Source organism: Chryseobacterium sp. SN22, assembly GCF_008329705.1.
Classification (GTDB): domain Bacteria; phylum Bacteroidota; class Bacteroidia; order Flavobacteriales; family Weeksellaceae; genus Chryseobacterium.
In genome coordinates, this window is sequence record NZ_VTSX01000007.1 from 57,672 (window position 1) to 173,014 (window position 115,343).

The following is a 115,343-nucleotide window of genomic DNA, read 5'->3' on the forward strand; positions in this document are numbered from 1 at the left end:
GTTAAAAGTTCCATTTCCGTTTGTGTCCGCACACGAGGCTAAAGAAACGTTAGTCACATTAGGTAAAGAATTTACCGTCAAAGTAATCTGCGCGGTTTTTGAACATCCTGCCGGTGAAGTTACATTGGCATAAACAATTCCCGAAGGTCCCGAATAGGTCGCCGGATTGGTAATCTGTCCGGTTAAGTTTGAATTGGTAAAATAAGTAACCGTTATTCCCGGATCGGAGGAAACATTGGCGGAAGTAAGATTAAAAGTCCCATTTCCGTTTGCTCCGGCACAGACCGTCAAAGAACCGTTGGTTACATTTGGCAAAGGATTTACTGTTAAAGTAATCTGCGCGGTTTTTGAGCATCCTGCCGATGAGGTAACATTGGCATAAACAATTCCGGAAGGTCCTGAGTAAGTAGCCGGATTGGTAATCTGCCCGGTTAAGTTTGAATTGGAAAAATAAGTAATGGTTACTCCCGGATCGGAAGAAATATTGGCTGAGGTCAGGTTAAATGTCCCGTTACCATTAGTTCCTGCGCAGGCCGTTAATGAAGTATTATTTACTGCCGGTGAAGGAGTGAGCGATAAAACGATCTGAGCTGTTTTTGAACATCCGTACGGAGAAGTTACATTGGCATAAATGGTTCCTGCCGGTCCGGTATAAGCAGCCGGATTGGCAATCGGCGTTCCCGTTAAAGCCGGATTGGTAAAATAGGTAACCGTTGTTCCGGGGTCGGAAGAAACATTTACCGAACTGAGATTAAAGGTTCCGTTTCCGTTTGCATCTGCACAGGAGGCCAGCGTACCGTTGTTAACCTGTAGAACATTGGTGTTGATAATGATCTTAAAATATTCAAAATCAAAAGGATTTCCATTGCCCTGAATATAATAGATAAATGTATCGGTGATGTTTGCAGCCGCCGGGTTCGGCGTGTAAGTGATTTGCCCCGTTGCCGGGTTCACCATTATGGTTCCTGACGCAGGCGGTGAAATAATGCTGGTAAGGGATGGGACAATCGTCTGCGTGGAGTTTGTAAATGCAGGAGCAATTACTTTGGTATTACAAGTTCCGATGGTGTAGGTTGTCGTAGAGATCGGAGGACACAAAGTATAATTATAAACGCTGGTTAACCGGGTTTCGCAGTTGTTTTTTGTAATCAGGCAGGTGTAATCCCCGGCTCCGTACAATTCCGGATTAATGGAGAAGGCGGTTGCTCCGGCAATCGGGGTTCCGTTCAGAAACCACTGGTAGCTGTCGTAATTGTTGTCTACCTGTAAGAGGATGCCTGCATAGCAGTCGCCGGTCTTGGTAATGGCCGGTACCGATGAAAATCCTGCAAAATATCCGCCGTAGCCCACCGCTCCGTTTCCGGCAGCAATCCCCGCCGTTACGGGAAGTGTGGAATTAACGGTAACATTTCCGGTTACGCCCTGAATAGAATAAGTTACCCAGCCCGGGTTTCCGGTTACGGCATAAGGTCCGCTTACCGCACCGACGGGACTTCCGTTGAAGGTAACATTGGCGCCGGTCTGAGTGATGATATTTAATTTGGTATCAAAAGAATCACTGCCGATTTTATTGATAAATCCGATTTCGTTAATCTCTTTTGGCAGGAAACAGCTCAACGGCGGGATAAAATTCATTCCGCCCGTGGCATAGACCGTACTGCCTGAAGTTCCTGCGAGGAGCTGATAAACATAAGCGTTATTGGTAGTGGAAATACTCATGTTGTAATGCCCGTTTCCCTGATTAATGTAATTGGTACCCTGTACAATATAATACTGTCCCGCATTTAAAGTAACATTTCCCAAGAGGTTTCCGTTGACGGTGAGCTTGGTGTTGTTTTCCGTAGCGATGACCAATGCTGCTTCCATTCCTGAATTGGCAGGTCCGTTGCCTTTAACCATTACAAAGTTTTTCCCCAGTCTTTCCACGGGAACCGCCTGGTCCATCAGAACATCCACATTGCTGTTGTTCTGTGTGGTATAGATGCTGTTAAAATTCCCGTTGGTAACGGAAATCGGCTTATTGGAAGTGATTTTTGCTCCGACAAGACCGTTCAGGTTATTGGTGGATAAATTGCTTTGGGCTTCGATGATATAAGATTTACCCTTATTGATCGTGAAAGTTCTTGACACAGCGGAAATACCGTCCGAGAAGACAACGCCAGGATTATATCCCGATAAGGTTACGGTGGTATTGTCTTCCGTGGCGACTACGCCGATGGTTGCATTTACGTAAGGTTTTGCGGTGGTGTTCGGGGCTACGCCGACGAAGAAGTTTTTTCCGATGCCTGCCAGCCCTTTTGATGTAATGATTTCTGCCTGGTTGGTAACAGCAAATCGGAAATTGGCAAAGAATTTTTTATTTCCTTTTGCATGAAGCCCCATGGTGCGCTGGGTAAAAAGGTTTGATGGAGTAGAAGCAATCATGTAACCGCTGGGAACCGTTACCCGAACGGGGTTGCCCTTGCTTACCTGGACCGTAGAGAAAACCGAATTGTTGTTGGAAATCTGTACCGGAAAAGGAACCGTTTCGTTGGTGGAAAGGTAAAGGTAGCATTCCGGACTTCCCTGAAGAGAGCTTGCCGACATCGGAGCAAACCAGTGTTCCGTATCCAATTGGGCATTAAAGATTAAGTAAAAAAAAGTGCAAAAGATTAGTAGAAATTTTTTCATTTTCAATAATAAAGGGCTGCAAATTTAAGCATTAATAATGGGCTTTCAACTGAAATTTTCCTTCAGAATATGTTAATTCATGAAATTGTTAAATATTTAATAATCTGTTAATATTCCGCTGATCTGATAATTCAAAGCACAAAAAAATCCCGGTGATTTATCACCGGGATCCGTATCTTAAATCTGAAAAAGATTATAAGCTTACTCTTACAAATCCTGTTACTTTAAGGTCTCCGTTTACAGATTTTACATAGTCGGCAACAGACATGCTGCTGTCTTTAATGAAATCCTGGTGTACCAAAGTGTTGTCTTTGTAGAATCTCTGCATTTTACCTTTAAGGATGTTGTCGATAATGTTTGCAGGCTTGCCTTCTTCCGTAAGTTTATGTCTTTCGATTTCCAGTTCTTTGTCGATCGTAGCCTGGGAAACAGCGTTCTCATCAAGAGCGATCGGGTTCATTGCAGCTACCTGCATAGAAACCGCTTTAGCCGCTTCGCTTGCTCCTTCTACGTTTGCAGAAAGCGCAGTAATGGAAGCGATTTTGTTTCCTGCGTGGATGTAAGCTCCTAAGAAAGGACCTTCGATTCTTTCGAATGCACCGATCTCGATTTTCTCACCGATAACTCCGGTCTGCTCAATTAATTTTTCAGCAACCGTAAGCCCGTGGAAATCGGTAGCCAGTAATTCTTCTTTTGTCGCTGCGAAGATTGCCATTTCGGCCAATTCGTAAGCCAACTCGATGAACGCTTCGTTTTTAGCAACGAAATCAGTCTCACAGTTCAGAGAGATTACAACCCCTAAAGTGCTGTCTTCGTTTACTCTGGCGATTACCGCTCCTTCAGAAGACTCTCTGTCTGCTCTGTTAGCCGCAACTTTCTGTCCTTTTTTTCTAAGGATGTCTACTGCTTTTTCGAAATCTCCTTCAGCTTCTACTAAAGCTTTTTTGCAGTCCATCATACCTGCACCTGTTTGGTTTCTCAATTTTGCTACGTCTGCAGCAGCTGGTGTATAAGACATAATATCTATTATTTTTTTATTTAAGGTTTAGTATTAATTTTTAGCTTAATTTTAAAGCGATGCAAAGATAATGATTTTAATGATAAACTAAAAAATGACTTTTTGCGTTATTTGTATATTTAATAAAATTTTAAATGTTTACTTAATGAAAAAAATATTTCTCCTCATATTTCTATGCATTTTCACCCTTGGTTTTTCTCAAAAAAAGAAAAAAGCGAAATCCAAAGCCATCGTAGAAAAGGAAACGGCCATCATTTATACGGAAAATGATGCGGAAACAACGGCTGAAGCGAGGGTAGTGGCCGGCTTCCTGAAACAGAACCCCGGACATGCCAAAAGCGATTATTTTAAAAAGAAGCTCATCCAGATGATTATGGCCAACAATTCCCCGGAAGCCAAGCCAACAATTAAAGCTGTAAGTGAAGACAAGATCCGGCAGATGGTGCTGGATAATAACAAACTGAACAATGCCAAGACCATCGCCGCTGCCGGTACAGGTTCTGCAAACACCGAGAGAACCGTGAATTATGCCAGTGCTGCCGGTGCCGGCAAAAAATCTTCCGGAGCCAGCGAGCAGAATAAAAAGACGGCCGCCATGCTTACTCATCTTTTTAATAACGACCCGATGGATAAGGAAGCCTACATTAACATCAAGAACCGTTCTAAATGCCGGCTGATCGTAAAAATAAACGGAAAAAAGTATTATAACCTGGATGTCCCGGCCAACGGGCAGAATTTCCTGCTGGTTGAAAAAGGAGAGTATGTTCTGACTACCATGGTCTGCGATGCCAAGTATTCTTCCCTGAAGAAGATCAATAAGGATATTGAGATTGAGCTGAACTTGAGTGAATAGAAGTAGAATAGAAACTGAAAACCCGGTTAAGATTTCCTTAACCGGGTTTTATTTTATCCTTTAAATTGCCCCATGGCAATAAATTTGTCCTGTCTCTGGGTTTCCAGCTCTTTTCCTGTGAATTTTGAAAAGGCTTTGATATTTTGTAAGATCGAGCTTTTCAGGTTCAGGTAAGTGGTCTGGGGATCGTAGTGTGCTCCGCCCAACGGTTCCTCCACGATGCCATCAATGAATTTTTCTCTTAAGGCATCTTTCGGGGTAAGGTTCAGGGCGTTGGCCGCATCTTCCTTGTGGTCCCAGTTTCTCCAGAGGATGGAAGAGCAGCTTTCCGGTGCAATGACCGTATACCAGGTGTTCTCCAGCATGTATACCTTGTTTCCGACACCGATGCCTAATGCACCGCCGCTGGCCCCTTCACCGATAATGTAAGTGAAAATAGGCGTTTTCAACATGGTCATTTCAAAAATATTTCTGGCGATGGCCTCTCCCTGGCCTCTTTCTTCTGCTTCAAGTCCCGGATAAGCTCCCGGTGTGTCCACCAACGTGACTACAGGAACTCTGAATTTTTCAGCAAGCTTCATCAGACGTAATGCTTTACGGTATCCTTCAGGATTCGGCATTCCGAATCTGCGGTGCTGTCTTTCTTTGGTGGTTCTCCCTTTTTGGGTACCGATGATCATTACTTTCTGGCCGTCAAGCGTGGCCAAACCTCCGATCATAGCAGGATCATCTGCGAAATTCCGGTCGCCGTGAAGTTCCAGGAAGCTTCCTTTATCCACCATTCCGTTAATATAGTCCAAAGTGTAAGGACGATCCGGATGGCGGGAAAGCTGTACTCTCTGCCAAGGGGTAAGATTTCCATAGATCTCTTTTTTCTTTTCTATGATTTTATCCTCGATCTGGCTGCATGCTAATTTTACATCAACACCACTTTCTTCTCCTACTAAAGAACAGGTTTGGTACTGGTCCATTAATTCTTTTATAGGAAGTTCGAAACTTAAATATTCCATTCTTGAAGTAAATTAAATCTTTCAAATGTATGAAAAATTATCAAAATCTATTTAAAATTATTCACGGCATTGTTTATACGGGCGGTAGTTTCCTCTTTTCCAAGAAGTTCCATGATGTCCGGGACATCCGGGCCCTTCAGTTCGCCTACCAGGGATAGTCTCAGCGGCATCATTACTTTACCCATTCCCAATCCTTTGTTTTCCGCAAAATCATGAACCGCCTGCTTTAGGTTTTCAGCGCTGAATTCCACTGTTTCCAGTTGTTTGGCAAGCTCCTGTAACAGTCCGGAAGTTTCATCATTCCACGCTTTTTTTGCTGCCTTTTCATCGTAGGATCCGGGTGCTTCAAAGAAAAACTTCCCGTTTTCATAAATATCTTTCGGAAAAGTGGCCCTTTCTTTCATCAGGTGAATTACCTTCAGGAGTTTATCATCGGGAAGCGTCAGGTTTAAGTCTGAATCTTTTAAAATCTGAAGCAGCTCTTCATCCGATTTCTGCTGCATATACTGGTGGTTGAACCATTCCGCTTTTTCTTTGCTGAATCGGGCACCGGCTTTATGAACTTTATTTAAATCAAATTCTTTGGCCATTTCGTCGAGCGATAAAATTTCCTTATCATCTGCAGGCGACCAGCCTAATAATGCTACCATGTTGATAAAGGCTTCAGGAAGATAGCCGCTTTCACGGTATCCTTTGGAAACATTTCCTGTGGCAGGATCCGTAAAGTTCAGCGGGAATACCGGAAACCCGAATTTATCGCCATCCCTTTTACTCAGTTTTCCTTTACCTTCCGGTTTTAAAATCAGGGAAAGATGGGCAAACTGAGGGGCCTGCCAGTTCATGGCTTCATATAATAAGGTATGGAGCCCTAAAGAAGGCAGCCATTCTTCACCGCGGATCACATGGGAGATTTCCATTTCATGATCGTCGATAATGTTGGCAAAATGATAGGTCGGCATCCCGTCATTTTTTACCAGAACCTTATCGTCTAAAGTATTGGTATTGACGGAGAATTTTCCGCGGATGATGTCTTCAAGGTTCAAAGTACGGTCTACCGGCATTCTGAAACGCACGACATACGGGGTCTTTTCATCCAGCAGTTGCTGAACTTCTTCTTCAGAAAGCGTTAAGCTGTTTCTGAGCTGATTCCTGGTTTTGTTGTCGTAAGAGAAAACATCGCCTCTTGCTTCATATTCACCACGGATGGCATCCAGTTCTTCAGCCGTATCAAAAGCGATGTAGGCATAATCTGTTTTTAAGATCTGCTCTGTGTATCGGTCGTAGATGTCTCTTCTTTCGGATTGTCTGTACGGAGCAAATTTTCCTCCTTTTTTGGGACTTTCATCGGCGATGATTCCGCACCATTCAAGGGCTTCCTCAATGTATTCTTCTGCTCCTTCCACGTATCTTGCAGTGTCTGTATCTTCTATTCTCAATATAAATTCACCGCCCTGGTTTTTAGCAAAAAGATAATCATATAATGCCGTTCTTACGCCGCCCAAGTGTAAAGGTCCCGTAGGACTTGGGGCAAAACGTACTCTTACTTTGTCCATTTCAATTTTATTTTGGTGCAAAGTTAAGGGACTTTCCTTTAAAAAAGGAAATTCTATTTTGGATTTTTAAGAAGGATATAGTTTTTATATTCCCCGAAACGGATTTTCAGTAAGTCTTCGATCGGCTGCAGGTATTTGTCTTTCTTTTTCCAGACTGCCTGGGATTTATCATGATTAAATACAAAAGAGTAGGAGGCAATGGCTTCGGCCATTACTTTAGGATGGGTTCCTGTAAATCTGGTTACCCGGTCAACCGTGTTATAATTAAATTCGTCTTTCGGCGCTTCTTCCAGCTTCTTATCGGTATGTCCGTAATAATAGACAAAGTTATTGGCCTTTAAAGACATCGTTCTTTTGGATTTTACGGAGCTGTAATGGTAAACAGGTGCATTTAAAGCCAGTACTTTCAGCTTTTCTCCCCTTTCAGAGCCGTTTTCATAATTTTCGATGGAATTGAATTTTCTGAATCCCTGGGAATCGATATATGCCCTTATATTAGGATTGTATTTGAACATTCTGATCTCGTTTTTATGAACCCTTCTGCTGTTCCGGATATGGTTGTAATCGCCCCAGAAATGGATGAATGGCTGAAGCAGTCCTTCCACTTCCTGGTATTGATCGGCTTCCTTCATCTTTTCCAGGATTAAAGGATAATCTTTTTCATGCAACACCTCATCTGCTTGGATATGAATTACCCAATCTGCTGAGGGGGACACATGGGTAAATGCAATATTGCACTGCTGGGCAAAAATTTTACCGCCGCGCGTCAGTGAGTCGTCCCAAACCGTATCGATGATCTTTATCTTCGGGTCTCCGATATTTTCAATCGCTTCTCTGGTTCCGTCGGTAGAGTCTCCGACAGCAATTACAAATTCATCACATAATGGAAGAACTGATTGAATGGATTCTATGAAAGGAACTCCGTAAGTAAAGCCATTTCTGACATAGCTGAATGCGCTGATTCTCATTTAGTAATATTAGCAAAAAGCAAAAATCTCACTTTTTTTCTGAAGCCGCAATTATTTTTGAAAATTAATTTATATTCAGTTCACTTACCCTAAAGATGTGCTGAAAAGTGATGTAGATACAATCTAAGATATATTCGAGAATTAGTATAGATAGCTTTAACTGTCGGGAAAATTAAGCGTATTTCTTTTTATCATGAGCCAGTCAGTGAATTATGTAATAAATGTTTAGTTAAAATAAATTTTTCTGAATAAATGTGATTTTTGTTTATAAAGTCGTTATTTTAATTTTCAATATCTAAAATAGTTTTTTTGTTCACCTGTTATTTTGAAAATTAATTTACTTTTGTAGCCTTAAACATTACAGACATGTTAGAAATCGGAGAAAGACCCTGGGGTAAATATTTTGTTTTGGCCGATGAGCCGAATTACAAATTAAAAAGAATTGAAGTGAACCCGGGGCAGAAATTATCGTATCAGTATCATCACAAAAGACAGGAACAGTGGACGGTCATCGAAGGAAATGCGACTGTGGTCCTGGATGATAAGGAAATCAGCCTGAATTATGGAGAAAGTATTTTCATTCCTCTGGGGGCAAAACACCGGATGATGAATCTTTCCGATAAGCCTGTTGTTTTTATAGAGGTACAAACCGGGACTTATTTTGGAGAAGATGACATCGTAAGGCTGGAAGACGAGTACGAGCGGCAATAATAATTACACACTAAGGATGTCCGCTTATATAAGAAAACAGAATATTCTGATTATTCTGCTTCTGATTTTTTCATTTTCCTGTTCAAGAGAGGAAGAGGGTTTGTATGCTGAAAATGTAGAGCCTGTTTCAAATGAGAATACTTACACAGGCCCTGTAGATTACCTTACCGATATCGGAACCATTAACATCAATGTTATGGCCAATGGAAATCATCCCGGAAGGAATGACCAGTCATTTATTAAAAATATCAATGCACCTAATTTCGGATACTGCCATCCGGATGTTCAATATTTCCCCAACGGCTTCAACGGATACAAGTACTGGATGGTTTTTACTCCGTATTTCGGTGCTATCGGAGCAAATCCAAATGCTACCAGATATGAAAATCCTACTGTTGTCGTTTCAAACGATGGGTTGAATTGGATTTCTCCAAACGGAATTGATTCTCCGCTCCAAAAATGTCCGTCTGATAAAGAAAGTTTTACAGAAAACAAAAATGATGTAAAACAGGGATATTGGTCTGATGTAGATATGACATTTGAAAACGGTAAATTTTCTCTTTATTACAGAGCCAGCTTTGTAAAGGCATCTTCCCTACTATCAAGGGGTGCCAAGAATAACAATAATATACGCAAGCTTTCTAAAAATGCTCAGAGAACAATTGTAAGGCAAACATCTACAGACGGAATCCATTGGAATCCATTGGAAGCTGCTTATACAAGCAATTCGCCGCATGCTCCAAAAAATAATCATATGCTTTCACCAAGTTTTGTTTATACAGGAAATAAATATGTGAGTTATGAGGTTGAAAATAATATAAGTCCTAACTTCCCTGGTAATGATCCTTCTTATGTCATAAGAAGAACCTCTGATAACGGATTGGATTTCTCAAATTTTAAACAATGTCAAGTTGTTAACTTTACTAATAAACCTTGGACTGAGGTGAATCCAGTATTTGCTCCCTGGCATATTCAGGCAACTTATGTAGATGGATACTATTTTTTGTGTATTGCTGCCGGTGATGTTAAAAATTATACTGCAGATACGCTTTATCTGGCATTTTCTAAAGACGGATTAAATTTTAAAGTATTACCAAAACCTTTGGTTGAACATAATACCTATAGATCATGCGTCTTTCCGATGGCAACTACAGATGACACCATCAACTTTGGGGCTGTAATTGCTTATAAAACCGGAGTATTTAAGTATAGAGAGTTTCAGCTAAATAAAAAAAAGTTAGAAGCTTGTCTAATTAAGTAGAAACTATGTATTTTACTTAATCTTTGAAAGTATAGTATTTATATTTTATCGCAAATCCGATTTTTATTTTGTGAATAATCTCCTGCAGATGGCACAAGTCTGGCGGAATTTATATTTATGTATATACGTGTAACTATCTTAATCTGCAGGAAATTATATTTCAAGTTAAATTTAACTGAATTCCCCGTATTAACCATTGGATGCTTTTTATCCCTGTTGTATAAATTATACTTTTTAACTAAAATAATCCAAATCTTTTTCTTTTTTCCCAGTTACTTTGGAAAATTACACCCAGATATATTTTTTTTAATTTTTCGATATTATGAAACTTTTTTTCTAATCTATATTGTTTTTCATAATGATATACTTTGAAAAAGCCTTCAACCGGATAGATGTCTATCAATTTGCTTTTTAAAAGATATTCTCCATATATAACGCATTCGGATGGAGAGGTTACTTTATCAATTTCATTAAAGAAATCGATAAAAGTTTTATTTTGTTGTTTTAAATATACTTCTATGAAATGATTCCAAACCTTACAGCTCCACAGATAAGGAGAAGGGCCGTAATCCCATTCTTTCCCTTTGTTTCCGAAGAGAGGACGGGTTGCTCGTAATGCTTCTTTGAAGAAAATATTTTCAGAGTCCAGCTGTATATTTTCCATAGTTTCCAGGAAAGGCTTTGATTCGTGCATGATGGTGTATGGGGTGCTTTCATCATATAAAAAATCCGAGTAGTGAAAATCTTTAATAAACTCTGAATCAGAATCGATACATAAATAATTTTCGCATATATTCAGCCTGTATACGTGAGATTTTACGATTTGTTGATATCTCCATCCATCTTTATTATCTGCAATAATAATATCAGAATCTTTATAAATATTATATTCTTTCAACTTATCTTTAAAAAAATCAAAGTCTTCGTCATTAACGGAAATAATAACAGGAATCTCATCTTTATTATGCTTTTCAATCGAACGTATAAGATTGTTAGCCCTTTCAAAATCTGGCCTATACGTTTTAATAAACAAAATTAGGGAATGCATTTGTATATTATTTAATTTATTATAGCACTCCAAAATTTAAGAGTTCTGCTTTCAGAAAAATTATTTTTAAAATACTCTTTACCCCGGTTTCTTATGGTTTCATAATAAGTCCCGTCCTGTAGTAATGCTATGATATAATCTTTGAATATTTCCGGATCATTATTCACCAGGCACCCATTGTCGGATTTCGACGAAAAGCCGTCAACTGCCCGTTCCGTTCCTATAACAGGAAGTCCGAAAGATAAGGCTTCCACAACTTTTATTTTTATACCGGTTCCTTTGAGCATAGGGCAGATGGCTATTCTGCTTTCTGAATAATAGCTGCTGAGATCTTCTGCGAAAATAACTTTTGCTATGTTTTTATAATCAGCGATATGTTTGCAGACCCTTCCTACTACACATATTTTTATAGTTTCCGGAAGCAGCGGCAAAACATTCTCCAAAAACCACTGTATCCCTTCTATATTAAAAGGATTGTCTGAGCCCGTGAAAATAAGATCGTATTGCTTTTCCTTATTTTCATCAATAAAGTTTTCGGGGAAACTCGGCGGGATATTGACGACCTGATCTCCTAAAAAGCTTTTAAAAACGAAAAACTCCTCATTTGAAATTGTAACTATTTTATCAAATTTAGATAAGTTATTTATTTCTTCATTAAACCGACGGCCAACATTTAATGATCTGTTTTTATAAAATTCGTTTAAGGTAATCCAATCATGAGTGTCTACAATTTTGAGACAATTTTTCATAGAGTCCGGATCTAATAAATCCGCCCAAAATTCATAATTGATGATAATGGCATCGTATTTCTTTTTATTAAAAATATCTTTGAATTCTTTTTTCGCAAAGTCTGTTAATGACTGATTAGATAGACTTGGTTTTGTATAAGCTTTTAAAATTTTATACTTCCAATATTCTATTGTTGTTTTTTTCTTAGGAGGTCTGGGTGTTATAAAAAATAAATTGTCGACAATATTTTCATCAAAATCGTTAGTATCCTGCATATCTCTATAGATATGTTTTACCCCAACCAGATCAATACGGTGTCCCAGCTTTTTTAAAATAGTAAGTGTGGTTTTCGCTCTCACTACGTTTCCCGCTCTATTGGAGAATGGATTTTCCGGGAAAAAAAATAAAATCTTTTTTGACATTTATAATGTTTTAATCGCTGAATTGAATGTATTGATAACAGAATCCCAGGAGTAGTTCTCCAGAACATAGTTTTTTGCCCTGTTTTCTTCGGCTGCCGATTCTTCCGGGGCTTGGGTAAGGTAAAAGATGAGAGATTCTGAAAATTCCTTACTGCCGGCAAAGCTTTTGCCGGTTTTGCTTTTTTCGATATGGTCATGTAAAACCTTGCAGTTTTTGTTCACGATTACCGGGATTTTCATCAGCATGGCTTCTAATGTGATCAGGGACAGGCTTTCATAGAATGAAGGCATAATCAGAGCAGCGGCATGAATGAGCAGCGCATTTTTCAGATCATGATCGACGAATCCTGTAAGAATAAGGTCTTCTCCCCGGGTTATTGTTTCATCCAGCGCATTTTTACCGGCCAGTACCAATTTGATATCACGGTATTCGGGATGGGTCTTTTTGAAGTTTCTGAAATACTCAATCATCATCACACAGCCTTTGTCTTCCACGATTCTTCCGACATAGACAAAGTATTTTCCAGGAGAAAGATATTCCGGCAACGAGCCTGCAGACGTATCATAGTCGTCAAAACCGATCCCTGCAATTCCTGAATTTATGTTTTTTGTCTGGGGATAAACCTTTTCGACAAGATTTTTCTCAGTCTGGGTATTATAGACGATGAATTCCGGCAAGGAAAACAGCGTTTTATAACCTTCAAGGTAAAACTGGGGCTCATCATGCGCTGTCGGGATCAGGATGCTTTTTCCGGCTACTTCCTGAATTCCTATATTGGTAGGGTGGTACAGGTAAGTGAAAAAAATAAAGGCTTTGTAATTCTCTTTTTTTCCTTTAATAAAATCAATTAAATCAACAGAGAAAGGGCCTTGTGCCTCCAGCCACTCATTAAAACTGAACCCTTCTTTATTATATTTTTTCCTCTTGTAGAAAAGATAGACAAAATTCAGGAGAGTTAGTTTCCGGCTACCATATTTATAGATATTCCGGACCGTTTTACTCAGCTTGTTGAATTTTAGAAGATCTTTTTTTAAGGTTTTAAAACGCCTGACTTTAATGCCGTTAATATATTCTGTCCCTTCTGAATAGTAATTATCCCAGAATTCATATTCAATTGCACAGGTTGTAAGTACTTCCACCTCATAGAGTGAAGACAGCTTCTCAGCCAGCAGCTTCGCATGCAGTTCCGCTCCTCCGTTGATCTCTGAACCGTATCTCTGAACAACTATGGCAATTTTATCTTTCATATAGTAACGTAGTAAAGCCGTATTATCTTCCTTTTATTTTCTTTAAAATTTCGTTTACCTTTTTCCTGGCTTGGTTATACAGTCCCTTTTCCAGGTATTTTACACGCTTTTCTAGGATTTTGTTCTCGCTTATAATTTTCAGCAGGTTATTCTGTGCTTCAAAATCATTTCTTTCCGTAAGGATTTTTTTCTCAATAATATCAAGCCTGGTCTTCATCCGGTTGCCGATGGCTTCTAACGAAAAGTGAGTTTCGATATCCTCTTTTCCCTTTCGCCCGATCTCTGCGGCATGTTCCTGATTTTCGAATACGAATTTCATCAGCTCGGCAGCATGGTCCGTATCCGGTTCAGACCAGTAATTATTCTTAGGAAGCACACTTAAATCCACTTCATGCTTAAGCATTTTATACTTTACCAGAAAAGAATTGTTGACATGGGTGAAATCTAAATTCCCGGAATAGCCTGTGGTAATGACCGGTTTCCCCAGAGCCATGGCTTCAGCTATCGTCAGGCCGAACCCCTCAGAACGGTGCAGGGAAATATAACAGTCGGCTTTGTTCATCAGTGCCAAAAGTTCCGGCCGGCGGAGCATCTCCTCTTTATAGATGATGCTGGCATTATTTCCGATTCGTTCCATGACCTTCTTCTTGGATTTTCCATGCTGGTTGGAAAGCGAAGTTTTCAGGACGAGTTTTACCTTTTCGTTGTTGAGTCCGAAAGCCTTTTCGTAAGCGTCAATCAGTCCGATAGGATTCTTTCTTTCAATTAAACTGTTATAGTCAAAAACAAACAGAAAATTAAAACAGTCTTCTGAAAGTCCCATATCAAAATCCGTATCAATGTCTTCCTGTTTAATGTCGATCGGATGGGGGATGTTTACCACAGGAATAGGTGCTTTCAGCGACATGGAATCCAGGCAATACCTTGAGCACGTCCATATTTCGTCATAAAATTTAAAATATTCTGCATACACATCCGGAAATTCTTCCATTTCCCATGCCCAATACCCGATGTTGTATTTTCCCTGGAAATAATCAGTCGATTTTTCCTGGATGAAACTTAGGATCGCATCAATGTTCAGGTGGACAATATTTACCGGATAATTGTTGATGTTATCCTCAAAACTCACCGAAGTATCATTAAGGCGGTTTCTTACATTTTGGTTAAAATTAATTGGTTTTGCCGGAACGCCCACTTTTTTAAGTGCAGTCAGGTTATTTCGGATGGCTTCCCCAAATCCGATTTCTGCATTAAAAAAGCCAGACATATTTACTCCAAATATCTCCTTATCGTTACTCATATCAATTAATTTTAAAAATTTCTTTTAACTTTTTTTCAAACAAAGCCTCTTCTCCCAGAACCATCTCTTTATACACTTTAAAATGAGGAATATGTTGTGAATAGTCTTCCAGGACGGATTTTATTTTGCTGATAATTTCAGGAATCCGGTCTTCCCGGAAATTGAATTTATACCCGTCGGGAATCATCAGGTCTTCATAGTAGGCTGAAGAGCCGTTTTTCCCTGAAATAATGCAACAGTCCTGTGACACGGATTCCCTCAGCATTTTGTCGCGTCCCGGGTTTTCCCCGAAATCCACATACAAGAGGGATTTTGCCATCAGTTCTTTAATCTGAACGGCATTCATATTCCGGATCGGGATCCATTTCAGTTCAGGAGAAGCCTGGATCAGTGCGGCAATTTCCTTCTTTCCTTTTTTCGGGTTATAGAGAATGGTTTTATTGTTCAGATCTTTTGAAACAGGCAGACTGTTTTCCGTAAACTGAGGATTGATATAGTCACAAACATAATCAATCTGGGTTTCAGGAATTCCATGGTCCTTTAGATAAACTCCGGACCGGAAAGACTGTGCCCACTGGAAAACATTCGGAAGCGGCTCAAAATAATATTCCCTGTCTTTCTGTTGATAAAATAATTTTGTAAAAAAACTTTGCTTTCTTATGCGGTAATCCATTAAAATCTTATAAAAATCCACACTTAGCCACCAGATAATTTTCTGGCTTTGAGGATATTTTTTTATAAGATGGGTCATCGATTCCGGAATAATCAGGATATTCTCCGGACGGTCTTCAAATGACTTGATTTCCCGGGTTTTGTAGACGTCATAGTTTTTTGCTTTGGCATTGCTCCTTTGCGGAATGTAATGCATGAACACATTTTCATAATTCAGCTCATAAAGCTTGTTCGACAGCTGATGCAATGCTTCCGGACCACCTGTGACTTTTCTCGGAGGACAGAATATGATGATGGAGGAAGTGTTTTTATAGGAAATCATAAGGGCTTTTAATCATGAATTTGAAAATTTTATCACTTAGCGGTGCTATAATACCATTTAATTTCCAAAATTACAATTTATTACTCAATCAATTCATCCACCCAGTTATCGATCAGGTATTTATTGAAAATATTTTTTGGGATCTCGATGTAGGGGGTGTTAAAAAAAGATTCGGGAATCCGTATGTTGTTGAGGTCGGTAATGACAAAAATATTTTCAGGATTATAGAAATCGTAAGTCACGATGTCTGTATTGGTTGTGATTAACTTCTTTTTCAATCCCATGCTCTCAAAAACCCGGAAACTTAATCCTTGCTGCCCGGCTCTGCTGACATCAAGCATAATTTCGGATTTTTCCATAAAGGCATTGATTTCAGAGATAGACAGGGGAGTGCTTACGAATTCAAGATAAGGTTCGCTTTTCTTCTTGGGTCTAAAAACAATGATTTTACTGTTGACTTTCATTCGGTAAAGGGCCTTGGCGATCTTCTCTAAAACAGGGAATCTTTTGTCGTAGGAGCTGATATTGAAAACTTTGTATTTATACGTTGAAGGACTGTTGGCTATGGTCTTATAAATGAAATTCGTCTTGAAATTCAGATGGTATCTTTCGCAGTCTTTCTTTTCAAACGAAAAAACCTTGTCAAAAAGGGATAGGATCTTTTTGGTCTTCGGATAGCGGTTGATGGAATCGCTGATGATGAAAACCGAACGACGCGATTTTTTATTGATGGCTTGTATAGTGGCCGGTGATAAAAAGTCGGCTTTTATATAAATGACAGCATCAATGGATTCGATATCGCGGATCTCATTTAAGATGACTTCGTTATAATGGATGTGCTTTAGGTTGGAAATCCCCAGGTTTTTTGTAAAGAAATTAAGAGCCTTATGTCTGAAACTGGGGTATTTATACCGGAAACTGTGAAAATTAATGTGTTTTACTTCGTATGATTTTCTTTCAAGCGCGTCGGCAATGTATTGGTTGTAGCCCCAATTATCGTAAGTGATGAGAAGGATGAGTTTTTTTTTTTCTGTCATTTTTGTTTTTTTATACAGTGATTACACCAATGATTTATCTAAAAATCTTTCCAGTTCATCTTTTAAAAAAGAAGGTTTAAAATCCGAATAACTTATTGAATCTTTCACAAAATCCGCAACATGCAGAAAGCAGTCTGCCTCCGGACGGCTGCTCCATGCCCAATCCGACAGCTTAATCTGCGGTGAAAAAATAGTAAAGGTGGGAATGCCCAGTGCTTTGCTTACATTGGTGGCCCCGCCTTCATTTCCGATAAGGCATTTGCATAAAGCCGTAACCGCTGCAAATTCGCGTAGATTTTTGGTGTCAAAATCGACTACAATTGATCTTTTCGTTTCATCGGCTATCAGATTCAGCAGTTTTTCAAAAAGGTTTTTCTGTGAAGGAAGGTAATTGCACAGAATTTTTGCAGAAGGCTTATAAGATGCTATATAATTCAGCAATTCTGCCATATATTCTATAGGATAGGTTTTCTCTTCCGAGCTTCCAAAAGTGCTGATCATAATTAAAGGATTATTTTCAGACAAACCGTATTTGGCTAAAACTTCATGGGCATTACGGACTTCCTCATCCGTCAGATAAACTTTCGGAAAAGTTTCCTGAAACGGGATCCCTAACGGTTCCAGCAGCAACAGCCGGTGCTCAATTCCTAAGGTTGTGTTCTTTGATTTTACCTGGTTGTCCCTTTTTACAGGATGATTGTAAAAAAAACGGGTATATTTTTTAAAAAAGCCGATCCGGGTTCCGGCACCGGAAAAAAAGGTAATCGCCGCCGTTTCCAGTTTGGAATAAAGATCGATTACCAGATCAAACTTCTGGGCTTTTATTTCAGATAAAGTATCCATCAGGCTGTCCCTGAAAAAGATCACCTGATGGATATAAGGGTTGCCGATTAATATCTGGGCATATTTTTCCTCCAGCAGAAAGCTTATTTCCGCATCCGGATATTTATTTTTTAGAAGAGGGAGGATGGTGCTTGTGACCAGCACATCCCCCATAAATTTTTTCTGTATGATTAAAATCTTCATGCTTTTCTGAATTCAGAAACCGTCTTCTCAATAATCCTCACACAATCCATCAGCTGCTCTTCGGTGATCACCAATGGTGGAGCCAACCGGATGATGTTTCCATGCGTAGGCTTGGCCAATAATCCGTTTTCTTTGAGTTGCAGACAAAGATTCCAGGCGGTGGAACTGTCTGGCGTATCATTGATTAAAATGGCATTCAGTAATCCTTTTCCTCTTACCTTAGTAATCAGGTCTGTTTTTTCAATCAGTTTATCGATTTCCGAGCGGAATAATTTTCCTAATTCTTCTGCTCTTTCAGAAAGCTTTTCGTCTGCAACCACATCCAAGGCAGCTACAGCTACAGCACAGGCAATCGGGTTTCCTCCAAAGGTAGAACCATGTTGTCCGGGTTTAATGACGTTCATGATCTCATTATCGGCCAATACCGCTGAAACAGGGTACATTCCTCCGGACAGGGCTTTGCCTAAAATCAAAATATCCGGCTGCACGTCTTCATGATGGCAGGCGATCAGTTTTCCCGTTCTGGCAATACCGGTCTGTACCTCATCGGCAATAAAAAGAATGTTATGCTCTTTACACAGTTCGGAAGCGTTTTTCAGAAAACCGTCGTTCGGGACATACACGCCCGCTTCGCCTTGAATCGGCTCTACCAAAAATGCAGCAATATATTCAGCCTCCCTGCTTAAAACTTCTTCCAAAGCAGCGAGGTCATTGTAAGGAATTTTAATGAATCCCGGGGTAAAAGGCCCGTAATTCTGGTTGGCGTCCGGATCATTGGAAAAGGAAACAATGGTGGTGGTCCTTCCGTGGAAGTTATTCTCGCAGACTACGATTTTCGCTGCGTTTTCCGGAATTCCTTTCACTTCATAGCTCCATTTTCTGGCCAATTTTACGGCCGTTTCTACAGCTTCAGCTCCTGAGTTCATCGGTAAAACTTTATCAAAGCCGAACAGGGTAGTGATCTTCTGCTCGTACTCGCCCAGATTCGAATTGTAAAATGCTCTTGAAGTCAGCGCCAGCTTTTGAGCCTGCTCTACCAGTGCTTTCACGATTTTCGGATGAGAATGCCCTTGGTTTACAGCAGAATAAGCCGAAAGGAAATCATAATATTTTTTGCCTTCCACATCCCATACAAACACACCTTCTCCGCGGTCCAGAACCACAGGAAGCGGGTGGTAGTTATGGGCACCGTGCTTATCTTCAAGGTCAATAAAATATTGAGAGTTTCTTACTGTTTCTGCTGTTGACATAAATTTAGGTTTTCCGCAAAGTTATGAATTTGTATATAAATCTTTATCTTCGGATAATCAAATATAAAATTTTGAAAAAAGCAGTCACCCTTCTTTTGTTATTTTTGGTTTCTAAATCTACTTTTGCTCAGAAAAGTGCCGTTTCACCTTTTGATATTGAAGATTATAAAATTCTTCAGCATCAATATCTGGACTATGCGAAATCTAATCCTGAGAAAGCTATTAAAATTGAAGATCAGTATTATTCGATAAAAAAACTCGACAGCCTCCTTTTAATTAAAGATAAGATTAAAAAATTGCAGATGGCAAATCAACACTGGTCTGCTGAAGAACTTAATAAACATTCCAGGGAGCTTCCCGATCAGGTCATTCTTCCTTATGCATTCTTCAATCTGAAATATGGAAAATATAACATTTGGGCAAACGATGAAATGATAACTGTTTACAACAGAAATCTTGAAATCCGGTCTGCCGGTATCCATCTCACCGGAGATGAGTTTTCTCCGTTATTTATTTTTGAATCTGTCGAAAACTTTAATACCGGTATTAAAACCCAAAATAAATATCTGATTAGTAAAAAAAGGATTTCAACGTATAATGAAAATGCCAAGTATAAATTCCGGACAGGAATGGAAATGAAATGGGACGATAAGGGGAATATTACTTATGAAAAGGATTGGGACAAAGGAATCACGTTCGATCTGCAGGATTTGCTGAAAACCTACCGTAAAAAAATTGCAGATTATCTTATAATGAAAAAAGACAGTCTGGATGGTTACGAGTATTTGATGAAGATGCTTTCCGGATCAGGCCCGGAACCTGCAGAAAATTATGAGTATGAAGGTGTTTTTTTTAAAATAGAAAAAGACGAAAAAGGTGGGAATTTTTTCTGGTTGGTTTATATTACATCTACAATCTGTTTTATTTTTGATACCAAAGAAGGGAACGTTTTATCGCATAAAATAATTATTTATCATGGGTAAAAGTATATTTCTGTTAGCATTGCTTATTTTTTCGAATTGCTTTTCCCAGATTGTTTTTCCTTCCCAGGATAGAAAAACCTTACAATACGGATTAAAGTCTTCCGATGGAAGCTGGGTAGTAAAGCCTGAATTCCGCTCTGTTCAGAATTTTTATGATCATGGAATAAAAAGGGATTCTGTAGGAATATTTCAGAAGGATGAATATTATAAGAGGAGCAATATTGTTGTAAAATCCAGTTATGGCCTTTTTTCGGAAAAAGGGAAAAACCTGATTCCCGTAATCTATAAATCGCTGTACTGCACAAAAGGAATATGTATGGCAGGAACTCACGATAAAAAAACCGTGATTCTGAATTACAAAAATGAGAAATTAGCCGAATTGGAAGGAATTCCTCAAAAATTGAAAGATTCCATAGTGCTTTTTTATAGTTTAAAATACAATGCCCATTATTTTTTCTCCTTACGCAACTCCAAAATTAACGGTCCTTTCAGCACAATCAGTTTTACAGATAAAAATTTATTGTTTGCAGAAACTTTCTCAAGACAAAAAGCTTTTTATAAAGAAGATGGCAGTGTTTACCTAAGGAACGATTCTATCTATGACAGTAAACCAGAACTTTATCCTTATGATCTATTCCTTATAAAAAATCAAAAAGGAGTTACTTTTTCAGACCGAAACGGAAAGCTGTATGAAACGTATTATCAAAATGTAGATCCATGGCAAATGACGTACTGCAATAAACCTGTAAGTCATGGTGATTACACCACATGCAAAGATGGCGGAACTATTGATATAAAAAAAGTAGTGGAATATTATGGCTTTGATCCGTCTGTACTGTATATTACAAAAGAAAAAGAGTTGGAGTACAGCATACTTTCAACTTTTTCAGTTGACGATCTGAATAATGAGAATTTTGAAAACTACCAAATTGTACAGTATAAAAATCCCGAAAATCCTGCGAAAAGATATGCTGTTTTAGATAAAGATCGTGTAGTTCTGAATTCGGAATTTCCTATTTTGAAGTTTTTTATTGATACTGCTCTAACGCAAAATCCTGAAAACAGCAAATATTACATTGTAAAAAAAGATAAGACTGTTGAAGTTAATGAAAAACATCTGAATGAACTTAAAAGTTTTGGATCCGTGAATTTTAATATATCTTTTAATTCTAAAAATAATGTGATTAAAGTATATAATGAATTGAGTACAAAACTATTCATCGTTAATGAAAAAGGAAATATTAAAGAAATAAAAGGAAAAGATATTACTAATTTTTATAACGGTTTTGCATATCTGAATGATGGAAATAAAATGTTTTTAATTAATGAAAATCTGGAAAGATTGAAGCAAATAAATAATGGTAATAATAGTACTTTGGGATCTTTCAAAGATTTTGACAGCAACGGGATTCTTATTTGGAGCTCCTATAAAAATATTCCGGGTCAGCAGGATAAAGAATTTTATGGAGCATTACATTATAAAGGAGAAAAGATTATTCCAGAATCTGACAACAAAATCTATAAAGAAAATCCTATATTTTATATCTCGTATTCCGAAACCGAAAAAGATGAAGAAGGAAATCAGAAAAATTTCGCTTTTAATAAAAATGGTAAAAAGATAGATCCTAAGGATAAAGTCAATGGAATTTATTTTTCCTATTATCCGAATTATTTAATAATTCACTATGATTATGTTTCTTATTACTATTATTATTCTGGAGAATATTTGGGGAATGATAAAGACGGATTGGATTGGGAAGCTGATAAATTAGAAAAGTTAAGATTTTAAACAAAATAAAAACCGGTTTCAATCAGAAACCGGTTTTTATATTAATGATTATCATATTTTCTGTCCATTACAAAATCCTCCATGAATTTCGTCGTGTAGTTTCCGGCAAGGTAATCCTCGTGATCCATCAGCTGTCTGTGGAACGGAATGGTAGTTTTCACGCCTTCAATATAGAATTCCTCCAAAGCTCTTCTCATTTTGGCAATCGCTTCTTCACGCGTCTGAGCGGTCGTGATCAGCTTGGCAATCATAGAGTCGTAGTTAGAAGGGATGGTATATCCTGAATACACATGGGTATCTACTCTTACGCCGTGTCCGCCCGGGATGTTCAATCCTGTAATTTTTCCCGGAGACGGTCTGAAATCCATATAAGGGTCTTCGGCGTTGATCCTGCATTCGATAGAGTGAAGCTTAGGAAAATGGTTGATTCCGGAGATCGGCGTTCCCGCAGCCAATAGGATCTGCTCTCTGATCAGGTCATAATCGATTACCTGCTCTGTGATCGGGTGTTCTACCTGGATTCTGGTATTCATTTCCATAAAATAGAAATTCCGGTGCTTGTCTACCAGGAATTCGATGGTTCCTACTCCTTCATATCCGATGAATTCCGCTGCTTTTACGGCAGCTTCACCCATTTTCTCACGAAGCTCGTCCGTCATGAAAGGAGAAGGCGTTTCTTCGGTTAATTTCTGGTTTCTTCGCTGTACGGAACAGTCTCTTTCAGAAAGGTGGCAGGCTTTGCCATACTGGTCTCCCGCAACCTGGATCTCGATATGCCTTGGCTCCTCGATCAGTTTTTCCATATACATCCCGCCGTTGCCGAAAGCGGCTACCGCTTCCTGGATGGCTGATTCCCAGTGGTCTTTCAGGTCTTCGGCCTTCCATACCGCTCTCATTCCTTTTCCTCCGCCTCCGGCAGTGGCTTTGATCATCACCGGATAACCCGTTTCTTCAGCAATCTTTACCGCATGTTCGTAAGACTCGATCAGGCCGTCAGATCCCGGTACACAAGGAACACCGGCGGCTTTCATGGTTGCCTTGGCGTTGGCTTTGTCTCCCATTTTTTCAATCTGCTCAGGCGTAGCACCGATAAATTTGATACCGTTTTTCTGGCAGATTCTGGAGAAATTGGAATTTTCGGAAAGGAATCCGTAACCCGGGTGGATCGCATCGGCATTGGTGATTTCGGCTGCCGCGATAATGTTAGGGATTTTTAAATAGGAATCTTTGCTCATTGCCGGACCGATGCAAACCGCTTCGTCAGCAAACCTTACGTGAAGGCTGTCTTTATCCGCCGTTGAATATACCGCAACGGTCTTGATCCCCATTTCTTTACAAGTACGTAAAATACGCATTGCAATTTCGCCACGATTGGCAATTAATATTTTTTTGAACATCTTTCTGGAATTTTAAATTATAAATTTTGAATTTTAATTATTTTAAATGAAAAGCATCATCTAAAATTTATAATCTCTAATCTGGAATTCCTTAAGATGGATCTACTAAGAATAAAGGTTGATCGTATTCTACCGGAGTAGCGTCATCCACTAAAATCTTAACGATTTTTCCGCTTACTTCAGATTCGATCTGGTTGAATAATTTCATTGCTTCGATAACGCATACTACTTTTCCGTTGGAAACTTCGTCGCCTACGTTTACGAAAACATCTTTATCCGGAGATGGCTTTCTGTAGAAAGTACCGATCATCGGAGATTTGATGGTTACATACTTGCTGTCATCAGATGCCGCTTCCGTATTTTGTGCAGGTGCTGCAGCCGGGGCAGCAGTGAGTGCAGGTGCAGCCATTTGCTGAGGTGCCGTGTGGTAAACTGCAGGCTGTGCATAAGCAACCTCGCTTCCTGCTAATGGAGTTTTAATGGTGATTTCGAAATCTTTAGTCTTGTATTTCACTTCAGAAACTTCTGCCTTGGATACAAACTTAATAAGATTTTGTATGTCTTTAATGTCCATAAAATTGATATTTGATTTTGCTCCAAAGATACCAAAAAAACATAAAAAACAACAAAAAACCGCCAAATTTTATCAAAATTGAGCGGTTTTTGTATTAAAACGAGTGTTTTCGGGTGAAACGGACTCTTAGTTTTCTTCAGTAGATGCTACTTCTTTTTCCAGTACTACTTTACCTCTGTAGTAAAGTTTTCCTTCATGCCAGTGAGCTCTGTGGTAAAGGTGAAGCTCTCCTGTTGCTGCATCTTTAGCCAATTGAGGAACTACCGCTTTGTAGTGTGTTCTTCTCTTATCTCTTCTTGTGGACGATTGTCTTCTCTTTGGATGTGCCATTGTGTAATAACTTTTTTAATTGATGAGCGATGAGATTCATCATCTCATCATTAAACTATTTAATTTTTATTCTTCAAATTTTTTAACGCGTCCCATCTCGGGTCGCTTTCATGTTCTTCTTCCTCGTCATCTTCTTTCGGACTGAATTTGTCCAGGATAGCAAGGTCTTCTTCGCTTACGTTGGGTGAGATCTTTTTCATCGGGATGGAAAGAGCCACATTTTCGTAAATCAACTGGGCAATATTAAAGGCATGGTCTGCGGTAGGAATGGTAATCACATCTTCTTCGCTGTCATCATATTCCTCTCCGAATTTCACCAGTACCTTAATCTCATTTTCAATGGGATGATCGAAATTTTCGTTTGAAATATCACAAACCAATTCTACTGTCCCTTTTACTTTGATCTCAAATTCCATAAATGTGCTGTGCTTGTCCAATAGAACATCCACTGCAATTTTAGGATTTGTAAATTCCTGTTCAGTGTCAAACAATTGAAAGAACTCTTTATCTATCTCAAACCTGAACTCGTGCTTGCCGGTTTTCAGCCCGGAAAAGCTTATGTCGTAGTTTCTTAACTTGTCCATAAAATGAGTGTGCAAAAATATGCAATTTTTTTATAATAACAAATAAAATTTCTAACAAATTAATTTAAAATCTTCATTAAAGATTTAGGCCTCAGTTTCATCCGGCAGATCTTCATCTATTCCGTTGTCTACTGCCATTTTTCTTGGCTGCATGCGGTTGCTCATCAAATCGTTGTATTCGCTTCTGTTCCTGAAAATTTTTATGGCTGCAAAAATGGCTTCCGTAAAACTCTGGGGATCCGCAATGTTTTTTCCGGCAATATCATAGGCTGTTCCGTGATCCGGAGATGTTCTGATAAAAGGCAGCCCGGCCGTATAATTTACACCTTCTTCATAAGCCAGTGTTTTGAAGGGGGCTAATCCCTGATCGTGGTACATGGCTAAAACCGCATCGAAACTTCTGTATTTCCCCGGCTGAAAAAAGCTATCGGCAGGAAAAGGCCCGAAAGCCAGAATGCCATGGTCTGAAAGTTCTTTGATAGCTGGGGAGATAATTTCGATTTCTTCATTTCCGATAACGCCGCCGTCTCCTGCATGGGGGTTCAGTCCCAGAACTGCAATCTTCGGTCTCGTGACACCAAAATCTTCGATCAGTGTCTGGTTCAGCATCCGGAGCTGTTTTTTTATTTTTTCCTTGGAAATATTTTCAGCAACCTGAGTAATCGGGATGTGATGGGTAGAAACCGCTACCTTAAGATCATCCGTTACCAGAAACATGAGTCCTTTTTTATTGAACTTTTCTTCAAAATATCCCGTGTGTCCGGCATGTTTAAAGCCCATTTTCACCATCTCATCCTTATTGATCGGAGCCGTTACCAATACATCAATTTCTCCCTTCAATAAAGCTTCTGTTGCCGCTTCCAGGGATTCAATGGCCATTTTGGTAGATTCCTCCGTCGGTGTTCCCAACTCTACCGTAGAATTTTCTTTTACCAGATTTACCATATTCAGTTTTCCGGCGTGGGCCTGTGAAGCATCGTTGATGTAGTTGAAATTCAGGTTGAGTTTAAAAATGTTTTTCTGATAGGTAAATAATTTTCCCGAGCCAAAAATTACCGGCGTGAAAAAATCCGTGATGGTTTTGTCGGACAGGGATTTCATAATGATTTCCGGACCGATGCCGTTGAAATCTCCGATTGAAATTCCTACTCTTACTTTATGGTTTTTTGGACTCATTTTGATTATCTTTGAAGATTAATAAACTACAAATTTAGCAAAAAATAATATGTTCACAGGAATTATTGAAGCAGTCGGGATAATTGAGAAGATCGAGGAAAACGGAAGCAATATTGATTTTACTTTAACCTGCCCTTTTACCGATGAATTAAAAATAGATCAGAGTCTGGCCCACAACGGCTGTTGTTTAACGGTAGTAAAGATCGACGGAGAGCGATATATTGTAACCGCCATCAATGAAACCCTGGAAAAAACCAATCTTGGAAAATGGGAAACGGGAACAGTAGTCAACCTCGAACGCTGTATGAAAATGGATGGAAGGTTAGACGGGCATATCGTACAGGGGCACGTAGATAAGACAGGAGAAGTCGTGAGCATAGAAAATAAAGACGGAAGCTATTTTATTACCATACAATACGAAGACGATGGAAGCTTTGTGACGGTACCGCAGGGATCCATTACCGTAAATGGAATCAGCCTGACGGTTGCAAAAAGCGAAGATGCCCGATTTTCGGTAGCCATTATTCCTTACACCTGGGAATTTACAAATATGAAACATTTAAAAGCCGGAGATAAAGTTAATTTAGAATTTGATATAGTTGGTAAGTATATTGCTAGGTTAATTAAAAAGTAGCGAATGTCAATTAATATGTATAAGGGATATAGCTTGAGGAACCGTGTTTTTTTCGGCTTCCTTCTGGTGTGCCTTTTAAGTGTTGTAGCGTCTTCGCTGGTCCCGTACTTTGTTTTGCGGAATAATTCTGAAAAGCAAAGTGAAATCGATATGCAGAATAAGACCGGTGCCGTCATGAGGTTCCTGGATTATGCCGTGAGCATGAAGCATACCGAAACCCGCGACATTCCTGAGCTTCTGGACAACAAAATCTATGAAATTGCAGATATTAACCAGCATCCTGTGGTGTTATATGACCTCAGGGGGCATTACCTGGTGTCGAGCGTGGAAGGAAATGCATCGTACCGCAAATCAATTCCCATCAATATTGTCAACAGAATCCTTGCCACCAAGGCAAGGGTGGATATTAAAGATTACGATGCTTCCAAAGATGCCGTTCTTACTTCGTCTTATCTGCTGCTGAGGAATAATGATTTCGAACCGATTGCTATTGTATATATCCCGTTGTACCATGATGAAGGATCCTATCTTGATGTTCTTAATACCTATTTAAAGTACATCGTGCTGATTGATGTATTGCTGATTCTTTTCAGTGTATGGTTCAGTTGGGTAATGTCCAACAACCTGGCTAAAAATATTACCAAATTCTCGGATATGATTACGAGGATCACTTTATTTGAAAACGATATGCGTCCGATCCGTTATTATAAAAATGATGAGCTGAATGCGTTGGCTCGGGCTTATAACCGGATGATCCTGCAGATTCAGGATCAGAAAGAAAGGCTCCGTTTTAAGGCATCGGAAGAAGCCTGGCGGGAAATGGCCAAACAGGTGGCACATGAGGTGAAAAATCCCCTGACCCCAATGAAACTGACCATTCAGAATTTTGAAAGGAAATTTGATCCCGAAGATCCGAATATCCGTGAGCGGGTAAAGCAAATGAGTAAAACCATGGTGGATCAGATTGATCTGATTGCAACCGTTGCTTCCGCATTCTCAGAATTTGCCAAGCTTCCCGAAAAAAACAATGAAACCATCAATCTGAATACGGAAGTGGAAGGTATTCTCCGGGTTTTCAATGATGAAAATGTTTTTATGCATGCCAATAAAAGCAATATCATGATTAACATGGACAAGATTTACCTGTCCAGGATCATCACCAATCTGGTAACCAATGCAAAACAGGCGGAAAGTGAAGAACGGAAACTGATTGTTAATGTTGATATAGAACAGCACCAGCGCCGGGTAATGATTTCGGTTCAGGATAATGGCGTGGGCATTCCCGAAAATATTTACGAAAGGATTTTTGAACCTAATTTTACTTCTAAGAACAGCGGGATGGGTCTCGGGCTTTCCATGGTACGCAAGATGGTAGAAGACTATAAAGGCGAAATTACCGTAAAGTCTGAAGTAGGAAAGGGCACTACGTTTACCATTACTTTACCCACCAATTTATAGTGAAACCATTTACCTTCAGGCAATTTGAAATCCGGCAGTCAAAAGGCGTTTTCCGGGTAGGTACTGATGGTGTTTTACTGGGGGCTTCAGCTTCAGTGTCCCATGCTTCAAAAGTATTGGAAGTAGGGACGGGAACCGGACTGATCTCCCTTATGCTGGCCCAGAGGAATCCGCAGGCCGAATTTTTAGGAATTGATATTAATGAAGAGGCCGCAGAATTAACAAGGGTTAACTTCAAAAACTCACCGTTCGCATCGAGGCTGAACAACATGCATCAGGATTTTAAATCATTTAATACTTCGGAAGAATTTGATATGATCGTTTCCAATCCTCCCTATTTTGAAGTCTCAGATTCGGAAAAAGATAAAATTGCCAGACAAACGGTGGAATTGAATTTCCTGCAGCTGATTTCAAAATCTGCGGGACTGCTGTCGGAAAAAGGGATTTTATCGGTAATTATTCCTGTGGAGGCAGGAGAGGGCTTCGTTCATACAGCCGAAATACATGGATTCATCCTGATCCGGAAAATCAATATTAAAGGCATTAAAACGGCAAATATAAAACGGCTGATCCTTGAATTCTCTTTTTCTGAACAATCCTTCTCAGAATCGGAATTCATTATAGAAAAAAGTCCGAGACAATACTCGGACCCCTATCTTAAACTCACCAAAGAGTTTCATGTTTTTAAGAAATAAAACATGCATTTTATTCAAATAATTCAGCTGTATCCAGTACGGAAACTTTCCCGTCTTCACAACGGATAGCTTCACCGGGGAAATTCTGGATCATATGGTAATCGTGGGTCGCCATTACTACAGCTGCTCCGTTTTCCAATGCCACCTGCTTCAGCAGAGTCATAATTTCATTGGAAGTTTCGGGATCAAGGTTTCCGGTAGGCTCATCGGCTAAGATAAGATCCGGGTGGTTCAATAAAGCCCTTGCAATAGCAATACGCTGCTGTTCCCCTCCGGAAAGTTCATGAGGCATTTTATGCTTCTTGCTCTTCATATTTACACTGGCCAGAACTTCATTGATGCGTTCTTCTATTTTTGCCTTATCGCTCCATCCTGTAGCCTCAAGAACAAATCTCAGGTTCTTTTCAACCGTCCTGTCGGAAAGCAGCTGAAAATCCTGGAAAACAATTCCTAATTTTCTTCTCAGGTTCGGGACTTCGGAAGTTCTAAGCTTGGCAAGATCAAAACCTGCGACGGCACCGTGTCCCGAAGCCAAAGGAATATGCCCATACAATGTCTTTAACAATGAACTCTTTCCGGAACCTGTTTTTCCGATAAGGTAGCAAAATCTTCCTTTTTTGATATTCAGGTTAACATCCGAAAGAACCGTGAAGTTTTTCTGTGCAATCTTCGCGTGCTGTAAACTTATGATGTTGTCTCCGGCGATATGGGTATGTGGCATAGTTCAGTTTTAAAAGTACTTTTCTAAAATATTTTTTCAGATTTTAAAAATAAGAAAAAGAAGACTTAAGAACCTAAATTTTAGGAAATTTTAACAACAAAAAATGCCTGAAAAACTTCTTTTCAAGCATGATTTGTATATGATAATAAAAGATTATCTCTTAGCGCGTGCCGCACTTACAGTTAAACTCTTTCTGCCTTTAGCTCTTCTCGCAGCCAAAACTCTTCTTCCATTTGGCGTAGACATTCTTTCTCTGAAACCGTGTTTGTTTCTTCTTTTTCTTTCTGATGGCTGGAATGTTCTTTTACTCATTACTTTATGTTTAAATCGTAATTATCTATTAATTTTCAGGTTGCAAAGATATGGAATTTTTTAAAAGTTGCAAATTTTCACAATATTTTTTTATAAATCTTCATCGGTTTCTTCAGTGGCCTTTGTGAAGCCCGATCATGAGACGATTTTCCCCATCATTAAAAATAATCGCCGGGATTTATTTAAAAGCTCTATCTTTGGAGACTCAAATTTAAAGAAAATAAACATCATGATGTTTACACCGGCAGAACTTTTAGAAATTAACACATTACTTACTCCAGAAAATAAAATCGTAATCCTTACCCACTATAATCCGGATGGGGATGCGATCGGTTCCAGCCTTGGTCTTAAACATTATCTGAAAGCCAAAGGAATTTTTGCCGAAGTAATTGTTCCCAATGATTTTCCGAAGTTCCTGAAATGGATGCCGGAAGCCAAAAGGGTGCTGATTGCCGATTACAAAAGAAAGTTTGCTTTCGACCTTATTAATGAAGCGGATGTTATTTTCTGCCTGGACTTCAATGCGCCGTCAAGAATCGGTATCCTGGGAGACTGGCTGACAAATGCGAAGGGAAAGAAGATCCTGATCGACCATCATCAGCAGCCTGAAAAATTTGATTTTGTTTATTCCGATATGGTGATTCCGGCAACCTGCCAGATGGTATATCATTTTATCGAAGCGATGGATGATGAGAAGCTGGTAAATAAAGATATTGCCGAATGCCTGTACACCGGGATTATGACGGATACCGGAGGATTCCGTTTCCGCTCCACCAGTGCGGCAACCCACCGCATTATTGCCAATTTAATCGAACACGGTGCCGATCCTGCCCTGATTACTTCAAATACGTGGGATACGAATACGGTTTCGCGCTTGCTTCTTCTCGCCTTGATTCTGGGAAGAATAGAAGTGGCAAAAGACGGTAAAGTGGCCATCCTGTATCTTACAAGGGAAGAACTGAAAGAATACGGCTTCCAGAAAGGGGATACCGAAGGTTTCGTAAATTACGGACTGAGTATTCTTGGTGTAAAAATGGCGGCTTTCTTTATGGAGGACCTGTATGAGAATTTTATTAAGATTTCTTTCAGGAGTAAAGATAATATGGATGTGAACCAGTTCTCAAGAAAATATTTCAACGGGGGAGGGCACATCAATGCGGCCGGAGGGAAATCCAACGAATCTTTGCAGGAAACCATCGAAACCTTTAAAAAGAAAATAGAAGCGGAAGAAAATCTGTAAGCGGATAAAATAATACAGTGTTACTGATGTCAGGGGTCTTGGTTATGATAATGACCAAATGATTTCCATCTTTCAGTTAACCCTTGTCAAATCTTGAATATCCCTTTTCCTCAAGCTCTTTGCAGGTGTATTCATAGACTTCCTGAAACATCGTGTCCAGAAATTTTTTGTTGAACAAACTGAACTTCGTCATTTTCGGAGGATCTAAGAAAATATCGCAGGACTTTGCTTTGGAATAAACCGATTTGGCAATCGCCAGGTGCAGGATGCGGTCAAATTCCTTCATCAGGCTCATATTTTCAAGGCTGTCATAACTGATGGAGTTCACATGGGAGCCGATCAGGAAATCACATTTGTCCATAATCGGCTCGATTGGCAGATTATCCAGAACTCCCCCGTCGACATAAATTTTTTCACCGATTTTCACCGGAGGCAGGATAAACGGAACACTGGACGAAGCCAGTAACGGGGCAAACAGTTCGCCTTCCGAAAAGAAATCAACAATACCATGCGTCATTTCCGTCGCAGCTACATAAACGGGGATTTGTAGCACATTAAAATTATCTTCCGGAAAATAATCCGTAAACAGCTTCATGATAAACCTGGAACTGAAAATACCGTTTTTGGAAAGTTTAAGGTAAGACCGGGAAAAGAAGGTGGTCTGCTTTACGATGTCCATCATTTCTTCCGGGGTTTTTCCCAAAGAATAAAAGGCTCCTACAATGGAACCGGCGCTGGTCCCCGAAATAATATCAGGTTTCAGGTGGTATTCTTCCAAAGCCTTCAGAACGGCAATATGGGCAATACCGCGCATACCTCCGCCTGACAGGGTAAGTCCGGTCACCGGTTTCTTTTTTTTGAAAGACAGGAAATCGAACATATCAGAACACCAGATGTTTCGGCAGGTTATGGAGAAGTTCCGTATTGATGATGGCTGCACAGATGGCCGGTTTTTCCCAATGCCCGTTGTGCCCGCAGTCGAGGATGTAGGATTTGATGTTTGTCCGGTCCGGCAGACCTTTGATCATCATTTCGGTTTTTACTGCATTGTCGTGCTTGCCGGCAAGAACTAAAATTTTAGCATCTAGATTTTCCAGGATATGGTTTTTATCCGTTCTTTCCACCATTCCTTTTACGGATGCAAGAGCACCCAGATTATTAGTGGAGAGGGCAACTTTCAGCGCAGTCTCTATTTTACCCTCCAGAATATCCCTTTCATTAGGGTTAAAAAGATTTGGAACGCCGGCTCTGGCGTAGTGGGCAAAGGCATCTTTGATGATGCGGTAACTTTTGATACGCTGTTCTTTTTTCTCATCATCATCGGGGAAATAGGTAGAGAAAAATAGCGTGAGACTTCTTAGTGACTTAGGATATTTTTCAGCAAAAGCCAGGGAAACATAGCCTCCCATCGAATGGCCCAGCAAATGGACTTTATTTAAATTTTGATGTTCAAGGACTTTCTTAACTTCTTCCGCCATCAGTTCCATCGTCTGTACTTCGGCGATGATTTCCGACTGTCCGTGGCCGGGAAGATCGATTTTTACCAATGAAAAATTCTCGGAAAGATGAGGTTCCAGGTCGCTCCAGATCGAAAGGTTTTCCATGAAGCCATGCAATAGGACCAAAATCTCCTTTCCGTTTCCTTTTCTCTCGAAGTTCAGCATAGTTCGGCAGTTAAAAGTGAATATCGATATGATCAACAAATCCCGAACCATTTACCATGTCCTGCAGCCTGAATGTTTTTCCTCCGTCTTTAGACATAAAAGTTTTGGTCCCTTTCCTTATATAAGGTTTTCCATTATCGTTGTCGGCAATACTTTGCGTGATTTCTCCTGTAAAATTCATATGCTTACCGGAAACTGCAGCCATAAATCCTTTGATTTTAAGTGAATTTTTTCCTGATTTAATGGTCCCGGAAACATCGTAATGATCTGCTTCACCACCAATTTTCTTAAACTCTAAGGTTCCTGCCGAATTGATCAGGCTGTGGGTGAGCTTATGGGTTCCGCTGAAATCTTTAAAATGATTTTTAGACCGGATGCTGTCGTTATGCTTTTCGGTTACGGCGTTAATGGAATCTACTATTTTGGTACTGTCTACTTTTTCCGAAGCAGGAGTAGTTTCTTTTTTGGAACATGAAACAAGCATGGCTGAAACAGCGATTGCGGTTAAAAAGTTTTTCATTCAATAAAATTATATCCAAAAATAAATAAAAAAAGAGCATTCTGAAAATGCTCTTCCTGTTTTATTGGGTTAATTCTTCGTAAACTTTCTTTTCCCAGGGTTTGATATCGGTAACGCCGTATCTTTCCTTTTTTGAAATCGCGATATTATCCAGTACATCAACAAAGTTCTTATAATTGGCCTCGTCGGTCGGTTCGATAATGATCGTGAAATTTTCCTTTTTAGGTGCCTTACTGTAAGCTTCGGAAATAATTTTGATAATATTCAGTCCGTTGAAATCCGTTTCTTTCAGATTATTTTTATTTAAATCTTCTTTGGACTGCTGATGATAGAATACCCTGTTGTCTTTACCGAGAATAAAAGTGACCTGATTTCTTATGTCTACCACATTACCTGGCTGATGCGGACCTTTTGCCGGTAATCCGAGGTCCATCACATTCGGTTTCGTAAAATTGGTGGTGAACATAAAAAAGGTGATCAATAGAAACCCCAGATCTACCATTGGGGTCATGTCTACGCGGATCAGTTTTTTTCTCTGTTTGCTTCCGCCCTGCTTTTCCTGTGCAATTACTTCTGCCATAATTATTAGTTTTTAAATGTTAAACATTTTTTAATAAAAGGTGTTAAATACTTACTTTTATAACGGAATAAACACAAAATTCGTACCTAAGAAATGAAATTAATATTAAATATTTAATTTATTTTAGTTTTTTACGTAAAATGTATTATATATCAGCAAAATAAAAAATAATAATCCTGTTTGATGAAAATTTATTATTCACATAAAACAAAAAACTCACGCCTTTTAGCATGAGTTTTAAAATATCTTAAAAACTTTATTTATTCTGTTTAAAATAATTGACGCCGCATTCCAGGAATTTCTTGAATTTCTCTTTTTCCATGTATCCGGAAACCGGGGTGTTGATTACCTTACCGTCCGGAGTCAGCAGGACATAATGCGGCTGGGAATTGTTATTGAAATTCGCTGTCTGGAACAGGCTCCACCGGTCTCCGATGGTCTGCACTTTTTTCATCTGTCCGTCACCGAGATCGATTTTCGTCTTTTGGTCTTCAGGGAGCTCTTCCTTGTCGTCTACGTATAAAGAAGCCAGCACGACGTCGTTCTGAAGAATCGGTAAAATATCCGCTTCGCTCCAGACAAATTCTTCCATCTTCCGGCAGTTTTCGCAGCCGTAGCCCGTAAAGTCGATCAGGATCGGTTTATTCTCTTTTTTGGCAATTTCAATCGCTCTAAAGAAATCGTGTTCAGGGTGCATTCCCAGGATTCCGTCTTTTTCATCATGAAAATAGCTTACGTTCAGTGGAGGTAAAATTCCGCTTAACAGCTGCAGTTTCGGGCGTTCCGCAGGAATCAATCCCTGGATCAGGTAAATCACAAAACCGATTCCCAATACGCCCAATATTTTTCTGGTGATGGAAATCTTCGGTTTTTTATCATCATGCGGGAATCGGATCAGCCCGAACAGGTAGATCACCAATCCGATAGCAATAATAATCCAGATGGCAATGAAAAGTTCCCTTTTAATAAGAAATGTTTTGGAAACCAGGTCGGCTTTTGAAAGGAATTTCAAGGCCAGTGCTAATTCTACGAAACCTAAAACCACTTTTACGGTATTCATCCAGCCTCCGGATTTTGGAAGGCTCTGTAATGCCTGAGGAAATAAAGCCAGAAGACCGAAAACAATCGCCCATGCCAGTCCGAAACCGCCTAAAGCAAAGGTCAGAAGCATCGGGACGTTGGCTGATCCGGTAATGGCACTTCCCAGTAAGCTTCCCAAAATAGGGCCTGTACAGGAGAACGATACAATCACCAGCGTCAATGCCATAAAGAAAATTCCGATAATCCCCCCGGCTTCTTCCGCCTTTGAAGACTTGTTGGCTATCGCACTTGGTAACGTAATATCGTAATATCCGAAGAAGCTTCCCGCAAAGAAAATAAAGATGATGAAGAAAGCAATATTCAGCCAGACATTGGTTGAAATTTCATTGAAGATATTTCCGGCAATCCCGTCGATCAGGTGGAAAGGCACACTTAGCAGGACAAAGATCAATAAAATGAAGAACCCATAAATCAGCGCATCCCGTTTTCCTTTTGCCGGATTCTTGTTTCCTTTTGTAAAGAAAGAAACCGTTAACGGAATCATCGGGAATACGCAAGGGGTAAGCAGGGCAATCAGTCCTCCGATAAACCCTAATAAAAGATACGTCCAGTAATTTTCGCTGATCTTGGAGGATCCGGTTCCGCAATCCGTCAGCGGATGTGCAATATCAATGGATTTTATTTTTAACTGCTTAGGGTCAAGCTTGGCCGTTTGTATTGCTGGAACGGTATTCTGAACGACAACTCCCAATGTATCGATCACAGGCTGAAGGGAATCTTTGGCAGACTCTGCTTTTTCATCTGTCTTGGCTTCTTCAACTGCGCTCTTCGGTGTCACCGGTTTATTGAATTCCAACGTATTCGGTGCCAGGCAGACCCTGTCGTCACAAGTCTGGTAAGTAATTTCCGCAACCACATCGCCCGGTTTCGTGCCGTCTTTTAATTTAAATTTCTGCTTGAATCCTGCTGCGTCCGAATAATACACAATCTTTCCTCCGAAAGCCTCGGAAAACTCTTCATGTTTTTTTCCGGTTTCCGTAAATTTCCCGATGAGCTCGATATTTTTTCCCGAAACCTTGTAGCTGGTCGGAATTCCGGTGTCTTCAGGAAGATCTTTGGAATAGATATGCCATCCGCTTTCCATCGTCGCATTCAGCACCGCTTCGTATTGGTTGTCGCCTAATTCGTTGATGGTAAATTTAAATTTTACAGGATTTTTGATTTGTGCATTGATGCCGGTTGCCAAAAACAGCAGAATCAATAAAAACCAGTTTCTAAACTTCATTTTACTTTTTATTAAAAATTTTGAGAATATTTTCGGTATTCCCATCCCCAGAATATCTTCGGTCCTGCCGGAAAGGAATCACCCCAAGTACGGAGTTTTCGCCATCGGCCAGGATCCATATTTTTTGCCTCGCTAAAATAGATAATTTTTCGTCCCTAAAAAACTTGGAAACTTTCTTTTTCCCCGAAAAACCCGAAGGATAAAATTCATCTCCTTCTTTCGGTCTTCGTAACCGCAACGGAAAACGGAGTTTACGGGCATCGAAATCCCATTCAAAACTTTTATTGATTTCCTCGATTGCCATTATATTTTCGAGATTTACCGCCGTTTGGTTTTGAGAAAGATCAGATTTTTTAATTAAGACAATATCTTCATCTTCCTGCTGCGGGACATCATGATCTGTTTTCGCACTTAAAATCAATTCGTCGTAGTTTATCATCAGCCGGTAATCTTTAGAGAAAAATAAGCTGCCGTTTTCAGCGTTGAAAATTTTCGGAATCTCTTGTTCCTGATCAAATCCGTACTTCTTTAAAATTTCAAACTTCACGAAATCACTTTCCCCGCTCAGCCGGTCTTTTGATAAAATTTTGTGGGACGGGTTAAACACAGTAATGCGTTTTTCTATTTCCCCGATCTGCTGCTGAACAAAGTTTTTCGTCTGGTTTAAATAAAAGGAACTCTTCCTGAAATTATCTAAAAAATGATCGTTGGTTTCCAGCAGTTTCGGGACCACTTCATTCCTGATCTTATTTCTTAAATAATCGCTTTTCCTGTTGGACAGATCTTCACGGTATTCGATCCGGTGTTCTTTCGCAAAGGCATAAATTTCTTCTTTTGAAAAAGGAAGAAGGGGCCTGAGGATACGGTTGCTGTTGGCAGGGATTCCGCTTAATCCGTTGATGCCCGCCGCTTTTGATAAATTAATGATAAAGGTTTCCAGCTGATCGTTCAGGTGATGCGCCGTAACCAGGAATTCCAGGTTTTCACTCTTTTGGACCTGTTTAAAAAACTGATACCGCAGTTCCCTTGCCCAAAGCTGGATGGAATGCTCAGGCTTCCGGTCTTTTTCCGAAACCTGATATAAATGAAATTTAATGTGATGCTTTTTACAGAAATCCTCTACGGTTTTCTGGTCTAGTTCCGAATCTTCTCCACGGAGCTTATAATTGATATGCGCAACCTGGAATTTAATTCCCGATTTCTTAAAACAATAGGCCAATACCATAGAGTCGGCACCCCCGCTCACAGCAAGAAGATAGCTTTGGTTTTCAGGAAAATGGACTAATATATCCAGCTGGCTTTTAAATGCTGAGCGGTGCAACATGGAGGTTTGAAATTTCTTTATACAAAGATAACCATATAATTAAAATGAATTTTGTTACCTTTGATCCGTCTAAAAATGATTATTTATGAAAATTTTTAAAATTTTAGCAGTTTCTGCAATGGCGCTGGGAATGACATCTTGTATCAGTAAAAAGCAGTATGATGCATTAAGCTCTAATTACAAGCAGTGTATTGAAAACGTAGGGGAAAGGCAGAGGGAAATTCAGGATCTGAAATCTCAGAATTCAGCTTTAGCCAGTGAGAATAGTTTATTAAAGAGCCAGCATGATGCGCTGAAATCTTCATTGGATGCGTGCCTGTCGAACTCAGGGAAGAGTTCTGCGAACATCGATAAGTTAGTAGGGGAAATCAACTCTTCAAACTCTTATATCAAGCAGCTGATTTCAAACAATGCGAAAAACGACAGCTTAAATCTTGCCTTGTCTAATAAACTGAAAAGATCTTTGGATAATGTAGCGGACAGCGATGTTCAGGTAAAAGTCCTGAAAGGGGTGGTCATGATTTCGCTTTCGGACAAAATGTTATACAAAACCGGAGATTACAACATCTTACCTGCCGCTCAGGAAGTATTGGGGAAAGTAGCTAAAGTAATCAACGATTACGATAAGTATTCCGTACTGATCGAAGGAAATACGGATAATGCCGCTTTAAATTCACCAAACCTGCCAAGAGACAACTGGGATCTTTCTGCTTTAAGAGGAACTTCAGTAGCGAAAATCCTGCAGACTCAGTTTGGAGTTGATCCGGCAAGGATTACAGCAGGCGGACGTTCTGAATACAATCCTAAAGCAACCAACATGAGCGTTTCCGGAAGAGCGGAAAACAGAAGAACGGAAATCATCATTATGCCTAAGCTGGATGAGTTTATGAAATTAATGGATATTGCTCCGAAAAAATAATTTCAGATCTTCTTAACCCATATAAAAAAGAAATCCCGAAACAATTCGGGATTTCTTTTTTTAAGCTAATCAAATTAATTCTTCCTTTTTAAGTAAAGAAATAATCCTCTGAAAAAATGAATTGGATAGGTCTGGTTTATTAGTTTTCTTTAAAGAAGAATCCGGAGTGCCTTTCGGCACCGGACTCCTTTGATTCTTGTGGTTAATTTGTTTTTTTTCCGCAAACATTATTGCCGTGTGTTTCTACCCTCCATGCAAAGGTAGTGGTATCTTGAAACAAAACCATCCGTATTTTTACGGTATTTGCATCCGGGATTTCCCCATGCTGTCAGAATCTTTGGTTTTATATCATCGTTTTTGTTATATTTAAATAAATTTGAACTTCCTAAAATTTGTAGAATGAGCTTTTTTGAAGAAAAAAATCCGGAGATGGACAGGTACCTGGAAAACCATGCTTCGTCGGAACCTGAAATTCTGAGAAAACTGAGACGGCAAACCTATCAGAAGACCACACAGCCGCATATGATTTCCGGATATCAGCAGGGAAGATTATTGACGATCGTTTCCCAAATGATGCAGCCTGAAAACATTCTTGAAATAGGTACCTTTACCGGGTATGCCACGCTTTGCCTGACAACGGGAATGGCAAAAGGCGGCAAAATCACCACTCTGGATGTAAATGAGGATCTGGCATATCTCCCGAGAAAGTATTTTGCGGAAAGTGAATTTTCAGAACAGATCGATTTTAAGCTTCAGGATGCCAAAACGTTTTTAAAAGAAACCGACGAAATCTTCGATCTGGTGTTTATAGATGCAGATAAAGAAAATTATGCGGAGTATTTCAGGCTGATCAAACCGAGAACGAAATCTGGATCGGTTGTGATGTTCGATAATGTGCTCTGGTACGGAAAAGTGCTGGAAGAAAACCCGAAGCAGAAATCGACCCAGGTGATCAAGGAATTGAATGATTTGATTGCGAAAGACGACGATTTTGAAAATCTTATTTTACCTTTGCGGGACGGGGTAAATTTCCTGAGAAGAAAATAGTCCAGGTTAAAGGCATATTGAAATAGAATGTAATTTTCCAAGCTTTGCCCGGCCTGTAATTTAATATAAACTGATGGATAAAGGAATTTGTAGTGTTACGGTAGCACCGGTCCGGGCAGAAGCATCTGACCGGGCAGAAATTGTTACGGAAATACTGTTTGGTGAAAGTGCGGATATTCTGGAAGTAGATAAAAACTGGACCAGAATAAAAATGCACTACGACGGCTATGAAGGGTGGATGGATACCAAACAGCTCCGGCCGGTAGCCGATGACATACTGGCTAAACGTAAAATAACCGTCGTTACCGAAGATTTCTCCTCTGTCATGATGAACGACGGAAAAACACTGCTTTCTATGGGTTCGGAAGTCGAGTTTCCGGCAGTAGCTTCAAGAAGGAGCCACGATGTACGCGAAAGTATTGCTTTAACGGCAAAAGAATTTATCAATGTCCCTTACCTGTGGGGCGGGAAAAGCTTTTTTGCGGTAGACTGTTCCGGTTTTACCCAGCTGGTCTATAAAATTCATGAGATTAAATTGCCGAGGGATGCTTCCCAACAGGTAAACGTCGGAGAATCCCTGAGCTTTGTCGGGGAAAGCCGGCCCGGTGATCTCGCCTTCTTTGAAAATCCGGAGGGGAAGATCGTTCATGTAGGAATCATGCTCGAAAACCAGCGGATTATTCATGCTTCAGGTAAAGTAAGAATCGATACCCTGGATTCTACCGGAATCTTTAATAAAGAGCTGAATAAACATACACATAAGCTGAGAGTGATTAAAAGTGTAATTTAACCTTACAACAGTTCTGAAATGGAAAATATTCTTCTGGGCATTTTCGATATTTTAAATTTTGGACTGCTTGCTTTCCTATGGTGGTTTACCATAAAACATTATACATCTTTACCGCAGACCATTCCTACCCATTTCGACTTCGACGGAAAGGCAGATCAGTTCGGCAGTAAGAAGTATTCTTTTCTGATGCCGGCGGTCCTAACGGTCCTGTATTTTCTATTTGCCTACGTGGTCAGAACTCCGGAATCTTCCAACTATCCTGTAGAAATTACAGAAGAAAATGAAAATGCACAATTTTTGATTATGAAAATTTTTATAAGATGGCTTTTTCTGTTGATTTCATTTCTTTTTCTGAATAATCAGGATTATATGTTCAGATATTCCAGGGATGAAGCGGCAAAGCCCAGGGTGGCAATGTCTTTCGCGCTGTTTTCGGTGATCGGAAGCCTGATCATTTTATTCATCTTTGTAGGGGTCTTTAAGTGATAAAGCTTTATGGCTCCGGATGGATCTGACAGGGAATATTTAATGAAACGGCAGATTGAAATTCTGCTGAGCTCAGGCTCTTACCATAGAATAATTATTAAAAATTTAAATTGAATGTGATGGCTCTTCTGTATAACCTATTTATTAATCTTCTCATTTTCGGGATGAAGGTTTTTTCTTTATTCGATGATAAAACTAAAAAAGGCGTTGAAGGAAGAAAAGAATCTCTGCAAAAAGTAAAATCCGGACTTTCAAAATCCAATAAGGTAATCTGGATGCATGCTTCAAGCCTGGGGGAGTATGAACAGGGACTGCCTGTACTTGAAAGACTGAAAGAACATTATGCCGGTCATAAAATCCTGGTAACTTTCTTTTCTCCGTCCGGATATGAATATGTGGTGAATAAAAGAAATATTGCAGATGTCATCTGCTACCTGCCGTTTGATAAAAAATCGCTTGTAAAAGAGTTTGTTGCTCAGTTTAATGCTGAACTATTTTTTACGGTGAAATATGATTACTGGTATAACCTGCTGGAAGAATTAAAAAATAAAGGGGCTAAAACCTACGTGATTTCCGCTTTGTTTTATGACCGGCAGTCTTTCTTTACTTCTTATGGAAAATGGCTTGTGAAACGGCTGCAGAAGAATATCGACTGGTTTTTTCACCAGACCGAAATGTCCTACGCACTGGCAAAAAAAGTAGGTTTACATCAATCTTCAATAACGGGGGATACCAGATTCGATCGGGTAAAGCAATTAAGAAACCGCAACAATCATGTTGATTTTATAAAAGAATTTATTGGAAAAGATAAAGCGATAGTGTTCGGAAGCTCATGGCAGGCGGAGGAAAAAATCGCGGAAGAAGTTTTACAATTAAGTCCTTATGCCAAGCTGATTATTGCGCCGCACGATCTTAAAAGGGTTCAGAATTTGAGACAGATATTTCCTGAAGCTGTTTTGTACAGTGAAATCGATAATTCTGTAAAAGATTTTAATTCTCATGTATTGATCATAGACAGCATCGGTCTGCTTTCCAAACTTTATTCCTACGCAGATATTGCGGTAGTGGGCGGAGGTTTTCACGATGCCGGGTTGCATAACATCCTGGAGGCAGCTACTTTTGGGGTTCCCGTTATTTTCGGAAACCATTACAAGAAAAATCCGGAAGCCGATGAGCTCATTGCTGTTGACGGAGGAAGAGCATTTGAAAATACAGGACTGGCTGCCGATTTTATTCTTTTTCTGATCAATAATGAAGAACTGCTTAAATCTATGTCTGAGAACGCGGAGAACTTTGTATCCGGAAAACCGGAAGCAACAGACTTGATTCTTGAGAAAATTCTATCGTAAAAATCCCCGGCTTTTAATGTCTCTGATCACGTGATCGAAATTCTCAGGAATCTGCTCGCTGGTCAGCCATTTAAAATCGATTCCGTTATTGCTAAACAGCTTCGACAGGTAGTTGTTCTGAAGGATTTTTTCTTTCAAAGGATCCAGGTATTCATCAATTTCCATCCAGTAATCCGCATCCAGTTTTCTGGTTAACAGTAAAGCCCTTACCGTTTTATTGATAAGATATAGATACAGTTTATACACATTATCAAACCGCTGCCGGCTGAGGTCTTCGTTATGCTTCAGGATTTCATTCATCAGAAGGATGTTCAGGGAAACTTCCCCGAACTTATCGGTAGTGATTTTCACATGTTCGGTAATTTCCGCGCTTATTTTACGGATGATCGTCAGGAAATACTTCTGGTTGCTGATGTATTTTGAAGCCAGCAGGACTTTTTCATGAACAATTTCTTCCATCGCATCCCGCTTATTATCTGTAGTTTCGAGATCGATCAGCTCAAAATACAGTTTTTTAGATAAAAGCTTGTCTTTTTTCAACAGTCTGAAAATCAGCCGGTCTTTTTCTACAGATGAAAAATTGCTGAGGGCTGCCTTAAACTCTTTTGAATATTCCATTTTTTAAATTTAATTAAAAATTTTCGAATATTTCAGAAATCCATTCAGGGCCCAATTGGCGGTATAATATAAAGAGGTAAGGATAGAAAATCCCATAAAGTCTTTATAAACGAGATATTGGTCTTTGATGATGTTTTTCTTTTTCCTTGAAACACTGTTTTTGCGCATCCGGTATTTGGCCAGGGTCTTATTCAGGGGATAACCTTTTGGAATTTCTTTCAGCAGATTCAGCCACATCACATGGTCTTCACGCTTGCTTTTGATGGGAAATAAAAATTTCCCGACCCTTTTAGTGTCATACATTGTTGAAACCGGAGCCAGCCTGCAGGTTTTGAGCAGATTGGAAAAAGTAACCACGGTATCCGCTTGAAAATCCTTTAAGACAGGTTCCATCGTATGCTCATCGCATCTCGAATAATTGCAGTATACCAGTTCTGTTCTGTTTTCCTGCATAAAACCCGTCATGGCTTCCAGGTATTCCGGATACCAGAGATCGTCGGAGTCCAGAAACGCAATGTATCTTCCTTCCGCCCGTTCCAGGCTTTTATTCCTGGCATTTCCTGCGCCGCCGTTCTGTTCCAGCACCTGGAGTTTTATTCTCGGATCATTGTATTTCCGGATGAGTTCAACGGTATTGTCTTTTGAACGGTCGTCGGAGATCAGCCATTCCCAGTTTTCGTAAGTCTGGTTCAGGACCGACCGTATCGTTTCTTCAATAAATTCTGCCGAATTGTAGGAAGGGGTAATAATGGAAACCAATTCTTTCATAAATGGGTTATAGAAATTTTTTCTCGTAAAAATGCCACGAACTTACCCCTACGGCAATCACCACCAGCATACAGGCCACGGCCATCAGATAAGGGTTATAATCTTTAAAAAGACCTAGTGTGGTAAAGGTCCGGATAATCGGGAAGTGAAAAATATAAATGCCATAGGTAAAATCACCGTACTTCCCGAAATTGTTCAGGAACTTAAGGGAATAAGCAACATACAGCACGATAATTCCGATCATCATCGGTGAAAAGAATTGGATATTTAGGACCAGATCGATCCATACCGTAAGGATGGCAATGATGAAAAGGGTGTGTTTATGTTTGATGAACCAGTCAAAATTAAAATAAATCAGCATTCCCGGAATAAAATAAGACAGGGTTCCCGGAAGCTGTTTGGCCATTGAAATCTTACCCAGCAATTCAAAATAATTGAGATACACCAATGACAGGAAGTAGACAATAAGTAAACTGATGTTCCGGTATTTGTTGTTCTTGCCGAAAAGAAGGAAAAGCAGCGGGACAGAGAAGTAATAGCTCATTTCTATTTTCAGGGTCCACAACGCGCCGTTGACGGCCTGGTTGCCGAATACACCGGGAAGCCAGGGCGCTTTGAAATTGAGGAATATGGAATTCCAGAACAGGTATTTGTATACCTGAATATTGCTGAAATATTCCCTGAAAGGATAGGTGCTTACGAGACTTAATAAAATAGCACAGAGAAAGACGACCAGCAGATAAGCCGGAACAATTCTCCGGATTCTTTTCTTAATGTAGCTTTTCAAACTGGAAGACCGTTCATAGCTCCTGGCAATCAGGAAGCCGCTGACTACAAAAAATCCGAAAACGGCGATTTCCACAGGACTGTTCTCAAAAATTTTAAGTTCGGGGGATGCACTCAACGCACCCAGATGCCCGACGAAAACGATAAAGGCAAGGAGAACACGGATAAAATCAAAATTATTTTTCGTAAGGTCTTGCATTTGCACTGTTTTGTGCAAAAATAGTTTTTTTCGCAGAATAGAGACGGCTTCCTGCCGAGGAATGTTTATTAAATAAAGGTCATTTAAAAGATTTTACAATATCCCTAAACAGGAAATGATAAAATTTAATAATATTTTTTCAAAAATATTGTATAATAATATAAATAAATCATAATTTTAGCCCTTGAAAAATTTGATACATGAAGAAATTAGCATTATTATTTGCAGGTTTGTCATTATTCGTAGCAACAGGTTGTAACGACGATACCACGGAAGTAATGGAAGCTCCGCTGGTAGGCGTTTGGCAGCCGATGAAAAAAGTAGTAACCACGGTAGCTATAGGAGAAGATCCTGTTTCCGATGCTATTCTTTTTGATACGACTTGTCAGAAAACATCAAGATGGACTTTCTCTTCAGGAACTGCCGGAAAAAGAAAAGATATGGGAGACAGCTCCACGCCGGGAACCTGTACACCGACTTTCGACAGAACTTTCAGCTATACCTACGATAAAAGCAGCAAAGCAATACAGATCAAATACCAGGGAATCGTACAGCCGGATCAGGGGAAAATTATCAGCATCAGCGATACTTCCCTGAATATTATGTTCGAGGATAAATCGGACCCGACTGAATTCCATTCTGAAACGTATACGTTCAAGAGAATTCCTCAGTAATAATCTGAATCATTACCAACATATAAATCCTGTCACAAGACGGGATTTTTTCGTTTTGGAGATTTAATTCAAAATTAAATTTACATTTCTTTTAAAATCATTATTTTTGTGAATCTTGAATAAGGAATTGATCCGATTAATCCGATTTCAAAAGTCTAACATCTAACATCTATAATAAAAGTGTTTTACGATCATCAGCAGATAGAAAAAAAGTGGCAGAAATACTGGGAAGACCATCAAACGTATAAAACTTCCGACAGCACAGATAAACCTAAGTTTTATGTTCTCGATATGTTTCCGTATCCTTCCGGGGCAGGGCTTCACGTAGGCCATCCGCTGGGATATATTGCTTCCGATATTTATGCGAGATACAAAAGGCATCAGGGATTCAATGTACTTCACCCGGTAGGCTACGACAGTTTCGGACTTCCTGCTGAGCAGTATGCCATCCAGACCGGACAGCACCCTGCAATTACGACCGAGCAAAACATTACAAGATATGAAGAGCAGCTGAGAAAAATCGGTTTCTCTTTCGACTGGAGCCGTGAAGTGAGAACTTCTGATGCTTCTTATTATAAATGGACCCAGTGGATTTTCATTGAGTTGTTCCATTCATGGTATAATAAAGATACCGATAAAGCCGAACCCATTGAAACGCTGATCCGGCATTTCGAAACAAAAGGAACGGCAGGGCTGAATGCCAACCAGAATGAGGAACTTGATTTCACGGCAGAAGAATGGAACGCTGCTTCCAGCATAGATAAAGAGGACATCCTTCTGAACTACCGTCTGGCTTACCGGGCGGAAACAACTGTGAACTGGTGCCCGGCGTTGGGAACAGTTCTGGCGAATGATGAGGTAAAGGACGGAAAATCCGAACGGGGGGGATTCCCTGTTTTCCAGAAAAAAATGATGCAGTGGAGCATGAGGATTTCTGCGTATTCCGAAAGATTGCTACAGGGATTAAAAACACTCGACTGGCCGCAGCCTCTGAAAGATTCCCAGGAATACTGGATCGGGAAATCTCAGGGCGCACAGGTTAAATTCAGTGTCGAAGGACAGAGTGAAACGGTGGAAGTTTTCACCACAAGGCCTGATACAATTTTCGGTGCCACCTTCATGGTGCTGGCTCCTGAGAATCCATTGGTTGAAACCCTGACAACGGAAGCCCAAAAAGCGGAAATCGAAAACTACATCGAGGAAACCTCCAAGAAAACCGAAAGGGATCGAATGTCGGATGTGAAAAATGTTTCCGGTGCATTTACCGGAAGCTATGCGGTCAATCCTTTCAGCAACGAGAGAATGCCGGTTTTCATTTCAGATTATGTGCTGATGGGTTATGGAACCGGAGCGGTAATGGCTGTTCCGGCACACGATGAACGCGACCACCGTTTCGCAAAGAAATTTAATCTTGAAATCAAGAAAGTAGTGGAGACGGACGAGAATGTTCAGGAAGCTTCTTTTGATTCCAAAGATTCGGTATGTGTAAATTCTGATTTCTTAAACGGACTTAATTATAATGATGCCAAAGCACTGATTATTTCTGCTATTGAAAAAAGAGCGATCGGCCACGGAACCACCAACTACAGACAGCGGGACGCGATTTTCTCGAGACAAAGATATTGGGGAGAACCGGTTCCTGTATATTATAAGGATGGAATGCCGTATACTTTACCGGTTTCTGCATTGCCGCTGGAACTTCCGGAAGTTGAAAAATATTTACCGACCGAAGACGGGGATCCGCCGTTGGGGAATGCAAAGACATTTGCCTGGGATGAAATCAGCCAAAAAGTCGTGAATACAGATTTGATTAATGGAACAACCATTTTGCCATTGGAGTTGTCAACAATGCCCGGTTGGGCAGGAAGCTCATGGTATTTCCTGAGATACATGGATCCGAATGACGATTCCGTATTTGTAAAGAAAGAGCTTGCTGATTATTGGGGACAGGTGGATTTATACATCGGCGGAAGCGAGCATGCGACCGGCCACTTACTGTATTCCCGTTTCTGGAATATGTTTTTAAAGGACAGAGGATATATCAGTCATAACGAGCCTTTCCAAAAGTTGATTAACCAAGGGATGATTTTGGGGATGAGTGCTTTTGTGTATAGAATCGACGGTACCAATCAGTATGTATCCAAAAATTTAGCGAAAGAATATCAGACTCAGCAGATCCATGTGGATGTATCTTTATTAAAAGGAACCTCCGACGAACTGGATACGGAAGCTTTCAAAGCCTGGAGGCCGGATTATGCAGATGCGGAATTTATTTTGGAAGACGGAAAATACATTACCGGCCGTGAAGTTGAGAAAATGTCCAAATCAAAATACAATGTGGTAAACCCGGATGATATCTGTGAAGAGTACGGAGCAGACGGTTTAAGATTGTATGAAATGTTCCTCGGACCTTTAGAGCAATCCAAGCCATGGAATACGCAAGGATTAAGCGGAGTATATGGATTTTTGAAAAAATTCTGGAATTTATATTTTAATGGTGAGGTTTTTGAAGTTTCTGACGACGAACCGACGAAAGCGGAATATAAAGTTTTGCATACTTTAATAAAGAAGGTAGTTTACGACATTGAAAACTTCTCTTTCAATACCTCCGTTTCATCATTTATGATCGCGGTAAACGAACTTCAGAAAATAAAATGCAACAAACGCAATATTTTGGAACCTCTTGCCGTTATCATTTCTCCATATGCACCGCATATCTGTGAAGAGCTTTGGAACTTACTTGGAAATAAGGAATCGATTGAGTTCGAAAAATTCCCGGTACTGAATGAAGATTACCTGGTAGAAGACGAAATCCAGTACCCGGTAAGTGTAAACGGTAAAATGAAGTTTAAAATTTCGCTTTCCGCTCAGCTTACGGCAAAAGAAGTGGAAGATGTGGTATTAAAAGATGAAAAAATGCTGCAGATTTTAGAAGGCACGACTCCAAAGAAAATCATTGTGGTGCCTCACAGAATTGTGAATATAGTAATTTAAATAAAATTTAACATTGGCAATTTAAAAAAAATGAAGGCTGAATTTTTTTAACTTTTTAATGTAAAAGCTGAAATTAAAAAATATTGCCAAAAAAAGAGAAAATAATTATAATATCGGAATTGTATTAAAATTTTGTTATCAAAAAAAAGCAAAATGTTTATTTAAGACTCTTGCATTTTAATTATTTTTGCCTTTAATTTACATCTTGTAAAATTTTTAAAACAATATAATTTAGTTAAATATGGAAATGAATGTTTCAAAAAATGATGAGCAAGTAATTGCTAGAAAATCGGGAGGTTTAAACCCGGCTATTATTATTCCTATCATCTTTGCAATAGGAATTTGTATTTATTTATTCGTTTTGGGTAGCCCAGGAAACTTTAAAGATGCAGACAAGCTTGGTGCAGGATCTGTAGCTTTCTCGGATGTGGAAGGAAAAGACATTCACCCAGAGTCGTTCTTAGGTATTATCTACAAAGGGGGTGTTATCGTACCGATCCTTATTACCTTCATGCTTACCGTAATCGTATTCTCTATTGAAAGAGCAATGGTTTTAGGCAGAGCTGCAGGAAAAGGAAACTTAGACAATTTCGTTATTCAGGTAAGAAGCTTACTTAACCAGAACAAAATTGACGAAGCTTTAGAAGAGTGCGACAGACAACAAGGTTCTGTAGGTAATGTAGTAAGAGAAGGTCTTACGACTTACAAAGCTTTATCTCATGACACGACGCTTAACAAAGAGCAGAAAATGGTAGCGCTGAATAAAGCAATCGAGGAAGCGACTACTCTTGAAATGCCAATGCTTGAGAAAAACATGATGATCCTTTCTACTTTAGGTACCGTTGCAACGTTAGTAGCACTTTTAGGTACGGTAATCGGGATGATCAAGGCGTTCTTCGCATTAGGTTCAGGAGGTGGTACTCCGGATGCTGCTGCACTTTCTACAGGTATCTCCGAGGCTTTGATCAACACGGCTTTAGGTATCGGTACTTCAGCAATCGCTATCATCCTTTATAATTACTTTACTTCTAAAATCGACGGATTAACTTATAAGATCGATGAGATCGCTATGAGCATCCAGCAGTCTTTCGCTGAATTCAACTAAGAATCAGCAAAGAATTTGTATACGTAAAAAGAAGTTTAATTAAAAATTATTAATAACAATGGCGAGAGTCAAACCAAAAAGACATGGAGTAGTGACGGATATGACGGCAATGTGTGACGTTGCGTTCCTGCTGCTTACATTCTTTATCTTGACCACTCAGTTTAAAAAACCTGACGTGGAGCAGATCAAACCGCCATCTTCAATATCAGAGAAGTTACTTCCTGATGCCAGCTTGATGACCATCAACGCTACTCCGGACGGAAAATTTTATTTCCAGCCGGTAGAAAATGCATCAGAAAGATTACAGCTTTTAGACAATATGGGTAAAAAGTACGGGGTTACTTTTGACAATAATGAAAAAGCTGCATTCCAAAAAGTACAGGCTATCGGCGTTCCTATGAACCAGCTGAAAAGCTATCTTGATTTGCCAGATGACGAGCAGAAGAATTTCAAGAGTCCTTCCGGGATTCCTATGGATAGTACAAATAAGCAATTAGTAGATTGGGTAAAAGAAAGTTTAGCCGTTAATCCTGAATATAAATTGGCGATTAAAGGTGACGTTACTACTGAATATCCTAAAGTTAAAAGCTTATTTGAGGGTTTAAGAGATATTGATTTTCTTAAATTTTGGTTGATTACATCACAAGAAGGTAAACCTAATGAATAATATCATTTAGAAATGGCAGAAGTACAAGTACAGGAAAAAGGCGCCAAAGGCGGCAAAGTACGTTCCAAGAAACAGAGTACCAGAGTCGATATGACTCCGATGGTGGACTTGGGTTTTCTATTGATTACCTTCTTTATGTTCACAACTACATTCTCTAAACCGAATGTGATGGATTTGGGTCTTCCGGCAAAACCGAAAGATGAAAAACAAAAACCACCTCCGACTGAAATTAAACTTTCAAATTCTATTTCTTTATTATTAGGAAAAGACAATAAGATTTTCTGGCACCAGCAGGATAATACTTCCCTGACAGACCAGAATCTTAACGAAACGACTTTTGATAGAGAAGGAATCAGAAAGGTGATTGAGCAGGCAAAAGCAAACGCGGCAGATAAAACCAAATTTACGGTGATTATCAAACCGACTGACGATGCTGTATACAAAAACTTTGTAGATATTCTTGACGAAATGGCCATCACCAAAAGTGAGCAGTATGGGGTTACCGATCTGAAGCCTTGGGAGAAAGCTATTTACGATAAAAAAGTTGGTAATTCCGGAGCGGCAGCTGCTGCACCGGCTACAAAGTAACTTAAACCATAAAATTGTAAATCTATGGCAAATGAAAATGTATACAATTCTAATCTTACTTTAGACGAAATTGTATTTGAAAATAGAAACAAGGAATATGGCGCTTACGATTTAAGACATCAGTATCCAAAACTTCTGACGAAATCTTTTATCGTTGGAACCGCATTATTCCTGGTGGCTGCTTTGTCTCCATTTATTTATCTTACCATTAAAAGGCTTACTGAACCACCTAAACAGGAGGTGAAGGCAGACTTGGTAGAGATTCTGCAGGAAGATAAAATTATTGAGCAGCCAAAAGAAGAAGAACCACCTCCACCACCTCCGCCAAAAGAAGAGGAAAAAATCGAGGTGATTCAAAATGTAGTTCCTGAGCCTGTAAAAGCTCCGAAAATTGAAACGCCACCGCCGCCGATCTCCAAGCAGTTGGAAACGACGACTGGTTTAACCAATCAGGAAGGGGTAAAGGCTCCGGCTTATACCCCACCGCCGCCACCGCCATCTACCGGTACAAGAACATCAACTGCAGAGGTTAAACCTCAGGTTAATGAAAATCAGGTATATACCGAGGTAGAGCAGACAGCAGAATTCCCTGGAGGTATTAATGCATTCCGTAACAAAGTTTCAAGTAACTTCGACGGTTCTGCGATGAACGGGGATGAAGGTACGGTAAAAACGGAGATTACTTTCGTAGTAGAAAGGGATGGAAGTATTACCGATGTAAAAGCGTCTGGAGGAAATTCCGATTTCAACTCTGAAGCGATCAGGACCATCAAATCGATTAAAAACAAATGGACGCCGGCTAAAATTAACGGCCAGTCTGTACGTTACCGATTCCGATTACCGCTGACGATGAATTTTGAAGGATAATTAATGTTATCTATCTTTTAAATAATATGAAAAAAGAGAAGCTTATGCTTCTCTTTTTATTTTTTTTGGTATTTTTGTTAGATGATGTTCAATTGGTTATCCCTCATTACGGGATTGTTTTATATCGTTCTGGGAGGTGTTGTAATTTTTTACAAATTTTTCTTTACCGTACTGGAACCGGGCGTTGCCTACGCATTGGGTGCACTTCTGATCCTTTACGGAATTTTCAGAATTTACAGAGCGGTTACAAGAATTAAAAATTCAGGGAATGAAGAATAGGATTACAGTAATAATGCTGTTTTTTCTTAGTGTTATAACAATAGGTTGTAAAAACGAAGATAAATCGCCCTCTTACCATAAAGGGGAAATGACGATTCTTACGGATGAATCGTTCAGAAGTGTTACCGAAGCTCTGGCAGAAGGGTATATGATCAATTATCCGGAAACAAAGATTAAAGTTTCTACGAAGAAAGAAGACCTTGGGTTTCTTGATTTATTGAATGATAAAGCAAGAATTGTTGTTATGTCTAGGGATCTCTCTCCTGAAGAAATGAAGACTTACAAAGAGCGCGTTGACCGTAATTTTTTACCGGCCCGGTTTGCTGCGGATGCCGTAATTTTCATTGTTCCTAAAAATTCTACCAGAGAAAGTATTTCGATTGACGAAATAAATAGAGGGATGCAGTCTGAAAACAAAGAATTTATTTTCGACGGGGCCAATTCAAGCAATTTGAACTTTGTTGCGCAAAAGCTCAAAAAACAGCCTAAAGATTTAAAATTTTCCGTCATTCCGGGCAATAAAAATATTATCGAAGAGTTAAATAAATACCCTGACAAAATAGGGGTGATTGGATTGAATACTTTCAGCCGCCCGTATGATAAAGAATCTGAGCAGTTAAGAAGTATGGTAAAGATTCTTCCTGTTGAAAGCAACGGAAAATTATACAATACAGATTATGAAAACCTCCGGAAAATGAATTATCCCTTTACCAGAATTTTGTATTTTTTAACAAATGAAGGCAACTTTAATATCGCCAACGGATTCATACGGTATTCCTGCACACAGCTTGGGCAGATGATTGTTCAGAAAGAAGGATTACAGCCTTATAACCTGTATAGGAGAGAAGTGCAGATGCGTTAAAAAGTATTAAATTAATCCTTTAACCAAAATAATTATAGTATTTTGGTCTGGAAATTGTGTAAATATAAATCGAAATTTAGATTTGAATTATAAAATGAAAGATATAATGAATATGAATGTAAAGAAGATTGCCTTTGGAGCAGCAGTGGTGTTTTTTACCAACTTTGCCTTTGCGCAGACCGTACAGGACGGGATCAACAGCGTAGATAGCGATAAATATGCTCAGGCAAAAACTAATTTTACGAACATGATCGCTTCAGCGCCAACTGCTGAAAACTATTTCTACTTAGGAAATACATATTTGAAACAGGGAGAACCTGATTATACAGCTGCTACCGATAATTTTAACAAGGGTCTTGCAGCAGACAGCAAAAGCTACCTGAATAAATTAGGTCTTGCTACCGTAAAGCTTGGTAAAGGAGATAAGAATGCAGTGGCTGAAATACAGAAGATTGTATCGGATTCCAGGGAGAAAGATGCGGAAGTACTTTTCAGAGCTGCCGAAGCATTAACTTTATTCGAGAAGAATAACTCTCCGGATCTTGCTATCCAGTTTTTGAATAAGGCTATCGAAAGAGCAGAGAAAAAAGGTGTTCCTGCTTATTACTACTATACTTTAGGGGATGCTTACCGTTTGAAAAGAATGCCTGGAGATGCTATGACCGCTTATGATAAAGCCCTTCCGTTAGCAAAAAACAAAGCATCGGTATATACAAGAATCGGTACGCTTTGGATGGCTGCGCAGCAATGGCAGCAGGCGAAAACAAGTATCGATAAAGCAATTGCTACCGATCCTACTTATGCCCCTGCATATAAGGCACTAGCTGCCTACGATATCAGATACCAGCAAAATGCGAAAGCAACTCAGGATTTGATCAACTATACAAAATATGCGGATGAAGATCCTTACACGCAACTGGAAATTGCTAAACTTTATTTTACCAATGAAGATTACGCAAACTCCAAACAGGTATTGGATAAGATCTTTGATAAGATCAACGATCCGATCAAATTCAAATTAAGAGCTTATCAATTATATGCTGACGGGAAATATGCAGAAGCCAAACAAAATATAGACAGCTTTACTTCTCAGGCCGAGAAAACAAGAGTTCAGCCTGCAGACCAGGGATTGCAGGGGTTAATTGCCGCTGGCCTGGCAAAAACAGAGACTGATGCAGCTAAAAAGACAGCCTTGATGACGGAGGCTCAGCAAAAAGTAGCGATCGCGAAAGCAGCTAAAGACGAAACTTTGAAATGGGATATGGAGTTGGTGAAAATTGCCGGTGGAGGCGGAGCTTCCCAGGCTGATGTAGATGCCGGTCCTACCAATCCTACTATCGAAGGTCTTAAGCAAAAAGTGGCGGCCAATGCTCAGGATTCAGATTCCCTGTTCAAGTTGGCAACGGCTTATCAGGAAGCGAAAAACTGGAACGGAGCAATCATGACATGGCAGAAAATGAATGCCCTTTTACCTGATTGGGCACCGGGATATTACAGCTTAGGCTATTCTTACCAACAGGCTGGAAATAACGACGCGGCAAAAATGGCTTATGAGAAATTCATCACTACGGTAAAACCGGCTGAACAGGAAGCTAACAAGCAAACTTTAGCTTATGCTTATTTTGCTGTAGCTTATATGAATAAAGATTCAGATCCTGCAAAAGCTAAAGAATATGTAGCTAAATCCGTTCAACTGGATCCTACTTATCAGGATGCTGTAAAACTGAATGCAGAAATCAACAAATAATTTAATTTTTAAATTATAGATAATACACTTCCCATTCTTTACGTTTGGGAAGTTTTTATTTTAATCTTATCTTTGGAAATATGAAAACAGATATACTTGCTTTTGGGGCACATCCTGATGATGTGGAACTGGGATGCGGCGGAACCATTGCCAAAATGGTATCTGAAGGAAAAACCTGTGTGATCGTTGACCTTACAAAAGGAGAACTGGGAACCCGGGGAACAGAAGAGACGAGAAAGGCCGAAGCAGCAGATTCAGCTAAAATTCTGGGCGTTTCAGCAAGGGAGAACCTTGGCATGAAAGACGGGTTTTTAGAAAATTCTGAAGAATACCAGATGAGAATCGTAAAAATGGTCCGCAAATACAGGCCGGAAATCGTCTTGGCAAATGCCATTGATGATAGACACCCGGACCATGCAAAAGGAGCGAAATTAGTATCGGATGCGTGTTTTTTAGCTGGGCTGAGAAAAATCGAAACGGTTTTGGATGGGGAGAACCAGGAAGTCTGGAGACCGAAGCATATTTTTCATTACATTCAGTGGAAAAATATTGAACCGGAATTCGTAATTGATATCTCAGAACATCTGGATCAGAAGATTGCTGCCTGCATGGCTTTCAAAACCCAGTTCTATGATCCGAAATCCACAGAACCCCAAACGCCGATTACCTCAAAAGACTTTTTCGAGAGCCTGACGTACCGCGCACAGGATTTAGGAAGGCTTTCGGGAGTGACTTATGCTGAGGGATTTACGTCTGAGAAGCTAATTGCTTTGAAAAATTTTGATGGAATTGTTTGGTAATTAAAAAATCTTTCCTATATTTGCACTCACAAAACGGTGATTGTAGCTCAGTTGGTTAGAGCGTCGGATTGTGGTTCCGAAGGTCGTGGGTTCGAGACCCATCATTCACCCAAATTAAAGTACACTTTCTAAAAGTGTACTTTTTTCATTTACAGCCTTGCTGATAGACTGTTAGATAGCAGCAAGCATTCTCATAAAAAACAATCTTTATTTTTTCCATAAATTTTTGATTTTTATCCATATTTTATTTTTGGAGCTTTTTCCCGCTTTCCGTTACAATCTTTTTTTTCAAAAAAGGATTTTCACTGCAATCGGGGCTATGAATTCCGTTTATGCTTAGAAACCTTTGAAAACAGAAGATCCCACAGCAAAAAATATTTTCCTATTTTTAAAAACACAATCTCAGAATATATGGAAATAAAGGTTACGGTAAAGCAACTGGGCAGGAAACATCCTGTGCTTTCGGAACAGCATCTTGAAATCGATCATCATGAAAATTCAATTTCCCTGGAGCAGCTTTTAAAGCGGATCGTTCAGCAGCAGGTCGAAGCATTCAATGCAAAATCTTTTGAAAAGGAAGATCAGGACCGTACTCAGACACCGCTTGAAAATTACCTGAATATTTTAACTGATACCGGAAAGGTGGGATTCGGCAGCATCTACAATGAGAAAAGAGCCGATTTGCAGAAAGCTCAGGAAAATGCCCTCCAGGCTTTTGAAGACGGCATGTTTGCTGTTTTTTGCGGCGAAACCCAGCTTGAAAAGCTTACCCAAACCATCGATCTAAGTACCAAACCTGTTTTCACATTCATCAGGCTTACATTTCTGGCAGGGAGCTACTGGTAATTCATCAATACTAAACCACAGAAACTATGGAAATCAGCGAAAAACTAAAATCGAAGAAAATTGTCGATTATCACAGGAATTTAAAAAACGGACTGAAAAATCAGGCTGAAAAAGGAGTATTGTCCAAACTCTTTTCCAGGCCCAAATTAAAAAAGGAAATTGCCGAATTCGGACTGCTGCTTCTTAAAAAAAAGGACAGTTACGGAGAAATTACGTTGGGGTCTCCTGAAGCTGAAGAAATAAAAAAATATAGCACGCGCAATATCTGGGAAGACAGAGGTTATTTCGACTTATTGGTGTACTTCTTCGGCGATTATGCCGAACTGGCAAAATATGCCTGGAATAAAATGCCTCACAAAATGTACCAGACAGGGTATGAACGCCGCTCTTTCCGGGCTCCCAATAATGAGCGGTTCACGTTGCTTAATCAGATTAATTTAATAAGAAATTTACTGGAGCCGCCCAGTCTGTATGCTTATGGTTCCGGTACCCAGTATTATGATTTGTCCCTGGAAGAGCAAATCATTTACGACAGCCAGCTGTTCGGTAACGGGAGCCGGTTTTATCTCTGGTCGGCAGCCATTGATACGGGAAATGAAGAGATCTATCAGCTGATTGAAGATATTGTTTTCAACAAGCATCCGGAAGGAAAAGTATCCCCGGGCATCATCCGTGCACTGCTGAACAGTGAGCAGCAAAGGTGCTGGGAACTTGTGGAAAAACTCCTGCTGGCGGCGCAAAGGCAGGAAGGGCTGCGGCAGACCATTCTGGAATCTTTGGATGAAACCAATACGCAGGCGTTACAGTACATGATGAAGGTGATCGGGGAAAATCAACTGACACGGTTTTCATCGGTTGTACGGGCGATCGGAACCTGGACGGGCTTGGGATGGGAGTCTGAAAAAGAAACAGTGGTGAAAAATATAGTTTCACTGGCCAACCGGTATTTCAAAAACCCGGATGAGATTTCCGAAGCGGTGCTCAGCAAAAACAATAATGAGGTGTATATGGCACTTTGGGTGCAGGGCGTCTGGGATGTAGAGCAGACGGTTCCCTGTTTACATGGCCTGCTCGATAAAGGAAATGTGGAGAAAAAATGCCTGGCCGTAAAATTCGCCATAGAAACCGGGGATCCTTACATTCAGATGCCGGTTTATTATAAAGTAGTACAGCAAGGCGATCCGCAGGTTCTGGCATTTGCCGGAAGAGCCATGAGCGATTTGCTGGCGGTAAACGCAAAATCTAAATTTTACATCGGTAACCCGGATTATCCCGGCTTCTTCGAAAAGCTTCATGAGCTGACCCAAAGAATAGCGGCTAAAGAAACAAAATTCGAAGGAAAGGTTTTCTCATGGCAGAATGCAACCTTTAGAAAAAGTGATCTCTACGCTTCCATGTTTTATCTCGTAGGAGAGGACCATAACAAGCTTGATCTGGTATTGTCTTATTTCGATCAGTTTGACCTGACCCTGCGGGAACAGCTGACCAGAAATATTCTGAACGACTTTTACTGTTACTCGTATTCATATAATTTTGAACAAAAGGATAAGCAGGTTACGCCTTTTCAGAAAGAATTTGCCTTTAAAATCATTAAGGACCGCGGAGAATCTTTAGTGGCTTCGGGAATCAATGTCCTGCAGCAGAATCCTCTGGATAAAGATGAAGTGATGACTTTCTACGACCTCTTTAAAAGGAAAGGCGGAATCCTTCGTCAGAAGCTGATCGGATTGATGATCAAACAGGAAGACCCGGTACTCATTCCTTTAATCAACGAAATGATTACCAAAGGGGATATTGAGCAGAGAACGGCTTCATTGGACCTGATGCTCCAGCTTCGCAAAAATGACAGGATGCCGGAACAGATCAATCGGTGGCTTCAGCACTATTCGGGAAAAGCAAAAATTTCAGAAAGGGAGCAGGGGTTGTTGGATCAGCTCAGGCCATCGGCAGACAGAAAAATTCTTTCTGCAGAAAACGGGTATGGTTTTTACAATCCTGCCGAAGTGTCGGAGTATAAATTACCGGAAGTGGAAGCCGGTTCCGTCTATGCGAAGGCTACAGAAAATGACCCGTACGGATTTACCCGGTCACTGGATTACATTAAAAAAGAACTGATTAAATTGAATAACCTATTCCTCAGTTATAAAGAGTATGAGTATGAGACGGAAAACTGGGAAGGAGCGATGGTCAAAGAACTGATCGGCAATAATTTCCGCCAGATCAAAAGGAATACAGATGGTTTTACGGGGCTTCAGCTGGCAGAAAATTATCCTCTGCATCAGGTTTGGGAACAATGGTACAAAGATTCCGACCTACAGCCGCGGGATTTGTTCTTGTTAACGCTTGCCGAAAGCTGCGACCGGAAAAAATTCAGGGATTTTTTAGAAAAGTATGTCTTTTACTATAAGGAAATCATTCCTAATCCGACAAAGAATACGTACTCCTGGAACAATCCGCTGATTACGATACTGTATTCCCTGCAGCAAAAATTTGTTTTTGAAGAAAAAGCCGACTTCCTGATCGATGCCTGCAGTACTTTGTTTGCCCATCTTCCTGAAGAAATCATTAATTATAAATCAAAACAGAACGAATATTATTATGGGCGCAGCGGCGACGGATGGCAGCAGCAGCATTTCTTTACGGTCTTTTTGCAGGCAATGCCCTATCAGCAGCTGAATGACAGACAGCTTGTAAAAGTATGGAACCTCCATCGTTGGATGCAGTTTAACGGTCTTCGGGAAAATATCCCGTATACTGCTCCGGATGTCTCTCTTTTCGCCAGGGCTTACGAACTGGGCCTGATTACCGGAAATGAACTGTATGAAGGAGTTTTAACCGCGGATAGCGCAATAAAGGATCTTACGGTGCTGCCTTCTTACCATCACAGCAAAAAGTATTATGAAAAATTCCCGTTTCTGAAACCTGTTGTTGAAGAAATACAGAATAAGTTCCTCGATGTCGAATTGATCCGTGGTGATGCCGGTACGCCGGTCTCTCATTTTGTTGAGAAATTCCAATCCATTTACGGGGCGAAGCGGTTTGTGCAGATCCTGAAAGGTCTGGGCAAAACGAATCTGTATGCCAACTACATCTACAGCTATGGAAATGAAAGCATGACCAGACAAAAGCTGTTTTCTTACCTGTTATCAAAATGCTATCCGCTTGAAACTGATACCCAGGAATCATTCAATGAAATGATGAAAAAGGAGCAGATTTCAGAGCTCCGCCTGGTTCAGGCTGCCGTATATGCCCCGCAGTGGCAGAAACTGATCAGTAATTATTTAGGGTGGAAAGGTCTGGATTCTGCCATCTGGTGGATGCATGCCCATACCAAGACAGGTGCCTATGAAGCACAGAATTCAGGTCTTGAAAGCGAGGTGGCCAAGTATTCCTCTGTGGATATCCAGGAATTTAAAGACGGTGCCGTAGATAAAGACTGGTTTATAAAAGCCTACAAAGAATTAGGGAAAACACGCTGGGAAATGCTGTATGATTCCGCGAAATACATTTCTGACGGGAACGGTCACCGCAGGGCAAGGCTCTATTCCGATACGCTGACGGGGAATTTGAAAATAAAAGAAGTGATCGCTAAAATAAAGGATAAGCGGGATCAGGACTATCTCAGGGTTTACGGGCTCATTCCTTTAAGCAGGACGAATCCTGAGAAAGATATCCTGAACCGGTACGAATACATCCAGCAGTTCAAAAAAGAGAGCCGGGAATTCGGCTCGATGAAGCAGGCGAGCGAAGCGCTGGCCATTCGGGTAGCTCTGGAGAATTTAGCCAGGAATGCAGGATATCCTGATCCGATCCGTCTGACCTGGGCTATGGAAACCCGGCAAATCCGGAATCTTTTGTCAAAGGAAACCCAGGTTACCATTGAAGGTGTCACCGTCGGACTGATTATTGAGGACGACGGAAAAGCAGAATTGGTGGTTTTCAGGGATGATAAGCAATTAAAAACCATTCCTCCGAAAATTAAAAAGGAGAAAGCGGTCACAGAACTGGCAAACAGCCGCAAGATCATGCGCGAACAATGGAGCCGTTCCAGAAAAGGCCTTGAAGAAGCGATGATCCGCGGAGATGAATTTTTATATTCCGAAATCAGGAACCTGTTCGAACATCCGGTGATCGTAAGGCATCTTGAAAAGCTGGTATTTATTTCAGACGATCATAAAACAGGGTTCTTCCATGATGGAAACCTGGTGGATGCCCAGGGTGAAATTCATGAACTGAACGAAAGCAATACCCTGAGAATCGCACACTGTACAGACCTGCACCAGCACGCCGTGTGGAGCGACTTCCAGCATTGTTGTTTTAAGGAAAAAATAGTTCAGCCGTTCAAGCAGATTTTCCGTGAACTCTATGTTCCGACGCCGGATGAACTGCAGGAAAAATCGGTATCCCGCCGCTATGCCGGACATCAGGTTCAGCCGAAACAGGCATTGGCACTGCTGAAAACGAGAGGCTGGAAAGTGGATTATGAAGAAGGTTTGCAGAAGGTTTATCATAAAGAAGGCTTCCAGGTGAAACTGTACGCGATGGCAGACTGGTTCTCACCGGCCGATGTAGAAAGCCCGACCTTAGAGACCATAGAATTTCATTCCTTAAAAGACTACAAAAACATCCCGTTTGAAGAGATCAGTCCGAGGTTGTTTTCCGAAGTGATGAGGGATATTGATCTGGTGGTTTCCGTGGCTCACGCGGGCGGGGTAGATCCGGAAGCAAGCCATTCATCCATCGAAATGCGGGCGGTCCTGATGAAAGAGACGGTGCGATTATTCAAACTGGATAATGTGAAAGTTGAAGGGTCACACGTATTGGTAAAAGGTCAGATGGCAGAATACAGCGTCCATCTGGGAAGCGCGGTGGTGCATCAGGTTCCCGGAAGGTATTTGTCGATTCTTCCCGTCCATTCACAGCACCGGGGAAGACTGTTCCTTCCTTTTGCCGATGACGATCCGAAATCTGCTGAAGTATTATCCAAAGTCATTCTGTTGGCTAAAGATCACGAGATCCAGGATCCTACCATCCTGTCGCAGATTAAAAGGGAGTTTTAATATTGTTTTAACTGATCATCATTAAAAGAGGTGCACTTTAGGGTGTGCCTTTTTTAATGAATATTTTTTCCGGACATAAAAAAAGCATCCTTTTTCAGATGCTTGTATTTTTAGAATTATTCTTTTAAACCTCGTCGTCAGAATCGATCGTATAGGATCTGCTTTTGAAGTCTTTGTCATGTTTTTCCGATATTACATCCTCGCCCTTCTCATTAATGATGAAATCTGTGGATTCATTGAACATCTCCTGAAAACTTTTAAAATCTTCTTTATAAAGATAAATTTTGTGTTTCTCAAATGTAGCTTCTCCATTCTCTCCGAAATTCTTTTTGCTTTCGGTAATCGTAAGATAATAATCTCCTGCTTTCGTCTCGCGCACATCAAAGAAATAAGTTCTTCTCCCTGCTTTTAACACCTTTGTGAAAATTTCATTTTCATGGCGTTCCTTGTATTCACTCATTGTTAGATATTTTTTAATCTTGTTAGGAACAAATATAAAAGTTTTCTTTTAATCACAAAATTTTTTTTATGATTTATTTAACATTTGTGAATGAATGGGCTATGCAGTTATGGAATTGTTAATTTCGGTTAGGTTAAGGATTTTATCGGCTCTCTGGGCGCTAGACTCTCTGTGTGTGATGATTATGGAGGTGGCATTGCGGATTTTACGGTCGATATTTTCAAGAATATTCTGTTCTGTTTCCGTATCCAGTGCCGAAAGGGAGTCATCGAAAATGATAATATTCGGGTCCTTGATCAATGCCCTAGCAATACATATCCTCTGTTTCTGTCCTCCCGAAAGCATGACGCCGCGCTCCCCGACCATGGTATTGTACTGCTCTTTGAATCCCACGATATTTTTATCGACATCTGCAATTTTGGCGTATTCCACTACCTTTTCATGAGAAGGATGGTCGATGGCAAAACCGATATTGTTTTCTATGGAATCGGAAAACAGGTAGCTTTCCTGGGGAATATAACCTATGGCGTTCCGGTAGTTTTCCAGGTTATGCTCTTTCAGATTCTTACCGTCGATCAGGATTTCTCCTTCCGTAGGATCGATCAGTCGGCACAGAAGTAAGGCGATGGTAGATTTTCCGCTTCCGGTTTTCCCCATAATAGCCATGGATTCTCCGGCTTTCAGTGTAAAGCTAAGATTGTCCAGTGCCCGGATTCCGGTATTCGGATACACGTAAGAAACATTTCTGAATTCAATATCTCCTTTGATGCCGTATTTTTCAAAATTGGTATTGACGATCTCCGATTTTTTATCCATAAATTCATTAATCCTTTGCATAGAGGCTTCAGCTCTCTGGTTCACGGAAGTTACCCAGCCTACCATTGAGAATGGGAAAATCAGGGTATTGATGTACATGAAAAAGTCGGCAATTTTACCGATGCTCAATTCCCCGGCAATATATTTCTGGCCGCCGACCCAGATGATGGCTACATTCAGAAGACCGATTACGAATAAAATAATCGTAAAAAAGTAGGCTTCCGTTTTTGCCAGATCCAGAGCCTTGTCCTGGTAATCGGTAACTTTCGCCCCGTAATTTTTCTTAATATAATTTTCTTTGGCAAAAAACTTCACCACCCGGATCCCTGAAAAACTATCCTGTACGAAAGTGGAAATCCCCGACTGGCTTTTCTGCATGATCTTCGACTTTTTATTGATGATCGAGCTTACCTTATAAATGGCAAACGATAAAATCGGAAGCGGCAGTAAGGTCCAGAGCGTCATCGAAACATCCGTTTTGAGCATGTAAATCGCAGTGATAACCACCAGAACGATGAGGTTTGCCACATACATCACACCCGGGCCCAGATACATCCTTACCGCTACGACGTCTTCGCTTAGCCGGTTCATCAGATCTCCGATGGTGGTCTGTTTATAATCTGTTAAGGATAAATCCTGGTAATGCCGGTAAATTTTGTTTTTCAGTTCGTATTCAATTCTTCTTGAAGCTACAATAATAGTCTGCCGCATCATGAAGGTGAAAAAGCCGGTGAGCAAAGAGCAGCCGACAATAATGGCAACATAGATCAAAACCTGCCGGTTGAATCCCAGGTTCCCGTGTTTCGTAAGCTCGTCCACGGATTTTCCCACGAACTGCACTTTATAGATGTTGAAAAAGTTGCTGGCAATGATGAATAATACTCCCCAAAACAACAGCAGTTTGTGTTTCCAGAAATATGGGTTTAATGTTTTTAGCGCTTTCATAAAGTTTTACAAAATTACGAAAATGTATCAGACTTCGAATTTCATAAATTTTAAATTTTGTATCTTTGCACCCATAAAAAAGCTCTTTGAATGTTAGGAAGACGACAAATCCGTGAAAAAGTAGTACAGACTGTGTATTCTTATTACCAGAATCCTGTGAAGTTTGATGTATTAGAGAAAAATATGTTCGCCAGCATAGAGAAAATCTATCATCTCTATATCTATGAACTGAATTTCCTGGTTTCCCTGAAAGAACTGGCCGAAAACCAGATCGAGATCGGAAAAAACAAATATCTCAAAACCGATGCCGATATTAATCCTAACCAAAAATTCATCAACAATCAGGTTTTAATTAAATTGGAGGAAAATCCGGAAAGGTTATTTTTCACAGGACAGCACAAGCAATTGAAATGGGATCTGCATGATGATCTTTTGGTAAAAACTTTCCAGAGAATTACGGCAGGCAAGCGGTACCAGGATTTCATGAAGGAAGATGGCTATTCTTTTGAAGACGACCAGAAATTTATCGGAAAATTATTTTTAAGATATATTGCTGAAAATGATGATTTCCACGATTATCTCGGAGACAAGGAACTTTCCTGGTATGACGATATCCATATCGCGAATTCCATGGTACAGAAGACCATCGGTTTCCTGAAAGAAGATGAAGAAAGCCGCACTTTAATTAAAATGATTAAAGACGATGAGGATAAGACCTTCGCCATGAAGCTGCTGAGAAACACTCTGGACAGTTGGGAAAACAACGAAAAGAAACTGGAAGAAAGACTGGAAAACTGGGATCTGGAAAGGGTTTGTCTCATGGATAAAGTTATTCTGTCGACAGCGATCGCGGAGTTGGACAATTTTCCTTTTACGCCTTCAAGAGTAATTATCAACGAATATATCGAAATTGCAAAGGTATTTGCAACAGACCGTTCCAATATCTTTATCAACGGGATTTTGGATAAGTATTGTAAAGATTTAAATAGAATATAAATATCTTAATATGAAAAAGACATTATCAATCATCGCTTTGTCTGTCATAGGCTTTGGTATGGTTTCCTGCAAAAAGGAAAATAAAGAAACGGCTGCAGGAACAGAAACTGCTGCAACCACTACGGATTCTGCTGCTGCCGCTGCTCCGGCTCCTATGGGTGATTCCGCTGCCGTAGCTTCGGTTACAGAACAGGCGGCCACAGCTTCCAAACAACCGCTAACCACAATTGCCCTTTCCGAAAGCAATTTCGATTTTGGAAAGATTAAAAAAGGGGATAAAGTTCAGCACGTTTATGAAGTGATCAATACCGGAAGCAACCCATTGATTATTTCTGAAGTAAAACCGGGATGCGGATGTACGGCACCTGATTTCACAAAAGACCCGATCATGCCGGGTAAAAAAGGAAAAATCACTTTGCATTTCGATTCTACCAACTTCGACGGGAACGTAAGCAAGTATGCTGATGTATTCGCCAATGTGGAAAAAATGCCGATTAAATTAACGTTCACTGCGAATATTCAACCATAAGATCATGAATTTACTATCAATCTTTTTACAGGCTCCGGCCCAGGGTGGAAATTCCATGATGCTGATCATGATGGGAGTGATGTTTGTCGGGTTTTATTTCCTGATGATCAGACCACAGATGAGAAAGCAGAAACAGGAAAAAAACTTCCAGGAAACGCTTAAGGTAGGAACCCGCGTGGTGCTTACTTCCGGTCTTCACGGAAGAATTGCTCAGGTTCAGGATGACGGTTTTGTGATCGAAACTTTATCAGGTAAACTGAAGTTTGAGAAGGCTGCCGTTTCCAGAGAATTTACGGAAACCCGTTTCGGCGCTAAAGCTGCTGAAAAAACAGCCGACAAAAAAGAAATCGATCTGGAGAAAAAATAATTTCCGGTTTAAAGATATCTTTTCGGCGGGATGAGCAGTGCTTATTCCGCCGAAATTTTTTATGGGGTGTTTATTCGGGTAAATATTTGTGTTCATAGGGGTTTAAACTATATTTGTCCCATGAATCAAAACACAGGCAAAACCGTTCTTATCCTCGGTGCCAATTCCGATGTGGCCAAGCAAAGTATTAAACAATATATTGAAAAAGGGTTTTCCGTTATTGCCGCTTCCCGAAATACAGAATCGTTGGATGAATTCGTATCAGTAAACAATCTGAATTTAAAAGTGACAGTTCTGGCTTTCGATGCAGTGGATTTTGATTCTCACAGGGGGTTTTATGACGAATTGCCGGTAAAACCTCATATTGTTGTGTATGCAGCAGGATTTTTAGTGGATAATGAAAAGGCTTTAAAAGATTTCCAGGGTACTCAACAGATGATGATGGTAAATTACATGGGCGCGGTTTCCATTCTGAATATCATTGCTGCTGACCGTGAAAACAAGAACCTGGAACGGATCATCGGACTGTCTTCACTTTCGGGCGTTCGCGGACGGAAAAGCAATTTCGTTTACGGAAGCACAAAAGCAGCCTTTACTACCTACCTGGCCGGATTAAGGCAGGAGCTCGCTTCAAGAAATATTAAAGTCAACGCTCTGGTTATCGGCTACATACGCACCAAAATCAACCCGGGGCTCCAACTGAATGAATCGCTGATCATGGAACCGGATTACGTTGCCAAATTCATTGTCAATGCCGGAAATTCTTTCACCATCGTTCCTCATTTCAAGTGGAAAATGATTTACCTTATTCTGAAAGTTCTGCCGGAAAATCTGGTGGCGAAACTCCCATAAATTTGATCATGAAAGATGAACTTTTACAGATAAAAAATTATATTGATAATATCGATGATCACGGAACTTCAGAGAATTTTGAATACGGCTTCTGCGCTTTCCTGCAAAATATTCTGGATACCTTTACAGCAAAACAACAGGACGATTTCGTAAAACAAGTATTTAAGAGTGAAGATTCTTATCTTTATTTCATAGCTTGGTTTTTAGATTTTACGAATTATACTCTAAAAGGCAAGTTCCAATCTTCATATGTTTTCTGCCAATGTTTTTCAAAAATTGGCAGAGTGGAATATTTAAGATATTTGTATGACAATTTAGAATTCCACCTGATACGAAGAAAACTTTTTAAAGATGATTTGATTTTATCTTTTCATGATATTGTTAATAATTTGTATCTGCTGATCAATCATTTGCAAGATGAAAAGAGCATTGATTTTTGCCTGAAAATCATCGAAAATCTTGATGATCAATTTTAATCGATATCGCCTAACATCTCCAAAGCCTTCATCATATCAATTCCCTTACCCAAAACCGGCTTGAATAAATCTCCTTTTACCTCAATTCTTTCCAGTGCATTATGAATATTAAAATCGGTAGGCTTTAACCCTTTTTTTAATTCGTTCCATTCCAGAGGCATGGAAACGGAAGCACCTTCCTTCGGCCGGATGCTGTATGTGCTTGCTAAAGTCTGTCCGCTTCTGTTCTGCAAATAATCGAGGTAGATCTTTTTGTCGTCCCGTTTCTGCAGGCTTCTTTCCAAAGTGGTAATTTCAGGAAGCCTGTCATGAACCTGTTTCATCAGGATGTGGGCAAAATCTTTTACCTGGTCGAAATCGTATTTTCCGCCCATCGGAATGTAAATATGGATTCCGGTGCTGCCCGAAGTTTTGCAGTAACCTTCGATCTTGACGGATTTCAGGACTTCGTTTACCTGTAAAGCTGTTTCAATGACGTCATCAAATGTATTTTTCTTGGAAGGATCAAGATCCAGAACCAAAAAATCGGGATGTTCCAGATCGGGAAGGGAAGCATTCCATGGATTCATGTCGATACAGCCCAGATTATTGAGATAAGCCAGGGTTGCTTTATCATTGCAGTAAATATAATCGATATCTTTGTCGTTTGATTCGGAATAGACCTGTGTGGTTTTTATCCAGTCCGGGATATTGTCACCTGCTTCTTTCTGATAAAAATTCTGCTCTTCAATTCCGTTAGGGAAGCGATTTAAAGAAAGCGGACGGTTTTTAAGATGCGGCAGAATATAATCGGCCACCGACTGGTAATATTCCATTACCTCGCCTTTGGTAATGCCGTCCTTTGGAAAATAAACTTTATCCTGATTGGTCAGTTTTACTTTATGGCGGTTCAGGGTAATTTCTTTTTCGTTTTCAGAAGGTTTTGTCTTTTTTGGGGCGGTCGTTTTCATATTAATAATGTTTGAAGTCTCTTTTAAATCGTTCGCTGGGCTTTTAACCTCTTCAGGCTCTTTGTCTTCACGGATGGCCATAAAAACAGGATGCCGGAAAATTCCATCATTGGTAATTTCGGAATATTTGATTTCGCAGACCAGTTCAGGTTTCGTCCAGGTAACAGGCATATTTGTTTTCGGGGCTTTATCGAAGGGTGAGGTTCTTGTCGTAATTTTCTCCAGCCTTTCCAGGATTTCATGAATCCGTTCACGGTTGAATCCGGTGCCGGTATGTCCGCAGTAGATCAGCTTTTCATCCACATATTTCCCTAAAATCAGAGCGCCGAAACCTTCCCGCGAACCCCTTGGTTCGGTAAATCCGCAGATAATTGCTTCTTCGGTATTGTTAAATTTAATTTTCAGCCAATCGGTGGTGCGGTGGTTTTCCACATACGGACTGTTTGCCTTTTTGGCAATCATGCCTTCCAGTTTCATTTTCCGCATCTGTTTGAAAAAGTCGGTCCCTTTTTCAGGAATATGATCACAATACTTAATAACATCTGTTTCAGTGAGTGCTTCTTTCAACAGCTCTTTCCGCTGGATAAGCGGCAGTTCCTCCGTAGAATGGCCGTTCAGCCACAGGATGTCGAAAACCTGATAGGTCAGTGCTAAATCGGGATTATCACCAATCTGCTGTAATAATTGAAAGTTTGGTCTGCCATTTTCGTCATAAGCTACAATTTCGCCATCCAGAATCATGTTGTGAACCTGATTCTCAAAATCACGCGATACTTTTTCAAATTTAGATAAAAAAGAAATCCCGTTGCGGGAGTAGAAGAGAGGCTCGTCCCGGCTGAGATCGGCGACGGCACGGTAACCGTCCCACTTGATTTCAAAAACCCAGTTGGGGTCATCAAAAGCTTCATCGGTGAGTCTGGCGAGCATGGGCTTAATGTAGTTTTCAACCTTTTTTTCGCCGGCCAAAGAATTGAAATGCTGGAAATCAGGTTTTGTTTCAGTGGCTAATGTGCTTTTTTGCCGCTTTTTGGGCTTTTTTTTTCCTCTAAAAATTTTGTTACTTCAGAACCTTTTGAGGTATGGTCTTCAGCATCATATCCGCTTTCTGCGTAATCGTCTTTGTGCTTGATCAGCAGCCAGGAATTTTCTTCGGTGTTTTTCATTCTCACCAAAGCAAATTCGCCTTTCAGTTTTTTTCCGTGCAGGATAAACTTCAGGGATCCGTCATGGAGTTCCTTTAACAGTTCTTTTTCATCCGAAAGCTTTGACGGGTTTTCCAAAGGCTCGTAGGTTCCGCTGTCCCATACTTCTACCTGTCCGGCTCCATAGTTTCCTTCGGGAATATTTCCTTCAAAATCTTTATAATCATAAGGATGGTCTTCCACCATCATGGCCAGCCGTTTGTCTTTAGGGTCGAGCGACGGACCTTTCGGTACGGCCCAGCTTTTCAGGACCCCATCCATTTCCAGGCGGAAATCATAATGCAGCCGGGATGCGGCATGCCTCTGGATGACGAAAATAAGCTTGTCTTTACTGCTTTTCGTTTTGCCTTCCGGTTCGCTGGTTTCATCGAACTTTCTTTTTGAGTTGTAATCTTGAAGTGCCATCAGGATGCGTTTTTGGATTTGGGATTCTGTAAGCTGGCTTTCAGCTGCGCCATTAAATCAATAACCTTACCTTCTTTGGCAGGTTCTGCTTTTTTGGCTTTTACGGTTTTTCCTTTCGCTTTCTGGTTGATGATCTTCATCAACGATTCGGAATAGGTATCTTTATACATTTCAGGATCGAATTCCTGGGAAAGCTGTTCGATCAGGCTGACGGCCATTTTCAGTTCGGCAGGCTTCGGCGGTTTTTTAGCCGGGATCTTCAGGTCGCTGTAATCCCGGATTTCCTGGGCAAAACGTAAACGGTTTAATACCAGTACTTCATCATTATACGGACGGATCATGCCGATGGCTTCACTCTCACGCAGAACAAAAGTCCCGACACCCACCATCTCGGTTTTGGCGAGTGCTTTCAGAAGAAGGCGATAGGCATTCTCCCCGTTTTTCTGAGGTTCGAGATAATACGGATTTTCAAAATAAACCGAATCCACTTCATCTTCCTTTACAAACTGATCAATCGAAAGGATCTTGGACTTTTCAGGGCTTGCTGCCTCGTAATCTTCTTCATCCAAAATGATGTATTTGTCGTCCATCAGATAGCCTTTTACAATATTTTCCCACTTCACCTCTTTGCCTGTGCTTTCATTGACCCGTTTAAACCGGATATTCGAAAAATCAGACTTGTCGAGCATGTCCAGATCGAGTTTGGTCGTCTCGGTAGCGGAATAAATTTTTACGGGAATATTGACCAGCCCAAAGCCAATGGCACCGTTCCAGATTGCTTTCATTGTACTGTAATTTGAGATGGAAAGTACAATGATTGTGCCGCGTAAAGGCTTATTTATCTGTGTGGTATGTTGATTTTATCAGTTTTCGTCTCTGTTTAACTGCTGAATCAGATGATTGCTAGTAAAGAAATTATAACCCAAATCATACATTGTCAAGCTTCCATCTTTTTTTTGGATTCTGAAGAATCTTCCGTCGGTATGTATTGTTCTTTCGTAAAGTTTCATACATTGATAATCGTAATCTTTCGGCAAATCAATATGATATTTTCCCGTAAATGGAAGGTTTTCAGTAATGTTCGTGATCTGTTTTGACTTTAATAATTCATGAAAGAGATAAAAGGTTTCAGATTTTTTAAGGATGACCTTCTGTGTTTTTGACTTTAATCTATACAGCAGAACAGGATCGTTTAAATCGGTAGATTTTAATGGAATATTCTGATACAAATAACTGACATTCCGGATTAGTCTTCTCAGTTCAAAAGGTGATTCGTTACCATAATTATAAACGGTTTTAATGATTTTTCCTTTTGATGCAAAGGTTACGCTTTGTGAAGATAAATCCGTAACCGATATTTGATATTCCGGTTGTAAGGCTTTAATATCAAGATTCTCCAGTTCATTAAAAATATCTTTTATCCTTTTATCAGCAACCCCATTTTTATAAAAGCCATTCTTGGAATTATTAGATTCTCCATAAAAAAATAAATAACCGGTTTTATTTATTACGGATGAATTTTGAGGGCAGCTTCCGAAACAGGGTGACTTTGAAACGATAATTTCATCTATCGGTGGATTGTCGAATTTTTTTTCAGAGAATGGAATTAGGGTAATTGTGGATTTATCTTTTTGTTCTAAAATAATCTTTCTTCTGGTAAAATGTAACATCTTATTTCCGATAAATCGATTTTCTGCCGGATCAAAAGTCAGCAGTGAATCACCTTTTAATACATACTTTGTTTTCTCTCCAAAATAAAGTGTTTGGTTTTCACCTGTTGCCTGATCACGTGAAAATTTAAAAAAGCCGTTTCTATTAATGTATGTTCCGTTTTTTCCAAAAATTAACATCTGCGGATCATCATTTGTGAATGGTAGTGTCGGTTCTTCCGGATTTTGCTTATCATCGTTCTCAATAATCCATGTACCTATTATTTTTTGTGAATATTCCTGTTTTTCAGGATGACATGATACCACAAAAACACAGATCCAGGCTATAATTATTAGTTTTTTCATAATAAAAAAGCGGAGAAAAATTCCCCGCTTCTAATTTATGATTTTAAATTCAATTGCAATTCCAGTTCATCCAGCTGTTCGTTGGCGATGGCGGCCGGTGCGTCGATCATCACATCCCGTCCCGAATTGTTTTTAGGGAAAGCGATATAATCCCTGATCACTTCGTTTCCGTCGAGAATGGCTACCAGACGGTCGAAACCGAAGGCTAATCCACCGTGTGGCGGAGCACCGTATTTAAAGGCATTCATCAGAAATCCGAACTGGGCTTCCGCTTCTTCCTTGCTGAAACCTAGCAGGTCGAACATTTTAGACTGAAGGTCTTTATCGAAAATCCTGATGGAACCGCCGCCGATTTCGTTTCCGTTCAATACCATATCGTAGGCATTGGCCCTTGCTTTCCCCGGATCGGTTTCCAGCAGGTGGATATCCTCCGGTTTCGGAGACGTGAAAGGGTGGTGCATCGCATGGTAACGGCCGCTTTCTTCATCAAATTCCAATAACGGGAAATCGACTACCCAAAGCGGGGCGAATTCGTTTCCTTTTCTCAGGCCCAGGCGGTTTCCAAGCTCCATTCTTAAAGCCGAAAGCTGGGTTCTTACCTTGTGCTCATTTCCGGAAAGGATCAGCATCAGATCGCCTTCTTTAGCCCCGAATTTCTCGATGATTCCGGCTAAATCTTCTTCGCTGTAGAATTTATTAACGGAAGAGGTTTTTACGCCGTCGTTCTGGAATTTAACCCAAACCATTCCGGAAGCACCGATCTGCGGTCTCTTTACCCAGTCTACCAGCTCGTCGATCTGCTTTCTGGTATAGTCGGCGCAACCTTCTACGTTGATTCCGACAACGAGTTCCGCTTCATCAAATATTTTAAAGTCTTTTCCTTTTACCAAGTCGTTCAGTTCCGTGAATTCCATTCCGAAACGGATGTCCGGCTTGTCGTTCCCGTATTTCTGCATCGCATCGGCAAACGTCATTCTCGGGAAATCCCCGAATTCCTGTCCGGTGATGTCTTTCAGTAAGGTCTTCGTCATTCCTTCGAAAACATTCATCACATCTTCCTGCTCCACGAAAGCCATTTCACAGTCGATCTGGGTAAATTCCGGCTGACGGTCAGCTCTTAAGTCCTCATCACGGAAACATTTGACGATCTGGAAGTATTTATCCATTCCGCCCACCATCAGCAATTGCTTAAAGGTCTGCGGAGACTGCGGCAATGCGTAGAACTGCCCCGGGTTCATCCTGCTCGGAACCACGAAGTCTCTTGCGCCTTCCGGGGTGGATTTAATCAGAACCGGAGTTTCCACCTCGATAAATCCGTTATCCGAAAGATAATTCCTTACTTTCTGTGCCATATTATGACGGAAGATTAACTTCTCTTTTACCGGATTTCTCCGGATATCCAGATAGCGGTATTTCATTCTCAGTTCCTCACCGCCATCCGTTTCATCTTCAATGGTGAAAGGCGGAAGCTGGGATTCGTTAAGGACTGTCAGTTTTTCCACTAAAATTTCAATTTCCCCGGTCGGGATGTTCGGGTTTTTGCTTACCCTTTCAATCACTTTTCCGGTTACCTGGATCACAAATTCACGTCCCAGCTTTTTGGCATTTTCCATCAGTTCTGCTGTAGAGCGCTCCTGGTCGAAAACCAGCTGGGTAATTCCGTAACGATCCCGGAGATCTATCCAAATCATAAATCCTTTGTCCCGGATGGTCTGTACCCATCCCGAAAGCGTAACTTCTTCATTAAGATTCTTAAGAGACAATTCTCCGTTGGTGTGTGATCGAAACATAAATTATTGGTTTAAAGTTCAAGGTTTAAAGTTCATATCTGAACTTTGAATTTTCCGTTGGCAAAGATAAGATTTTTGAAGGTTTTAAAAACAAAAAAACACCCTTTCATAAAAATTCCGGAACCTTTAGTCAGGTTCCGGATAAGTTTTGGGTGTGGTTTCGTGCCGAGCCCAGGCCCAGGCCATAAAGAAAGATGATTAATTCTTCTTCACGGGTATTAGTTTCTGCTGGCAAAAGTAGCTTATCTCACAGGAATTTGATAAACATAAACTTTGATTTATGGTATTTTAGTATTTAAATCCTGAATTTTAACAGATTATTCTGAATTATTTTCCTAAAAATTCTTAATTTTTCACATATTCCAGAATGTCGCCGGGCTGGCAATCCAGTGCTTTACAGATGGCTTCCAGGGTGGAAAGCTTTACGGCTTTCGCTTTTCCGGTTTTTAAAATGGAAAGGTTGGCCTGGGTGATCCCGATTTTTTCGGCAAGTTCCTGCGACTGCATCTTGCGTTTGGCAAGCATAACATCTACGTTGATGACTATCGGCATATTCTAAATCGTTAAATCAACCTGTTCCTGAAGCTCAAGACCTTTCTTGAAAAATTCCACGATAAATAATACCAGAGCCCCGAAGAAAAGAAAAAGGATGACATTGTAACCTGGAGACAACAGTGTTTTTACCGTAAAGGGGATTATAGCCATGATAACAATGGCATACAGAATATTCGTCCAACCGAATCTTTTAAGCCACAACAGGGTCTGGGTAGTGAAAACCTGTTCTCTGCTGATTTCCCTTAAAAACCGGTAGCCCGTATATAAAAACACAGTAATGAAAAGGGTATTGGAAATATAATTTAAAATACTGAAGGTGCTGAATATCCCGGTTATAAGATTCTGGCGGGTAAATGGAACAAACATTTTGAACTTCAGGAGATCGTCCATCGTCCGGGTCCATTGATTTTGCGACCAGCCGACATCAGTCCCGGTAATAAAAAAGTCTGAAAGAATGGTATTTCCGGTTTTAAAATTATAGACCAGAACACCAAACCCAAGGATTTCATAAATGCACTGAACGGCGAATAAAATAAAAAGCACTAGCAGAAGATAACTTAGATATTGTGAAAGCGAGTTTTTTCCGATAATTTTCATGATATTAATTTATTTTAAAAGTTCGATTATTGCAGGTTGATTGTATTTTTCGGCATAATCCAGTGCAGTAAAGCCTTTTTCCGTTTTGGTTTCCTTTTTTGCTCCGTTTTCCAAGAGCTTTTTTGCCATCGCTACGTCTCCGTATTTTGCAGCAAACATCAAAGGCGTTTTACCGTCGCATATTTTTTCCAGGTCTGCTTTGTTGTCGATAAGCTTCTGAAAAATGTTCACGCTTTTCATTTTAATGGCGAGTGCCAGCAAAGTATAGGAATTATTTTCAGCTTTAAAACACTGATTAATATCCTCACTTCCGATCAGGTCCGAAAAACGGGCGGTATTGTCGAATTTAAGAATTTGTTTCTGTTCATTATTCAGTTCCTGGGCAAACCCTGCGCCGGAAATCAACAGTAATCCAAAGATTAATAATTTGTTCATTATTATAAATTTAAATTGATTATCATGATGAATAGTTAAATAACCAGATCGTTTTCATCCTGTATTGCTTTTCCTTTGGTAAAAATTTCTTTCATCAGGATCAGGATGAAGCCGGTAACCATAAAAACAAACGGCTGCGCGGGATTAAACTGTTGAGGTGAAACCAGAAGGTCAATCAGAACATGGATGATCCCGATAGACAGAAGCCCGAATCCCAGAATTTTAAAATTCTGAACGGCCTTAGCGGTAAAAAAGTTATCCTGAGAAAGTTCAGTGATAATTTTCAGGGCGGTAATCAGGGTGAAATTGATGGAAAGAATTCCGAGAAATGCCAGCAACAGTCCTTCCGGCGAATTTTCAGTATTTACTGTCATTTGGGTAAAAGGGTAGTGGAACCGGATAATTCCGGAAGACAGATGGTTTCCTTCGCCCTGTCCGGAAGTAAGCGAAATAAAACGGTTTGTCTGGTGGGTGAAAAAATAAATCAGCATCAGGCCCAATGTCCAGATTGAAGCAATACTGAATCCGACGGCATAAATACCGAAAGGATATCGTACCCACCAAAGTAAAGATTTTTTTCCAGTAATTTTCATGGTTATTAATTTTTTTATTATTGCAAATGTATAATTATTTATCGTAAAACAATAAATAATTATTAAAATTAATTTTATTTTTCAAATTATAGCCGCAAACTGATTGCCATAAAACTTTTCGTATGCCAAGAAACAAATCCCCATGAAACAGTATTTTTGCGGTAACAAACCGGAACTTATGTCAAAATATATCAGTTTTATCAAAAAAGCCTTAAGCGGAGAAGAGGTCGACTATACCAAAGTAAGCATACGGAGTGCAGTGCTTCTGCTGGCCATTCCGATGATGCTTGAAATGGCCATGGAATCTGTATTTGCACTCGTAGATCTGTATTTTGTGGGCCATCTGAAAGAAAGCGGCTACGCCATCCAGGCGGTAGGGCTTACGGAATCCGTACTTTCGGTCATGTATTCCATTGCCATAGGGATGAGTATGGCGGCAACGGCGATGGTAGCCCGGAGGGTCGGCGAGAAAAACCCGGAACAGGCTTCGAGAAGTGCCGCACAGGCTTTGCTGATTTCTTTTACAATCACTTTTGTTCTCAGTATTTTCGGAGTGGTGTATGCCGAAGAAATTTTACTGCTGATGGGTTCCCGGCCGGAAGCTGCGGCATACGGCAAAGAATTTACGGCAATCATGATGGGAAGCAGCGTCATTATTATGCTGCTGTTCCTGATTAACGGGATCTTCCGTGGCGCCGGCAATGCGGCCATTGCCATGAAGTCGCTGTGGATCGCCAATATTTCGAATATTATTTTATGCCCCATTCTGATCAAAGGTGTGGGTCCGGTTCCGGCGATGGGCCTTACCGGAGCGGCACTTGCTACAACAATCGGCAGAAGTATCGGGGTACTGTACCAATTGTATCATTTACTGGTAGCAGATACCCAGATCCGTATTTTAATCCGGTATTTTACGCCAGATTTCAGGATGATAAAATCAGTTGTAAAGATTGCAACCCCGGGAATTTTCCAGTTTGTTATCGCTTCCTGCAGCTGGATATTTCTGGCTAAGCTGGTAGCCGTAACCGGTGGGGAAAATGCTTCGGCAGGCTATCAGACGGCATTGCGGCTGATGATGTTTTTCATGCTTCCGGCCTGGGGATTAAGCAATGCTGCATCCACGCTGGTGGGCCAGAATATGGGTGCCAACGAAATGCTGAGGGCTGAAAAATCGGTAATGAAAACCGTGAAGTACAATGTGGTTTTTATGGCAACAGTAAGTCTGGTATTTTTTCTGCTGGGCGATTTTCTGGTAGGATTTTTTACGGAAGAGGCTGAAATTAGGAATATCGCTAAAAATGCTTTACACATCATGAGCGCCGGATTTATCTTCTACGGAATCGGAATGGTGATGATCAATGCTTTCAACGGAGCAGGTGATACCTGGACGCCGACCTGGGTAAACCTTTGCGGGTTCTGGCTGTTTCAGATTCCGCTGGCCTATTTTCTTTCCGAATATTTTGAAATGGGACCGAAAGGCGTATTTATCTCAATTCCTGTGGCCGAAGCTTTGATAACTATTGTTGCTTTTATATTGTTTAAAAGGGACAAGTGGAAAACGGTGAAAGTTTAGGAAGTGAAAAGTATTGCAGGACCTGAATTTTTTAGCTGTATTAATTTACTATGCAGTAATAAATTTCCATTATCCCGCATCTTTGCTTTCCTGTTTATTAAAGAATTATAAAAATTTTAACAGCTCAAATTTTTGATTTTAGTGTCGTATTTTCTAAATTCGTAATCAACCAACAAAATCTATTACTTATGGGAAAAGGAGACAAAAAATCCAAAAGAGGTAAAATCAACAACGGAAGTTACGGGAAAAGAAGACCGAGAAAGGCTTCAAAATCTGTAACAGCTTCCGAAGAGAAGACCAAAAACTAAACAAAAGACCGGCAAAATCATTCGCCGGTCTTTTTTATATATAACAAAATTAAATTCATTATTTTCCGAAAAATCCTCCGAGGATATCTCCCAATCCGCCACCGCCTTGCTGTTTTTTCTGATCATTCCCTCCGAGTACGCTGCCAAGAATATCATTCAGCGGGTTTCCCGAAGACTGCGAATTTCCACCGCCTAAGACGCTTCCGAGAATATCATTTAACGGGCTGGACTGCTGTTGGTGAGACTCATTGGATGCGTTGCCTAAAATTCCTCCAAGAAGATCGCCCAAGCCGCCGGCACCCACATTGTTCTGTTGCTTTTCCTTACCGATATACCCCATAATGACTGGAGCCAGCATGGAAAGGATAGGTCCTATTTTATCAATTGAAATTCCGGTATTCTGTGAAAGCCTGTTTTCCACATTCGGTTTCTCTTCACCGAAAATGTGGTTTAAGATAGAACCTCCTTCAGACTGCCTGGCATCGGCCTGTGACACATCATCCAGGATACTTCCGTCGTGGTCTTTATCCAGTGCATTGTTCAGGGCTTCCGCTTCATTGGCGTCCTGTGATTTTTTTCTCAGGTAAGAAATGATCAGCGGGGCCGCCACCGCAAGTAAAGCGATAACCTGTGTTTTGCTAATACCGAATTTGTTTTCTGCCTGTTCAGCAACCTGGTTGCCGGTGTTCCCGGTAAGTAAATCGATAAGACCCATAGTTTGTGTTTAATTTTATTGATGTTTAAAACCTATCAAAAAATATTCCCCAACGGTTTTTTAATTAAAATTGAATGAATAATTTTAAAAATAAGGCTTAATTATTTGGTTAACAGGTCTAATTTTTCAGGATCGGAACATTGGAGCAGGCTTCCCCGAACATCAGTGATTTGACGATCGGCTGCAGCTGTTCTACCAGTTCGATGTAAGCATTTTCCGGGATTTCTTTGTCCGAACATCCTTTTACCAATACCCTTTTGCCTCTCATTTCTTCAAAATCATGCCGTTGAATGGCATTGTGCATCAGGATCACTTCCAGGTCTTCACGGTTTCCGAAAACTATTTTTTTGGTAACGCCGGTAAGCTTGGCGGTAATTAAAAAATATGCCCAAAGCGGAACAATAGCATCTGCCGAATTGTATATATAAACATAAGCATCCCGGTAGGCTTCTTCGTCAATCGCTGCTACCTTTTCCCGGAAGTCTTTTTCTTTCAGAATCATTTCCATGAAAAGAAAATCCTTAAGGTCGATTCCCTTTCGCTCCCCTTTTGGGACAAGGTCGGTAAGATCAAAATTGATCAGCCCGCTTTCCGCAACTTTATTCCTGATTTCAAATTCTTCTGACATTTTTTATCATTATCTTTGGACAAATTTACAAATTAAGACGGTATAAAAGTCTTATTTGTTCTCTATTCCTGTGATAGAAGCCTCCCATCGTAAATTAACTTGAAGCGGTTTCGGACGGAAATTGAAATTTAAAATATTTTAGAGGATGAAATATTATATAATCGCCGGTGAGGCTTCCGGAGACCTTCACGGAAGCAATTTGATGAAAGCTTTGAAGCAGAAAGATCCTGCCGCGGAATTCCGGTTCTGGGGCGGTGATCTGATGGCCAAGCAGGGCGGTACCCTTGTAAAACATTACCGCGACCTTGCTTTTATGGGCTTCCTGGAAGTTGCGATGAACCTGCGGACGATCCTGAACAATATTAAATTCTGCAAGGAAGACATCCGCAACAATAAACCGGATGTGCTTATCCTGGTGGATTACCCGGGATTTAATCTAAGAATTGCCAAATTCGCCAAAGAGCTGGGCATTAAGGTTGTCTATTATATTTCCCCGCAGCTTTGGGCCTGGAAAGAGGGCAGGGTGGAGATCATCAAAAAATACGTGGACGAAATGATGGTAATCCTTCCTTTTGAAGAGGATTTCTATAAAAAACACGGGGTTCACTCCCATTTTGTAGGCCACCCTTTGCTGGATGCCATTTCCACTTTAGAAGATCTTAGTATTGAAAAATTTAAAAAGGAAAACGGGCTGAACGAAAAGGAAATCATTGCTTTGCTGCCGGGTTCCCGTAAACAGGAAGTCGAGAAAATGCTGGCCATGATGCTTTCCGTAAGGCCTTATTTTAAGGAATACCAATTTGTGATTGCCGGGGCACCGAGCCTTCCTAAAGAATTTTACCAGAACTACGTAGACGATAACGTACACTTCGTCTCCAACAAAACCTATGACCTGCTGAGGTGTTCCAAGGCAGCGCTCGTCACTTCCGGAACGGCAACCCTCGAAACGGCATTGCTGAATGTGCCCGAAGTAGTCTGCTACCGGGGAAGCAAAGTTTCCTATGCCATTGCCAAACGTCTGGTTAAAAACATCAAATACATTTCCCTGGTCAACCTCATTATGGACCGTGAAGTGGTAAAGGAACTGATCCAGAACGACCTGAATACAAACAACCTGGTGGAAGAGCTGAAAAAAATCCTGGCCACCGAAAAAAGGTTTGAAGTGTTCCGGGATTATGAGCTGCTGAGGGAAAAGCTTGGCGGAAAAGGGGCGAGTGAAAAGGCAGCGGAGGTGATTGTGAAAGTATAAAAAATAAACCTAAAATACAAAATCACAGAAAAATTTTCTGCGATTTTTATTTTTCACGACGGATAGAATTCGTTTTTAAAAATTCCACCCTTTTAATTTGTGTTTTTTTATCCGGTTGGATATTTTTGGAGATCACAAATTTTGGAATTGAACAAACAGCCGTTTCTTATTGTCACGATCTGCTTTATCCTTGGGATTTTCTTTCAGGATTATCTTTCCATGGATAAAAATACGATTTATTGGAGCTCGGGAATTTCTTTCCTGCTTTTGATTCCTGCATTTCTTAACAGGTATTTTCTGTATAAAGCAAGGCCCGGTCTTTTGGGCATTGCATTTTTTGCAGCCGGAATAATAGTGCATTTTTTTAATACGGCTTCAGCACATAATTTAACGGTCTCCAAAAGCGAAGAGATTGTTTTTAAAATAACTAAAAAACTGAATTCCAACATTAAAAACAGGAAGTATGAAGCATCCGTCCGGTCAGGTAAAGAATATTTCAATGCGACGGTCTATGTTCCGAAAAAAGAAAAGGCACTGGATTTCCACCATTATTACAAAACCAGGGCATATATTTCAAAACCTAAAACGCCGCCGTATGATTTCCAGTTTGACTATCCGAAATATTTAAAGCGGAAGAATATTGAATACCAGTGTTATATCAACGAGAAGGTCTTTGCATCCGAACGGAACGATCTAAGCTGGGAAGAAAAATTTTCTCAGAAAAGACTGGAAGTACTGCAACGGATTGATGAAACCGGATTTTCGCCTACGTCCAGAGAATTTCTGAAAGGGATAATCCTTGCAGACCGTACAGAAATGGATGAGCAGACGGTTCAGGATTTCAGCCGGTCGGGTCTTGTGCATTTCCTGGCCATTTCGGGGACGCATATTGTAGTTATTTTCGGTCTGTTTTATTTTGTGTTTATAAAAGTATTGCCTTTGAAATTCAGGAATTTAGCCATTATTTCAAGCTTGATATTCATCTGGATATTCACCATTTTTATTGGCTTCGGAAGTTCGGTGGTGCGCTCGAGCTTGATGCTGAGCATTTATTTCATTTATGTCCTCCTGCAGCGGAAAACCGATGTATTGCATTCGCTGTCATTATCAGCATTAATCATTTTAATTTTCGATACCCAGCAGATTTTCGATGTGGGATTTCAACTGAGCTTTCTGGCAGTCCTGGGGATTTACTGGCTGAATCAGCCGATTCTCAGATGTTTTCCGATACAGGATAACCGGTTCAAGAAGATCGTCTTCAATACCATTTCGATTTCCGTTTCAGCCCAATTGGCAACGCTGCCGCTGGTGCTGTTCTATTTTCATCAGTTTTCCTTTATATCCATTGTTGCCAATTTTTTTATCGTCCCGTTTTCGGAAATAATTATCATTTTCTCTTTTTTAATGACGGCTCTGATTGCAGTTGGTTTCGATTTCGGATACATCAATGGTATCTACGACTTTGTTATTCAGCTGCTGCTCAGGATTATCCACTGGTTTGCAGATTCTGGTTTTATGTTTTTAGAAAATATCCCAATGAATGGGGCAGAGGTATGTTTTCTGTTTCTGATTATTTATTTTCTGAGATTTGCTGTACTAAAACTCAATGCTCAGAATTCGGTAAGGCTAATTATGTCTGTTACTGCGTTTCTCATAGTCAGAATAAGTTTCAATCTGTATGCGCAGCGGCAAAATGAAGTTTTAATCCACGATTTTGCAAAATACAAGTCCTTGTCTGTGAAACAGGGGAATCAGGCCTGTTTTTGGATTATGAAAGATGCAGATCAACAGAAAATTACGCAGTATATTATTAATCCTTACTGTTCTTCAAGGCGTATTGCAAAAACAGACATCAGGATATTTCCTGAGAACACCCGAAAAGTGGTGTATAACGGGAAGATTTATGAGGTGAATTGATGTTCTTATTTTCTCCTTTTTCCTTTATTTATAAGATTTTAGATCTTATTTAGAAACGTTACAAACTGGCTTTTTGTGAGATTTCTCACTTTTTGATGTTCTTTACATTTCTTAATTTTGTGGAAAATCAAATTTAAACTTATATGGCAGGTTTAACGAGTTCTACGATAGGTAGAAAATATGCTATGGCATTGTCGGCTATTTTTTTGCTGATATTTCTGATAATGCACCTTACTGTAAACCTTTTATCGGTTTTTGGTGAAGATGCTTACAACAATGCTTCGCAGTTTATGGGGTATAATCCTCTGATCCAATTTATAATGCAGCCGGTTCTGATCTTTGCTGTGGTTTTCCATTTTGTGATGGGATTTGTTCTGGAAATTAAAAACCAAAAAGCACGTCCTGTTAAATACGAGTCAAATAATCCTTCTCACAACTCAACGTGGATGTCCAGAAATATGCTTATTTCAGGGGCTGTGATTCTGGCGTTTATTTTTCTTCATATGTATGACTTCTGGTTCCATGAAATGAACTACAAGTACATCGATGGGCTGCCGGTTGAAGAATCCCGTTTCTGGGGAGATCTGCATGCTAAATTTGCAGATGTATGGAGAGTGGCTTTATATGTGATTTCATTCGTTTTATTGGGATTGCACTTAGCACACGGGTTTCAGTCTTCGTTCCAGTCTATCGGGGCAAGACATCCGAAATATACACCGGTAATCAAAGCCATCGGGAAATGGTATTCTATCCTTATTCCGGCAGGCTTTATTTTTATTGCAATTTTTCACTTTGTAACTCAATAATATTAAGATACTAAATTATGAGTAAATTAGATTCAAAAATTCCTGGAGGTCCGTTAAAGGACAAATGGAAAAATCATAAAGACCACATGAACCTTGTTGCACCAAACAACAGAGATAAAATTGATATTATTGTTGTTGGGACAGGTTTGGCAGGTGGTTCCGCTGCAGCGACTTTAGCAGAGCAGGGATATAATGTAAAAGCTTTCTGTTATCAGGATTCTCCGAGAAGAGCACACTCGATTGCCGCTCAGGGAGGTATCAACGCCGCTAAAAACTATCAGGGTGACGGTGACTCTACGTACCGGTTGTTTTACGATACCATTAAAGGAGGGGATTACCGCGCAAGAGAAGCCAACGTATACCGGTTGGCTGAGGTTTCCGCGAATATCATCGACCAGTGTGTTGCCCAGGGAGTACCTTTCGGACGTGAGTACGGAGGCCAGCTGGATAACCGTTCATTCGGTGGGGTTCAGGTAAAAAGAACCTTCTATGCAAAAGGACAGACCGGACAGCAGTTGTTGTTGGGTGCCTATTCTGCGATGAGCCGTCAGATCGGTAAAGGAAGAATTAAAATGTACAACCGTCATGAAATGATGGATCTGGTAATCGTAGACGGAAAAGCAAGAGGGATTATCGCCAGAAACCTGGTAACCGGTGAAATCGAAAGACATTCGGCTCACGCAGTAGTCATTGCTTCAGGCGGTTACGGAAACGTATATTTCCTTTCTACAAATGCAATGGGATCCAATGTTTCCGCAGCGTGGAAAATCCACAAAAAGGGTGCTTACTTCGCAAACCCTTGCTATGTACAGATCCACCCGACCTGTATTCCGGTTCATGGTACGCAACAGTCTAAGCTTACTTTGATGTCCGAATCTTTAAGAAACTCCGGAAGAATCTGGGTTCCTAAGAAAATTGAAGATTCTGTAGCCATCAGAGAAGGCAAATTGAGACCTGAAAATATTAAAGAAGAAGACAGAGACTACTATCTGGAAAGAAGATATCCGGCATTCGGAAACCTTGTACCTAGAGATGTTGCTTCGAGAGCAGGTAAAGAAAGATGCGATGCCGGTTACGGAATCGAAAACAACGATACCAAAGAAGGGGTTTACTTAGATTTCTCGACAGAGATTATCAAAAAGGGTAAAGAAGCCGCTATCGAAAAACATATTCACAATCCTACAGATCAGCAGATCTATGACTTAGGAAAATCCTGGATTGAGGAGAAATACGGTAACTTATTCGTTATGTACGAAAAGATCACCGCTGATGATCCTTATAAAACGCCGATGAAGATTTATCCTGCCGTACACTACACCATGGGAGGGGTGTGGGTTGACTATAACTTACAGTCTACCATTCCTGGATGTTTTGTCATCGGTGAGGCTAACTTCTCGGACCACGGAGCCAACCGACTGGGGGCTTCCGCTTTAATGCAGGGATTGGCAGACGGATATTTCGTACTTCCTTACACGATTGCAGATTATCTTTCCGCAGACATCAGAACAGGGGCAATTCCTACTGCAACACCGGCATTTGATGAAGCGGAACAGGGAATCAAAGAAAAAGTACAATTCTTCCTTAATAATAAAGGAACCCATTCAGTAGATCATTTCCACAAGAAATTGGGACACATCATGTGGAATAAAGTAGGAATGGCAAGAACTCCTGAAGGTCTGAGAGAAGCCATTGCTGAAATAGCTCAGGTAAAAAAAGAATTCTGGAGCGATGTGAAAGTTCCTGGTGATGCCGATGGAATGAATACAGAACTTGAAAAAGCTTTCAGAGTTGCAGATTTCATCGAACTGGGACAATTGATGGCTATTGATGCCCTGCATAGAAACGAATCTTGTGGAGGACACTTCAGAGAAGATCATGCTACGCCTGAAGGTGAAGCAGAAAGAGATGATGTTAACTTTAAATATGTAGGGGCCTGGGAATATCAGACAGATGATATTACGACAGAAGTTCTGCACAAAGAAGAGTTGATCTATGAAAACATTGAAGTTAAAGCAAGAAGTTACAAATAATCTCCAACCTATAAATAAATCATTATGAGTGCAAAAAAAGGCCTTCATCTTACCCTAAAAATTTGGAGACAAAAAAATAGCAAAACCAAAGGTCAGTTTGAGACCTACAAAATATCAGATGTTTCTACGGATTCTTCTTTCTTAGAAATGCTGGATATTCTGAACGAAAATATCATCAACGAAGGAAAAGAACCTATCGCTTTCGACCACGACTGCCGTGAGGGGATCTGCGGAATGTGTTCCCTTTACATCAACGGCAGAGCGCACGGCCCGGATACAGGGATCACAACCTGCCAGCTTCACATGAGGATGTTCAAAGACGGTGAAACCATCGTCATTGAACCATGGAGAAGTGCTGCTTTCCCGGTAATTAAAGATTTAATCGTAGACAGAAGCGCATTCGACAGGGTAATGGCTGCCGGTGGTTTTATTTCCGTGAATACTTCGGGGAATACGCTGGATGCCAATGCGATTCCTGTTCCTAAAGACGATGCGGATAAGGCAATGGATGCCGCTGCCTGTATCGCCTGCGGAGCTTGTGTAGCGTCTTGTAAAAACGGATCTGCCATGCTTTTCGTGGGAGCTAAAGTTTCCCAGTATGCATTGCTGCCGCAAGGTAGGGTAGAAGCGAAAAGAAGAGTACTGAATATGGTGAAAGCAATGGACGAAGAAGGATTCGGAAACTGTTCCAATACCGGTGCATGCGAAGTGGAATGTCCGAAAGGTATTTCTCTTGAAAACATCGCCAGAATGAACAGAGAATACATTACGGCTTTTGCTGACAGAGGATAAAATTAATTGAGATACAGAAAGAATCGTCTCCGTAAAGGATGGCGATTTTTTTTAGTTAAATCTTTCATAAAAATAACATTAAATTGCTTTTAGTTTAACGAAAAAACTATTTTTGCCTAATTATAAATTCAAAATGAAAAAATATCTTTTATTGTTTATCATCGCGGTTTTTGCGATGTCTTGCTCTAAAAAAGTAGAAGTAAAAGGAAAAGTAACCGGGGGTTCCCCACTGGAAAGAATCGAGTTCATCGAAGCGTCCGGTGTAGCCACTTTACCTTTAATTAATATCGGGATCAACAAAGACGGTACGTTTGCCGGAAACTTTGAAGCTCCGAAAAGCGGCATGTACATGATTTCTTACGGTGGAAAAAGAAATCTCATCTACCTGAAAGGCGGACAGAAGCTTGAAATCTCAGGAAATGCAATGACTTTTCCTACCGAATATGTGATTACCGGAGATGCCAAAAAGAACAACGACTTCTTTACGGCTACTCAAAAATATCTTTCAACCTACGCTCAGACGGTTAACATGAATGAGCTGATGACAAAAGATGAAAATACTTTTCTTAAAGGAATTGAAAAGGTTCAGGCTGACATTAATAAAAATATTGATGAAAGCTCCAAAAAATTCAGCCCGGATAACGAAGTGGTAACCTGGAAGAAAAATGACCTTTCCAGTACTCTGCTTACCATCCTTAATCAGTACGAGCTTAACCATAAGCAAATGGGAAATCCGTCATTTAAAGTGACCAAAGCTTTCACTGATTTTGCCAACAAATTAGAAGAAAACAAAGACGTGCTGGTAAAAGAGCATCCTTTATACAGAGAATATCTTTTAACAAAAATGAGCCCTGATTTCCAGAAATTCGCCCAGGCGAAAAGTGCAGGAAAAACAGATGTAACGACTTCTGAACTATTCGCAGAGTATCTCAACAAAAACCAGAAAGATCTTTCACAGACAGCTAAGGATTATTTATTGGCTTTCGTAATGGCACAGTCGGATATTCATCCCGGTGCTCCTGAGAAGACTGTTGAGAAAATCAAAAAGATTATTGATACCGATATCAAAGACAATACAATCAAAGAAGATTTAAAGAAAATCCAGTTTGCGATCAACGGCTTCAAAATCGGTGAAGCGGCTCCTGAAGCAGCCTTGGTAAAGGCGGATGGGAAATCCTACAATCTTTCTGAAAATAAAGGAAAACCTTATCTTCTTACGTTCTACGCATCATGGAACCCGTACATCGGAGAGGCAACCGTTCCTGTCCTGAAAGAAGTGGCAAATTTTTACAAGTCTAAAATGAATTTCGTTTTTGTAAATGTAGATGATACCAAAGACCAGTTTATAAAAACCAGCAGTTCTTTATTAAAGGGCATTACCGGAACCAATGTATATGCAGAAAATGGTCTGAACTCTGATATTGCTAAAAAATACGGCGTTTACGGATTTAAACTGCCATGCTTCATCGTAGTGGATAAAGACGGCAAAATTGCCAGTAAGCCATTCTTCAACTTAGGTGATCCTGAACTGGTAACAGTATTGGATAAACAGACCGGGCTTTCCGCTCCGAAGGTAAACCCGAACATTCAGTTACAACCGGGTGGTATGGGCATGGATCCTGCAGCAGCTGCAGCCCAACAGGCTCCTCAGCAACAGGCAAATCCTCAGCCGGCTGAGACAAAATAATTTAAATTCAATATAGATAGAAACCTTATCCCCGGATAAGGTTTTTTTATTTGTACTTTTGCAGACCGGAACAGAAATGTTTCGTACAGGAAAATAGAAATCAGGATGAGTAGAAAGAAGAATAAAAATATAGTTCTTGAAAATATAAGGCTTGTTACGGCAGGAGCCAAGGGAATTGCCATCGGACGTACGGAGGAAGGAAAAACAGTAATGGTTTCGGGAGCTATCCCGGGAGACCTTGTTAATGTCAGGGTAAAAAAAGCAAAATCCAAGTACTATGAAGGCGAAGCGGTAGACCTGCTGGAAAAGTCTCCGGACCGTGTTGATCCGAAATGTATTCATTTTGGTGTTTGCGGAGGATGCAAGTGGCAGAATATGAGCTATGAAAAGCAGCTGGCTTTTAAGCAGGAAGAAGTTTATAACAATATCAAAAGAATAGGCGGAATCGAAAACTTCGAAACCGTTCCGATTCTCGGTTCTGAAGAACAGTATTTCTACCGGAATAAAATGGAATTTTCATTTTCTAATGCCCGTTGGCTTACCCAATATGAGATCAGTTCTGAAGAAAACTTCGGCAACCGTGATGCTTTGGGATTCCATATTCCGGGAATGTGGAGCAAGATTCTTGATCTTAAAGAATGCTTTCTGCAGGAAGAACCTTCCAATACCATAAGACTGGCCGTAAAAGAATATGCGGTAAAAAACGGGCTGGACTTTTTTGATGTTAAAAATCATGAAGGTTTTCTGAGAACGCTGATGATGAGGCAAAACTCCAAAGGGGAGTGGATGGTGCTTTTCCAGCTGTACAGAGAAGAAAAGGAAAGCAGGGGAAAACTTTTTGAATTTCTTCTGGAGACTTTCCCGCAGATTAAAACATTGGTGTATGCCATTAACCCGAAACCAAATGATTCCATTTACGATCTGGACATCAACGTCTATTTCGGCGGAGGTTTCTTAATGGAAGAAATGGACGGGCTGAAATTTAAGATCGGTCCGAAATCGTTTTTCCAGACCAATTACAAACAAGCGCTGGAACTGTATAGAAAAACTCTTGAGTTTGCGGATCTGAAAGGTGATGAAGTGGTGTATGACTTATATACCGGAACCGGTACGATTGCCCAATATGTGGCCAGAAATGCAAAGCAGGTTATCGGTATCGAATCCGTTCAGGAGGCTATCGATGCAGCCATTGAGCATGCTGAACTGAACGGTCTTACCAATACGACCTTTTACTGCGGAGACATGAAGGATATTTTCAATGATGAATTCCTTGCCAGCCATCCGAAAGCAGATGTGCTGATTACCGATCCGCCGAGAGACGGAATGCATCAGAAAGTCGTGGAGCAGATTTTAAAACTGTCACCGCAAAAAGTGGTGTATGTGAGCTGTAATTCGGCAACCCAGGCCCGGGATCTGGCATTGATGAAGGAACAGTACGATGTGGTGAAGATTTTACCGGTTGATATGTTCCCGCAAACCCACCATGTGGAAAATATTGCTTTACTGGTTAAGAAATAATTTATTTAAATTTGAATTCCAAATCTTACAATTCATGAAGTATTTTAAATTCCTGATCATGCTCGGATTTTTCAGCCTGCTGTTTTCATGCGGCAGCGATGATGATATCTGTGAAACCGGAGAAGGAACACCACGAATGAAAGTTTCTTTTTTGAACGCTGAAAGCGGTAAGGAAAAAACGGTGGATTCCCTGTATGTGGCGGTAGACTACGGTTCCGGGAAAGTACAGCTGGGCGGACAGGCAAAGATTACTTCCAGGATTATTCCTCTGAGGGTGGACAATGCTCCGTATACCGATATTTATTTCAGAACAGCCAGTAAAGGGGTTGAATCCAAAGTCAGGGTAAACTATACTACAAAAGCAAGTTATGTTTCGCCTGGCTGCGGAATTAAATTGAATTACGAAAATTTAAATGCCGTATTAGATCCGGTAACCACAACGTCTCCGGTAAAGAGCATTCAGGCCGGACAAAATTTTATAGAGAATGAAGACAAAACAAATCTTTACCTTCTTTTTTAGTTTCATGGGCCTTTTGGGCTTTGCTCAGGAGAATAATGCAAAAACAGCTGAAAAAGGAAAATGGAAATACGAACCTAATTTTATGGTAGGCGGAGACCTTCTTAATGCCGGTGTTTCCTTTTTTTCGGACAGAAAACTATACCAGGGTTTTGTATCATCCAGAATAAAAGAAAATATCCATGCCATTGTGGAAGCTGGTTTTGAATCCAATATCTACCAGAAAAACGGTTATGATGCTAAAGTGAACGGCCCTTTCCTGAAATTGGGAGCTTTTTATATGCTGGCAAAAGACCCGGAGAATCCATTTAACGGTTTCTATGCCGGAGGAAAAGCAGCAGGATCATTCTACACCCAGGAATATATGGCAGTACCCGTACGGGGTTTTGGAGGTAGCAACTCATCTATTTCTTTTCCTTCATCTACCCAGTCTTCCTACTGGCTGGAAGGGACGTTGGGCGGAAGGGTTCAGCTGTTTGAAACGAATTTTTATATTGATGTCAACATGCAGCCCCGGTATTTAATCTACACCACAAAACAGGATGAAATCCAGCCGATGATTGTCCCGGGCTTCGGAAAAAGCTCCTCCAAATTTACCATGGGCTTTGCGTGGAACCTGGCGTATAAGTTTTAGGAATGATGAATTAACTTATTAAAAATTAATCCTAATTTAATTGGATATTAAAAAATAAATAATCCTCAGGCAAACCTGAGGATTATTTATTTTTTTTAAATTATTTCTACGTGAAAATATTTTTTTAAGTTAAAATAGGTATGAATGTGATATTTTTAGTATATAATAACTATATTTAGCACGTAAATTTAATTAAAATCTTATGAAGAAGCTTTTTACTGCTTTATTATGTGGTTTAATAAGCGGTTCAGCAATAGCCCAATGGTCGCCAGCATATGGTAAAAGAGGGAATTATATTGATGATTCTGCAGGACAGCCAAAGTATAAACTTGACTTAAATCTGATTAGAAGTCAGCTTAAAAATGCAAAAGAAACAGGATTGAACTCCCAAGCTGTGGAAATTTATCTTCCTACTTTAAGAGGAAAGATGGAGAGGTTTGCAGTTTATAGTTTTCCTGTGGTTGTTAAAGAACTAGCCGATCAATATCAGTTGGGCTCTTATGTTGGGGTTGGTATAGATGATCCTAATAAATATTTAAGATTTTCTGTGTCCCCATCAGATTTCCAGTCTATGATTATAAATGGAGGAAATTATGAATTTATTGAACCCTCACAATCGGATAAGACGATCTATGAGGTTCATGCAAAATCTAACCCGACAGGTGGAAAAAGCTTTGTATGTAGTACAGATGAAAGCCCTGCCGTAAAAGAACAAATTGATCAGTTACTGACAAAAGGGAAAACATTTTCTAATCAACCCACTGATTTTTCTAAAATGTCCGATAAGAAATACAGGACTATGAGGTTAGTAATGTCCGTTACAGGTGAATATACTGCTTTTCATGGAGGGACTGTTGCCGGAGCATTGGCTGCAATTAATGCAACTATGACAAGGGTGAACGGAGTTTTTGAGAAGGATTTTGCACTTCATCTTAATGTCCAAAATTTCCCTAATGTTATTTTTACCAATGCGGCAAATGATCCATATTCAGATGCTGTAGTTCCTGCTCCTGGAGTCGGCGGAGCTGCAGGAGCATGGAATTCTGAGCTTCAGCAAACTTTAACAAATTTTGTTGGAGATTCAAATTATGATATAGGTCACTTATTTGGTGCTTCAGGCGGTGGAGGAAATGCCGGATGTATTGGGTGCGTATGTATTAATCCTAGTACTGCCGTACCTAACGGAAAAGGATCAGGATATACATCACCTTCAAACGGCATCCCTCAGGGAGATAAATTCGATATAGATTATGTAGCGCACGAAATGGGCCATCAGTTGGGTGCCAATCATACATTTTCTCATAGAGTTGAAGGATCTAACGTAAATGCAGAGCCCGGATCAGGATCTACTATTATGGCATATGCCGGAATTACCGGTGCAACAACAGATGTTCAGGCAAATTCAGATGCGTATTTTCATAACTTAAGTATCAGACAGGTTCAAACGAATTTGATCGCGAAAACATGTGATGTTGAAACGCCTATTACAAATAACCCTCCGGTTATCTCATCTTTACCTTCTTATACAATTCCAAAAGGAACTGCATTTGTTCTTACTGCAAGTGCAACTGATCCTGAAAATGATCCTATGACTTATACATGGGAACAAGTTGACAGTAGCCAGCTGGTCGGAGGGTCTCCTACTGCACAGGCTATTACTAAAACAAATATCGGGACTACTACTTATGGTGGTTCATTCAGATCATTTACACCTACATCAAGCCCGACAAGATATTTCCCTAAATTATCATCCGTGATGGAAGGGGTTCTTAATAATTCCTTAGATACTTGGGAATCAACTTCTCAGGTAGCCAGAAGTACAAAGTTTGCAGTAACGGTTAGAGATAATAACTCTTCTGTTCTACAGCAACAGACCCAATATGCTGAGCAGAATATTACTGTTGGAGCTGATGGTCCTTTTAAAGTATCAAATGCTTCTGCCTATTTATATACCAATGTGTCAAATACCTTAACATGGGATATTGCAAATACGGCAGCTGCCCCATATAATTCTCCTAATGTAAAAATTGATTATTCTTCAGATAACGGGGTAACTTGGACTGTGTTATCTGCAAGCACAGCAAATGATGGATCTGAGGTAATTAATATTCCTTCTTCATTAAATGGACAGTTTATTGCTGTAAGAGTTTCTTCAATAGGAAATGTATTTTATGCTCTTAAAAAAATGCTTGTTACAACACAAGCTACCTGCGGAGCAGCAGTAACTGGTATTAACGTTACCAATGTAACTTTTAATACAGCAACAGTGAATTGGGCTCCAGTAACAGGGGCTACTTCATATGTAATTCAGTATAAAAAAACGACCGATACTTCATGGCAGCAGATTACTTCAACAACCAATAGTCTAAATCTTTCAGCACTTGTCAATAATTCTCCATACGAGGTTCAGGTTGCTTCTGTTTGTGGAAACCAAGGACCTTTCTCTGCAAGTACCTTCTTTACCACTGCAATTATAACGTATTGTGCAATTTCTGCAAACAATTCTCCGCAGTATGAGTATATTTCTAATGTTAAAATTACGAATGCTGCAGGAATAGCAATATTAAACAACTCCAGTGGACCGTCTAATTATACAAATTACACTACAAATACAGCATTACAGCCGAATCTTGTTTTGAATACAACCTATACGTTTTCAATGACAATTACTACACCTGATTATGATACGGCATTGGTATTCATTGATTATAATAACAATGGAGTTTTCGAATCAAGCGAGAGGGTATTTAATTATCCTATAAATCTTCCTTCGGGGCCTATTTCAGGAAACTTTACCATTCCTGCAAGTGCAGTAACAAACCAACCATTAAGAATGAGAGTAATCTTATATTATCTTGGAGCGACAAATCCTCAGACAGGAACTTCTCAGATTGGCTTTTCATTAGGCTCATCCTATGCAGGATGTGGTACCTATTCGTATGGTGAAGCAGAAGATTACAATGTTCTTGTTACGGCAACGCAATTATCAACCAATGACGTAAACGGTCCTAAGAACGACATCCAGATTTACCCTAACCCGGTATCAGATATCCTGAATATTACCAAAGTATCAGATAAGGCATCATATAAAATCTACAGTGCTGCCGGTCAACTGGTAAAACAAGGAAATATCAGTGGCGGACAGATTAATGTTTCTGAACTGATTAAAGGAGGTTACGTAATTACGATTGAAGAAAAAGGAAAAGAGGCCTTCAATTCCAAGTTCATTAAGAAGTAAACAAGTATACAATATCAACTTAATACAAAATCCTCGGGGCGACCCGGGGATTTTTTTTTGATTAAGAACCAGCAATAAGCTTATTTCTAAAGCAGCATCTTCTTATTAAATTGAGGTGAATAATTTTAAAAAAAATTATTCATATTAATAAAAAAATCCCTTGATTTCTGTCCTTTTCAAAAACATAATTTAGATAGTTGTGATATGTGCAGGAAAAAAATAAATGTATTTTTAAATTAATAATAAAAAATGTTTAGCTTTGTGTAATTAATAGAATATATTGAGAAAGTTATGAAGAAAATTTTTACTTCCTTCTTTTTCCTCTTTCTGTTTGCGATTACCAGTGCACAATGGAGTCCGGCAACATTTAGTGGGGAAAAGACGAGAGTAAGTTCTGACATGAAGAACTACTACTCGCTCAACATTTCTTTACTGAAGTCTCAATTGGCAAATGCTCAGGAATCAGGCAAAAATGCAAAGCCTGTGACCATTTCTTTGCCGACTTTAGAAGGAAAAATTGAAAAATTTGCCGTTTACAGCTTCCCTGTGGTCGTGAAAGAACTGGCAGATCAGTATCAGTTAGGATCTTATGTAGGTGTGGGGATCGACGATCCCGGAAAATACCTGAGATTCAGTTTGTCTGCCGATGATTTTCAGTCGATGATCATCAAAGAGGGCAAATATGAATTCATAGAACCTGCTGACAAAAACAAGACAGTCTACGGTGTGCACCCGAAAACTGACAAAAGCAACGAAGGCTTCCTTTGTTCCATGAACGAAGACAGACTGTCCAAAAAAGAGATAGAAAGTCTTTATACGACAGGAAAGGCATTTGCCAATCAACCGACCGTGTTTAACAAATCTTCTGACAAGAAGTACAGAACAATGAGGCTGGTAATGTCTGTAACGGGAGAATATACCCAATTTTTTGGAGGTACCGTTGCCAATGCACTGGTTGCAATCAATGCAACCTTAACCCGTGTAAACGGAGTATTCGAGAAAGATTTTGCATTGCACTTAAATCTGCAGAATTATCCCGGGGTAATCTATACCAATCCGGCTACCGATCCTTATTCTCCGGCAGCGGCCGGTGCCGGCGGTGCATGGAACTTAGAATTACAGCAAACCCTTACAGCAAACGTGGGTAATGCCAATTATGACATCGGGCATTTATTCGGAGCTTCCGGCGGCGGCGGTAACGCAGGCTGTATCGGATGTGTCTGTATAGATCCTACCACTGCTGTTCCGAGAGGAAAAGGTTCAGGATATACTTCTCCGGCAGATGGAATTCCGCAGGGAGATAATTTTGATATCGACTATGTTGCCCATGAAATGGGTCACCAGCTTGGAGGAAACCATACCTTCTCCCATGCCCTTGAAGGTACCGGAGTGAATGTTGAGCCGGGTTCCGGTTCAACCATTATGGGATATGCGGGGATTACCGGAGCCAATACCGATGTACAGGCACACTCGGATCCTTATTTCCACGCAGCTACGATCGGTCAGGTTCAGATAAATCTGATAAGTAAGACCTGTGATGTTGAAACAACCATCAGCAACAATCCACCGGTTATTGCTGCTTTACCTACCTATAATATTCCTAAAGGAACGGCTTTCGTCCTAACAGCTTCTGCTACGGATCCTGAAAACGATCCGATGACGTATTGCTGGGAGGAAATGGATAATGCAAGTACGACCATTAATAAAAATAATTTAGGAACTACTTCTTCAGGAGCTACATTCAGGTCATTTAGCCCTACTACGAGCCCTACGAGATATTTCCCTAAGTTATCTTCAGTACTGGCAGGTGTGTTAAACAATTCCAACAACGGTTGGGAATCAGTTTCCACACTGGCAAGAACCACCAACTTCAGGGTAACGGTACGGGATAACAACCCGGATCCTACCCAGCAGCAGACGCAGTTTGCCAACCAGCAGATTATTGTAGGAAACGACGGTCCGTTTAAAGTAAACACCACGACAGCGTACAGCAATGGCCCTACCAACATCACCTGGGATGTTGTCAATACAACAGCGGCACCTTATAATGTTGCCAACGTAAAAATCGATTATACGACGAACAACGGGGCAACCTGGACTGTAGCTTCCGCGTCTACCGCTAATGACGGAAACGAGACGCTGAACCTGACCGGTCTTACTTCGGGAGGTACCGTGAAGATCAGAGTAAGTGCGATAGGAAATGTATTCTATGCCATAGGAACAGCCAATGTAACTGCTTTATTAAGCTGTACGGGAGCAGCTCCTACAGGCATCGTTGTTTCCGCCATTACCCAGACTACAGCTACCGTTAGCTGGGCAGCTACTGCAAATTCAACCTATGTTGTAAGATACCGTCCGGTAGGAAGCGCAACCTGGATTACAGTAAATGCCGCATCGAATTCTGTAAACCTTACCGGTTTAAATGACGGCATTCAGTATGAAGTACAGGTATCTACCGTATGTAGCGGTGTTCAGGGACCTTTCTCTGCATCGGTGAACTTTACGACTTTAGGACTTACCTATTGTACAATGACCTCCAGCAACTTTGCTTCGGAATACATTTCCAATGTGACGGTAACACCGGTAGGAGCTGCCGTGATGAGCAATAACTCGGCAGGTTCCACTTATACGGATTACTCCGCAACGCCAAGTGCTTTGGTTAACTTGGTCATCGGATCTACAGGAAACACGGTTTCCGTAAGCAAATTTTTCCCTGGCGGATTCACTTACAGTGAAGCGGTAGGCGTATGGATCGATTTCAACAGAAACGGGGTTTTCGAAGCATCAGAACAGGTAATGAATTCTCCTTCAAGTACAACGACTCCGGTTTCAGCTACTTTCAACGTTCCTGCTACGGCATACAACGGGCCTTCTACAACAAGAATGAGAGTGGCTATGAGATATTCTTCTTCTCCGGTAATGTGTCAGAGCTTCGGCGACGGGGAAGTTGAAGATTATGCCGTAAAACTGATTCAGCCGATTGCCTGTACAAGCAATGCACCGTTGAACCTTTCCGTTACCAACATTACGGCAACGTCAGCTTATGTAATGTGGGATCCGGCTACCGGAGCTACCTATGTATTACAGTACAGACCGGTAGGATCAACAACTTGGACTACGGTTCCGTTGACGGCGAATGCTTATACAATAAGCAATTTAACTGAGCAGACCCAATATGAGGTTCGGGTAGCATATGTATGTTCCGGTACTACGGGGACTTATACGGCTCCTTATCCGTTTACGACACCGGCAGTAACTTACTGTAATATTACGGCAACTGCCAATACAAACGGATATATTTCCAATGTAACGGTTAGCCCGACGAACTCTTATGTAATGAGTAACAATTCAGGTGCGAATACTTATACCAATTATTCTGCAGATCCTACGAAATTGATTACTCTGGTTCGTAACTCAACAAATAATAACATTTCGGTTTCTAAATCCTGGTTAACCACGACAACAGCTTCGCTTGCCGTAGGTGCCTGGATCGACTTTAACAGAAACGGTATTTTTGAAACTTCTGAAAGAGTAATCAGTACAACGGCATCTACAACGACGCCTATTACGGCAACGTTTACGGTTCCTGCAACTTCTTACAACGGACCGTTAACGCTTAATATGAGAGTAATCTTCTCAACATCTACAATCTCTGATCCTTGTGCTACGGTTGCGAATGGAGAGATTGAAGATTATGCAGTGAAGATTGTAGATCTTTTCCCTTGTACAACGGCTGCACCATCTCCAATTGTTGTATCCAATATCACTGCTTCTACAGCAATGGTTTCATGGATCAATGCAACCGGAGCTACCTATACCTTAAGATACAGAACAGGGACAGGAGCGTGGACAACAGTTGCTGCTGCAACCAACCCGTATACGATTCAGAACTTAAATGCTTCAACGACGTATGAAGTACAGGTAGCAACCATTTGCGGCGGTACTACCGGTGCATGGTCCGGTTCGGTAAACTTTACCACACCGGCAGCTACTTACTGTACGCCAACGACGACAAGTGTAGGCAACGGTTTCATCAATAATATTACCGTAACGGGTACGAACACGCCGATGATGTCCAACAACTCGGGGTCCAGTACCTATACAGATTATTCTAACGATGCTACAAAGACCATTACCTTGGCACGTAACTCTACAGGAAATATACTTTCGGTAGGCAGAACAATTTTATCAGGTACCTATTCTACCTATGCGTGGCTTGATTTAAATGGTGACGGCGTATTTGATAACAACCCGATTGGTACCGGCGGAGGTGAAAGAATTATGGCTTTAAGCTATTCTTCTACAACCCCTGTTACAGCTACATTTGCGGTACCTGCATGGGCATATAGCGGTACAAATAAGGTGAAAATGCGGGTGATCGTATATTACCTTACCCCAACCAATGCATGCTCACCGCTTACCAGTGATGGGGAAGTTGAAGATTACCAGGTGAAATTTGTAGATATCCAGCCATGTACAACGGCGGCTCCTACTGGAATTACATTAACGAATATCGCAGCGACTACCGCTACCGTATCATGGATTTCTTCTACGGGAGCAACTTATCAGGTAAGATGGAGAACCACAAACCCTGTAGGGCCATGGGTTACTTCAACGGTCATTGCAGGGAATACCTTTAATATTACCGGGCTTACTGAACAGACTGCTTATGAACTTCAGGTCTCTACCATTTGTGGTGGAACGCAGGGACCTTGGTCTACAGCGGTACCGTTTACAACAACACCGATCACTTACTGTAACATGACAGGTACGGGAACAACAGACTACATTTCAAATGTGACTATGACTTCCGTGAACCCGGGTATTCCTCCGATGAGTAATACTTCAGTACAGACCAACTATATCAGCTATACAACGCCGGCTACGCTTATCAACTTGGAAATCGGTTCTAATGGCAATAAGATTTCAGTAGCTAAGGGCGGTGGACAGAATGATGCTGTATCTGCCTGGATCGATTTCAACAGAAACGGGGTCTTCGAAACCAGTGAACAGATTATGACTTCTGCAGCCAGTACCGCCAGTCCTGTAACTGCATTATTCAATGTGCCGGCAACAGCATACAGTGGACCACTTACGACTACAATGAGAGTTGTTTTGAAACGTTCAAGTGCTCCGGTAATGTGTCAGAATGCAGTGAACGGTGAAGTTGAGGATTACCAGGTGAAATTGAGACCTTGTTCAGCTACAGCGCCAACGAACATCGCGTTCAATACCATTACGCATACTTCTGCGAATGTTACCTGGACAGTACCTACAGGCGGTCTTACGTTTATCGTACGGTACCGAGCTCAGGGTACAACTGCATGGACCCAGGTTGTAGTTTCTACGTTAACCGGAAACCCACCATTGGCTCTAACGGGATTAACGCCGGCTACAACCTATGAAGTACAGATTGCGGCAAGCTGTGGAACTACAGCCGGAACATATACTCCGACGCAGACCTTTACAACAAGATGTGATCCTACGCCTCCGGCAGTAACGGTGAGCAACGTTACCACAAACTCTGCCGTGGTAACATGGGCTCCGGTTGTTCCAAGTGCAACGTATGTTGTTCGGTACAGAATTACAGGAACCACAACATGGACTACCATAAATGTTACGGCAGCACCTTTGAATACCTATACCCTTACAGGTTTAAGCCCGTATACGACATATGAAGTACAGGTTGCCAACATCTGTAGCGGTGAAACTACAGTAAATGCATGGTCTAACCCTAAAGTGTTTACAACGGAAAGAACCTGTGAATTGCCTCCTCCGGGATTAACCATCACCAACCTTACACCGACAACCGCAGTCGTAGTTTGGGATCCGTTCCCGGGTGCAACGTATATCCTGCGATATAGAAAAGTAGGAATTCCGAGCTGGACCACGGTTACTTCCAATACCAATACCATTACCTTAACCGGTCTGTTGGAATTGACACCGTATGAAATGCAGGTAGCAAACGTATGTAGCGGAACACCCGGTACCTATACGCTTCCTTACTATTTCACAACCCCTACGGTCGTATACTGCCAGATGCAGGCGACAACGGCAAGTGCGAATTACATTTCAAAAGTTACCGTTACGCCTAATGGCAAGCCGGTAATGACGAACCCGTCCGTAGCATCAAACTACACCGACTACACAGGGGTTACCAACAAGTTCATCGAGTTGATTCAGGGATCTGTGGATAACAAAATCAGCATCGATAAAACCACTTCAGGAAATGCAGGGGTTGCCGTTTGGATCGATTTCAACAGAAACGGATACTTTGATATCAATGAAAGAATCCTTGTTTCCGGACCGAATACGGATCAGACGGTAAGCGGAACATTTACAGTACCTGCGGATGCATTTGTCAGCTTAACAGACTATAAATATGTAGTAATGAGAGTGGCGATGTCCAAAGACGCGATCCCTGTAAACTGTACCAGCTTCCCGAATGGTGAGGTTGAGGATTATACGGTAAGAATTTCCAAGCTTCCGGTACCTAATCCTGTAAACCAGACGGATATTATGATCTATCCTAACCCGGTAAGCAGCGTATTGTATGTGAAAAATATCAGCAAAAAAGCGAATTATAAGATCTACAGTGCGGCAGGACAGTTGGTGTCAAGCGGAATCATTCTGAATAACAAGATTGATGTTCATGCTTTAATCAACGGCGTTTATATGATAGACATTGAGGACGGAAATTCAGTATCTGCCCAGAAGAAGTTTATCAAAGAATAAAATGGATAACATTTAATTTAATCCATCATAAAGGCTCTCAGAAATGAGAGCCTTTTTTATTGGAAAGTTGAAATGTTTCTGATCCTTTAATGAATTCGATAATACGCATTTAATTTTCAGTCAGCCAATAAAACCAAAGTTAAATGAGTTAAAATTTCAGACAGATTTCCTCAACAGTTGGCAAACAATACTGTCTAATATGTAAAAACTGCCAGCCGTAAAACCTCTGTCTTCAAGCCTCTTTTTCCATTTAAGCCAACCATCTGAAATGAATTCGGTATTACTTACCACATTTCAGTCAGCTGATAAAAAAGCATGGTTAAGTAAATTAAGACATTCTTTTTACAATTAGCAAACAATACCGGTTAGCTGTAAACCTTCAGGCATCCATCTTCCAGTCCTATAAGCAATAAAAGACCCGCCGGAAAAATCCGGCGGGTCTTTGTTTATTTATTCAATATCGAAGATTACTTTTTCGGTATGTTCCTTTAAATCTTCTAAATTCGTGTTGTTGTAGATAATACAGTCTGCCAGTTTGATCTTATCCTTTTCTGGCATCTGGTGTTCCATAATGGCCTGTACTTCGCGGTAGGTTTTACCGTCCCGGTCCATCACCCTTTTCATTCGGATATTATCTTCTGCCGTCACGAGAATGGATTTATAACATTGTTGGTTAAGTTTCAGCTCGAACAGCAGGGCTGTTTCCTTAAATACCAGATACTTTTTCTGTGCTTTTACCCAGTCTTCAAAATCGGTCCGGACAGCAGGATGAATGATCCCGTTAAGGCCCTCCAGCAGATCATCATTGTTAAATACTTTTTCCGCTACGAATTTCCGGTCGTAAAGCCCGTTTTCATTATAGGCTTCATTACCCAGAAGTTCCTTGATTTTTGCCTTTAAATCTTCGTTTTCATTCACGATATCTTTTGCCCGGTCGTCCGAATAATACACGGGAAATCCGAACTCTTCAATAAATTGGGCAACGGTGGTTTTTCCAGATCCGATGCCGCCGGTAAGCCCGATGATTTTGGGGGCCGGTAACGGATCCGGTTCTGCTTGCTGAGATTCTGAATGTAATTCTTCCATATCTAACAATTAATATCCGAAAACATCATTAAAGCTAAAAGTTTCGTCAAGCCTTACCCCTTTTTCGGTCATCTTAAGGCTGGCCAGTTCGTGGTGGGCATCATGCTCGAAAAATAACAGATATTCATTATCCACACACTGCTTCAGGAATTTTCCTTTTTCTTCAAGGGTAAGGAGGGGACGTGTATCGTATCCCATCACATAAACCTGCGGAATATGTCCTGCCGTAGGAATAAGGTCGGCTGCAAAAACGATCGTTTTTTCCTGGTACTGGATCACCGGGAGCATCTGCTTTTCCGTATGTCCGTCTACGAAGATCACATCCATTTTAAGGTCCGGGGCAAAACCGTAGTTTCCGTTTGCGGGAAGCGGTAAGAAATTAAGCTGGCCGCTTTCCTGGATCGGGATGATATTCTCTTTCAGGAAACTGGCCTTTTCTCGTGCGTTGGGTTCGGTAGCCCACTGCCAGTGATTTTCGTTCGTCCAGAACTGTGCGTTCTTAAAGGCGGGCCTGTAGCCGGTTTTTTCGTCATTCCATTCAATGGCGCCACCGCAATGGTCAAAGTGGAGGTGGGTTAAAAAGACATCCGTAATGTCTTCCCGTACAAAGCCGTATCTTTTAAGGTTCTTGTCTAAAGTATCATCGCCCCAGAGCGAGTAGTGGCCGAAGAATTTTTCATCCTGCTTGTTGCCGAGCCCGCAGTCGATGAGGATCAGCTTTTTTCCGTCTTCCACAAGCAGGGAGCGGGTCCCCAGCTCAATCAGGTTTCTTTCGTCTGCCGGGTTGGTCTTTTCCCACAGACTCTTCGGGACGACGCCGAACATCGCACCGCCGTCTAATTTAAATTTTCCACATTGTATTGGATATAGTTTCATATAATATTAAGTTTCTATAATGTATTATTCTTGTAACCGGTTCATTTTCTCTGCCACCAGTTTTGCATTTTCGTCACCCTGCTTGAGATGGTCAATAATATTCCGGAAATCATTTTCTTTTCTGTTTTGGGAAAGCTTTTGGGCAATAAAAATTTCAGTAGGAATAATTTTCATTCCGAAAGCACCCTGCATTTCCTTTTCTGCAAATGCTTTTCCCATATCGTTCAGCATTACCGGACATTGTTGTTTTTTTTCATATTTGGTGGTGAGTTTATCTAAATGCCGGTACAGTTCATCGTGATTCATCAGTTCCACCTTTCCGTAAACCTGCACCGCTTCATAATTCCAGGTGGAGACATTGATATGGTCGTACCAGCTGCTTGAAATATAGGCATGGGCTCCCAGGAAATCACAAAGCACCTCGCTCCCGTTTTTCAGGATCTTTGCCTGTGGGTTCGCTCTGGAGACATGTGTTTCAATATATATATTTTCCGGGTCGTCTTCATTCAGGATCATCATTGAATGCGTTGCCCGGATCTTCTCTTCAGACGAAATCAATAAAGCAAAAGCATTTTGCCTGATAAGGTCTTTCATCAGGGTCAGGTCTTCGCTCTTATATAATTTGGGTATATACATAATACTCCTTTAAAACAATTCTCCCGGATTTTTAGGCCTTGTAATATTCAGGTGCCTGTAGGCTTTGTCCGTTACTTCACGTCCTCTCGGCGTCCTGATGATAAATCCTTCCTGGATCAGGAAAGGTTCATACACTTCTTCCAGCGTTTCCGGGTTTTCTGCAATGGAAGTGGCCAGGGCCGAAATCCCGACCGGTTTTCCTTTGAAGTTTTCGATCATCACCCGCATGATCTTATTATCCATTTCATCCAGCCCGTATTCGTCTACATTTAAAGAATCCAGCGCATATTTGGTAATATTAATTTCAATCTCACCGTTTCCTTTAATTTCGGCAAAATCCCGGACTCTCCGCAGCAGTGCATTGGCAATCCTCGGGGTTCCCCGGCTTCTCCGTGCGATTTCAATAGCGGCATCTTCATAGATTTTTACGCCTAAAACCCTTGCGCTCCGGACAATGATCATCGATAAAAGTTCGATCGTATAATATTCCAGCCGGCTCTGGATCCCGAACCGGGCCAGCATCGGTTTCGTCAGCATTCCGCTTCTCGTTGTTGCGCCTACGAGGGTAAAGGGGTTCAGGCCGATCTGTACGCTTCTTGCATTCGGTCCCGTTTCCAGCATAATGTCGATCTTGTAATCTTCCATCGCAGAATACAGGTATTCTTCCACTACCGGCGAAAGCCTGTGAATCTCATCGATGAAAAGCACATCGTTTTCCTCAAGGTTCGTCAGCAAACCCGCTAAGCTTCCGGGTTTATCCAATACGGGACCTGAGGTGATCTTACAGTTTACCCCGAGTTCATTCGCAATAATATTGGCCAGGGTAGTCTTTCCAAGACCGGGAGGCCCGTGCAGCAACACATGGTCGAGCGCTCCGCCCCGCCTTTTGGCTGCCGATACGAAGACTTCCAGGTTTTCCAGCGTTTTCCGCTGTCCTGCAAAATCCTTAAAGCTCTGCGGACGGATCTGCTCTTCCTGTGCTAGTTCTTCACGGGAATAATTGTCTTTGTCTGGATGTAAAAAATCAGGCATTAATTCAATTTCATTTACCGTAAAGATAGCAAAATTGAGGTTAAGATGGAGAATAATTTCGGGATGAGGTTAAGGGTGAGGTTGGAAGGAGAGGTAAAGTTAAAGTTAAAGTTAAAGTTAAAGTTAAAGGTAAAGGTAAAGGTAAAGGTAAGGTGGATATTATGGTGGATGTTTTTTTAGCGTTAACAAGATTGGGATATTTTGAGTATTTTTGAGATGAAGAATAACAAACAACAAATGATAAAAGATTTTACCGAAATGCCCGTATGGCAAAAGGCAATGGATGTTGCTGAAAAATGTTTCATTTTAAGTGAGCGGCTACCCAAAAAAGAAGATTATGCATTGACTTCACAATTAAGAAGATCTGCCGAAAGTATATCTGCGAACATTGCAGAAGGCTTTGGGAGAAGGACGGCAAAGGATAAAAGCAGATTCTATGATATTTCCAGAGGTTCTGCTTTTGAAACCAAAAGTCATTTGATATACGGCTACAGAGTTAAATATTTTTTAGAAAGCGAGTGTTTGGAAATACAAAACCTGATTCATGAAGTAGTACATGATTTAAATAAAATTACAATTAGTTTGAATAAGGCACAATCTTCCTCTAAACCTCAACCTTAACCTTAATTATGAGATTAATCGGCCCTTTTAAGCAGGTGGTGACACTTGCCAACCTTCCTTTAAGAGGAAAACTTTCAGACGGACAGCTTGAAATTATTGCTGACGGCGGAATCTTAACCGATCAGGACAGAATACTGAAAGTCGGAAACTATGAAACTTTAAAATCGGAAAACCCGGAGGCGGAAACGGAAGAAATAGCCGGGGAGCAGGTTGTGCTTCCTGCTTTCGTAGATTCCCATACCCACATCTGCTTCGGCGGGAACCGGGCCAATGATTTTGCCATGCGCAACGCCGGGAAATCCTATCTTGAAATTGCCGAAAGCGGAGGCGGGATCTGGAGTTCCGTACAGCATACCCGGAAAGCTTCGGAAGAAGAACTGCTGGAAACCCTGTTGGAAAGAACCGACTTTTTACTGGCACTCGGCATTACAACCATAGAGGTGAAAAGCGGCTACGGACTGGATGTGGAGAACGAACTGAAAATGCTCCGCATCATCAAAAGAGCACAGCAGGCAACAAAAGCGACTTTGGTCCCGACCTGCCTGTCCGCGCATTTGAAGCCAAGGGATTTTGAGGGCAGCAATGAAGAATACCTGCACTATATTTTAAACGAAATTCTACCGAAAGTAAAAGAAGAGAATTTAGCTGAGAGGGTAGATATCTTCATCGAGAAGTCGGCTTTCCAGCCGGAAGAAAGCAAAGACTTCCTGCTCAGGGCAAAAGACCTGGGCTTTGAAATTACGGTTCATGCCGACCAGTTTACGCCGGGAAGTTCAAGGATTGCCGTGGAAGTTGGCGCAAAATCTGCAGATCATCTGGAAGCAACGGTGGATGAAGATATTGAGTTTCTGGCCCAATCGGAAACGGTAGCCACCGCTTTACCGGGAGCAAGCTTAGGATTAGGCGAAAAATTCACCCCGGCCAGGAAACTACTGGATGCAGGAGCCATTGTTGCCATTGCCAGCGACTGGAATCCCGGTTCGGCACCCATGGGAAATTTAATTACCCAGGCTTCTATTTTAGCGACTTTTGAAAAACTCACTACCGCTGAGGTTTTGGCAGGAATCACTTTCCGTTCGGCATTTGCGCTGGGTCTGGAAGACCGGGGAAGATTGGAAGCGGGATTGAAGGCAGATTTTGTAACCTTTAAAACCGATAATTTCCAGAATGTTCTTTATCATCAGGGAAGCCTGAAATCCGGGCATGTATATGTCAACGGTATCCGGATCTGATGAAAAACCGTGATTAATTTTAGCATGATGGCGATATTGATTCAAGAGATGTTTTAATCATATTGATCCGGCCGGGAGACGCTGTCTCCACCATTTATTTTTTTATTAATTTCTTACAGGTATTTACAGATATAAAAAGTAACCACATCACAAAAATAAAATAGTATGAACACCATTTGGCAGGGAAGGTTAGACGGAGAAGAGCTTCTTTATCACAGGATATTCCAACGGGTAAAGGGGGAGAACAATTATGATTTTGTTTCACCTAAAGATTTCGTTTTACACGGTTTTGCCGTGGACGAAGGCGTCAGACGGAATAAGGGGAGGCAGGGGGCTAAAGATGCCCCGGATATTATCCGTAAAAATATGGCTAATTTTCCGGTCATCCGTCCGGATTTTTCATTGCTCGATTTCGGAAACATTATTTGTGAAGACGGAAAGCTGGAAGATATCCAGTACAGGCTGGCGAAGAACGTTTCCAAAGTTCTGCTGAAAGGCGGAAAGTCGGTGGTGCTGGGTGGCGGACATGAGGTGACCTATGCTCATTATGTGGGCCTTAAGACGGCTTTCCCGGAACAGAAAATCGGGATCATCAATATCGATGCCCATTTTGATAACCGGAAGCCTGAAGAGGGAGTAGGAGCAAGCTCCGGAACCGGCTTCTGGCAGATTGCGCAGGAAGGGGAAATCAATTCCCTGCACATCGGGATCCAGAGAAATTCGAATACCCTGAAACTGTTTGATACCGCCCATCAGTATAAGATGAAGTACATTCTGGCTGATGAGCTTTTCTTTGAAAATCTCCCTTCGGTTTATCAGAGGATCAACGATCTGCTGGACAGTGTGGATTATGTGTATCTTACGGTCTGCATGGATGTCTTTAATGCTTCAATCGCTCCGGGAGTTTCGGCTTCGGCTTATAATGGTATCTTTGCGGATGCGGCATTTATGCATTTTTACAGGCACATCCTGAAAAGTGAAAAACTGCTGGCACTGGATGTGGCCGAAGTAAATCCCGCGTATGATATCCAGGACAGGACGGCAAGGCTTGCAGCAACACTGATCAATGAATGGTTTATGGTTTAATACATGGCAATTTAACAATATCCTGATAGAAAAAATCACTATTTTATTTAATTCCAGGGAACAGAGTTTGTTGCTTAAAAGGTGCTTTTAAAAGAGCGATAATTAAATCCGGCCGGTCCGGATTTAAAAAGAGAAATTATATTATGGAACAATCAATTGAAAATAAACTTATCAAAGCGGATAAGGCATTTTCAGAATGGAAAAAGGTACCATTCGAAGACAGACAGAAACTCATTGCCAAAGCGGCGGAACTCCTGAAGAACAACGCGGAAAAGTTCGGTACGATCATTACCGGGGAAATGAACAAGCCTATTTCCCAGTCGGTTGCTGAAGTGGAAAAGTGCGCTTTGATGATGAATTATTATGCAGATGCGGAAAATATTTTAAAACCCGAATACATCGATTCCCAATATTCTTATTCCGAAATTCATTATGTCCCGAAAGGTGTGATCCTGGGCGTGATGCCATGGAATTTCCCTTTCTGGCAGGTGCTTCGGTTTGCAGTTCCGGCCATCCTGGCCGGAAACACTGTAGTCCTGAAACATGCTTCCATCTGCTTCGGCAGCGGAAATGCGATTGAGGATGTGCTGCTGGAGGCCGGTTTTCCGGAAGGCGTCTTCCAGAACCTTGAGATCGGTCATAAAGATGTAAAAGAGGTTCTTGAGCATACAGCCATTGCGGGGGTGAGCCTTACCGGAAGTGAGAAGGCCGGGGCGGAAGTAGCTTCCATTGCCGGACAGAACATTAAGAAATCCCTGTTGGAACTGGGCGGAAGCGATGCCTTCATCGTACTGGATGATGCCGACCTGGATGAAGCGGCGAGAGTAGGCGCATTGGCAAGACTGCAGAACTGCGGGCAGACCTGTGTGGCAGCTAAAAGATTTATCATCAATGAAAAAATAGAAGATGCTTTCCTTCCGAAATTTATCGAAGAATACAAAAAATTCGTTCCGGCAGATCCGATGGACAAAGAAACGAAGATTGCCGGAATGGCAAGGCCCGACCTGGCGGATGAACTGGAAAAGCAATTTGATAGGGCCCTGGAACACGGCGCAGAAATTATTCTTCCTCTCGAAAGGATTTCCGATAACGAATTCAAGCCCGGCCTGATCCGTGTCAAAGAAGGCAACCCGATTCTCCAGGAAGAGCTTTTCGGACCTCTGGGAATGGTGATGGTCGCCAAAGATGATGAAGAAGCCTTACAGCTGGCCAACGATATCCCATTCGGGCTTTCCAATTCCGTCTGGACCAAAGAAAAGGCCCGCCAGTTGTTCTTCATTGAAAACCTGGAATCCGGAACGGTAAACATCAACAGGATGACCAGCTCTGATCCGCGTTTCCCGTTCGGAGGAACCAAGACTTCGGGATACGGAACCGAGCTTTCTTTATTGGCTTTAAAAGAATTCGTTAATGTCAAAACGATACTGGGTTAAATAGGAAAGACTGATTTAAACCGGATTTTTTATTAGCTTTGAAGAAAAGTAATAATTTATGAAAAAACTCGGTATTCTTCTCGGAATATTGTTCTTACAGAATGTATGGGCTCAGGAAGAAAAGTGCGGTCTGAAAAAATCAGAATTCAATATTTATAAGGTGAATGCTGAAGATATAAAATGCCTGGCAAAAAGTACGGATAAAAAGAACAGTATTTTTTTCACATTTGCCCGCTGGTGCGAACCCTGTCTTTATCATCTTCCCAACTTTAAGAAAATAGAGAAATACTATAATGTTGATTCTTATGTCCTGCTGATCGATGATGAGGGTAGTAAAATGACCCAACTGGCAGTTGATTATGTTCAAAAGGATTATCCGGATGCAAAAATTGTAATTCTTAAGGATAAGGAAAAAAAGAACGGCAGAAAGTACAAGGATTTCCTGAAAGAAATTACTCCGGGTCAATTTGAAGTGATAAGGGATATGTCCAAGTATATCGTTTTAAATCAGTCAGGAGAAGTACAGTTGGTGACCAACTGGAAAGACAACAAAGAATATCCTGAATGGAAGGACGATACTTCTACAATAAAGAGAATTGTTTTGCCATTATTAGAAAAGAAATAAAAAACTTCCCGAATTTTCGGGAAGTTTTTTATTTATATTAATCGTTTATCTGATTTAGACCGTAGTCAATCTCAATGTATTCGTTTTTCCGCCTTCGTAAGATGGAGTGGCGTTGATGTTGATTACGAAATCCCCTGCTTCAATATACCCGTAGTTGTGGGTCAGCATATTCACCTGGATAATCGTTTCATCGGTAGACTTCTTCATATCGTAGTAATAGGCGTGAACACCCCAAAGAAGGTTCAGCATGGTGATGACCCTTTTGTTTCCGCTGTATACGATGATGTGGGAGTTCGGGCGGTGCGCTGAAAGCTGGAACGCCGTATACCCTGAGCTGGTTAAGGTAACGATCGCAGAGACGTTGGTTGTTTTTGCAATTCTTACGGCTGCAAGGCAAACCCTGTTTGTAATGAACCTTTCATCGATGCAGTTGAAGTCTTTTTCAATCGGTTCGTTCTTGTGCTGGTAGAAATGGGTAGTTTCGATGTTCTTCACGATTTTCGCCATATTTTCCACTACCTGAACAGGATATCTTCCCACGGAAGTTTCTCCGGAAAGCATTACGGCATCCGCCCCGTCCAGTACCGAGTTGGCAACGTCGTTTACTTCCGCTCTGGTCGGTGTCAAGCTGTTGATCATGGTTTCCATCATCTGGGTAGCGATAATTACCGGCTTGGAATAGAATCTTGCCTTTTCCACCAATGTTTTCTGGATGGCAGGAACTTCTTCCATCGGAACCTCAACCCCCAGGTCTCCACGGGCTACCATTACGCCATCGCATTCCAAAAGGATCTCGTCGATATTCTTCACCCCTTCCGGCTTTTCAATTTTCGCGATGATCGGCGTTTTGAATCTTCCGTTCGGGTGTTTGGAGATCAGCTCTTTAAGATCGATGATGTCCTGGGCGTGACGCACGAAAGAAAGGGCGATCCAGTCTACTTCCTGATCAAGCATGAAGTTGGCATCCTGGATGTCTTTTTCGGTCAAGGCCGGAAGGGAAACATTCGTATTCGGAAGGTTTACCCCTTTTTTAGAGCTCAGCGGCCCTCCCTGGATGGTTTTTGCCTTTACCGTATCGGTAAGGTTGGTTTCGGTTACTTCCAACACCAGTTTCCCGTCATCGATCAGGATTCTTTCACCGACCTTTACATCCTGCGGAAACTGTTGGTAGGTCATGTATACCTTTGTGGAATCCCCTTCGATCTTTTCATTGGTGAAGGTAAGGATGTCTCCGGGATTAAGGTAAGAACCTTCCTTTACAACCCCTACCCGTAATTTAGGACCTTGCAGATCCCCTAAAATCCCGACAGAGTAACCGTATTCTTTGTTGAGGTCTCTGATGATTTCGATATTTGAACGAACTAAGTCGTAGTCAGCGTGTGAAAAATTGATTCTGAAAATGTCAACACCTGCTTTCATTAACCCTAACATTACTTCCTTCGACGATGAAGCCGGACCAAGTGTCGCGATAATTTTTGTCTTCTTTAAATACTTATTCATAATACTGGATAATTTGATAAAGTTCTTCTTCAGAACCTAATGTATAATCTTGAATCGGAAAAACAAGATTTTCAGGGAGCAAAATTACGGAAAAATCAGGAAACTGTTCCGAACTGTGCAAAATATATTGCACTTCTACCTGATTATTTAATAGAAATTTAATATTTTCTTCTCCCGTAAAAAGTTCGGTCTGTAATTTTTTTTGTTTACTTTCTGAAGATTTGTTGGAAATAAAAGTAAAACACGTCCTGGTAAACTTATGATAGGCTTCAAACCGGGGAAAATAATAATCAAACAAATCTCCCTGCAGGATCACGTCTTCAATCCTTTTGAACTTGAGGCCGTTGATTTGGTTTACTTTAAAAAAAAACTCATGATCGGGGATATGTTTTGCCAACCTTACCAGTCCGATGGTAATATTTTCAAATTCTATATCGTCAAGATCATAAAGTTTTTGGATTTCCAAGGATGTTTTCTTTTTTGTTTAAAATATAAAATGCCCGCTGTGCAGCTTTTTCCTCTGCCTTTTTCTTGGAAGTTTCCGTGGCATTGGCGATTTTCTCTTCTCCGAGCCAAACGTGGCAGCGGAACACAATGGATTTGTTGACCTGGATCTCTTCGCAGGTTTCGTATTTTATATTCAGTTTCTTCTTCTGGCTCCATTCCAGGAGAAGACCCTTGTAGCTTACGATCTTGTTCTCCAGTTTATTAATTTCCGTCGGCGTCAGCAGTCTCTCCAGGATAATCCTTTTGCAGGTATCATACTGGAAATCCAGGTAAACGGCACCGATTAAGGCTTCTAATAAATTTCCGGAGATATTCTCACCCAACGCTACGGAATTCTGCTTCTGCAGCAGGTCGGTAAGTTTCAGATCGTCTCCTAATTTATTCAGGTTCTTCCTATTCACAATTTTAGATTTCATCTGTGTCAGGTATCCTTCATTGGCCTGAGGATAGGTATGAAACAGATGACAGGAAATAATTGTACCCAAAACAGAGTCTCCTAAAAATTCCAGCCTTTCGTAATTGCTGTCTTTTTTAGAAGAATTTTTCAAAGAAAAGGCTTCCCGGTAGAGCGCGATATTCTGTACCTCAGTGCCGAGCATTTTCGTGAGTTCGGTACTGAGAAAGTAATCTCTCTCCGTAAGCTGTCTTTTTCTTTTTTTGAGAAGGAATTTAGAAAAGTATTTCTGTAACTCCATTCAGTAAGTTTAGATTTTCTTAAATAGAACGCAAGCGTTATGCCCACCAAACCCAAAAGTATTACTCATGGCTACTTTCACATCTTTCTTCGCAGCTTCGTTGAACGTAAAGTTCAGCCGGCTGTCGATATTTTCGTCATCGGTAAAATGGTTGATGGTAGGAGGAACAATACCATGAATAATCGTTCCCAACGCAGCAATAGCTTCAATAACGCCGGCAGCACCCAGAAGGTGGCCCGTCATTGATTTTGTAGAATTAATCTGAATGTCGAAGGCATGCTCGCCCAGTAATTTCGAAATGGCATTGGATTCTGCGATGTCTCCTAATGGAGTAGAAGTACCGTGCATATTGATATGATCTACTTCATCAGCAGTAAGTCCCGCATCTTCCAGGCAGTTTTTCATTACGAGGTACGCGCCCAGTCCTTCAGGATGCGGTGCCGTCATGTGATGTGCATCTGCACTCAGGCCGCCGCCTTTTAATTCTGCATAAATGGTCGCCCCGCGTTTTACGGCGTGTTCATATTCTTCAAGGACGATACATCCTGCGCCTTCCCCCAGTACAAAACCGTCACGGTCTTTGTCGAAAGGTCTTGAAGCCGTCGTAGGATCATCGTTTCTTGTCGAAAGCGCCATCATTGCATTGAATCCGCCGACGCCGCTTGCGGTAACGGCTGCTTCAGAGCCTCCGCACACAATAACGTCTGCTTTTCCGAGCTGGATCAGCATTTTGGAATCAATTAACGCGTTCGCTGACGATGCACAGGCGGAAACCGTGGTATAGTTCGGCCCGTGGAAGCCATATTCGATAGAGATATGCCCCGGTGTGATGTCGGCGATCATTTTTGGAATAAAGAAAGGGTTGAATCTCGGGATCTCCGTATTGGCCCATCCTAAAACTTCGTTTTCAAAGGTTTCCAGGCCTCCGATCCCTGAACCCCAGATGACGCCGACCCGGTTTTTGTCTACCTGGTCTTCGATAATTCTTGAGTGTTCTACCGCTTCCCTTGCTGCAACAAGTCCCAGCTGGGTATTCCGGTCCATCTTTTTTGCTTCTTTCTTGTCGAAATGCTGCAGCGGATCGAAATCTTTTACTTCGCAGGCGAATTTGGTCTTGAAGTTTGTGGCATCAAAAAGAGTAATAGGAGCGGCTCCGCTCTCACCTTTCACAAGATTTTCCCAGTATTCTTTTGCATTTTTTCCAATAGGTGTTATTGCTCCAAACCCGGTTACAACTACTCTTTTTAATTCCATAAACTTTGTTTAATTTCTTTTGTTGAAGAATATTATTTATTTACTACTTCTTCGATGTAAGCGATAGCGTGACCTACAGTAGTAATTTTTTCAGCTTGATCATCAGGGATCTGAATATTGAATTCTTTTTCAAATTCCATGATAAGTTCAACCGTATCCAATGAATCTGCTCCTAAATCGTTTGTGAAGCTAGCCTCTGGAGTTACTTCTGTTTCTTCAACGTCAAGCTTATCAGCGATGATAGCTTTTACTCTTGATGCAATGTCTGACATAGTAAATTTTTTTTTAATTGTTAGATGGTGCAAATATATAAAATTCTTTACGATAAAACATTTTTTTAGCCTTTTTTGTGACCTGTAGGTACTTATTTTGTGATGCAGGGGTTTAGTCTTTTAGTTTTCAGTTGTTTATATTTTGCCATCTGAAATCCTTCTTTATCATTAATTTTAAGCTGAAATTCCACCGCTTCCGGGGGCTGTCCGGCATTTGCTTCCTGAATACTTCACGGTTATTTTACTTCCCGTTTCCCTGCGAAGCGACATTATCACTAGCTTTGCAGATTATTTTTCTAATATTCTATTTCGTTTGATATTTATGAAGAAGATATTCCATATCCTGTTTCTTGCCGTTTCCGCCTCGCTGTTCTCGCAGGCCAAAGGCAAGGTCATTAAAATTAAAGACGGCGATACCGTAGTGGTTTTGCTTTCCGACAACACCGAACAGACCCTCCGCCTCGCCGAAGTCGACTGCCCCGAAAGCGGGCAGGCCTTTGGGAAGAATGCCCGGCAGTTTACCTCGGGCCAGGTTTTCGGGAAAACCGTCACCTTTTATAAAATAGGGAATGACCGCTACGGAAGAAGCGTGGCCGGTGTTTTCTATGACGGCGACAAATACCTGTCCCGGGAAATCGTAAAGGCTGGCTTCGGCTGGTGGTATTTCAAGGCTTCCAAGAATACCGAACTCCAGAAGCTGCAGGATGAAGCAAAAGCCGGAAAGCTGGGATTGTGGGCAGATAAAACAGCCGTGTCGCCGTGGGATTTCAGAAAGGCGAAAAGAACCGGGAAAAAATAACTTCTTCCCGGTCAGACTAAGGGCTGAAATCTAAAATATATTCCCTTTCCAAACGGATTTTAGCTTTTAAAAACCCTGAAAAACGGCCAGCTTTAAACAGGTTGCGAAAATACTGGCAGCTTCTGACCGGTTTTGGCAGGTTTTGGCAGGTTTTGACCGGTACTTTAGGGGTTTTCTTCGGTACTTCTTCGGTACTTCTTCGGACCGGCTTCGGAAAAAGGAGGTTTTTTCCGAAGGATTACCGAAGAGCACCCGAAGGATTATGGGAGAAAATTAAAAGTAATCAATCACCTGAAACAATTTATTATTGTTATTTATTTATAAAAACAATATTTAATTGTTGTTTTTTAATATATTTGTGCGGTAAAAGATTTGAAAATTTTCCCTGGGTTTAATTTTTTTCTCATTTCAGAAATAATACGTCATGTTTTGTCGCATTGCTGATATAGCTTTGCCAAACAATGATTTTGATATTAAATCGGTGTCATAAATCTTTTCACTGTGAGGTAAAAAGTATACTTTTGCAGGAATTATAAAAAAAATTAATAATTAATTACTAAGGACATGAAAAGACTCTACATGAGCGCACTTTTTCTGTGCATTTCTCTGGGTATGTCTGCCCAGGAAGTGGTCTGGCAGAAAGACATCAGATCCTCGACGCAGGATTTCCTTTCGCAGGTGACTACCACCATTGACAATCAATATTTAATTACGGGGAGTTCCATCCACCCTTCGACAGGCTCAGGGACCGCTCCTTCGACAGGCTCAGGGGCCGGCGCACCTTCAGCAGACAGCCCAAAACAAAACGCAGGATACGATTTTCACTTGGTAAAATTAAACTCCAGGGGAGAAGAAGTCTGGGAAAAATACTTTGCCGGGAAAAACCATGATTTTCTCTCGGCAACCGTTAGTACTCAGGAAGGAGGCTTTGTCCTGGCAGGAACCAGTTTTTCGGGTAAAGGCCTGGATAAGAAGGAAGAATCCCGCGGCGGATCGGATATATGGCTTATTAGAATCTCTGAAAACGGAGATGAATTGTGGCAGAAAACCATCGGCAGTGCTTCGGATGAAGAAGCAAGAGCGGTGATCCAGACGACGGACTTCGGGCTTTATGTTGCCGGGAATGTTAACTTCGGCTCCGCTCAGTTAACGGACAGGGGTTACGGATCGAAAGACGTCCTTGTAGTAAGGCTCGATAAAAACGGTAAAGAACTCTCTCAATTAGTTTTAGGCGGAAAAGGATTGGATGAAGTGGAGAAAATGATTCCGACCCTTGATGGCGGAGCCTTGTTAGGCATCTATTCCAGAAGCGGAGCCTACAATATAAATGATAAGAGATCAACAATAAATGATAACCGGCAGAATACCGGTCCGGCATCCTCCAAAATCAATGATCATTCATCAATCATCAATTATGCTAAAACAACACCTAACTACGGAGAGGCCGACTACTGGATCGTTAAGTTGTCTAAAGATGGAAAAGTGGAATGGGAAAAGAATTATGGCGGAACAGGCGATGACCATTTAAGAACATTGGCGATGACTTCCACCGGATATATAATCGGCGGGGAATCCAGATCGGAAAGATCGGGCAATAAAACCGTAGGCATCGAAGAGGGGACAGATGTATGGCTGATCTCATTAAACTCAAGAGGCGAAGAAATCTGGCAGAAATCCTACAGTTTCAAAAATAGGGATGTTTTGATGGGTATGAGTGTGGTGCACGCTTCGGATGATAAATCAACCAAAGGAATTTTGCTGGGAGGCTATACGCAGGCAGAAGGACGAATCGAAACGGATGATGAAAAGTTCTGGATGCTGTACCTGGACCATAACGGCAATGAGCAGTGGCGAAAGCATGTGAAAGGGGAATCCAGCAAAAAGGAGGAACGGCTTTCAGATATTAAATTAAACCGTGACGGTTCGATCATCCTGGCCGGAACCAGCGCTGAAGAACTGGGTAAAGAGAACTGGAAGATCGTGAAACTGGGTGATAAGCAGATTAACCAGTTGATCGAGAAGCAGGATATTAAGATCTACCCGAACCCGGTGGGTGATTATGCGTATGTGGAAATAGGGCTGGATGAGGGCCCTTCGAGAGCCTCAGGGGCCATCCATTCCGGAGCGTTTGAAGCGGAGATTACGGTGTATGATATGGGCGGAAGGCAGCTTCAGAGCATTAAAACAAAAAACAAAGTAACCAAAATTAATACGCAGCCGCTGATCCAGGGGGCTTACCTGGTATCGGTAAAAACGGATGGTGGGAAAACGGCGGGTGCGAAACTGATTAAAAAATAAAAACGAATTATGAAAAAAGTAAACTGCATACTTCTGTTCCTGCTGGTTTTTTACTCGGGGAATATGTTTTCACAAGGTACGGACGGGAATTATGTTTCGGCACCGTCTGCAGCATCGGTGGCCAGCTTTATCGATGCCCCGGTTTCTTTATCTACCGGTATTCCGGACATAACAATCCCTTTCTTTTCTTTAGCGACAAAAAATC

General features: G+C 40.9%; 103 protein-coding genes and 1 tRNA gene (2 of these 104 cut by a window edge). 53 read left to right on the plus strand and 51 right to left on the minus strand.

Features of this window, described 5'->3' with window-relative positions:
• Positions 1-2,613: the 5' portion of a T9SS type B sorting domain-containing protein gene (locus FY557_RS06060; protein WP_185151665.1), read on the minus strand. Its footprint begins 1,425 nt before the window's first position; only the first 2,613 of its 4,038 coding nucleotides appear in the window; it begins with the start codon at positions 2,611-2,613; its stop codon lies off the left edge, out of view.
• 250 nt (positions 2,614-2,863) lie between these two features.
• Positions 2,864-3,688, minus strand: coding sequence for a translation elongation factor Ts (tsf, locus tag FY557_RS06065; RefSeq protein ID WP_149246396.1), 825 nt, complete (start codon positions 3,686-3,688; stop codon positions 2,864-2,866).
• 145 nt (positions 3,689-3,833) lie between these two features.
• On the opposite strand from tsf, the gene FY557_RS06070 reads away from it, so the two are divergent.
• Complete coding sequence (locus FY557_RS06070) at positions 3,834-4,541, plus strand: DUF6759 domain-containing protein (RefSeq protein ID WP_149246397.1); 708 nt, start codon at positions 3,834-3,836, stop codon at positions 4,539-4,541.
• Positions 4,542-4,594: 53 nt separating this feature from the next.
• On the opposite strand, the gene FY557_RS06075 is transcribed toward FY557_RS06070, so the two are convergent.
• Genes FY557_RS06075 through FY557_RS06085 form a run of 3 tightly spaced genes read right to left on the minus strand, consistent with a single transcriptional unit; the run spans position 4,595 to position 8,072 of the window.
• The gene (locus tag FY557_RS06075) at positions 4,595-5,551 is read right to left on the minus strand and encodes an acetyl-CoA carboxylase carboxyltransferase subunit alpha (RefSeq protein ID WP_146941931.1); all 957 of its coding nucleotides are present in this window, start codon (positions 5,549-5,551) and stop codon (positions 4,595-4,597) included.
• Between the two features lie 47 nt (positions 5,552-5,598).
• Complete coding sequence (gltX, locus tag FY557_RS06080; protein WP_149246398.1) at positions 5,599-7,104, minus strand: glutamate--tRNA ligase; 1,506 nt, start codon at positions 7,102-7,104, stop codon at positions 5,599-5,601.
• A 53-nt stretch (positions 7,105-7,157) separates the two neighbouring features.
• Positions 7,158-8,072 (minus strand): hypothetical protein, encoded by a 915-nt coding sequence (locus FY557_RS06085; protein ID WP_149246399.1) that lies wholly within the window; start codon positions 8,070-8,072, stop codon positions 7,158-7,160.
• Between the two features lie 366 nt (positions 8,073-8,438).
• Here FY557_RS06085 and FY557_RS06090 point away from each other — a divergent pair, with 366 nt between their 5' ends.
• Both FY557_RS06090 and FY557_RS06095 read left to right on the plus strand, forming a co-directional pair.
• Positions 8,439-8,783 (plus strand): phosphomannose isomerase type II C-terminal cupin domain, encoded by a 345-nt coding sequence (locus FY557_RS06090; protein WP_149246400.1) that lies wholly within the window; start codon positions 8,439-8,441, stop codon positions 8,781-8,783.
• A gap of 16 nt (positions 8,784-8,799) precedes the next feature.
• Positions 8,800-10,044: a hypothetical protein gene (locus FY557_RS06095; RefSeq protein WP_149246401.1), complete on the plus strand. Its 1,245-nt coding sequence runs from the start codon at positions 8,800-8,802 to the stop codon at positions 10,042-10,044.
• Between the two features lie 238 nt (positions 10,045-10,282).
• Here the strand turns inward: FY557_RS06095 and FY557_RS06100 are convergent, their stop codons facing one another.
• The 8 genes from FY557_RS06100 to rocD form a co-directional block, all read right to left on the minus strand.
• A complete protein-coding gene (locus FY557_RS06100) occupies positions 10,283-11,092 on the minus strand; it encodes a DUF6492 family protein (protein WP_149246402.1) in 810 nt (269 codons plus the stop codon).
• Between the two features lie 11 nt (positions 11,093-11,103).
• A complete protein-coding gene (locus tag FY557_RS06105; protein WP_149246403.1) occupies positions 11,104-12,243 on the minus strand; it encodes a glycosyltransferase family 4 protein in 1,140 nt (379 codons plus the stop codon).
• Positions 12,244-13,491, minus strand: a complete 1,248-nt coding sequence (locus FY557_RS06110; protein ID WP_149246404.1) for a glycosyltransferase family 4 protein — start codon at positions 13,489-13,491, stop codon at positions 12,244-12,246.
• Positions 13,492-13,513: 22 nt separating this feature from the next.
• Entirely contained in the window at positions 13,514-14,791 is a 1,278-nt protein-coding gene (locus FY557_RS06115) for a glycosyltransferase family 4 protein (RefSeq protein WP_149246405.1), read from the minus strand.
• A gap of 1 nt (position 14,792) precedes the next feature.
• Positions 14,793-15,785 carry a hypothetical protein gene (locus tag FY557_RS06120; RefSeq protein ID WP_149246406.1) on the minus strand — a complete coding sequence of 331 codons (993 nt, stop codon included), beginning with the start codon at positions 15,783-15,785 and terminating at the stop codon, positions 14,793-14,795.
• A gap of 80 nt (positions 15,786-15,865) precedes the next feature.
• Positions 15,866-16,822, minus strand: coding sequence for a hypothetical protein (locus FY557_RS06125; protein WP_149246407.1), 957 nt, complete (start codon positions 16,820-16,822; stop codon positions 15,866-15,868).
• A 21-nt stretch (positions 16,823-16,843) separates the two neighbouring features.
• Positions 16,844-17,848, minus strand: a complete 1,005-nt coding sequence (locus FY557_RS06130; RefSeq protein WP_149246408.1) for a glycosyltransferase family 9 protein — start codon at positions 17,846-17,848, stop codon at positions 16,844-16,846.
• The gene (gene rocD, locus FY557_RS06135; RefSeq protein WP_149246409.1) at positions 17,845-19,098 is read right to left on the minus strand and encodes an ornithine--oxo-acid transaminase; all 1,254 of its coding nucleotides are present in this window, start codon (positions 19,096-19,098) and stop codon (positions 17,845-17,847) included. The genes FY557_RS06130 and rocD overlap by 4 nt, the downstream gene beginning before the upstream one ends.
• Before the next feature lie 71 nt (positions 19,099-19,169).
• Between rocD and FY557_RS06140 the strand changes: the two genes are divergently transcribed.
• Both FY557_RS06140 and FY557_RS06145 read left to right on the plus strand, forming a co-directional pair.
• Positions 19,170-20,081, plus strand: coding sequence for a hypothetical protein (locus FY557_RS06140; protein WP_149246410.1), 912 nt, complete (start codon positions 19,170-19,172; stop codon positions 20,079-20,081).
• The gene (locus FY557_RS06145; RefSeq protein WP_149246411.1) at positions 20,074-21,870 is read left to right on the plus strand and encodes a hypothetical protein; all 1,797 of its coding nucleotides are present in this window, start codon (positions 20,074-20,076) and stop codon (positions 21,868-21,870) included. The genes FY557_RS06140 and FY557_RS06145 overlap by 8 nt, the downstream gene beginning before the upstream one ends.
• Before the next feature lie 41 nt (positions 21,871-21,911).
• Here the strand turns inward: FY557_RS06145 and accC are convergent, their stop codons facing one another.
• From accC to pdxA, 5 genes are all read right to left on the minus strand, one after another.
• Positions 21,912-23,267 carry an acetyl-CoA carboxylase biotin carboxylase subunit gene (accC, locus tag FY557_RS06150; protein ID WP_149246412.1) on the minus strand — a complete coding sequence of 452 codons (1,356 nt, stop codon included), beginning with the start codon at positions 23,265-23,267 and terminating at the stop codon, positions 21,912-21,914.
• 91 nt (positions 23,268-23,358) lie between these two features.
• Entirely contained in the window at positions 23,359-23,841 is a 483-nt protein-coding gene (gene accB / locus FY557_RS06155) for an acetyl-CoA carboxylase biotin carboxyl carrier protein (RefSeq protein WP_149246413.1), read from the minus strand.
• A 126-nt stretch (positions 23,842-23,967) separates the two neighbouring features.
• Entirely contained in the window at positions 23,968-24,171 is a 204-nt protein-coding gene (gene rpmF, locus FY557_RS06160; RefSeq protein WP_149246414.1) for a 50S ribosomal protein L32, read from the minus strand.
• Positions 24,172-24,230: 59 nt separating this feature from the next.
• Positions 24,231-24,755 (minus strand): YceD family protein, encoded by a 525-nt coding sequence (locus tag FY557_RS06165; protein WP_149246415.1) that lies wholly within the window; start codon positions 24,753-24,755, stop codon positions 24,231-24,233.
• An 84-nt stretch (positions 24,756-24,839) separates the two neighbouring features.
• Positions 24,840-25,931 (minus strand): 4-hydroxythreonine-4-phosphate dehydrogenase PdxA, encoded by a 1,092-nt coding sequence (gene pdxA / locus FY557_RS06170; protein WP_149246416.1) that lies wholly within the window; start codon positions 25,929-25,931, stop codon positions 24,840-24,842.
• A gap of 49 nt (positions 25,932-25,980) precedes the next feature.
• On the opposite strand from pdxA, the gene FY557_RS06175 reads away from it, so the two are divergent.
• The 3 genes from FY557_RS06175 to FY557_RS06185 are packed head-to-tail and all read left to right on the plus strand — an operon-like array spanning position 25,981 to position 28,718.
• Positions 25,981-26,565, plus strand: coding sequence for a riboflavin synthase (locus FY557_RS06175; protein ID WP_149246417.1), 585 nt, complete (start codon positions 25,981-25,983; stop codon positions 26,563-26,565).
• A gap of 3 nt (positions 26,566-26,568) precedes the next feature.
• Complete coding sequence (locus FY557_RS06180; RefSeq protein WP_149246418.1) at positions 26,569-28,023, plus strand: sensor histidine kinase; 1,455 nt, start codon at positions 26,569-26,571, stop codon at positions 28,021-28,023.
• A complete protein-coding gene (locus FY557_RS06185) occupies positions 28,023-28,718 on the plus strand; it encodes a tRNA1(Val) (adenine(37)-N6)-methyltransferase (RefSeq protein WP_149246419.1) in 696 nt (231 codons plus the stop codon). The genes FY557_RS06180 and FY557_RS06185 overlap by 1 nt, the downstream gene beginning before the upstream one ends.
• Positions 28,719-28,728: 10 nt before the next feature.
• On the opposite strand, the gene FY557_RS06190 is transcribed toward FY557_RS06185, so the two are convergent.
• Both FY557_RS06190 and rpmH read right to left on the minus strand, forming a co-directional pair.
• The gene (locus FY557_RS06190) at positions 28,729-29,439 is read right to left on the minus strand and encodes a cell division ATP-binding protein FtsE (protein WP_149246420.1); all 711 of its coding nucleotides are present in this window, start codon (positions 29,437-29,439) and stop codon (positions 28,729-28,731) included.
• 153 nt (positions 29,440-29,592) lie between these two features.
• Complete coding sequence (rpmH, locus tag FY557_RS06195; protein WP_039365072.1) at positions 29,593-29,751, minus strand: 50S ribosomal protein L34; 159 nt, start codon at positions 29,749-29,751, stop codon at positions 29,593-29,595.
• 232 nt (positions 29,752-29,983) lie between these two features.
• Between rpmH and FY557_RS06200 the strand changes: the two genes are divergently transcribed.
• Positions 29,984-30,991, plus strand: coding sequence for a DHH family phosphoesterase (locus tag FY557_RS06200; protein WP_149246490.1), 1,008 nt, complete (start codon positions 29,984-29,986; stop codon positions 30,989-30,991).
• 76 nt (positions 30,992-31,067) lie between these two features.
• Here the strand turns inward: FY557_RS06200 and FY557_RS06205 are convergent, their stop codons facing one another.
• From FY557_RS06205 to tilS, 6 genes are all read right to left on the minus strand, one after another.
• On the minus strand, positions 31,068-31,871 hold the full coding sequence (locus tag FY557_RS06205) for a patatin-like phospholipase family protein (protein WP_149246421.1): 804 nt from the start codon (positions 31,869-31,871) through the stop codon (positions 31,068-31,070).
• Position 31,872: 1 nt separating this feature from the next.
• Complete coding sequence (locus FY557_RS06210; RefSeq protein WP_149246422.1) at positions 31,873-32,655, minus strand: alpha/beta fold hydrolase; 783 nt, start codon at positions 32,653-32,655, stop codon at positions 31,873-31,875.
• Between the two features lie 10 nt (positions 32,656-32,665).
• Positions 32,666-33,175: a hypothetical protein gene (locus tag FY557_RS06215; RefSeq protein ID WP_149246423.1), complete on the minus strand. Its 510-nt coding sequence runs from the start codon at positions 33,173-33,175 to the stop codon at positions 32,666-32,668.
• 61 nt (positions 33,176-33,236) lie between these two features.
• Positions 33,237-33,755 (minus strand): biopolymer transporter ExbD, encoded by a 519-nt coding sequence (locus FY557_RS06220; RefSeq protein WP_149246424.1) that lies wholly within the window; start codon positions 33,753-33,755, stop codon positions 33,237-33,239.
• 256 nt (positions 33,756-34,011) lie between these two features.
• Positions 34,012-36,081, minus strand: a complete 2,070-nt coding sequence (locus FY557_RS06225) for a protein-disulfide reductase DsbD family protein (RefSeq protein ID WP_149246425.1) — start codon at positions 36,079-36,081, stop codon at positions 34,012-34,014.
• Position 36,082: 1 nt separating this feature from the next.
• A complete protein-coding gene (gene tilS / locus FY557_RS06230; protein ID WP_149246426.1) occupies positions 36,083-37,405 on the minus strand; it encodes a tRNA lysidine(34) synthetase TilS in 1,323 nt (440 codons plus the stop codon).
• Positions 37,406-37,490: 85 nt separating this feature from the next.
• On the opposite strand from tilS, the gene FY557_RS06235 reads away from it, so the two are divergent.
• From FY557_RS06235 to FY557_RS06255, 5 genes are all read left to right on the plus strand, one after another.
• Positions 37,491-38,324: an OmpA family protein gene (locus FY557_RS06235; protein WP_149246427.1), complete on the plus strand. Its 834-nt coding sequence runs from the start codon at positions 37,491-37,493 to the stop codon at positions 38,322-38,324.
• Positions 38,325-38,723: 399 nt separating this feature from the next.
• On the plus strand, positions 38,724-39,371 hold the full coding sequence (locus FY557_RS06240; RefSeq protein ID WP_149246428.1) for an O-methyltransferase: 648 nt from the start codon (positions 38,724-38,726) through the stop codon (positions 39,369-39,371).
• 73 nt (positions 39,372-39,444) lie between these two features.
• A complete protein-coding gene (locus FY557_RS06245; RefSeq protein ID WP_149246429.1) occupies positions 39,445-40,161 on the plus strand; it encodes a C40 family peptidase in 717 nt (238 codons plus the stop codon).
• Between the two features lie 18 nt (positions 40,162-40,179).
• Complete coding sequence (locus tag FY557_RS06250; RefSeq protein WP_149246430.1) at positions 40,180-40,647, plus strand: DUF1648 domain-containing protein; 468 nt, start codon at positions 40,180-40,182, stop codon at positions 40,645-40,647.
• 119 nt (positions 40,648-40,766) lie between these two features.
• Positions 40,767-41,996 (plus strand): 3-deoxy-D-manno-octulosonic acid transferase, encoded by a 1,230-nt coding sequence (locus tag FY557_RS06255; protein ID WP_149246431.1) that lies wholly within the window; start codon positions 40,767-40,769, stop codon positions 41,994-41,996.
• On the opposite strand, the gene FY557_RS06260 is transcribed toward FY557_RS06255, so the two are convergent.
• The 3 genes from FY557_RS06260 to FY557_RS06270 are packed head-to-tail and all read right to left on the minus strand — an operon-like array spanning position 41,988 to position 44,367.
• Positions 41,988-42,614, minus strand: a complete 627-nt coding sequence (locus tag FY557_RS06260) for a deoxyuridine 5'-triphosphate nucleotidohydrolase (protein WP_149246432.1) — start codon at positions 42,612-42,614, stop codon at positions 41,988-41,990. The two genes, FY557_RS06255 and FY557_RS06260, sit on opposite strands and share 9 nt — an antisense overlap.
• A 9-nt stretch (positions 42,615-42,623) precedes the next feature.
• On the minus strand, positions 42,624-43,382 hold the full coding sequence (locus tag FY557_RS06265; RefSeq protein ID WP_149246433.1) for a glycosyltransferase family 2 protein: 759 nt from the start codon (positions 43,380-43,382) through the stop codon (positions 42,624-42,626).
• Positions 43,383-43,389: 7 nt separating this feature from the next.
• Positions 43,390-44,367, minus strand: coding sequence for an acyltransferase family protein (locus FY557_RS06270; RefSeq protein WP_149246434.1), 978 nt, complete (start codon positions 44,365-44,367; stop codon positions 43,390-43,392).
• Between the two features lie 200 nt (positions 44,368-44,567).
• On the opposite strand from FY557_RS06270, the gene FY557_RS06275 reads away from it, so the two are divergent.
• The 13 genes from FY557_RS06275 (at position 44,568) to FY557_RS06335 (ending at position 60,856) form a co-directional block, all read left to right on the plus strand.
• Positions 44,568-45,041, plus strand: a complete 474-nt coding sequence (locus FY557_RS06275; RefSeq protein WP_149246435.1) for a lipocalin family protein — start codon at positions 44,568-44,570, stop codon at positions 45,039-45,041.
• Positions 45,042-45,221: 180 nt separating this feature from the next.
• Positions 45,222-48,035, plus strand: a complete 2,814-nt coding sequence (leuS, locus tag FY557_RS06280; protein WP_149246436.1) for a leucine--tRNA ligase — start codon at positions 45,222-45,224, stop codon at positions 48,033-48,035.
• A 241-nt stretch (positions 48,036-48,276) separates the two neighbouring features.
• The gene (locus tag FY557_RS06285; RefSeq protein ID WP_149246437.1) at positions 48,277-49,140 is read left to right on the plus strand and encodes a MotA/TolQ/ExbB proton channel family protein; all 864 of its coding nucleotides are present in this window, start codon (positions 48,277-48,279) and stop codon (positions 49,138-49,140) included.
• A gap of 58 nt (positions 49,141-49,198) precedes the next feature.
• Complete coding sequence (locus FY557_RS06290; protein ID WP_149246438.1) at positions 49,199-49,807, plus strand: ExbD/TolR family protein; 609 nt, start codon at positions 49,199-49,201, stop codon at positions 49,805-49,807.
• 12 nt (positions 49,808-49,819) lie between these two features.
• Positions 49,820-50,395: an ExbD/TolR family protein gene (locus FY557_RS06295; protein ID WP_149246439.1), complete on the plus strand. Its 576-nt coding sequence runs from the start codon at positions 49,820-49,822 to the stop codon at positions 50,393-50,395.
• A 24-nt stretch (positions 50,396-50,419) separates the two neighbouring features.
• Positions 50,420-51,262, plus strand: a complete 843-nt coding sequence (locus FY557_RS06300; RefSeq protein WP_149246440.1) for an energy transducer TonB — start codon at positions 50,420-50,422, stop codon at positions 51,260-51,262.
• Between the two features lie 81 nt (positions 51,263-51,343).
• Complete coding sequence (locus tag FY557_RS06305) at positions 51,344-51,541, plus strand: C4-dicarboxylate ABC transporter (RefSeq protein ID WP_185151666.1); 198 nt, start codon at positions 51,344-51,346, stop codon at positions 51,539-51,541.
• The gene (locus FY557_RS06310) at positions 51,531-52,403 is read left to right on the plus strand and encodes a PstS family phosphate ABC transporter substrate-binding protein (RefSeq protein WP_149246441.1); all 873 of its coding nucleotides are present in this window, start codon (positions 51,531-51,533) and stop codon (positions 52,401-52,403) included. Before FY557_RS06305 ends, FY557_RS06310 begins: the two co-directional genes overlap by 11 nt.
• 94 nt (positions 52,404-52,497) lie before the next feature.
• Positions 52,498-54,150 (plus strand): tetratricopeptide repeat protein, encoded by a 1,653-nt coding sequence (locus FY557_RS06315; RefSeq protein ID WP_149246442.1) that lies wholly within the window; start codon positions 52,498-52,500, stop codon positions 54,148-54,150.
• Between the two features lie 80 nt (positions 54,151-54,230).
• Positions 54,231-54,950 (plus strand): bacillithiol biosynthesis deacetylase BshB1, encoded by a 720-nt coding sequence (gene bshB1, locus FY557_RS06320; protein ID WP_149246443.1) that lies wholly within the window; start codon positions 54,231-54,233, stop codon positions 54,948-54,950.
• 35 nt (positions 54,951-54,985) lie between these two features.
• Positions 54,986-55,061 (plus strand) — tRNA-His (locus tag FY557_RS06325).
• A gap of 300 nt (positions 55,062-55,361) precedes the next feature.
• A complete protein-coding gene (locus FY557_RS06330; protein ID WP_149246444.1) occupies positions 55,362-55,796 on the plus strand; it encodes a hypothetical protein in 435 nt (144 codons plus the stop codon).
• Between the two features lie 26 nt (positions 55,797-55,822).
• A complete protein-coding gene (locus tag FY557_RS06335) occupies positions 55,823-60,856 on the plus strand; it encodes a DUF4132 domain-containing protein (RefSeq protein ID WP_149246445.1) in 5,034 nt (1,677 codons plus the stop codon).
• Positions 60,857-60,980: 124 nt separating this feature from the next.
• Here the strand turns inward: FY557_RS06335 and FY557_RS06340 are convergent, their stop codons facing one another.
• Together FY557_RS06340 and FY557_RS06345 are read right to left on the minus strand one after the other, a co-directional pair.
• Positions 60,981-61,316: a DUF3276 family protein gene (locus FY557_RS06340; RefSeq protein WP_002976288.1), complete on the minus strand. Its 336-nt coding sequence runs from the start codon at positions 61,314-61,316 to the stop codon at positions 60,981-60,983.
• A gap of 99 nt (positions 61,317-61,415) precedes the next feature.
• On the minus strand, positions 61,416-63,077 hold the full coding sequence (locus FY557_RS06345; RefSeq protein WP_149246446.1) for an ABC transporter ATP-binding protein: 1,662 nt from the start codon (positions 63,075-63,077) through the stop codon (positions 61,416-61,418).
• A 90-nt stretch (positions 63,078-63,167) separates the two neighbouring features.
• Here FY557_RS06345 and FY557_RS06350 point away from each other — a divergent pair, with 90 nt between their 5' ends.
• The 5 genes from FY557_RS06350 to FY557_RS06370 all read left to right on the plus strand — a co-directional run bounded on the left by FY557_RS06350 (position 63,168) and on the right by FY557_RS06370 (position 66,297).
• Positions 63,168-64,073 (plus strand): transcription antitermination protein NusB, encoded by a 906-nt coding sequence (locus FY557_RS06350; protein WP_149246447.1) that lies wholly within the window; start codon positions 63,168-63,170, stop codon positions 64,071-64,073.
• Between the two features lie 10 nt (positions 64,074-64,083).
• On the plus strand, positions 64,084-64,602 hold the full coding sequence (locus FY557_RS06355; RefSeq protein ID WP_149246448.1) for a DUF1573 domain-containing protein: 519 nt from the start codon (positions 64,084-64,086) through the stop codon (positions 64,600-64,602).
• 4 nt (positions 64,603-64,606) lie between these two features.
• Positions 64,607-64,969, plus strand: coding sequence for a preprotein translocase subunit YajC (gene yajC, locus FY557_RS06360; RefSeq protein ID WP_149246449.1), 363 nt, complete (start codon positions 64,607-64,609; stop codon positions 64,967-64,969).
• A 120-nt stretch (positions 64,970-65,089) separates the two neighbouring features.
• On the plus strand, positions 65,090-65,821 hold the full coding sequence (locus FY557_RS06365) for an SDR family NAD(P)-dependent oxidoreductase (RefSeq protein ID WP_149246450.1): 732 nt from the start codon (positions 65,090-65,092) through the stop codon (positions 65,819-65,821).
• A gap of 8 nt (positions 65,822-65,829) precedes the next feature.
• The gene (locus FY557_RS06370) at positions 65,830-66,297 is read left to right on the plus strand and encodes a hypothetical protein (RefSeq protein ID WP_149246451.1); all 468 of its coding nucleotides are present in this window, start codon (positions 65,830-65,832) and stop codon (positions 66,295-66,297) included.
• Here FY557_RS06370 and ligD read toward each other — a convergent pair.
• From ligD to FY557_RS06415, 9 genes are all read right to left on the minus strand, one after another.
• Complete coding sequence (gene ligD / locus FY557_RS06375; protein ID WP_149246452.1) at positions 66,294-68,174, minus strand: DNA ligase D; 1,881 nt, start codon at positions 68,172-68,174, stop codon at positions 66,294-66,296. The genes FY557_RS06370 and ligD overlap by 4 nt on opposite strands.
• A 77-nt stretch (positions 68,175-68,251) precedes the next feature.
• A complete protein-coding gene (locus FY557_RS06380) occupies positions 68,252-68,854 on the minus strand; it encodes a DNA polymerase ligase N-terminal domain-containing protein (RefSeq protein WP_149246453.1) in 603 nt (200 codons plus the stop codon).
• The gene (locus FY557_RS06385; protein ID WP_149246454.1) at positions 68,854-69,639 is read right to left on the minus strand and encodes a Ku protein; all 786 of its coding nucleotides are present in this window, start codon (positions 69,637-69,639) and stop codon (positions 68,854-68,856) included. The genes FY557_RS06380 and FY557_RS06385 overlap by 1 nt, the downstream gene beginning before the upstream one ends.
• Positions 69,640-69,717: 78 nt before the next feature.
• The gene (locus tag FY557_RS06390; protein WP_149246455.1) at positions 69,718-70,869 is read right to left on the minus strand and encodes a DUF6438 domain-containing protein; all 1,152 of its coding nucleotides are present in this window, start codon (positions 70,867-70,869) and stop codon (positions 69,718-69,720) included.
• Between the two features lie 35 nt (positions 70,870-70,904).
• Positions 70,905-72,659: an aspartate--tRNA ligase gene (gene aspS / locus FY557_RS06395; RefSeq protein ID WP_149246456.1), complete on the minus strand. Its 1,755-nt coding sequence runs from the start codon at positions 72,657-72,659 to the stop codon at positions 70,905-70,907.
• Positions 72,660-73,004: 345 nt separating this feature from the next.
• A complete protein-coding gene (locus tag FY557_RS06400; protein ID WP_089998373.1) occupies positions 73,005-73,211 on the minus strand; it encodes a helix-turn-helix domain-containing protein in 207 nt (68 codons plus the stop codon).
• A gap of 3 nt (positions 73,212-73,214) precedes the next feature.
• On the minus strand, positions 73,215-73,811 hold the full coding sequence (locus FY557_RS06405; RefSeq protein ID WP_149246457.1) for a DUF2975 domain-containing protein: 597 nt from the start codon (positions 73,809-73,811) through the stop codon (positions 73,215-73,217).
• A 9-nt stretch (positions 73,812-73,820) separates the two neighbouring features.
• Positions 73,821-74,246, minus strand: a complete 426-nt coding sequence (locus FY557_RS06410) for an ankyrin repeat domain-containing protein (protein ID WP_149246458.1) — start codon at positions 74,244-74,246, stop codon at positions 73,821-73,823.
• A gap of 35 nt (positions 74,247-74,281) precedes the next feature.
• Positions 74,282-74,839 carry a DUF2975 domain-containing protein gene (locus FY557_RS06415; protein ID WP_149246459.1) on the minus strand — a complete coding sequence of 186 codons (558 nt, stop codon included), beginning with the start codon at positions 74,837-74,839 and terminating at the stop codon, positions 74,282-74,284.
• Between the two features lie 178 nt (positions 74,840-75,017).
• On the opposite strand from FY557_RS06415, the gene FY557_RS06420 reads away from it, so the two are divergent.
• Positions 75,018-76,412, plus strand: a complete 1,395-nt coding sequence (locus tag FY557_RS06420) for an MATE family efflux transporter (protein WP_149246460.1) — start codon at positions 75,018-75,020, stop codon at positions 76,410-76,412.
• Positions 76,413-76,600: 188 nt separating this feature from the next.
• Positions 76,601-76,720: a 30S ribosomal protein THX gene (locus FY557_RS06425; protein WP_146942066.1), complete on the plus strand. Its 120-nt coding sequence runs from the start codon at positions 76,601-76,603 to the stop codon at positions 76,718-76,720.
• Between the two features lie 58 nt (positions 76,721-76,778).
• On the opposite strand, the gene FY557_RS06430 is transcribed toward FY557_RS06425, so the two are convergent.
• Both FY557_RS06430 and FY557_RS06435 read right to left on the minus strand, forming a co-directional pair.
• The gene (locus tag FY557_RS06430; protein WP_149246461.1) at positions 76,779-77,435 is read right to left on the minus strand and encodes a DUF937 domain-containing protein; all 657 of its coding nucleotides are present in this window, start codon (positions 77,433-77,435) and stop codon (positions 76,779-76,781) included.
• A gap of 118 nt (positions 77,436-77,553) precedes the next feature.
• Positions 77,554-78,063: a DUF2480 family protein gene (locus FY557_RS06435; RefSeq protein WP_149246462.1), complete on the minus strand. Its 510-nt coding sequence runs from the start codon at positions 78,061-78,063 to the stop codon at positions 77,554-77,556.
• Between the two features lie 145 nt (positions 78,064-78,208).
• On the opposite strand from FY557_RS06435, the gene lpxB reads away from it, so the two are divergent.
• The 11 genes from lpxB (at position 78,209) to FY557_RS06490 (ending at position 99,186) form a co-directional block, all read left to right on the plus strand.
• Positions 78,209-79,312, plus strand: a complete 1,104-nt coding sequence (gene lpxB, locus FY557_RS06440) for a lipid-A-disaccharide synthase (protein WP_149246463.1) — start codon at positions 78,209-78,211, stop codon at positions 79,310-79,312.
• Between the two features lie 141 nt (positions 79,313-79,453).
• Positions 79,454-81,229, plus strand: a complete 1,776-nt coding sequence (locus FY557_RS06445; protein ID WP_228451719.1) for a ComEC/Rec2 family competence protein — start codon at positions 79,454-79,456, stop codon at positions 81,227-81,229.
• A gap of 143 nt (positions 81,230-81,372) precedes the next feature.
• Positions 81,373-82,035, plus strand: coding sequence for a succinate dehydrogenase cytochrome b subunit (locus FY557_RS06450; RefSeq protein WP_149246464.1), 663 nt, complete (start codon positions 81,373-81,375; stop codon positions 82,033-82,035).
• 17 nt (positions 82,036-82,052) lie between these two features.
• Entirely contained in the window at positions 82,053-84,065 is a 2,013-nt protein-coding gene (locus tag FY557_RS06455) for a fumarate reductase/succinate dehydrogenase flavoprotein subunit (RefSeq protein WP_149246465.1), read from the plus strand.
• 24 nt (positions 84,066-84,089) lie between these two features.
• Positions 84,090-84,857: a succinate dehydrogenase/fumarate reductase iron-sulfur subunit gene (locus tag FY557_RS06460; RefSeq protein WP_149246466.1), complete on the plus strand. Its 768-nt coding sequence runs from the start codon at positions 84,090-84,092 to the stop codon at positions 84,855-84,857.
• 133 nt (positions 84,858-84,990) lie between these two features.
• Positions 84,991-86,544, plus strand: a complete 1,554-nt coding sequence (locus FY557_RS06465) for a TlpA family protein disulfide reductase (protein WP_149246467.1) — start codon at positions 84,991-84,993, stop codon at positions 86,542-86,544.
• A 105-nt stretch (positions 86,545-86,649) separates the two neighbouring features.
• The gene (gene rlmD / locus FY557_RS06470; protein ID WP_149246468.1) at positions 86,650-88,062 is read left to right on the plus strand and encodes a 23S rRNA (uracil(1939)-C(5))-methyltransferase RlmD; all 1,413 of its coding nucleotides are present in this window, start codon (positions 86,650-86,652) and stop codon (positions 88,060-88,062) included.
• Between the two features lie 34 nt (positions 88,063-88,096).
• Entirely contained in the window at positions 88,097-88,582 is a 486-nt protein-coding gene (locus FY557_RS06475; RefSeq protein WP_149246469.1) for a DUF6452 family protein, read from the plus strand.
• A complete protein-coding gene (locus tag FY557_RS06480; protein ID WP_149246470.1) occupies positions 88,548-89,213 on the plus strand; it encodes a DUF6048 family protein in 666 nt (221 codons plus the stop codon). The genes FY557_RS06475 and FY557_RS06480 overlap by 35 nt, the downstream gene beginning before the upstream one ends.
• A gap of 202 nt (positions 89,214-89,415) precedes the next feature.
• Positions 89,416-92,451 carry a reprolysin-like metallopeptidase gene (locus FY557_RS06485; protein WP_149246471.1) on the plus strand — a complete coding sequence of 1,012 codons (3,036 nt, stop codon included), beginning with the start codon at positions 89,416-89,418 and terminating at the stop codon, positions 92,449-92,451.
• Positions 92,452-92,742: 291 nt separating this feature from the next.
• Positions 92,743-99,186, plus strand: coding sequence for a GEVED domain-containing protein (locus FY557_RS06490; protein WP_149246472.1), 6,444 nt, complete (start codon positions 92,743-92,745; stop codon positions 99,184-99,186).
• A 450-nt stretch (positions 99,187-99,636) separates the two neighbouring features.
• Here FY557_RS06490 and coaE read toward each other — a convergent pair whose 3' ends face one another.
• The 4 genes from coaE to ruvB are packed head-to-tail and all read right to left on the minus strand — an operon-like array spanning position 99,637 to position 102,816.
• The gene (coaE, locus tag FY557_RS06495; RefSeq protein WP_149246473.1) at positions 99,637-100,272 is read right to left on the minus strand and encodes a dephospho-CoA kinase; all 636 of its coding nucleotides are present in this window, start codon (positions 100,270-100,272) and stop codon (positions 99,637-99,639) included.
• 9 nt (positions 100,273-100,281) lie between these two features.
• Positions 100,282-101,148 carry an MBL fold metallo-hydrolase gene (locus FY557_RS06500; protein ID WP_149246474.1) on the minus strand — a complete coding sequence of 289 codons (867 nt, stop codon included), beginning with the start codon at positions 101,146-101,148 and terminating at the stop codon, positions 100,282-100,284.
• A gap of 24 nt (positions 101,149-101,172) precedes the next feature.
• Positions 101,173-101,784, minus strand: a complete 612-nt coding sequence (locus FY557_RS06505) for an FMN-binding negative transcriptional regulator (protein WP_149246475.1) — start codon at positions 101,782-101,784, stop codon at positions 101,173-101,175.
• Positions 101,785-101,793: 9 nt separating this feature from the next.
• Entirely contained in the window at positions 101,794-102,816 is a 1,023-nt protein-coding gene (gene ruvB / locus FY557_RS06510; RefSeq protein ID WP_149246476.1) for a Holliday junction branch migration DNA helicase RuvB, read from the minus strand.
• Positions 102,817-103,032: 216 nt separating this feature from the next.
• On the opposite strand from ruvB, the gene FY557_RS06515 reads away from it, so the two are divergent.
• The 5 genes from FY557_RS06515 (at position 103,033) to FY557_RS06535 (ending at position 107,813) form a co-directional block, all read left to right on the plus strand.
• A complete protein-coding gene (locus FY557_RS06515; protein ID WP_228451720.1) occupies positions 103,033-103,437 on the plus strand; it encodes a four helix bundle protein in 405 nt (134 codons plus the stop codon).
• 8 nt (positions 103,438-103,445) lie between these two features.
• Complete coding sequence (gene hutI, locus FY557_RS06520) at positions 103,446-104,669, plus strand: imidazolonepropionase (protein ID WP_149246477.1); 1,224 nt, start codon at positions 103,446-103,448, stop codon at positions 104,667-104,669.
• A gap of 165 nt (positions 104,670-104,834) precedes the next feature.
• Positions 104,835-105,755, plus strand: coding sequence for a formimidoylglutamase (gene hutG, locus FY557_RS06525; RefSeq protein ID WP_149246478.1), 921 nt, complete (start codon positions 104,835-104,837; stop codon positions 105,753-105,755).
• Positions 105,756-105,898: 143 nt separating this feature from the next.
• Entirely contained in the window at positions 105,899-107,188 is a 1,290-nt protein-coding gene (locus tag FY557_RS06530) for an NAD-dependent succinate-semialdehyde dehydrogenase (protein WP_149246479.1), read from the plus strand.
• Between the two features lie 58 nt (positions 107,189-107,246).
• A complete protein-coding gene (locus FY557_RS06535; protein ID WP_149246480.1) occupies positions 107,247-107,813 on the plus strand; it encodes a hypothetical protein in 567 nt (188 codons plus the stop codon).
• Positions 107,814-107,867: 54 nt separating this feature from the next.
• On the opposite strand, the gene pyk is transcribed toward FY557_RS06535, so the two are convergent.
• Genes pyk through FY557_RS06560 form a run of 5 tightly spaced genes read right to left on the minus strand, consistent with a single transcriptional unit; the run spans position 107,868 to position 112,041 of the window.
• Positions 107,868-109,313, minus strand: a complete 1,446-nt coding sequence (gene pyk, locus FY557_RS06540; protein WP_149246481.1) for a pyruvate kinase — start codon at positions 109,311-109,313, stop codon at positions 107,868-107,870.
• Complete coding sequence (locus FY557_RS06545; RefSeq protein ID WP_149246482.1) at positions 109,306-109,779, minus strand: IPExxxVDY family protein; 474 nt, start codon at positions 109,777-109,779, stop codon at positions 109,306-109,308. The genes pyk and FY557_RS06545 overlap by 8 nt, the downstream gene beginning before the upstream one ends.
• A complete protein-coding gene (gene rnc, locus FY557_RS06550) occupies positions 109,757-110,515 on the minus strand; it encodes a ribonuclease III (protein WP_149246483.1) in 759 nt (252 codons plus the stop codon). The genes FY557_RS06545 and rnc overlap by 23 nt, the downstream gene beginning before the upstream one ends.
• Positions 110,516-110,524: 9 nt before the next feature.
• Positions 110,525-111,769: a beta-ketoacyl-ACP synthase II gene (gene fabF, locus FY557_RS06555; protein WP_149246484.1), complete on the minus strand. Its 1,245-nt coding sequence runs from the start codon at positions 111,767-111,769 to the stop codon at positions 110,525-110,527.
• A 32-nt stretch (positions 111,770-111,801) separates the two neighbouring features.
• Positions 111,802-112,041, minus strand: a complete 240-nt coding sequence (locus FY557_RS06560; RefSeq protein WP_002976354.1) for an acyl carrier protein — start codon at positions 112,039-112,041, stop codon at positions 111,802-111,804.
• Positions 112,042-112,363: 322 nt separating this feature from the next.
• Between FY557_RS06560 and FY557_RS06565 the strand changes: the two genes are divergently transcribed.
• The 3 genes from FY557_RS06565 to FY557_RS06575 all read left to right on the plus strand — a co-directional run.
• Positions 112,364-112,840, plus strand: a complete 477-nt coding sequence (locus FY557_RS06565) for a thermonuclease family protein (protein ID WP_149246485.1) — start codon at positions 112,364-112,366, stop codon at positions 112,838-112,840.
• 564 nt (positions 112,841-113,404) lie between these two features.
• A complete protein-coding gene (locus tag FY557_RS06570) occupies positions 113,405-115,138 on the plus strand; it encodes a T9SS type A sorting domain-containing protein (protein ID WP_149246486.1) in 1,734 nt (577 codons plus the stop codon).
• Between the two features lie 9 nt (positions 115,139-115,147).
• A protein-coding gene (locus FY557_RS06575) for a hypothetical protein (protein WP_149246487.1) crosses the window boundary here: on the plus strand, positions 115,148-115,343 show its beginning. Its footprint extends 2,597 nt past the window's final position; 196 of the gene's 2,793 nt are visible here — the first part of the coding sequence; it begins with the start codon at positions 115,148-115,150; the stop codon falls past the right edge of the window.

Excerpts from the sequence above, each read along its gene's own strand:
- FY557_RS06505 (WP_149246475.1), bottom strand. The coding sequence starts at position 101,784 with ATGTATATACCCAAATTATATAAGAGCGAAGACCTGACCCTGATGAAA.
- FY557_RS06145 (WP_149246411.1), top strand. The coding sequence starts at position 20,074 with ATGGGTAAAAGTATATTTCTGTTAGCATTGCTTATTTTTTCGAATTGC.
- FY557_RS06220 (WP_149246424.1), bottom strand. The coding sequence starts at position 33,755 with ATGGCAGAAGTAATTGCACAGGAAAAGCAGGGCGGAAGCAAACAGAGA.
- rpmF (WP_149246414.1), bottom strand. The coding sequence starts at position 24,171 with ATGGCACATCCAAAGAGAAGACAATCGTCCACAAGAAGAGATAAGAGA.
- FY557_RS06235 (WP_149246427.1), top strand. The coding sequence starts at position 37,491 with ATGAAAATTTTTAAAATTTTAGCAGTTTCTGCAATGGCGCTGGGAATG.
- FY557_RS06110 (WP_149246404.1), bottom strand. The coding sequence starts at position 13,491 with ATGAAAGATAAAATTGCCATAGTTGTTCAGAGATACGGTTCAGAGATC.
- tilS (WP_149246426.1), bottom strand. The coding sequence starts at position 37,405 with ATGTTGCACCGCTCAGCATTTAAAAGCCAGCTGGATATATTAGTCCAT.
- FY557_RS06190 (WP_149246420.1), bottom strand. The coding sequence starts at position 29,439 with ATGCCACATACCCATATCGCCGGAGACAACATCATAAGTTTACAGCAC.
- FY557_RS06095 (WP_149246401.1), top strand. The coding sequence starts at position 8,800 with ATGTCCGCTTATATAAGAAAACAGAATATTCTGATTATTCTGCTTCTG.
- FY557_RS06210 (WP_149246422.1), bottom strand. The coding sequence starts at position 32,655 with ATGCTGAACTTCGAGAGAAAAGGAAACGGAAAGGAGATTTTGGTCCTA.
- rnc (WP_149246483.1), bottom strand. The coding sequence starts at position 110,515 with ATGGAGTTACAGAAATACTTTTCTAAATTCCTTCTCAAAAAAAGAAAA.
- FY557_RS06410 (WP_149246458.1), bottom strand. The coding sequence starts at position 74,246 with ATGAACAAATTATTAATCTTTGGATTACTGTTGATTTCCGGCGCAGGG.
- FY557_RS06450 (WP_149246464.1), top strand. The coding sequence starts at position 81,373 with ATGGCAGGTTTAACGAGTTCTACGATAGGTAGAAAATATGCTATGGCA.
- FY557_RS06500 (WP_149246474.1), bottom strand. The coding sequence starts at position 101,148 with ATGAAACTATATCCAATACAATGTGGAAAATTTAAATTAGACGGCGGT.
- FY557_RS06405 (WP_149246457.1), bottom strand. The coding sequence starts at position 73,811 with ATGAAAATTATCGGAAAAAACTCGCTTTCACAATATCTAAGTTATCTT.
- FY557_RS06295 (WP_149246439.1), top strand. The coding sequence starts at position 49,820 with ATGGCAGAAGTACAAGTACAGGAAAAAGGCGCCAAAGGCGGCAAAGTA.
- rocD (WP_149246409.1), bottom strand. The coding sequence starts at position 19,098 with ATGTCAACAGCAGAAACAGTAAGAAACTCTCAATATTTTATTGACCTT.
- ligD (WP_149246452.1), bottom strand. The coding sequence starts at position 68,174 with ATGCTCGCCAGACTCACCGATGAAGCTTTTGATGACCCCAACTGGGTT.
- FY557_RS06330 (WP_149246444.1), top strand. The coding sequence starts at position 55,362 with ATGGAAATAAAGGTTACGGTAAAGCAACTGGGCAGGAAACATCCTGTG.
- FY557_RS06175 (WP_149246417.1), top strand. The coding sequence starts at position 25,981 with ATGTTCACAGGAATTATTGAAGCAGTCGGGATAATTGAGAAGATCGAG.
- FY557_RS06105 (WP_149246403.1), bottom strand. The coding sequence starts at position 12,243 with ATGTCAAAAAAGATTTTATTTTTTTTCCCGGAAAATCCATTCTCCAAT.
- FY557_RS06250 (WP_149246430.1), top strand. The coding sequence starts at position 40,180 with ATGGAAAATATTCTTCTGGGCATTTTCGATATTTTAAATTTTGGACTG.
- FY557_RS06180 (WP_149246418.1), top strand. The coding sequence starts at position 26,569 with ATGTCAATTAATATGTATAAGGGATATAGCTTGAGGAACCGTGTTTTT.
- FY557_RS06425 (WP_146942066.1), top strand. The coding sequence starts at position 76,601 with ATGGGAAAAGGAGACAAAAAATCCAAAAGAGGTAAAATCAACAACGGA.
- FY557_RS06245 (WP_149246429.1), top strand. The coding sequence starts at position 39,445 with ATGGATAAAGGAATTTGTAGTGTTACGGTAGCACCGGTCCGGGCAGAA.
- FY557_RS06115 (WP_149246405.1), bottom strand. The coding sequence starts at position 14,791 with ATGAGTAACGATAAGGAGATATTTGGAGTAAATATGTCTGGCTTTTTT.
- aspS (WP_149246456.1), bottom strand. The coding sequence starts at position 72,659 with ATGTTTCGATCACACACCAACGGAGAATTGTCTCTTAAGAATCTTAAT.
- rpmH (WP_039365072.1), bottom strand. The coding sequence starts at position 29,751 with ATGAGTAAAAGAACATTCCAGCCATCAGAAAGAAAAAGAAGAAACAAA.
- coaE (WP_149246473.1), bottom strand. The coding sequence starts at position 100,272 with ATGGAAGAATTACATTCAGAATCTCAGCAAGCAGAACCGGATCCGTTA.
- FY557_RS06215 (WP_149246423.1), bottom strand. The coding sequence starts at position 33,175 with ATGAAAAACTTTTTAACCGCAATCGCTGTTTCAGCCATGCTTGTTTCA.
- FY557_RS06465 (WP_149246467.1), top strand. The coding sequence starts at position 84,991 with ATGAAAAAATATCTTTTATTGTTTATCATCGCGGTTTTTGCGATGTCT.
- FY557_RS06100 (WP_149246402.1), bottom strand. The coding sequence starts at position 11,092 with ATGCATTCCCTAATTTTGTTTATTAAAACGTATAGGCCAGATTTTGAA.
- lpxB (WP_149246463.1), top strand. The coding sequence starts at position 78,209 with ATGAAATATTATATAATCGCCGGTGAGGCTTCCGGAGACCTTCACGGA.
- FY557_RS06290 (WP_149246438.1), top strand. The coding sequence starts at position 49,199 with ATGGCGAGAGTCAAACCAAAAAGACATGGAGTAGTGACGGATATGACG.
- FY557_RS06370 (WP_149246451.1), top strand. The coding sequence starts at position 65,830 with ATGAAAGATGAACTTTTACAGATAAAAAATTATATTGATAATATCGAT.
- FY557_RS06570 (WP_149246486.1), top strand. The coding sequence starts at position 113,405 with ATGAAAAGACTCTACATGAGCGCACTTTTTCTGTGCATTTCTCTGGGT.
- FY557_RS06355 (WP_149246448.1), top strand. The coding sequence starts at position 64,084 with ATGAAAAAGACATTATCAATCATCGCTTTGTCTGTCATAGGCTTTGGT.
- FY557_RS06345 (WP_149246446.1), bottom strand. The coding sequence starts at position 63,077 with ATGAAAGCGCTAAAAACATTAAACCCATATTTCTGGAAACACAAACTG.
- FY557_RS06460 (WP_149246466.1), top strand. The coding sequence starts at position 84,090 with ATGAGTGCAAAAAAAGGCCTTCATCTTACCCTAAAAATTTGGAGACAA.
- FY557_RS06300 (WP_149246440.1), top strand. The coding sequence starts at position 50,420 with ATGGCAAATGAAAATGTATACAATTCTAATCTTACTTTAGACGAAATT.
- FY557_RS06205 (WP_149246421.1), bottom strand. The coding sequence starts at position 31,871 with ATGTTCGATTTCCTGTCTTTCAAAAAAAAGAAACCGGTGACCGGACTT.
- rlmD (WP_149246468.1), top strand. The coding sequence starts at position 86,650 with ATGAGTAGAAAGAAGAATAAAAATATAGTTCTTGAAAATATAAGGCTT.
- FY557_RS06260 (WP_149246432.1), bottom strand. The coding sequence starts at position 42,614 with ATGGAATATTCAAAAGAGTTTAAGGCAGCCCTCAGCAATTTTTCATCT.
- FY557_RS06380 (WP_149246453.1), bottom strand. The coding sequence starts at position 68,854 with ATGGCACTTCAAGATTACAACTCAAAAAGAAAGTTCGATGAAACCAGC.
- FY557_RS06200 (WP_149246490.1), top strand. The coding sequence starts at position 29,984 with ATGTTTACACCGGCAGAACTTTTAGAAATTAACACATTACTTACTCCA.
- FY557_RS06240 (WP_149246428.1), top strand. The coding sequence starts at position 38,724 with ATGAGCTTTTTTGAAGAAAAAAATCCGGAGATGGACAGGTACCTGGAA.
- FY557_RS06415 (WP_149246459.1), bottom strand. The coding sequence starts at position 74,839 with ATGAAAATTACTGGAAAAAAATCTTTACTTTGGTGGGTACGATATCCT.
- fabF (WP_149246484.1), bottom strand. The coding sequence starts at position 111,769 with ATGGAATTAAAAAGAGTAGTTGTAACCGGGTTTGGAGCAATAACACCT.
- FY557_RS06365 (WP_149246450.1), top strand. The coding sequence starts at position 65,090 with ATGAATCAAAACACAGGCAAAACCGTTCTTATCCTCGGTGCCAATTCC.
- FY557_RS06275 (WP_149246435.1), top strand. The coding sequence starts at position 44,568 with ATGAAGAAATTAGCATTATTATTTGCAGGTTTGTCATTATTCGTAGCA.
- pyk (WP_149246481.1), bottom strand. The coding sequence starts at position 109,313 with ATGAATAAGTATTTAAAGAAGACAAAAATTATCGCGACACTTGGTCCG.
- FY557_RS06490 (WP_149246472.1), top strand. The coding sequence starts at position 92,743 with ATGAAGAAAATTTTTACTTCCTTCTTTTTCCTCTTTCTGTTTGCGATT.
- FY557_RS06255 (WP_149246431.1), top strand. The coding sequence starts at position 40,767 with ATGGCTCTTCTGTATAACCTATTTATTAATCTTCTCATTTTCGGGATG.
- FY557_RS06225 (WP_149246425.1), bottom strand. The coding sequence starts at position 36,081 with ATGAAGTTTAGAAACTGGTTTTTATTGATTCTGCTGTTTTTGGCAACC.
- FY557_RS06310 (WP_149246441.1), top strand. The coding sequence starts at position 51,531 with ATGAAGAATAGGATTACAGTAATAATGCTGTTTTTTCTTAGTGTTATA.
- FY557_RS06125 (WP_149246407.1), bottom strand. The coding sequence starts at position 16,822 with ATGACAGAAAAAAAAAAACTCATCCTTCTCATCACTTACGATAATTGG.
- gltX (WP_149246398.1), bottom strand. The coding sequence starts at position 7,104 with ATGGACAAAGTAAGAGTACGTTTTGCCCCAAGTCCTACGGGACCTTTA.
- ruvB (WP_149246476.1), bottom strand. The coding sequence starts at position 102,816 with ATGCCTGATTTTTTACATCCAGACAAAGACAATTATTCCCGTGAAGAA.
- FY557_RS06560 (WP_002976354.1), bottom strand. The coding sequence starts at position 112,041 with ATGTCAGACATTGCATCAAGAGTAAAAGCTATCATCGCTGATAAGCTT.
- FY557_RS06565 (WP_149246485.1), top strand. The coding sequence starts at position 112,364 with ATGAAGAAGATATTCCATATCCTGTTTCTTGCCGTTTCCGCCTCGCTG.
- FY557_RS06480 (WP_149246470.1), top strand. The coding sequence starts at position 88,548 with ATGAAGACAAAACAAATCTTTACCTTCTTTTTTAGTTTCATGGGCCTT.
- FY557_RS06535 (WP_149246480.1), top strand. The coding sequence starts at position 107,247 with ATGAAAAAACTCGGTATTCTTCTCGGAATATTGTTCTTACAGAATGTA.
- FY557_RS06070 (WP_149246397.1), top strand. The coding sequence starts at position 3,834 with ATGAAAAAAATATTTCTCCTCATATTTCTATGCATTTTCACCCTTGGT.
- FY557_RS06420 (WP_149246460.1), top strand. The coding sequence starts at position 75,018 with ATGTCAAAATATATCAGTTTTATCAAAAAAGCCTTAAGCGGAGAAGAG.
- FY557_RS06400 (WP_089998373.1), bottom strand. The coding sequence starts at position 73,211 with ATGCCGATAGTCATCAACGTAGATGTTATGCTTGCCAAACGCAAGATG.
- accC (WP_149246412.1), bottom strand. The coding sequence starts at position 23,267 with ATGTTCAAAAAAATATTAATTGCCAATCGTGGCGAAATTGCAATGCGT.
- FY557_RS06085 (WP_149246399.1), bottom strand. The coding sequence starts at position 8,072 with ATGAGAATCAGCGCATTCAGCTATGTCAGAAATGGCTTTACTTACGGA.
- FY557_RS06385 (WP_149246454.1), bottom strand. The coding sequence starts at position 69,639 with ATGAAAGCAATCTGGAACGGTGCCATTGGCTTTGGGCTGGTCAATATT.
- FY557_RS06475 (WP_149246469.1), top strand. The coding sequence starts at position 88,097 with ATGAAGTATTTTAAATTCCTGATCATGCTCGGATTTTTCAGCCTGCTG.
- FY557_RS06335 (WP_149246445.1), top strand. The coding sequence starts at position 55,823 with ATGGAAATCAGCGAAAAACTAAAATCGAAGAAAATTGTCGATTATCAC.
- yajC (WP_149246449.1), top strand. The coding sequence starts at position 64,607 with ATGAATTTACTATCAATCTTTTTACAGGCTCCGGCCCAGGGTGGAAAT.
- FY557_RS06435 (WP_149246462.1), bottom strand. The coding sequence starts at position 78,063 with ATGTCAGAAGAATTTGAAATCAGGAATAAAGTTGCGGAAAGCGGGCTG.
- FY557_RS06515 (WP_228451720.1), top strand. The coding sequence starts at position 103,033 with ATGAAGAATAACAAACAACAAATGATAAAAGATTTTACCGAAATGCCC.
- FY557_RS06430 (WP_149246461.1), bottom strand. The coding sequence starts at position 77,435 with ATGGGTCTTATCGATTTACTTACCGGGAACACCGGCAACCAGGTTGCT.
- hutG (WP_149246478.1), top strand. The coding sequence starts at position 104,835 with ATGAACACCATTTGGCAGGGAAGGTTAGACGGAGAAGAGCTTCTTTAT.
- FY557_RS06120 (WP_149246406.1), bottom strand. The coding sequence starts at position 15,785 with ATGATTTCCTATAAAAACACTTCCTCCATCATCATATTCTGTCCTCCG.
- FY557_RS06340 (WP_002976288.1), bottom strand. The coding sequence starts at position 61,316 with ATGAGTGAATACAAGGAACGCCATGAAAATGAAATTTTCACAAAGGTG.
- accB (WP_149246413.1), bottom strand. The coding sequence starts at position 23,841 with ATGGACATTAAAGACATACAAAATCTTATTAAGTTTGTATCCAAGGCA.
- FY557_RS06530 (WP_149246479.1), top strand. The coding sequence starts at position 105,899 with ATGGAACAATCAATTGAAAATAAACTTATCAAAGCGGATAAGGCATTT.
- FY557_RS06390 (WP_149246455.1), bottom strand. The coding sequence starts at position 70,869 with ATGAAAAAACTAATAATTATAGCCTGGATCTGTGTTTTTGTGGTATCA.
- FY557_RS06350 (WP_149246447.1), top strand. The coding sequence starts at position 63,168 with ATGTTAGGAAGACGACAAATCCGTGAAAAAGTAGTACAGACTGTGTAT.
- FY557_RS06485 (WP_149246471.1), top strand. The coding sequence starts at position 89,416 with ATGAAGAAGCTTTTTACTGCTTTATTATGTGGTTTAATAAGCGGTTCA.
- FY557_RS06165 (WP_149246415.1), bottom strand. The coding sequence starts at position 24,755 with ATGGACAAGTTAAGAAACTACGACATAAGCTTTTCCGGGCTGAAAACC.
- FY557_RS06305 (WP_185151666.1), top strand. The coding sequence starts at position 51,344 with ATGATGTTCAATTGGTTATCCCTCATTACGGGATTGTTTTATATCGTT.
- FY557_RS06265 (WP_149246433.1), bottom strand. The coding sequence starts at position 43,382 with ATGAAAGAATTGGTTTCCATTATTACCCCTTCCTACAATTCGGCAGAA.
- FY557_RS06090 (WP_149246400.1), top strand. The coding sequence starts at position 8,439 with ATGTTAGAAATCGGAGAAAGACCCTGGGGTAAATATTTTGTTTTGGCC.
- FY557_RS06285 (WP_149246437.1), top strand. The coding sequence starts at position 48,277 with ATGGAAATGAATGTTTCAAAAAATGATGAGCAAGTAATTGCTAGAAAA.
- bshB1 (WP_149246443.1), top strand. The coding sequence starts at position 54,231 with ATGAAAACAGATATACTTGCTTTTGGGGCACATCCTGATGATGTGGAA.
- FY557_RS06075 (WP_146941931.1), bottom strand. The coding sequence starts at position 5,551 with ATGGAATATTTAAGTTTCGAACTTCCTATAAAAGAATTAATGGACCAG.
- tsf (WP_149246396.1), bottom strand. The coding sequence starts at position 3,688 with ATGTCTTATACACCAGCTGCTGCAGACGTAGCAAAATTGAGAAACCAA.
- hutI (WP_149246477.1), top strand. The coding sequence starts at position 103,446 with ATGAGATTAATCGGCCCTTTTAAGCAGGTGGTGACACTTGCCAACCTT.
- FY557_RS06455 (WP_149246465.1), top strand. The coding sequence starts at position 82,053 with ATGAGTAAATTAGATTCAAAAATTCCTGGAGGTCCGTTAAAGGACAAA.
- FY557_RS06315 (WP_149246442.1), top strand. The coding sequence starts at position 52,498 with ATGAAAGATATAATGAATATGAATGTAAAGAAGATTGCCTTTGGAGCA.
- pdxA (WP_149246416.1), bottom strand. The coding sequence starts at position 25,931 with ATGAGTCCAAAAAACCATAAAGTAAGAGTAGGAATTTCAATCGGAGAT.
- FY557_RS06270 (WP_149246434.1), bottom strand. The coding sequence starts at position 44,367 with ATGCAAGACCTTACGAAAAATAATTTTGATTTTATCCGTGTTCTCCTT.
- FY557_RS06130 (WP_149246408.1), bottom strand. The coding sequence starts at position 17,848 with ATGAAGATTTTAATCATACAGAAAAAATTTATGGGGGATGTGCTGGTC.